The organism is Paenibacillus sp. JNU01 (genome assembly GCF_059130585.1).
The window spans coordinates 403,699-519,041 of sequence record NZ_CP169723.1; the positions used below are offsets into that span (position 1 = coordinate 403,699).

Here is a 115,343-nt window from a genome sequence, read left to right on the forward strand (position 1 = left end):
CGGCTCAAGCCTTTCGGGATATTGGAGAAGGCCGTGTGAAAGGAAAAGCCGTCGTCTCCATCAAGAAAATGGATTTATGAATATGAAGGGCATTATGAAGGTTGTTTGTCGATTCGTAATCAAAATTATAAGATCATAGTTCCGTCCAGGTCGCTAAATTAGCGGCTTTTTTTGTGCTTTCAAGTGCTATTGGAAATACACCTTGACAATAAAAAGTTCTTTAGTTAACATTGCATCAATGACAGTGGATACTGACATACAGGAAGGAGGGATATAAACATGTCCATCAGCAGTAATCTTAGCAGTAAAGAAAAATTAATGTTGACGGCCATCGATTTAATTTCAAAAAAAGGCTATAAAAGTGTGACGACACAGGAAATAGCCACAACAGCCGGACTAAGTGAGAAAACCTTGTTTCGTCTCTTTAAAACTAAACAAAACTTGTTAGAGACTGCCTTTGACCAATATCATTATGCAGAAGAGATGACAAGGATCTTCAATGAAAAACTGGTATGGGATCTGTATACAGATTTGTTGCTAATCAGCAAGACATATCATAATATCATGAACCGTAATCGAAAATTGTTTATGATTAGCCTCAAGGAAGTAGAGAATTTACCCGGTTATAGAGAGAGAACGGTAAAGCATCCTCAACAACTTTTGGATATTCTAACCAATTACTTTAATATCATGTATGATAAAGGAAAGTTGGCTAAAATCAATCCTGAACTGCAAGCTTTTTCATTCATGTCATTGAATTATGGTGTATTCATAAATAATCTCGAAGAAGAAGTGCTTTTTCCAGGGCTCTCATTGGAAGGCATCATTACAGAGAGTGTATGGACGTTTACTAGGGCATTAACTCCCTAGTTTTTTTAAGCTTTTTAATGACAGTAAGTACTGACAGACTAAATATATTCAAAAGAATTGAGGAGAGTATGATGAACACCAATAAAGAAGCGTTATTACTCCGTGTTCTTGTTTTTACACTGATTATATCAGTCATGAATGGAATGATGTTTAATGTTGTATTACCTGTGATTGGCGAAGAGTTCCAACTTACTGCTTCTCAATCGAGCTGGATCGTTACAGGTTATTTAGTTGTATATGCGATTGGTACAGTGACTTACGGGAAACTTACCGATAAATACAGCATGAAGGTTCTAATTTCGTTTGGTCTTTGGATATTGGCAGCAGGCTCTCTTCTGGGGATGGTGGCAACAGAGTATTGGATGGTTATTATCGCACGGATCGTGCAGGCTGCTGGTGCAGCGGTCATACCTGCATTGGCCATGATTATTCCCGTTCGATACTTCGCACCGGAGAGACGCGGGCAAGCCTTGGGTACCTCTGCCATTGGCATAGCTCTTGGAAATGCCCTTGCTCCGATCGTGGCCGGATTTGTATCGAGCGCTTTGAGTTGGGAATTTCTTTTTGTGATCCCATTACTTTCTCTTGCTACGCTACCTTTTTATCGAAAATACCTGGATGATGGAAAAGGCGGCAGTGAAAAAATGGATTATTTGGGTGGAGCGTTATTAGCAGGAACAGTTGCTACACTTTTGCTTTCATTAACCCAATCTAATGCATGGTTCCTACTAACCGGGATTATCTTATTGCTACTGTTCATCGTGCGTATTCGTTATGCGGAAGTGCCGTTTGTAAAACCGGCCTTATTTCAAAACAAAGCCTATTCAGCTGGAATGGGAATTGCATTCCTTCTGGTCGCTATCAGTCCTGCGATTCCATTTACTACGCCACAATTGCTCTCGGAAGTACATGGTCTATCCCCAGCATGGACAGGTGTCATTATGCTACCTTCTGCGCTCGTAGCTGCACTTCTCGGACGCAGAGGTGGAAGGCTCGCGGATGAAAAAGGGAATCCTTTTTTACTGTATACGGCATCTTCACTACTTGTTGTTGGTTTTATAAGCTTATCGTTAGTTGTAGGTGCTACACCGGTCTTGATTTCCTTTTTTCTTGTTTTTGGTGTTCTGGGTCAGTCTTATATACAAATTGCGGTCTCAAATACCATTGCTCAGACGCTTCCCAAAGAGCAAATTGGAATAGGGATGGGGCTACTATCCATGTTTAACTTCATTGCAGTGTCTGTGTCTACTGCTGCCTTAGGAAAGGTTCTTGACGGGGGAACAGCAACGCTTCAACTTAACCCTCTGCTTCAAAATAAGACAGCTTTTGTGTACAGTAATATATTTATTGTGCTCGCCTTGTTTGTTATTGCGATGACTATGCTATATATGCTTCAATTTGGACGTATGTCCAAAACTGTTCATCATTCGAGTTCATCTTAAGGATGAACATAAATGAGAGAGGTCTGCCTAATGAATGACAGACCTCTCTTTTTCTTATTGAAGCTTAAGAAAACCGATAGAGACGTACACCGTGTGTTGGCACAGTTGTAGTTAAAGAATTCAGTGTGATTTCAGCCGCATCCCCGCTCCACAATTCGCTACCTTCGGTAATACCGGACAGTCCAATCTTATCAAAAGACAGATCCACGGGAAGGGGGTTCTCTCCTGTGTTAAATACAGCGACGTAAGCGTAACCATCCGCATGTTGGGCAGTCCACACAATAAGATCTTCTTGGCGGAAGGCTTCTCTGGCTCCATAACTCTCGCGATGCATTCGCAGAACCTCACGATTGGTTAACAGGGACAGCGTCCATTCGTCGTTATCTCGCAGTTCACCACCAAAAATGAGCGGGGAACGGAAGATACTCCACAGTGACATCATCGTTAATTGCTCGTCAGGTGTGAACCGAGTCCAGCGATCCGCTCCACCACCGTCTACAGAACGGATACCGATATGACCCAATGGCAACATATCACAGTCTGGCCAGCAGCCTGCTTGGGAAACCCCTTGCCACGTCCGGCAGCGATCAAACATATCCAATAACAGCGGCCAAAGATCCCAGAAATCATCCGTAACACGCCACATGTTTGCATGTGCGGCTAAGAATTCCGAGTATTCCACCGGAGCAGGCCCAGGAGAGAGACTCAGTACCATGGTGCGCCCGGAGCGCTCAATCGCTTTGGATATCATCTCAATCTCGGGCTGATGAGTATCATAGAGCCTGGAAGCAGCGATATCGTCTACCTTCACCAAGTCAACGCCCCATTGGGCATATAATTCAAAGAGCGAATCGTAATAGGCCTGTGCGCCTTCTTTTGAGCTATCGACACCATACATATCCGTATTCCACGGACAGATGGAGTTCGGATGAGCAATATCGCGCGCAGTGGCGGTTGTGCCCAGGATCGAAGTCCCTGCATGTGCAGCTTGACGTGGAATACCCCGCATGATGTGAATGCCAAATTGCAACCCCAGACTATGAACGTAGTCGGCTAATGGCTTAAATCCCTGTCCACCGGCAGCAGAGGGAAACCGATTCTCAGCAGGCATAAGCCGTGAATATTCATCCATGATTAGTGGAACGAATGGACGATATTGCGAAGAATTGGCCAAAGGCTCGTACCATTGAATGTCGACCGTAATATAGCTCCAGCCGAAGTCTTTAAGATGTTCTGCCATGTACTCCGCGTTGCCACGAATTTCGTCTTCCGTAACAGCCGCACCGTAACAATCCCAACTGTTCCAGCCAAGCGGTGGAGTTGATGCTGCAAGCGTATGATTCATGGGAATACTCCTCTACTGATTAATTATTGCTCTCGCTAAATTCATCATAATAAAGGATTTTATTAATATCTACAGTAATGTTGAGTGTGTAATAGCAAAATATTGCGGTTAGTCGAAGAATAATTTACGGTACACAAGGCTTTCACCACCGCTTCGAAATTCGCCTGGCGTAACCCCGGTTATACTGCGAAAAGCTTTGATAAAATAACTTCCACTGGAATAACCAACTTGTTCGGCGATGACTTCAATGCTAAGAGTAGTTCCGCGCAGCAGTTCGAAAGCTTTCTCGGTACGTACACGGGTGAGATAAGCACCTGGAGTCAAGCCTGTACTGGAGGAAAAGCGACGTATAAAGTGATATTTGGAAAGGGAAACATACTCGGCAAGGTGATCAATACTGATCATCTTGGAGTAATTGTTCTCTATATATTCAACGGCTATTTGAATGTTTTCAGACCAATTCTCCTTGTTGCGTAATGTTGTTCTCTGTAAGCGGGTCAATTCTGTCATGAACTGATATACGCTGGATGATGCAATCAGGGGATCAGTGATTCTGCCTGCCGCCGCATCAGTCACGATCATACGCAACAATCGGATGGGTGTACAATCAACGGGGAGATAGGGAACTTCTCCCGCTTCCCGAAGGAATTTTCGCCAATGGGACAGAATAAGAGTGGGCCTGAACAACAGGAACAGAAACTCCCAAGGTTCTTTTGACGCTGAATCATAGTAATAGCGATGTGCTCCTGGAATTTCTGCCAAAAAAGCTTGTCCTGCGGAAACATGATGTATGCAATTGTTTGACTCAAATACACCTTCACCCGAAGTTGTATATTGGAATAATAGAAGAGGCCCGTCCGAACGTTCAAGTCCATCCCAATGATAAGAAGGTTCAGTTATTGAATCACTTCCGGCTGCATAGAGTACACACAGTTGGAGCTCTTTGTCTTCGGCGAATCGAAACCCATAAGTTCCTCTGGGGATATTCATATCAGCTCTCCTTGTTGCCCCAAATTTTGCGCATTTATGCGTTATACCAATACATTGGTTGCTCCTCGATCTTATCAAAACAAAGCTTGTTTGCCATATGTAATGATTCAATGTTATCGGCGTGACAGCACCAGTTCGGTACTAATCCTTTGTGTATACACTCTTGAATAAACCGAACACCGACAGCTGTAGCCAATCCTTGCATCTTATGTTCCTCAAGTGTGATGATATCGATCTCCGCATAACCACCACCTACATACGGAGAAGAGCAGACGCTAACAATTTCACTATCTCGAGTAATAAAATGCGCAATACCATTAGCAATAAAGTGCAGTACAGAGTCCCATACAATTGAATAGTAGGAGTAAAAATCATTAATGTACTTCGTTGCGATGGATGGATTTAATTCTACGAGGTTAAAGTGTTTACCTAAAGTGTGAGTATCTCCTTGGTATCTCTCGGTAAACTTCATCTTATTGAACGAAAAATATGTGCGTTTGATTTTCTTTGCGTTCGGTAATTCATAGTTATCAAGTAAATCGATCCAATCTTCCGAAAATAGTGCCAGTGCATAAAAATCTATTTTATGATTCTCTTTGTTTATTAAAAATCGAATGACGTCATCATTAAATTTTCGATTGCTTGCCGTCCCCAATGAACAGTAAAAACCACCACAGCTTGTGATCAGGGCTGAAGTTATGTTGTGCTTGTTATTTACGAATACAGTTCCTTGTTGTCTTTGCTCAAGTACGGAATACACAAATACAGCTTTATTCTTGATCTCTATGAGAAGAGGAAGTATTAAATGAACCTCTTGCCATGGTAGAATTTCCAAAACTACACCTTCCTTTGCGTTTATCATGCTTATATAGGGTAGAATTTCTCTTCTCAAGCAGAATCAATTTCACTGCGCTCCGCGAATGAAAATATCCACTAGTCTCTGGCCTAATGATAAATTGGAACCATATTTATTCAGGTTATCTTCCCGATTACCCATTAGCATCATGGTCGAGAAGGTCTCTGCCAGAAAAAACGGATCGTCCGACCGTAGTCTGTTTTCATCCATTGCCCGTTGAAAATGAATGGCTAACACTTCGTGAATATGATGCTCTGCATCCCGTATGTCCTGAATCTGGACCTGGTCAAGAAAAGGCTCAGCTTCTCGGAGCATCGTGACAATCTCTGCATGTGGATTGGCCAGTCTGGCCTCTGCCAAACGCACAAGCCCCGACTCCAGACTCTCGGATTGATCGAGCATATGCGAGGTTAATCGGCTCACATTCTGAAGCATCGTTGTGAAGGCAACTTTAAACAGCTCTGGCTTGCTGGTGAAATGATAATAAATGGTTGGTTTTGACACGTTACATGCTTTGCCAATTTGCTGAAGTGTAACTGCTTCGTAGCCATACTCCATGAACAGCTTTGAAGCTGTTTGTATGATGGTTTGCTGAATGGAGATATCGTCATCGCCATGTTTGGGTCTTCCAGGCAAACGTTTGTGTGATTTTTCTGTCATTGGACTTCCCTCCATGAATATTTTATGACAAATAACGATGGTTAGCAAAATCATCTTGTAATTATACTTACCGGTAAGTATAATTTGTGAAGAGTTAAAATAAGAACACATTATCCTCATGACAAGGTGGTTTTAGGGTTGAAAACAGCACAACGTATAAACAAATGGAAGAAGATAATCATATGGACGATCTTGTCCATCGTTATCATCGTAGCCGGAGCTTTCGTATATCTTAATTCGGTTACGTATAGTCCTTCTGAACGAGCTGAAGCGGCAATGATAAGTGATGCACAGGTTAATGTCACCAAGATTAAGGACGGTTACCGGTTTGAACCGGTGGGTACAGAGGTAACTGAACCGAATATTATTTTTTATCCAGGCGGTCTGGTCGAACCTGAAAGTTATTCTCCGCTTGCCAGAGCAATGGCAGAAGAGGGACACCGCGTATACATCGCGAATATGCCAATAAACTTGGCTATTTTCGGTCAGAACAAGGCTGATTCCTTTGTAGAGGAACACCCCGATGAAGCATTTGTTATTGGCGGCCATTCATTGGGAGGATCATTCGCATCACGGTATGCTGCCGAGCATTCGGAGAAGTTGAAAGGTGTCTTTTTCTTGGCTTCTTATGCGGATGAAGGAGGTAGCTTGAAGAATACGGACTTGTCTATCTTACAGATTACAGGCTCGGATGACGGAGTGCTTAACCGGGAAGACTGGGAGAGCGCCAAAGCAAATCTTCCAGAAGACACAACATACGTCACTATTGAGGGTGGGAATCACGGTCAATTCGGCTCATACGGTATGCAAAAAGGAGACAATCAGCCTGCTATTACGGAAGAAGAACAGTTGGACGAGGTTGTCGTAGCATTGCGGAACTGGATGGATAAATTAAAATAATATAATACATGTGTCGAATGATCATGATTCGTGATACGATTAAAGTCGCTATTTTTAGCGGCTTTTTTTTAGTTGAAGAATAACTCTGTGCACTATGGAGCAGGACTAACTGCTTTTATTGATTGAATTTCATTTCAATGATAGGCTTATAAACGGTAGACAGCATAGCAAGAACACCTAAAGGAGAAAAGATTATGTTTTTCAGAAAATTCGCTTACACATTAGTAATCATCCTCGCCGCATTATTGTTCTCCGGTTGTACATCAGAGTCTTTACTAGACGTCGGATCACCTCAAGTTTCGGAGGATATGGGATTCGATGAGGTTGCCAATTATATCTCGGAGCATAAAGAGCTTCCACCCAACTATATCACCAAGAAAGAGGCCAGGGATCTGGGATGGGAAGCCAGTGAAGGAAATTTACATGAAGTGGCTCCAGGTAAAAGCATCGGCGGTGACGTGTTCGGGAACCGGGAAGGACTACTCCCTAACAAAAAAGGCCGGATATGGTATGAAGCCGATATCAATTACACAGGAGGACGGCGCGGAAGCGACCGAATTCTATACTCGAATGACGGTTTGATCTATAAGACGACAGATCATTACAAGTCATTTGAACAGTTAAAATAAACGGAGGTCATGATATGAGCAATATTCAGATTGACGGATACCACATTCACAGCAAGGAAGAATTGCATCAAGTACTTCGGAATCAGCTTGAGTTAGACGAGAACTACGGAGGCAATCTGGACGCGCTGTGGGATGTCTTAACCGGGGCTGTAAGCATGCCGCTTACCGTTCAATGGCTTGGCTTCGAGAAGAGCAAAGAAATTCTTGGAGATTACGCAGATCAAGTCATCGAATTGTTGCGGGAAGTTGAAGCGGAGATCCAAGGATTTACGTTGGAATTATATTATTGAAAATATGTTTGGTGTGATGAGGCGATGGGCAACCATCGCTTTTTTGGTCTTCAGATTCTCATCAGATTCTACTCAGACCCATGTCTAGATCATGCTATTTTCATGGCTTAATAATCAAGGTTGGGGTTAGTAGACTTCCTTATACTTTAAGCATGGAATAGGTTAGGCGGGAGTGTAATTGTACACTAGCGGTTGAATATGTAAGCGTATACCACTCCATAGCGAACCATCTTAATGTCTGGATTAATTATTACAACTAACACCATTTAGGGGGCAGAAAAATAATGAGAGCCGTTTCAAAAATGCTAGGAGTATGTCTCGTAACGAGTGTTGTGCTAGTTTCCGCAGGTTGCGGAAACACTGCAGAGAATTCCGAATCGAATACCAGTGACCCCAACAGTCCGATTACGTTTACCTTCTTTGGCGCAGATGCAAGTCCTAACTGGAACAATATGCAGGATGCTGTAGGGAAGAAAATTACGGAAGAAACGGGTGTAACCCTTAATGCAGAATTCGATATCTCAAGCGGAGGAGGAAACGACCGGATATCCCTTATGGCCGCCAGCGGTGATTACCCGGATTTAATATTCCCTAAAGGTAACCTGAGTAGACTCGTTGATGCTGGTGCAATGATTGATCTGACGGATCTGATCGAAGAACATGCACCCAATTTGAAAAAAATCTATGGTGAGCAGTTTAATCGCTTGAAATATAGCAATGAAGACCCATCCATATATTGGATTCCAACGAATGGTGCAATTGATCAAGAAAGCTTCGATGCCACGAATGGTGCTGCTATTCAGCACCGAGTAGTCAAAGAGCTTGGATACCCCGAGATCAAAACCTTGGAGGATTATGAAAATGTCCTGCGTGAGTATTATAAAAATAATCCAACTACCGATGATGGCCAACCGACAATCCCGCTGACACTCAGTGCAGATGGATGGCGGCGAATGATCACCGTTACCGATCCGGCTGTGATGGCAACTGGAGGACCTGGGGATGGTGAATATTTCATTAACCCAGACACATATGAAGCTGTTCTTCATTATAAGCGTCCTGAGGAGAAGGAATATTTCCGTTGGTTGAACAAAATGTATAATGAAGGTCTAGTGGATAAAGACAGTTTTGTACAAAAGGATGATCAGTATAAGTCCAAAATCGCCAGTGGACGTGTTCTATCGGTGCTTGATCCGCTTTGGGGATTCAGCGATGCGGAAAATGCCCTTAAAAGTGCTGGCAAGGACGACATGACTTACGGATTCTATCCGGTAACGCTGAATGACAGCTTTCAACGCAAAGATTTTCAGAATATGGGCTTTGATGGATATGGTATCGGCATAACCGTTAATGCTGAAGACCCTGTCCGGGCCATCAAATTCCTGGATTGGCTTTCTTCTGAGGAAGGTCAAGTGTTGAGGAACTGGGGGATTGAAGGTGAACATTACGTTGTGGAAGACGGAGTTCGCAAAATACCGGCAGATATTCAGGAGCGTAAAAACAATGACAATAGCACATTCAGCAAAGAAACCGGTATAAACTTATACACTATTTTTGGTGCTCATTATGGAGACGGTGTCAAAGATTCAACGGACAACTATTATACAACCAACTATCCTGAGCAGATCCAGGAAGGTTACTCTGATATTGAAAAAGAAACGCTGAAAGGTTACGGCATTACAACTTGGAAGGAGCTCTTTCCTAACGGAGATGAGTTCCCGGTGAGAGAATGGGGCGCTGCTTATAATATGCCGATTCCTACGGATAGCGGAGATTATAACGTGGTGTATCAGAAGACACAAGATATTATCCAGAAACGGATTGCGGAAGCAATTACATCCTCTCCGAGTGCCTTTGAAGGCATATATGACAATATGATTTCAGAACTTGATAAAGCAGGTGCAGTTGGGATGGAACAGCAGTACTCAGAGTGGATTAAAGATCGTGTTAGATTGTGGACGGGAAAAGAGGTCAATTAACTATCGGATATGATCACAATAATGGTTGGTTTACAGATCCGAAGATAAATACGTCAAGAACTAGAAAACATCGAGCCGTTCTGCATGGCTCGATGTTTTCAGTTTACATTGAATGAACTTGTCATTATTTTAGTAAGACTTCCGTTGCTTCACGTCTTTGTTTGATATATTTACCGGGGGAGATGCCGACCATTTTGGAAAAACTGCGAATGAAATTGGCATAGTCACTAAAGCCTGATTGAAAGCATGCATCCGTAATACTCATTCCATCAGATAGATGAAATTTGGCCCGTTCTATACGACGACCCAAAATATAGGAGCGGATTGTTAGTCCGGTATGCTTTTTGAATTGTCTGCTGATGTATGTGCTGTTCATATAGAATGCATCGGCAAGTTTGCGAAGTGTAATATCTTGATTTAGATGAATTTCAATATAATCCATCGTTTCACGAACCAGCTCGGGCATGATGTCATTGGGAACAAATGAGTTGTTGTGAAACCAGACGTTAACCAAAACCAACAATTGGGCTACCGCTGCATTAATCTTGATGTCCGTGCCATAAGCATCCGAAGCAAGCAGTTCCTCCAGTTCGTTAGTCCATTGCATCATCATTTTCAAGCTTTGATCGTCCAAATGTACGATATTGCCCTTTCCTTTGGGGCGATGATCAAAACATGACGACAGATTAGTTGATGGTGTAGACAGCTGATAAAGGTATGTTTTTTTGAGATTGATTGTAATGCGCTCATACTCGGATTCATCCAGAATAAAGGCTCGGTGCATCTCCTCGGGTGACATCACAAGCAAATCCCCCGGTTGCACATGATAGCATCGATTTTCTACATAAAAGTGGACATTGCCACGTAGGAACAGGTAAATCTCATATGCATTATGGCGATGATAGATCGTTTCCAGCTTATACTTTGTTACGCGGTGCAGATATAAGAGTTCAGGCTGGATGGGATCGTAAAAACACTCAGAGGATCCACTCATGAAGTACCTCCCGTCATTTCACGCAATAAATAGAGCGGTTAACGCAATGAAATTGTACTCAGCTTACCTTAAAATGTAATCATCCTATCATGATACCTTTTGTATTGCAAACGCTTTCTTATAAAAGACGTAACAAATAACGATTATTAGGGGGATTATTTCGATGAATCAACATACTACACCACATTCAGGTGAGCAAAAGCAAGACCAGGCAGCCAATCTAGGGGAGATTGGAAAGCTTCGTCCAAACGGGAACCCTTTGGTGGCCCACAAATTCGGAGCCGATCCCTATGCTCTGGTATTTAACAATAGAGTCTACTTATATATGACAAGTGATAAGCTTGAATATGATAAGGATGGTCTTCCTCAGAAAAACAGCTATAGTTCAATCAACCGGATTACGGTCATTTCCTCAGATGACTTAATCAACTGGACTGATCATGGGGAGATCAGAGTTGCCGGACCTCAAGGTGCAGCAACATGGGCTTCGCAATCATGGGCCCCGGCAGCTGCTCATCAAATCTTGGATGGCGAGGATTGCTTCTTTCTATATTTCGCTAACAACGCTAGTGGAATCGGGGTATTGTCTGCACCAACACCTGTAGGTCCATGGGTAGACCCCATCGGAAAAGCACTTGTTACAAGAGAGACTCCGGGAGTGGAAGACGTAACCTGGCTGTTCGATCCAGCTGTAATTGTAGATGATGATCATCAGGCTTACCTTTACTTTGGTGGTGGTATTCCGGAAGGGAAAGCAGGAAGACCTGATACGGCAAGAGTTATGCGGTTGGGAGACGATATGATCAGTGTCGTTGGTACAGCTAAGGTTATTCAGGCGCCTTATATGTTTGAAAGCTCAGGGATACATAAATATAATAATAATTACTACTATACGTATTGTTCCAATTTTGACAAGGAAGATCGGCCAGAGGGCAGCCCGCCACCTGGTGAGATTGCATATATGACCAGCGTTCAACCAATGGGTCCATGGACATATCAGGGCACGCTGCTTCAGAATCCCGGACACTTCTTTGATATTGGCGGCAACAACCACCAGGCTATATTTCAACTGGCAGATCAGTGGTACATTGCCTATCATGCCCAGACATTATGCCAAGCCATGAATATCCCCGAAGGTTACCGTTCAACACATCTGAATCGAGTCGAGCATGATGCGGCTACGGGGAAGATTAAGAAAGTACATGCAGATTATCAGGGCGTGGATCAAATCAAGTACTTCAATCCCTATGCGCGGGTAACGGGTTCCACGATTGGATGGAGCAGCAGAGTATCCACTGAGCAATATCCGGACTCGGGTGAGATGTTTCTATCAGATTCGAATATCATTGCCGCCAAGCTGCAAAATGAAAGCTGGATAGCTATATCCAAGGCTGATTTTGAAAGTGGAGGACCTTCTACCTTCTCAGCCATGATTTCGAATCAAGGAACCGAAGGTACGTTGGAGCTCCGTATGGATCGCACGGACGGACCTTTAATTGGAGAACTGATTGTTCAGCCCGCCACCGAATCGCTTCAATGGATGGAAGTAACAACCAAAGTTACGGGTGCGCAAGGTGTGCAAGACTTGTACATTATCTTTAGAAGTACAACAGACAGCTCAACTATCCTTTTGAGAGAATGGCAGTTTAATAGAAAAAATGAGGTGTAATTAAAGCATGTATCCAAATCCAATTATTTGGGCCGATTACCCAGATCCTGACGTGATTCGTGTAGAGGACACATATTACATGGTTAGTACAACCATGCATATGATGCCGGGATGTGTCATTCTGCGTTCATATGATCTGATCCATTGGGAAGTAGCTACCTATGTGTACGACACACTGGACGATACACCCGCGCAACGGCTGGAAAATGGTCAGCAAATATATAGTAAAGGCATGTGGGCCGCATCCCTTCGTTATCATAAAGGCATGTTCTATGTCATTTTTGTCGCAAATGATACCCGTAAAACGTACTTGTACACGTCGACCTCCATCGCAGGTGAGTGGAAGAAGCAAGTAGTGGAGGGATTTTACCATGATTGCTCTTTATTTTTCGATGATGATGAACGAGTGTATCTTGTGTACGGGAATACCGAGATCTATCTGACTGAATTAAGCTCTGATCTGACCGGTCCCAAACCGGGTGGAGTGCATCGCTTGATTGTAAAAGAAGAGCAGCCTTATCACCTTGGTTATGAAGGAGCACATTTCTACAAGATCAATGGCAAATATATTGTGTTCCTAATTCATATTACGAAAGCTTCCGGCCGGAGAACACAGGCTTGTTACGTGGCTGAATCACTGGAAGATGTCTTCACTGGTGGAGAAGTATTTAATGACGATATGGATTATTTTAATTCTGGTGTTGCTCAGGGTGGCATCGTGGATACGCCGAATGGGGACTGGTACGCAATGCTGTTTCAGGATCATGGGGCTGTAGGACGAATTCCTGTTTTGGTTCCACTCCATTTCGATCAAGGTATTCCGATATTTGCGAGCAAAGCTCCAAAGCAGATTGATATTCCGAGCACCAGACCAGAGCACCGTTATAGTCCGTTAATAGGTAGCGACAATTTCAATTATGAAGCCGAAGAAGATGGCAGAATACGCCTCCATGACTTTTGGCAATGGAATCATACCCCTAATCAAGAACTCTGGTCTGTCACAGAGAAACCCGGGGTTTATCGTGTTCGGACGAGACAGATCAGCCCGAATCTGACATTCGCCGTCAACACACTAACCCAGCGTTCAATGGGGCCCGCTTGCGAAGCAATCGTTACGCTTGATGGCAGCCGTCTGAATAATGGCGACTATGCAGGGCTGTGCTTTCTGATTGGTTCATACGGAATGATCGCTCTTACGAAGCAGGATAACCAGTTTTACTTGATCATGCATGCTAGAGATGGTGAGGACTCGACCATATTTGGTAATCTGATTGACCAGCAGCCAGCTACGGAGCATGAACGTATCCCTGTGTCAGGTCCAGTAGTTAAACTAAAAGCATTCGGAAATTTTGAGAACAATCTGGATGAGTGTTCTTTTGCCTACTTCAATGGGACGGAATGGAGAGATATCGGGATTGTCCATAAGATGATATATAAACTGGATCATTTTATGGGTTGCCGAACGGGGTTGTTTGTATATTCAACCCAAATGGTTGGAGGAACAGCTGACTTTTCGAATTTCGAATATTGTGTGATTAATCCGGAAGAGAAACAATGAACATATGTAAAAGCCGCCCAACGGCGGCTTTTCGTATTCAATAATTACAAGTTGTTGTACAATGATATGGATTCAAAGTTGACAGAGAGAAAAGAGTTGTTCAAACCGAACTGGGGGCATGTCGTCATGTATAAGAGATGTCTGGACATAACAAAATGGACCTTTATTCTGTTCCTTGCTGTGTCGATACCAGCAGGTCATACCGATGGAAATTCCAAACAACATCATTCGCAGCCAGATGGGCAGCAGATCCAACTTCCCGCGTTATATGAGAAATATTCTCCTCCCATAGTAGTCTCTTTTGTCAGGGAAACCGGAGATGACCTTGAGCGTATGATTAGCCAGTTGCCTGGGGAGACGATGCTGGATAATCGCTGGACTCGTTTGTATGAGAAGGAGCTAGGAATTCAGATTCACTACGACTGGATTGCTAATGGAGATGTGTACAATCAGAAATTGGGTGTATCCCTTGCTGCAGGACGTTTCCCTGATGTGGTCAAAGTAAATCCATATCAACTTAGACAACTGAGCAACGCTGGATTGATTGAAGATCTAACCCGTGTGTACCAAGAGTATGCTTCACCACTTACGAAGAGTATATTAGAGGCAGAGGGAACAGGAGCATTTGATGCGGCAACCATTGACGGCAAATTGATGGCTATTCCCGAATCTTCTTCCTCTATTGAGACTGCACAATATCTGTGGATTAGAACCGATTGGTTGGAGAATCTGGGGCTGCGGCCACCTGAAACGATGGAAGACCTTCTTGAGATTTCGAAAGCGTTTACAGAAGGAGATCCAGACGGAAACGGAGAGCAGGATACGTACGGACTTGCGCTAACGAACCATCTATGGGATCCAGTTATGGGAGCTGCAGGACTGATGTCAGGCTACGGTGCCTATCCTACGATATGGGTTAAAGATGCGGAAGGAAAACTCACTTATGGAGGTATCCAGCCTGAAGTCCGAGAGGCTCTGAAGGCATTGCAAACGATGTATCGTGAAGGCCAGCTTGATCCGGATTTTGGCTATAAGAGTGGGAGCAAGGCGTCTAGAATGGTTCAGGATGGAAAGATAGGGATGCTCTACGGGGAACAGTGGACATCCTTTATGCTTCAGACCACCCGTGAAACGGATAACGATGTAGAATGGCAGGCATATCCCATTGTTGCAAAGTCTGACCAGAGTCTGTTTGTTCCGCTACGTTCCAACACTGGTCAATACTTTGCTGTAAAAAAAGGCTTCTCTAATCCAGAGGTCGTGGTTAAGCTCATGAATCTGCATCTGGACATCAACTGGGGGGATCAGGCACAGTATGAAACATACTACAATGATGACTCCAAAGCGGTGTGGATGCTTTCACCGGTGACTCCTTTTCCCGGTAATAAAAATATAGATGCTTACAAACAAATTCGGGATGCCAGAATTACAGGGGACTACTCTGCTCTGCAGAATGAAGCTCTCGCCATTCACAAACGAATTGTAGCCTATGATGTGAACCATGTAGAGAGCGGCTGGGGCTGGAAACAAACCTATGGGCCTTCGGGTGCTTTTAGCATTGCAGATTCTTATGAACAAAACGGTCAACTTCTCTATGACCAGTTCACTGGCGGCATTACGGATACCATGGTTGATCGACAAATCATTCTTCGAGATCTTCAGCTTGAAGCCTATATGAACATTATTCTAGGCAGGTCGATCGATGAGTTCGATCAATTCGTAGAGAACTGGCGCAAGCTGGGGGGAGATCAGATCACATCGGAAGTTAACGCGTGGTTTCGCACCAGCAAGCCAAAGGAATACTAATGTTCACTTTATTCATACAAGGAACCAACTCAGCCTTTGGCATTGGAGGTGAACGTATTGATCAAGATCCCTGCTAGATCATGGCTTAATAGTATATTTGCGCGATTAATAATTACCTATCTGGTATTCGTGCTTCCACTTATTCTTCTTGGAGTGTATCTGTATCATTGGAGTTACGACAATGCAAGCCAGGAAATATCGTTGTCAACGGAGAGACGGTTGAACCAATATGTCGTGGAATTGAACAGAGAGATGGAATGGATGGAATTACAGCAGTTTGATATCGTTGAGGATCGAAAATTGAATCGTCTGGCGATTCTCTGGGATATGATGGATCAGGTTGAGCGGCGTGATACATTAAATTACCTGACCGAACGACTCGCTTCATTTAAGAACAGCACTGCTTATATCAAAAACGTTCATGTACATATCCCTTCTGTCGGCAAAAGTATATCCGCGATCCAAGGCATCGACGATTTCAATAAAAGTTCTTACCTATACTTCGGTTCAAGCATGCAAGGAAAAGGGACACGTTTCACGGTGAAGGAGGACACCCTGAACCTCAGTGCCGTCAGGCTGACCGGCACGAGGGGAGAGCCCCCGCTTTTTGTCATTCAAGTGGAGCTGGACACAAATCATTTTCAAAATGAACTCACACGACTTAATCTGTACCCGGAGAGTTCGACTTTCCTGATTGAGGACAAAACGGGGCATGCCATCACAGATAACCATCAAGCTAGTGTTATTCTCGCGAATTACCGTGAGCACAGTATAAAAGGTACACTGGATGGCTTTCGGATGAAGGTGGGGGACACCATGTATCATGTGAGTCAGTTGCATATGGACACCCTTGGCTTATCCGTAGCTACATATCTACCCGAGGCCATTGTCACCAAACCGCTTAGCAAGTTCTATCATTGGGCTTGGCTGTTTGCAATTACATCATTTGTTGCCATCACGGCGTATCTGTATTCTAGCTACAAGTTGATTCATATTCCGTTACTGTTATTGGTGAAAAGATTCAAAAAAATGGAGGGAGGCATGCTTGATGTTCCCATCGCGCATAATCGAAAGGACGAATTCGGCTTCCTCTACACCCGTTTCAACCTCATGATTGAAAATCTTCAATCCCTGATCGACCGGGATTTCAAGAAAACATTGATGATGCAGCGGGCCGAGTTGAAACAGCTCCAATCCCAGATTAATCCTCATTTTCTGTACAACAGCTTCTTTATTCTGAATTCACTGGCAAGAACAGGGGAAACAGAGCGTATTGAGCAGTTTACTAACATGCTTGGCGAATATTTCAGGTTCATCACCCGGAATGAAACCGATCATGTGAAGTTGAAAGTGGAAGTGGAGCATTCACGAATCTATACAGAGATTCAACAATTACGATTCTCCAGACGAATCAAAGTTGATTTTGGGTCACTCCCTGCTGAGATGGAACATATTCACGTTCCCAGACTCATTATTCAACCGATTATTGAGAATGCATATGAACACAGCCTTGAAAAGAATACGGCCTCCGGTCTTCTAATTATCGGGTTTACTATGGAAGGTTCATATGCCGAGATTACCGTAGAGGATAATGGAAGCGAGTTGGATGAGCAACATATTGAAGCTCTTCAGCAACGCTTGCATAAGGACGGAGGTACGGATGAAATGACCGCGTTAATAAATATCCATCGACGTCTGGTCCTGACGTATGGAGAAGGAAGTGGTCTTTTCCTATCCAGAAGTAAATTGCAAGGATTAAAAGTCACAATTCGAATCCAGTGGAAAGAAGGAGAGAACGAATGTATCGACTTTTGATTGTAGATGACGAGGAGATTATTACGGATAGTCTCTATGAAACTTTCGCCAGACATATACCCGACCAGCTTGATGTATGTAAGGCATACTCTGCTACAGAAGCATTGTCCTGGATGCAGCGTTCTAGAATTGATATTGTTCTAACAGACATTCGCATGCCGGGCATGAGTGGCTTGGAACTGACAGAGCGAATTCAAGCCAGTTGGCCGAATTGTCGCGTCATTTTTCTGACAGGACATAGCGATTTTGATTATGCCTATCAAGCTTTTCAGATGGCCAATGTACGTTACTTGCTCAAAACGGAAGGTTATGACAAGGTGATGTCTGTTGTCGAAGATGTGATGGAAGAGATCCGGCAAAGTCACAGCATGCTTGAATTGTTGGAACATTCTCATCAAGTCAACTCTCAGCTTGCACGGATTCAACAAAAAGAGTACTTGCGGAAGCTGCTTCAAGATTGTACAGCAGTTATGGCTTCTACTAATGATATGCAGGACGAATTATTCAAAAGAGATATCAGATTACAGATAAACTCGCCGATTTATCTCATACTGGGTCGGTTCAATAATCCGCCAGAAAAAGGTTCGGACCTCACAGAAGTCCAGGAATCTGTTCGCATTATCGGTTCTTCTCTAATGCATGATCGAACAGCGTACGTCAGTGTAACGGACCATTATGGAGATACAATCTGGTTGATTCAGCCCAAGCAGGAAGAAGAGATGTCCAATGATAAACTTGTACGGTTTCTAGAAGGCACACTGGAACTGGTACAGGAAGCTTGCATGGTATCTCTTGGCGTATCCATTGCATTCTCATTAAGCAGTCAAAGCTGCGAATGGTCCGAGTTAACCAAACAATATGAACGTCTGAGATTACTCCAGTGGATGAAAATAGGGGATGGCGTATCCATGGTGCTCACGGATCATCGCAATGACCTCTCATCTGATGTACCCAAAGAATCCATGCGTATCTCAAACCGGATTGAGATTATGTCAGGATATTTGGAAACGGGGCGAATTCAGCCTTTTTACGATATATTTGAGGAACTTGCAGGCGAATTGTTGCAGCAGGAGATTACGATGGAACGTGCAATGGAAACCTACTATAATCTGGCTTTATTATTACATTCGACAATCAATCGGTGGGGTCTTCAACAGAAGATTCCTGATCAACGAAGTTTGCTGCATTTAGGGGAGTATACATGCATGAAGGATGCAGTTCAATTTTTGTATCGTGCTGCCGATGAATTAGTCCGGTACAAGAGGTCCAATGAACAGGAACGCGCTAACGTTGTCATTCATTCTTTATGCAGTTACATCAAGGATAACCTTGAGAAAGATCTTTCTTTAGTAAGATTGGCTGAACTTCATCATTTCAATCCATCCTATCTATCCCGATTCTTTAAGCAGGAAATGGGAATTAACCTGTCCGAGTTCATTGACGACTGCCGAATAAGAAGAGCCAAAGAATTGCTTCAGAACCCGAATTTTATGGTACGTGAGGTCGCACTCCAAGTGGGATACGAGGCAGCACATTCGTTTACCCGACTTTTTAAGAAAATAACGGGAATGACCCCCCAAGAATACCGGGAATCCCTTTTGGTACGTTAATTGTGAATTCTCAGGAATTGGCTAGCTCAAATAACCACAAAAAACGCAGGGAGAACATCTCCTGCGTTTTTCTGTAGTTATTTAACAAACATAGCACATCGGCAATCCACCCTAGGCCGTGTGGATTTTTTGTCGTCTATAAGCATTAGGACTCGATCCGGCGTACGCTTTGAACTTTTTATAGAACCAATCAATATCCTTATAACCTACCTCAATCGCTATCTCATATATTCGCAGATTCGTGGAAGACAGCAGTTGCTGTGCCTTTTCCATACGTTGCTGGAGCATATAATCATTGAAAGACATCTTCTCTTCCAGTTTGAACTTCTGCCCAAGGTAGGCACAGTTAAAATGAAGCATATCAGAGATCTTCTTCAGCGTGATTTCATCACTCAGATGATCCCGTACATAGGCTTTGACGATACGAATCACATGACTGGAGTGCATGGGTTTACCATTCATTTGAACAGGCGTTTTGAAGAACGACGACGTTTTGTGTGCCGGATCGGTTTCAAGGTGGGATCGAAGTCCGTGCAGACTGTTAAGTAAAGAAGAGGGACTAACAGGATACGGTAGATAATCATTCACCTGATACGTAAGGGCTTTGCGTACGAACCTGAAGTGATCTCTTCCACCCATCAGGAGGATGGGGATCTGACTTTTCTTTCGAATCTCGTTGCATAACCAGAGCCCCGCGGTATCGAACCTCTCTGTATGTACCATAACAAGGGAAAAGTCTCGTTCTGACAATGCGGTCAAAGCTTCGGACGATGAGAACACACAATTTGCGATAGTATATTGAGCTTTGCTCCGTAGCAACATCTGTTGCAACTCTCCGCACAAACGACGGCTGAAATCCACAAGTAAAATATCATACATGAAGCAATACCTCACCTTCTGCTGAATTGTAATCCGCCAGATTAAACTCAATGATGACTTAATTTCATTATGGTAATAAAAGAAAGCGCATACAATGTGCATATTTTTGTAGAGAGTGCATTTCTTTACCAATTGGAACCCAGAATGCAATTTGTACGCACAAAATCATGGAAATCTATATTCAGCCGGGGTAAACACCTGTATTTTGGCAGGTTGTTTGCGCTTTCATTTGGGCGATACACTGTGAGAGCAAAAGACAATCAGGGGGGAAGACGATGAGAAAAAACAAGTTCATGCTACTGAGCCTGGTATTCGCGGTTTTGTTGGTGATTGCTGCATGCAGTTCTGCACCTACCGCTCAACCCGAGCCGGAAAAGACAACACCACAGGAGGAACAAACACCCGTAGAAACCGAGCCAAAGAATGAAAACTCTACGCCAGAAATGGACTTTGACATGGGCGGCAGAACGATCAAAGTTGTTGCTTGGTGGGACATGGAAATACAGGGGAACAACCCGGACAACATTCAACGCCTTGAGAATCTCGAAGCGCTGAAGAAAAAACACAACTTTAATATTGAATACGTTTCCATTGATTTCGGCGAATATCAGGAGAAGGTGGTTGCTTCGCTGATGGCAGGGGAACCACTTGGTGATTTGGTGAGATTGGGCAAAAACTATGCCATTCCCGCATTGACCAAACAGGATCTCTTGTGGCCAGTGGATGATTATATTAAAAACGACAAAGTATTCAATCAGAAAACAACAAAGGAATATATGCAATATGAAGGCAAAGGTTACGGCTTTACCGAGGACCAGTCTTCTTTTATCAACGGAATTTTCTATAATCGTACCCTCATGCAGGAGCTGGGCTTGAAGCCATTACAGGAATATGTGGATGCTGATGAATGGAACTGGGATACATTCCTCAGCGTTGCCAAACAAGCGAACAAGGATCGCAACAACGATGGCAAGCTGGACACTTGGGGACTCGCTCAGACGGGATTGCTTGAACCGATTCTGTATTCGAATGAAGCTTCCCTGACCCTAGAGGATAAGCAGAACCTGGAAGATCCCAAAACGAAGGAAGCGCTGAATTTCCTGTCCAAACTGGCTACGGAAAAGGTCGGCAGAGCTTCTGAAGGCGGCGACTGGACTGAGCCGTCCACGTTCTTCCGTCAAGGCAATACGTTGATGTATTCAGGTGCCATGTACGAGGTTGAAGGCATTATGACAGACATGAAGGATTACGATATCGGTTTTGTACCATTCCCTAAAGGTCCAAGTGCATCAGCGTATCACTCTGGAGAGTCCCGTTACCAGGCTATAACGATTCCTAAAGCAGTAGAGAATCCGGAACAACTGATGTACATCTGGGAGAAAATTAATGAGATCGATTCGATCTATGAGTATCCGGGCCAATCCACACTGGAGACACATCTGACCGATGAAGCAGATATCAACAACGCCAGAGAGGTTGCAGAAGGCATGCTGGTTCTCGACCATAACACATTCCCGTCCTTGCCTTTCTGGGACTTTGATGGAGAGCTCAAAGAAGGAGTATCTGTATCTACGCTGATTGAGAAATACAAGGCACCTTTCCAGGCTGCGATTGATGAGGTATACAAATAAGCATCATGACACACGGGCAGAACGCACCAGTGATGGTGCGGGCTGTCCGGGTTAGTCAATCGTCCAGTTCTCGCAACGCTTAGAGGAAAGGGGATACATTCGAACATGCGGTCACGTAAGAAAAAGGGACTAATCTTGGTGCTTGTCCTGGCCCTGGTACTCTCCATATGGACGCTATATCCATCGCGGGATCGTTATCCGGGGACGGTACATGCGCTTGAGGACTTTGACGCAGTATCGGCAACCGAGGATTCATTCAGTTATGACCATTATCTGACTACTCATGCCAATGCGGCTAAACCCGAGAAAACAATACGCATTGAAGGCGAATCTTATGTTCAGGCAACTGACGGGGAATTCGAGGTCGTGCAAGGTTATGCCGGACTGGATGGGAGCGCTGTAATTACGCCGGAAACTGGAACCATTCGTTGGGATGTTCCCGTTCAAATGAGCGGTTTGTACAATATTCGCATTCACTATTACCCTGTAGAGGGTAAAAGCTCGGGTATTGAACGCAGACTCGAGGTGAATGGGGAGGTTCCTTTTAGAGGGGCCGATGTTCTCTTGTTTGACAGGGTGTGGGGGAATCGCGAGGATAACGTTCGTCGTGACGATCGGGATAACGATCTCAGGCCAAGACAAGTGGAACAGCCCGAGTGGCAGTTGACTTCCTTCAAGGATAGCGGAGGCTATTTCGAGGAGCCCTTTCAGTTTTATTTTGAAAAAGGTAACCCGCAGTTATCGCTCACTTCATTAAGAGAAAGTATGGCGATTGATTATATTGAGCTGTATCAGGAAGGGGAGATCCCGACCTATGCAGAGCTTGAGGCAACTTATGCCTCACAGGGGCTGAAACCAGCGGCTCCAGTCATGCTGAAAGTACAAGGGGAACAAGCAGTCAGCAAGTCTTCACCTACACTGGCACCCATCTCGGATCGTTCGAGCCCATCGCTAGAACCTTATGATGTGTCCAAAATTCGCATGAATGCGATCGGGGGCATCAACTGGAAGCTGCCGGGTGAATGGATCGAATGGGAAATCGACGTGCCTGAAGACGGATTGTATCAAATCGTGTTAAAGGTAAAACAGGATCAATTGCGCGGTATTTACGCAACCCGCAGTCTGACGATCAACGGCGAGGTTCCGTTTAAAGAAATGAAACGCATTCGTTTCAACTACAGCCCATCCTGGCAAACTCAGGTGCTGGGGGCGGCAGAAAATCAGCCTTACCAGTTTCATCTGGATAAAGGGAAACACCGGATTCGAATGACGGTAACGCTAGGCGACATCGCTCCTCTGCTTCGTACCGTGGAATCCAGCGTGCTGGAATTGAATGAGATGTATCGCAAAATCCTGATGATCACCTCCAACAGCCCCGATCCGCTTCGGGATTATCAGTTGGAACAACGCATCCCGGAGATGACGGAAGTCTTTGAACGACAGGCAGACACGCTCCGTTCTGTAGCGGATTATCTGGAAAAGGCAACGGGTGAGCAAAGTGATAAAGTTGCCGTGCTTCACGCCATGGTCATGCAGCTTGAAGATATGGCGGCCAAGCCGGAGACCGTTCCTAAACGACTGGATACGTTCAAAATTAACGTAGGTGGCCTGGGTACCTGGATATTGTCAGTACGTGAACAGCCGATCACTCTGGATTACCTCGTCGTGTCTCCGCCGGGTGAAGCCTTGCCAGATGCGGAAGCGACGGCCATTCAGCAGGTGAAACATGAGCTGGGTGCATACGTGGCTTCGTATACCGAAGATTACGACAGCATCGGTAACGTGGAGCAAAAAAAGGATTCCATTACTGTATGGATCACGACTGGACGGGATCAGGCTCAGGTATTGAAAGGCATGATCGATGATTCGTTTACTCCGGATACGGATGTATCCGTGCAGCTGCGTCTCGTGCCGCCCAACATATTGCTTCCCGCAACGCTTGCAGGTGAAGGACCCGACATTGCCATGCAAATGGGTGAAGACATCCCTGTAAACTATGCGATGAGAAGTGCGGCAGCGGATTTGAGCAAATTCCCCGACTTCGAGGAAATTGCGGGTCGGTTCCGTGAAAGCGGGTTGACACCATACCGGTATAACGACGGTGTGTATGCCCTCCCGGAACAGCAACATTTTCCGATGCTCTTTTACCGCAAAGATATCCTGAACGAATTGGGACTGGAACCGCCGAAAACGTGGCAGGACGTGTATAACGCCATTGCTGTGCTGCAAAAGCATAATATGGAGTTTTATCTGCCCATCGAGGATACACTGAACAACGCAAACCTTGTGCCGAACTCGACTTTTGCGATGCTGCTGTACCAGAATGATGGCACCTTCTATACGGAAGATCAGAAGAAGAGTGCCCTTGATTCGGAAATTTCGATGGATGCGTTTAAACGCTGGACACAATTCTATACCAATTATAAATTCCCGCTTAAAGCGGACTTTCCAAACCGCTTCCGTACCGGTGAGATGCCGATTGGAATTGCGGACTATACAACCTATAACATGTTGACAGTTTTGGCTCCGGAAATTCGCAATCTCTGGGACTTTACCATTGTTCCTGGTACGCAGCTTCCGGACGGTTCCATCAGGCATGAGGTGGCCAGCGCAACAAGCGCGGTAATGATGCTTGAGAACGCCAGCAACAAGGAAGCTTCATGGAAGTTCATGAAATGGTGGACTGACGAGCAGACCCAGATTGAATACGGACGAGAAATGGAAGGTCTGATGGGGGCGGCAGCCCGTTACCCAACAGCCAACATTGAAGCTTTGAAACAGCTTCCTTGGCCCGTCAAGGATTATGAAAATCTGGAGAAGCAATGGAAATGGGTACAGGGGATCCCGCAGCTTCCTGGAGGTTATTTCACGGGACGGCATCTGGATAACGCTTTCCGTAAGGTGGTCAATGCGAATGAAAATCCGCGTGAAGCCTTATCGGACTATGTTCTGTACATTGATGATGAAATTGAGTTGAAGCGTAAGGAATTTAATCTGAAATAGAGGAAAGGGAGGGTAACGGTTGCAAGCTAAAACAACCAAGACAGCCGCCGCTCCTGCCGTCCATACCCGCCAGGTCGGCTGGTGGTCCCTTTTGAGAAGGGATCTGTATCTCAGCAGGCATTATTATGTGTTGATGGCACCGTTTATGCTGATTTTTTTCATGTTTACTGTCATCCCGGTCGGCATTTCACTGGGGCTCAGCTTTTTTCACTTCAACATGCTGGAGCTGCCGCGATTTGTCGGGTGGCAAAATTATTCCCGGCTTTTCCTGAATGACGACGTATTCCTGATCGCGCTCAAAAACACACTGCTTTTTGCCGTAATCACGGGTCCGCTCAGTTATATCGCCTGCTTTTTGTTTGCATGGATCATCAACGAGCTATCTCCCAAAATTCGAGCGGTCATGACGCTGGTGTTCTATGCCCCCTCCATATCGGGAAATGTCTTCTTCATCTGGCTGATCATCTTCTCAGGTGACAGCTACGGGTATATGAATGGCTTCCTGATGCGCCTTGGTGTCACACTGGAGCCGATCCAATGGCTTGCAGATGAGAAGTACGTGCTCGCGATTGTCATTATTGTACAGCTGTGGCTCAGCCTCGGAACCAGCTTCCTGGCCTTTATTGCTGGACTTCAGACCATCGATCGTTCTCTGGTTGAAGCAGGCACCGTGGACGGGATCAAGAATCGCTGGCAGGAACTCTGGTACATCACCCTGCCTTCGATGAGACCGCAACTGATGTTTGGTGCGGTGATGCAGATTACGGCTTCATTCGCAGTGGCCGAGATATCGATTGCATTGGCCGGTTTCCCAAGTGTCAACTATGCAGCTCACACCGTCGTCACACATCTGATGGACTTCGGTACAATCCGTTTTGAGATGGGATACGCTTCTGCCATTGCAACCGTGCTGTTTGCGTTGATGCTTGGTACGAACGTTTTGACGCAAAAAATGCTTAGAAAGATAGGTGAATGACAATGACCAGCAAAGTACGTGCCGTGTTTGGCATGCCAAAAAGGCTGAATCGGTCATTTACCGTCAGCCTGATGTTATTTGCACTGCTGGCCGTGTTTGGATCATTTATGGTGCTTCCGCTGATCTATGCTGTCAACAATGCATTCAAACCGCTGGATGAGCTGTTTATTTTTCCGCCACGCTTCTGGGTGAATAACCCGACAACAGAGAATTTTGCCGATCTGATCAACCTTATGGGCAATTCATGGGTGCCGTTATCCCGTTATATTGCTAATACCCTGCTCATTACAATCCTGGGGACGGCAGGACACATCCTTCTTGCATCCGCCGCGGCTTATCCGCTGGCGAAATATCGTTTTCCAGGTTCGAAAGTGTTGTTCACGATTGTCATTCTGTCTCTGATGTTCTCACCGCATGTCACGGCGATTCCAAACTACATGGTCATGTCTTGGCTAGGATGGATTAACACACACGCTTCCATTATCGTGCCATCGCTTGCTTTCTCCCTGGGACTGTTCCTGATGAAACAGTTCATGGAGCAGATTCCCGATGCGTTGCTGGAAGCAGCCAAAATCGACGGAGCCAATGAATATCGCATTTTTTGGAGCATTGTGATGCCGAATGTAAAGCCGGCATGGCTCACGCTCATGATCCTGCAGTTCCCTGCGTTATGGGGGACGGACGGCGGGAGCTTCATTTACAGTGAAAATCTGAAAACGCTGCATTATGCGCTCAGTCAGATTGTACAGGGAGGGATTGCTCGTGCAGGTGTTGGTGCGGCTGTGGCCTTGCTGCTGATGATTGTACCGATCACGCTGTTTATCATCTCCCAGAGCAGTGTCATGCAAACGATGGCCACTTCAGGCATGAAAGAGTAGAAAGGAGGCAGCGAGGTGCGGAGAAGCACATGGAAAAAACGCAAATCGATCATCATGGGCATGATCTGCCTCCTGTTGTTCGTTCAAGAGGCATCCTATGTGAGTGCAGACGGTAAAACGGATGCGTATCATTACTCCTTCTGGGGTGACGCAGTTCCGGCACCAGCGGCATATGAGGCAACAACCATTATCACCGGTAAGAAGCTGAACACGATTCCTATGAAAGAGCCGAGCGACATGCATGTTACCGCCAATCAGCACGTCTTTGTGCTTGATTCGGGCAATGGCCGCATTATAGAGATGGATCGCAACCTCAAGCTGGTACGGACGATTGATTCATTTAAGCAGGAAGGCAAGGAAGATCATTTTAAAAATCCGCAGGGGTTGTACGTTAGCGATCAAGGTCATCTGCTGGTCGCCGATTCGGATAATCATCGAGTCGTACATTTGGATGAAAAAGGCACGCTGGTCAAGATTGTCGCAGAGCCCAAATCGGACCTGTTAAAAGCGGATTTTCAATTCAAACCTATGCGTGTTGTTATGGACAAGGGGGAACGTATCTACGTCATGGCCGAAGGCGTATTTGATGGATTCATGGAGTTCAGCGCCGACGGTACGTTCTCGTCGTTTATTGGAGCAAACAGAGTTCAGGTAGACCCGGTGGAGTATCTATGGAAACGCTTCGCCACACGTGAGCAGCGCAGTCAGATGGTTATGTTCACTCCGACGGAATTTACCAATCTGGATATGGATGAAGAAGGCTTCATCTACGCGACTAGCGGGGATCGGGGCAAAGATCCGGTCAAGAAGCTGAATGCACAGGGCACAGACATTTTGCGAAGAGAAGGCTATCAGACCCCGCAAGGTGATATGGTGTATACCCAGGAAGCCGGGCCATCCCGTCTGATTGATGTGGACGTGGGGGACAGTGACATGTATTCCGTACTGGATTCCAGCAAGGGCCGAATCTTCACCTACAATGGAGACGGGTATCTGCTCCATATTTTTGGCGGCATCGGAAACCGCCTGGGCCAGTTTAATACACCTGTTGCGCTGGAACGTGCGGGAGACCGGATGTTGGTTCTGGATAAAGCGCTTGGCGAAATCACCGTCTTTCAGACAACTGAATATGGACGAACGCTCCATGAAGCAGTTCGCAGTTATTATAACGGTGACGAGGAGCAGTCCAGTGTACTGTTTGCTAAAGTTGCCGAGATGAACGCCAATCTGGAATATGCTTATGCGGGAATCGGCAAAGCACTGCTTCGTCAGAAGGAATACGGCGAATCTGCGAAATACTTTAAGCGCAGTATGGAACCTAAAGGTTATTCCAAAGCTTTTCTTTTGTATCGCAAAGAGCTGATGCGTGAGCATTTTTCATGGATGATGTCCGGTTTATTCCTGGCTGTCGCTGCGTTTGTTACCGTCATCATCGTTCGCAGGCAGAAAAGGAGGACAACGAATGCAGGCATCAAGTAAACAGTTATATCAGTACCCGCTGCATCTGATCTTCCATCCGTTTGACGGATACTGGGAATTAAAATATGAGCGCAACCAGAGGAACTCACTGTTGATTGCTTTCATGATTCTGGTACTGCTGGTCATCACTAAAATTTTACATGCCCAATACAGCGGTTTTCTGATTAATCTCAGTAATCCCAAATACCTGAACAGTCTGCTCGAAATGGTATATGTGATCGTACCGGTCCTCTTCTGGTGTGTGGCTAACTGGTCGTTAACCACCTTGATGGACGGGGAAGGCAAGTTTTCTGAAATTTTTATGTCAACCTGTTTTGCACTGGTGCCCCTTTTCCTAATCCATTTTCCGTGGATCTGGCTGAGTCTTGTGATCTCTGCACAAGAAACTGCCTTTTATTATTTCTCCAATGCACTCGCCGTCGCCTGGACGGTGTACCTGTTATTTGTGGGAAATATGACGGTTCATCAGTACACACCAGCCAAAACGATACTCACGATGCTATTGACACTTGTAGCTATGGCCTTTATGGCATTTCTGTGCCTCTTGTTCTTTAGCCTTGTACAGCAGATTGTATCGTTTGTCGTAACCATCTATCAGGAATTAGTGCTTCGGGGCTAAGGGAGGAGGAGAATGTGATGAAATATGCCGTAGCCAAAAAAATAACAGGAATGCTGCTCGCGGGCAGTCTGCTGCTCAGCGGATGTCAGTTCTCGTCAGCACCACTGACCAACCAGGCGGTATCTGCCGCAGATCAAACGGACGTTCCCTCCCTGCCTCCCGGAGAAAAACTGAAATCATCTTTCAGTAATACCCGCCTTCCAGGCATGATTGGCATTGCACAGAATGATCAGCTTCAGCTGTTCATTCACGAAGAGACTGCCGAGATTGCAGTGATTCACATGCAGAGCGGGCAGATCTGGCGCAGCAATCCTGCAGATCGTGAACAGGATGGAATTGCCGCAGGGATAAACAAAGACCTGTTGTCTTCACAAACCAAGCTCAGTTTCTTCAATAGTCTGGGTCAGAGTAGCACGGTGAATTCTTTCACGGACAGTGCCGCACACAAGCAGATCAGCTTCGAGTCACTGCCAAACGGCGTACGGGTGAATTACCAGTTTGGCAGCACCGAGCGATCCATTGAAGATTTGCCGATGAAGATCAGCAAAGAGCGTTTTGAGCAAAAGCTGCTTGCACAGTTGGATAAGACCGGGCAGCGGGCCTTGAAGGTCGGATATGCAGAGGACAAAGAAGAAGGTACTTACGTCCGGATTGATAAGGCGATGCAGGGACTTCAGTTGTCCCGAGCGTTGAAAGCTTTTGACACAGCTGGTTACACACCAGAGGACCTGGCTCAGGATCATGCCGAGTTCGGCATTGAACAGGAACGTAGCGGACCGCGGTTGTTCATGATCACGATGGAATATGAGCTGGATGGAGAGGATCTGTTAGTTCGTGTTCCTTCATCAGGCATTCATTTTCCGGAGGAATATCCGATCAATAACATATCCATACTGGAGTATTTTGGTGCCGGAGGATTGAATGAAGAAGGCTCCATGCTGGTGCCGGACGGATCGGGGGCTCTTATCCATTTTAATAATGGGAAGTTGCAGTATCCTGCCTATCAACAAGATATTTACGGACCGGATATGACGATGAAACTGCGGGAAGCAAGCTCGAATGAAGCCAAAGCCCGATTGCCGGTGTTTGGACTTATTCGGAAAGAGGGGGCGTTCCTGGGTATTGTTGAGGAAGGGGATGCCGTTGCCGTTGTGAATGCCGATATCAGCGGCAAACTAAACAGTTATAACAACGTATATCCAAGCTTCTATGTTGTGAACAAGAGCGATGTGACACTTCAGGCAAGCGATATGGTTCGTACACTTCCGAAATTTCAGAAGAATCCGACCGTGTCCGACTTTGCCGTTCGATACGCTTTTGTAGGGGCGGATAAGGCCTCGTACTCCGGGCTTGCCTCTCTTTATCGGGATTATCTGATGCAAAATGGCGGACTTCCCGAGCTGAGCGCCAGTAAGGATCAGAATGATGTTCCGTTTTATCTGCAACTGTTCGGTGCCATGACAACAAGCCAGCATATGTTGGGCATACCGTACGATTCAACGGAGGCTCTGACGACGTTTGATGAAGCCAAAAACATTCTCACCACCTTGAAGGAGAAGAAGGTATCCAATATACAGGTTCGCTATGCCGGGTGGTTTAACGGAGGGCTTTATCATAGGATGCCCGATTCCATTCACGTGGACGGTGCCGTGGGTGGCAAAAAGGGATTGCGGGAATTCAGTGCATTCACCAAAGAAGCAGGCATCGGCTTTTATCCGGATATTGCTCTGATAAATGTGTTATCCAAAAAAGGATTTAAACCGTCTAAAGAAGCTTCCCGAACCTTAACCCAGGAACCGGCGGTTATGTATCCGATGAACCAGGCCATACAGCGTCGTGACAGGGATCGTTCACCTTCCTATGTGCTGTCGCCCAACTTGCTGGAGAACGTGACGGCAGAGATGCTGGATGAACTCAAGTCTCTTCAAAAAGATGAACTTTCGTTGAGTCTGAATGACCTGGCCGCTCAGCTGAACAGCGACATGAATCCGAAAAAGTTGGTGGATCGAACGGAAGCACTGGGCTCTGTCAAGAAAGCACTTGAACAGATCAAACAGCAGGTAGGCCCTGTCGTTGCGGAAGGCGGAAACGCTTACGCACTGCCATATGTAACCGGGTTGACAGATGCTCCAATGAATAGCAGCCGTTTCAAGCTGGAGGATGAAGAGATTCCATTCTATCAGCTCGTTGTACACGGCAGCATTAGTTATACAGGCATTCCATACAATCTTTCTACTTATACGGACGCAAGACAGTATGTATTGAAGTTGATTGAATATGGAGCGAGCCCTTACTTTGCCTGGTTCAATGCACCAAACCATGTTGTGAAAGAAACAGATTATGATCAACTCTATGCGGCGAATTACGAACAATGGATGGATCTGGCTGCTGACATCTACAATGAGGTCAACGACGTAAACCAGTCATTTACGGGACGTTCCATGATGTCTCATGAATCCATTGAAGAAGGCGTGTTCCGGACCATGTATGAAGGCGGCGGATTCGTAATCGTCAATTATAACGACTTCCCTGTAGATGTTGACAACGTTACAGTGGAAGCCCAAAGCTATGTGACTGGTGGTGAGCAGCTCTGAAGACGCTCCTGAAATGGAAATGGGGAAGTCGTACGTATGCTCAGCAGAAAGCCATGTGGGGCGTAATTTACGTGCTCCCCTGGCTCATAGGTTTTGTGTTATTTTTCTTCATTCCGCTGTTAGCCTCTCTGCGATACAGCATGAGTACAATTCAGGCCAACGCGGAAGGCATAGCGATTCAGTTCACCGGTGTCGCTAATTACCTTCAGGCGCTAACCGTCAATACGAGCTTCAACCGTGCGTTAATCGAGGCAATCACAGACGTACTCATCAACGTACCTCTGATCGTTATATTCAGTCTGTTCCTCGCTGTCATCCTGAATCAGAAGTTCAGGGGCCGGGCTGTTGCCCGGTCGATCTTCTTCCTGCCCGTTATTCTGGCATCGGGAGTAATTATGACGCTGGAGAGCACCAGTCTGATTGAAGCGGTGAACCAGAGCAGTACAGGCGGCAGTTCACTCGGGACATTTGAACTCGAAAATCTGATGGTTAATGCCGGAGTAAGCGACTGGATCGTTACGTACCTGAGCAGCGCCGTAGATCGGATCTATCAGATCGTCAGTCAATCCGGTGTACAGATTTTGATCTTTTTGGCAGGCATCCAGACAATCTCCCCTCAGCTGTATGAGGCTTCGAAGATGGAAGGAGCTACGGGTTATGAAGCATTCTGGAAAATTACATTTCCGATGGTCAGCCCGCTGATTTTTGTCAATGCGATCTATACAATAATCGATTCGTTTGCCAATAACGCCATGACAGAACTGATCCGGGATACCGGCTTCGTCAAGTTCGACTTTGGTTTAAGCTCCGCCATGGCATGGGTCTACTTCCTGGCCATTGCCATCATTCTCGTTATCGTATCCATCATCTTCTCGAAGCGTGTCTTCTATCAAGATTAGAAAGGGGGGTGCTCTACGTGACAACTTCACGATTATTATCGCTGGAGCATTGGAAAGGCTGGCTGTGGGCCATGATCCGGTTTGTCCTGATTACCGGGCTGTCCTTCGTTATCCTGTTTCCCATATTCCAGAAGGTGTCAACGTCTATCAAGGATAAAGGCGATCTGTATTCCGCAGTGGTCGTGTGGATCCCGCAGAACTTCTCCATCGACAATTTCAAGCAGGCTATCCGCGTCATGGATTACTGGGCAACGCTGTTTAATACATTTGCATTATCTGCAACAACCACACTGCTGACCACTGCATCCTGTGCGCTTGCAGGGTACGGATTCGCCAGACTGAAGTTCAAGGGAAGCAACTGGCTGTTTGCCGGGGTAATCCTGACCATTCTTGTTCCACCGACGACCATTCTGATTCCGGTATACCTGAATCTGAAGAGCTTTGATCTGATGGGACTTATGACGCTTATCACAGGCAAACCGGTTAATCTGCTGAACACCTATTGGCCGTTTATTCTGACCGCGATTACAGCCAATTCACTCAAGGCTGGTTTATACATCTTCATTTTCCGGCAATTCTTCAGAGGTATTCCGAAGGAAGTGGAGGAGGCGGCCTATGTGGACGGTGCGGGCATCGGCCGAACATTCTCAACCATTATGTTACCCAATGCGATTCCGTCCATGGTTACGGTCATGTTGTTTTCGTTCGTATGGCAGTGGAATGACAGCTTCTATACGACAACTTATCTGACTTCGAGTAAAGTCATGTCGACCCAGTTGTCATCTCTTCCTTATAATCTGGCTCAGCAGGTTACTGACGGTGCAGCCTCCCAAGCTGATCCGTTCTATCTGAGCATGATTCAGGATACAGGAATTCTTCTTGCGATTCTGCCTTTGATCGTCATCTATCTGTTTGTACAACGATATTTCGTAGAGAGTGTTGAGCGTACAGGAATCGTCGGTTAAGTTCAATTCACCTGTACCTTTGGCGCGGCGATCAGCCTGGATAAGGAAGGAGGGATTCCATGGAACATTCCACTTGTAAAAAGGGGGCTTGCTGCGATCTTTTGCAAAACTGTTCACTTCAGAACCGCAACCCTTCGCTCCGCAGAATTCCCTTGCTGGTATGGAATGGGTTGCGGGAGCGGGCTCCGACCTGAGCGATATGCTGGTTTAGGAATGCGATGACAGCGTTACTTCGCAGTATAGCAAGGCATTACATCAGAAGAGGAGGAATTATAGTGAAGAAGATTTTGACATCTTTCAAACTTTTAATCATTCTTGCTTTATTGATCACCATTGTTCCATGGGGAGGTAACCGAGCCGAGGCATGGGTGGGCATGCCGATGGGTAAGCTTCACGTTAACGGCAAAAACCTGGTGAACAGCAACAATCAGCCTGTGCTTCTGAACGGTTGGCATCAACCTTCAGGCGCCTACTGGACATATCAGGATAGCAATTATTACCTCAATCTACACGGTAATAACCGTCATGCAGCTACTCTGGCTTATCTGAAGGACATTACCGATACATTTGCGGATACCAGCCCGAAATACGGAAGCAATCATGGCTGGAATATGAATCAGGTACGTCTGTTTATCGACCGTCAGGATATGGGAGATGTGGCTGCTGGTACATATAACTTTGCCGGTGTGCAGACCGTTACGCAAAATGTCATTATTCCGTATATCCAATATGCCAAGAGCAAAGGCGTATATGTGGTCCTGGGACTCGACTTCACATTAAAGGATGATCAGGCAACAACACCTGCCAACCTGCAAAAATTCAATGAAATCTGGGGTTATCTCGCTTCACGCCCGGAGATCAAAAGTGCAGACAACGTTCACTTCGAACTGATCAACGAACCTGTGAAATCCTATGCCAATGGACATTGGGGTGGATACAACGGGGAAAATGACTTTGTGGATCACTGGAATGACCTGCGTAATTTCCAAAATTCCATGATTTCAACAATTCGCAGCAAAGGTGCGGACAATGTCATCTGGGCGGCAGGTCTGGGATACAACCAATTTTACAGCTTAACGGCAAGTCATCCATTGACTGACCCGCTCAACAACTATGGATATGCGGTTCACTGGTACCCTGGTTATGGCGCATATGACAATTTCTCTATCCTGCAAGACCAGTGGAATACCAACGTGAAGGCAGCCGCTGATAAATATCCAATTAACATTACCGAGGTAACTTGGTTCAAAAACAAACCTGGCGATTCTGCTTATTGGAACCTGTTCAATGGCAGCAATGAAGGTTTCGGTACCAATACCAAAACGATCTTCAACGCAGCAGGTAACGTCAGCATTGCAGCACATATGAACGGATTCATTCTAAGTGAAGGACCACGAAGCTCTTTTGCTGATCCAACGGCCGGCCTGAAGTGGGACGGGGATGCTTCACGGAGTGCCATGGGACGATTCCTGTTTAACTGGTACCATGAACGTGCCCAGACTTACCCGGGCAGTGGATCAGGTGGACCAACAACAGGGCTGGTATCCGGTGCAACCTACAAAATTGTAGCCCGGCATTCCAACAAGGTCATTGATGTACCTGGTGGTCTAAACGAGAACAATCTTCAACTCCAGCAGTGGAGCGATCTGGGTGGCAACCCTCAGAAGTGGGTTTTGACCTCGATCGGCAGCGGCAACTATACACTGACAAGTGTGAACTCACCAGACAAAGTCATCGACATTCGCAACGGTACCAACACCAATGGGGAAGTGGTCCAGCTCATGAGCAACCTGAACACTACCGCTCAGCATTTCAAAGTGAATGACCTTGGAAACGGATACTGGAGTATCATCAACGTGAACAGCAACAAAGCGATTGAAGTCGCCAACGCTTCCACGTCGGATGGTGCCAAGTTGCAGCAGAACACCTACACGGGTGCAACAAATCAACAATGGAAATTTGTTGCCGTCAGCAATTAAAAAAACAAAACGTTAAACAGAACCTCTTCAAGCCATTCCTGGTCTTGGGGAGGTTCTTTTGCGTTTATTTTAATCCTTTGGCATGGAGGCCGTGCGAAGGTAAGTTGCAACTATAGTTGTGCACCAAATAGCAGAGAGACATTTATTTTCATGCAAGCATTGTACGCTGTAGTACGAAAATGTACCATAAGAAAGAAGTTGTACCTTCACTAAGAAGAAATGCCCGGTGTATCATAGAACAGCTACCTAATCAAAGAGAAATGTAAGCGCTTGATAAAAAAGGGAGGGTACATATGCAGCTCCTATGGTCCAAATTTTCACCCGTGTTCCGTCGTTTCCTCATTTCCTATCTCGTCATTCTGATGATTCCTCAAATTGCGGGATATGCCTCTTATCGCGCCTCCATTGAAGCGGCCCGCTCCAGCTCCATTGAGAACAGCTACAAGTCGCTGAGTCTCGGCAAAGAGATCATTGAGCGAAATCTTCTTCAAGTCGAAGCCTTTACCAGACAGCTTGCCGTCAATCCGGATTTGCAAAATTTAATTGCTGGTCCGAAGCCGCATGATCTCTACAATGTATATGGTATGAACCGCATGCAGCGCAGTCTCTCCATGTACAGCAGCACCAATGAATACTTGTCCCATTTCTTCATTCACATTCCAAACTACAATGCCATTATCACACCAAGAACCGTATATTATCGTCCAGAACATTATTATGCTGCCAATCAGCTGGACGGTATGTCGTTTGAACAGTGGTATGACCAAATTTTGAAACAGCCGCACTTTAACGAGATCATACCGCTTCGAAACTATAAACGTGAAATTGTCGGTACCGTGCTTGCAGATGTTCCGGCCATCACATTTCTGCAATCTCTTCCTCTGAACAGCTTCAACAAACCGCAAGCGACGATTGGTGTCATGATTGATCAGGATAAGATGGCGAGCCTGACTCAAAATATTGTGGATCAATATGGCGGCTGGACTCTCGTCACCGATGCAGAAGGACAGATCATTTTCTCGCTAGGCATTGGCCAGGCCGAGGCTGAGCAAGTGGCACAAAGTCAGCGGATCGAAGGTAAAGCTGCCGAAACGGAGCAGAATGCGAAGAATGTACAGAATGTGCAGAGCGTTCAGCCTGGAAGTGATGATCGACTGTTGATATCGATTCAATCCAGTCAAAATGGATGGAATTACATGGCAGGCATTCCCGAGAAAGCACTCATGACCAAAGCGGACCAGATTAAACAAGTCACTCTGGCCTTTACTTTGGCAACGATTGCCTTGGGATTGCTGTTCGGGTTGGTTCTGGCTTATCGGAATAGTGCCCCCGTGTACAAACTGTTGGCCACTTTCCGGGAACACATCACCGATTCTCCCGGCAGACGGGGGAATGAATATGATTTCTTGGCAAGCCATATTAACAATCTGATTGCAAATAATGACTCCCTTACAAATGCCATGAATGAGCAGATTCCATTATTGAGAGACGGTTTTATCAAACGGTTGTTAACCGGGGAATTCTATACCTCCACGGAGCTTGAAGTCATCTCATCACAGGCACACATTTCACTTCATAGCAGCAAGGGCTTAGCAGGTTTGGTGAGAGTAAACGGCTATGCTAATCCGGACAGTGAAGAGACAATTCATGAACTGGGCGTCGCGAGGCTTCTCGTCAAGCAGGTACTTGTAGAGTGGAATGCCCAGGTACTGATTACGGATTGGGGAACGGACCAGATTGCTTTTGCTTGCCCATTGGATGCAAATCCACTGAATGAAGCGATGCGAAGATGTGAACAAGAGCTGAATACTTTAATGAAAGTGATCTACAGGGAACATCGGATATCTACAACAATTGGTACAGGTGCAGCGTATGAGGTCTGGAATGATGCAGGTCGCTCATTTGACGAAGCGAAACAAGCCCTGGATTATGGCATTCATATGGGAACAGATCATTTGGTGAGATTTGAAGATACGATGAAGGAAAATGAAATGTTCTATTATCCGATTGAGTCCGAACAGCGCCTGCTGAACACAATCAAAGCCGGGGAGCCAGAAGAGGCGATACGTATTCTGGAGCAATTATTTCTTCGCAATCTGGAGGAGCGGGAACTGTCCTACGAGATGACGCAGCAGTTCATCATGGAGTTGAAAGGGACCTTCCTGAAGCTGGACGAGCCAAAATTCAAGCTGGATGCCTCCCTGCTGGAGGAATATAAAAATCGGGTGACCTCTATTCAGATGACCGAAACGATCGCTGTGCTGCGTGGAAAGTTTAAGCAACTGACAGAAGACATTTGCGGTGACTTCCAGACTAGAAGAGCAGGGGCACATGCGGATACGGTGATCGAAATGATTGAATTTATTCAACAAAGTTATGCGGATGCAAACTTGACGATCTATCGAATTGCCGAGTACATGAGCAAGTCGGAGAAGTATATATCCCAACTGTTCAAAGAACATACGGGAGAAAATCTATCTGATTACGTAGAACATGTGCGCATTGAAGCGGCTTCCAACCTGTTGCAGTCCACTGGTCGCACCATTGACGAGATAGCCGAGGCTACCGGGTATAACAGTGCGCATTCATTCCGACGAGCGTTCAAGCGGGTACGCGGCATTTCGCCAAGCGTGTTTCGGAAAATGGATGGTCATAGCGGTTAATGTAGGCTGTTTACAGAGATATATATTCGTATTATGTACGTTTTCAGTGTAACTGTACCTTTACGCCTCCCCAGAGAAAATCTTATGATTACCCCGAAAGTAAGCGCTACCAATTGTGATGAAGCTCATTATGAATGGGAGCCTTGAATGGGGGGATGATTCTGAGAACAACAATGACAAGTGAATCGAAGTCCGTAGAAAAGACAAGTAAATCGTCTGCCTTGCAGCGAGCATTATCCAGAAGCTGGAGGCGACATTGGCAGCTGTATCTGTTAATCCTGCCACCAATTGCTTACTTTATTATTTTCAAGTATGTACCGATGGTGAATGCGGTGCTGGCGTTTAAAGATTACAACGTCATCAAGGGAATCTGGGGCAGTCCGTGGGCCGGAACCAAGTATTTTGAATTGCTTTTTCAAAATCCGGCATTCATCACACTCATCAAGAACACGCTTTACATTTCGTTTTACAGCCTGATTGTCGGTTTCCCGATTCCTATATTACTGGCACTCGCGCTGAATGAAATCAAAAACATACGATTCAAAAAAATCGTGCAAATGGTGACGTATGCTCCATATTTCATCTCTACCGTAGTAATGGTCTCCATCATTATGCTCTTTCTGTCTCCTCGGTTGGGTATTGTCAATACAATCGCAGGTGCTCTTGGTTTTGAAGCGGTGAATTTTCTCGGAGAGCCCGGACTGTTTCGTTCCATCTACGTATTCTCCGATGTGTGGCAGGGAATGGGATACTCCGCTGTCATATATCTGGCCGCTCTCGCGGGTGTTGATCCATCCCTGTACGAAGCAGCCAAAGTGGACGGAGCCAACCGAATGCAGAAAATCATTAATGTTGATCTGCCTGGACTACTTCCGGCAGCCGTCATCATTCTGATTCTGAGTGTAGGCAACATCATGGCTGTCGGATTCGAAAAAATATATTTGCTGCAAAATCCGCTCAACCTGTCTGCCTCGGAAATCATCTCCACGTATGTCTATAAAATAGGATTGCTGAATGCCAATTACAGCTTCGCTACTGCGGTTGGCTTGTTCAACTCGGTAATTAACCTGGTTTTGCTATTAATCGTAAACGCGGTCGCCAAGCGACTGTCCAACACAAGCTTATGGTAACGGGAGCGAAAGGAGGAGAACTAATTCATGTCTAACACACAAACAGATACCGGTCGTTCCCGAATCAGGAGCAGCAGTACAATCCGCGAATCTTGGGGAGATCGCGTATTTATAACGGTTGTTTATTTCATGCTGACGGTGGTGCTGATCGCCGTGTTGTATCCCTTGATATACATTGTGAGTTCTTCGCTTAGCAGCCCTGCTGCCGTCTCCTCAGGAAAAGTCTGGTTGTGGCCCATTGACCTGACATTCGATGGTTACAAGTCTGTATTAGGCAATGATCAAGTCCTTACGGGGTATGCCAATTCCCTTTTCTACACAGCCTGCGGTACGTTGATCAGCGTGGCTCTGACCATCATGATTGCGTATCCGTTATCCAAAAAGACATTTGTTGGTCGCAGCTCACTAATGATGTTTATCACCTTCACCATGCTGTTTTCGGGCGGCTTGATTCCTACCTACCTGGTGGTCAAAACGATGGGGCTGATTGATACCCGCTGGGCGCTGCTGATTCCTAATGCTATCTGGGTCTGGCAAGTCATCATTGCACGTACATTTTTCCAGAATTCAATACCGGAAGAGCTGTCCGAAGCAGCAGACATCGATGGGTGCAGTGACATCCGTTTTATCTTCAGTGTCATCCTGCCGCTCGCGAAACCAATCATTGCCGTGTTGTCGCTTATGTACGCAGTTGGTCAATGGAATGCATACTTTGACGCTCTCATTTATTTGAAATCACAATCGCTCTACCCGCTACAGCTGATATTGCGCAGCATTCTTATTCTGAACAGCAGTACGGGAAATATGGACGCTTCAGAAATGATCAAACAGCAACAGATGGCTGAACTCATGAAATACTCATTAATTGTCATGGCCAGCCTGCCGGTTCTGATTATCTATCCTTTTGTACAACGATATTTCGTGCAAGGCATGTTGATTGGTTCTGTCAAAGGATAGGTTCATTTTATTATTCATAAGGGAGAGGATTGTATTGAAAAAAGCGGGTTTCATCATTCTTGCCTGTATGCTATTTACCTCGTTGGTTCTTGCCGGATGTTCCAGTTCTGAAAAGGGGAACGGAGAAGGCGGCGATTCGTCAGGCAAGACAGCCATTAATGTGTTTGCACACCAAGGCTCGGACACCAATCTGTCCACCAATAAATTCACGAAGAAAATGGAAGAGAAATTTGATATCCAATTCAACTGGACCACGGTTCCATTCGATGGTGCAGCCGAGAAAAGACAGATTTCACTGGCTTCCGGCGATTATCCGGACTTGTATCTGTTAATACCGTGGGTAGATCGGTTCTCCCAGACAGACTTGTTGAAGTTTGGCCAACAGGGGGTAATATTACCGCTGAATGATCTGATTGAGAAACATGCCCCGAATATTCAAAAAGTGCTTGAAAGCAATGACTATTATCGGGCCATGAATACCGCTCCAGATGGAAATATCTATGGTCTGACAGGTTTGAATGAATGTTTTCACTGTTCATACCCGAACAAGATGTGGGTCAACACCAAATGGATGGAACAATTAGGTTTGACCGAGCCTGCAACGACAGAAGAGTTTAAGGAAATGCTTCGGGCATTTAAAACCAAAGATCCAAACGGAAATGGTAAGGCAGATGAAGTGCCCCTAAGTGGTTCTACCGAGAATTTTGGGGTGCACATTATCCCTTATTTAATGAACGGTTTTATCTATGACGATGATCGGAATTATCTCATCGTTAACCAAGGGAAAGTGGAGACCGTTGCGAATAAGCCGGAGTGGAAAGAAGGACTTGCGTATATCAAATCCCTGTATGATGAAGGGCTGATCGATCCGGGGGCCTTTACGCAGAACGTGGGTGCTTTCAAAAAGATCGGTGATAATGCCGATGCACAGCTTCTCGGTGCAGGAGCAGCGATGCATCCATCGTTATTTGTAACCACTGCCGAAGGTTCACCTTACGGAAATGATTACAATCCCATCCCTCCACTGAAGGGACCGAATGCAACCTATGCTACGTATAACTATCCAATCGATCCCGGAGCGTCTTTTGTACTGACGAACAAGGCCAGCGAGGAAACACAGATTGCAGCCATTAAGCTGCTGGATTATTTCTACACCCAAGAAGGGACCATGGCATCTTATCTGGGAGAAGAGGGCACAAGCTGGCGTAAACCACAGGAAGGCGAAGTGGCGCTCAATGATCAGATAGAGCCGCTCTACAAAGCCATTCCGCTTCCTTCCGGAGAAGAACCTCGCAATGACAGCTGGGCAGCATTGAGTCAGTACAATCATCACCGTGCCTATCGTGACGCCGAAGTACAGGGCAAGGACATCTACGCCAATGACGGTTATGAACGGCGACTGTATGAGGCTACATTATTGATGGAAGGAAAAGAGCCAACGGACGTTTTCCCTCACTGGGCACTCTGGGTTGACCCGTCTCTGGCGGATGAAACAAGCATGATGCAGACTAATCTTAAAGACTATATCGATCAAAATGCGCTGCAATTCATTACGGGAGCGAAAAGTCTCGATAAGGATTGGGAAGATTATGTGAAAGGACTGGAGGGACTGAACATCAATCGTTATCTGGAAATCATGCAGTCTTCCTATGATGCTTCTTCTATTTCCAAATAGTTGAGGTGTCCCATTGCATGCATCAGGTGGAACAAATCAGATATACATTGAAACGAGGTGTCCCTTTGTTCACCAACTTTGGCCTGAATGAAGTCAGGTTGACAAAAGGAGATTTTGCACATCGGCAGCAGCTTGTGCAAACCTATTTGATGTCATTTCGTATCGAACGACTTATGCACACGTTCAGAATCAATGCAGGAAAACCATCGTGTGCAGAGCCTCTGAATGGATGGGAAGCCGAAGATTGCGGCCTAAGAGGACATTTTACAGGACATTATCTCTCGGCATGTGCCAAATTGGCTTTTGCCAATCAGCATCGGGAACTGACGTCGAAGGCCAACGAGATAGTGGATATCCTGGAATCCTGTGCACGTCCGAACGGATACTTAAGCGCCTTCGAGGAGGATCAGCTTGACCAGTTGGAAAGCGAGCATAGTCCAAAGGTCTGGGCACCGTACTATACCCTTCACAAAGTAATGCAAGGACTCATCGACTGTCATATATATCTGGGGAATATGAAGGCTTTGCAGCTTGGAGTGAATATGGCCCATTATATATCCGGACGGTTTGCAAAGCTCTCTTTTTGGCAAATCGATGGCATTCTCCGCTGCACAAGGCTGAATCCGGCGAATGAGTTCGGAGGAATGGGAGATGCCCTTTACTCACTCCATGAACTTACCGGAGATGCGAAAATACTGGAGTTTGCACATTTGTTCGACAGAGACTATTTTATAGATCCGCTTGTTAATGGTCAGGATATGCTTGCAGATCTGCACGCCAACACGCATCTTCCCATGATCATAGCAGCAATGCACCGTCATGAGATCACTGGCGAGAGCCAATACAGAGAGGCAGCAATACATTTCTACAAATTTTTGAAAGGAAGAACATTTGCCAATGGCAATAACAGTTCAAAGGCTTTCGCTCCTGTCCAAGGCGGAGTTTCCGAGAAATCGGAACATTGGGGCCATTTCGGAAGGTTGGAAGATGCACTGACAGGTGGAGAGAGTGAGAGCTGTTGTGCACACAACACCGAACGCATACTGGAGCGATTGCATTCATGGTCCGATGGAGTTGAATATCTGGAACATATGGAATTACTTAAATATAATGCCATATTGAATAGTGCCAGCAGTCAGACAGGGCTGTCTCAATACCACCAGCCAATGGGAAGCGGTGTAACCAAAAATTTCAGCAGTGCCTATGATTCCTTCTGGTGTTGTACGGGTTCCGGTATCGAGGCGATGAGCGAGCTGCAGAAAAACATCTGGTTCAGAAGCGGAAACAGATTGCTGTTAAATGCATTCATCTCGTCAACCGTAGAGTGGAGCGAGCACACCCGCATTGAGCAGTGCAGCAAATATCCCGATACGCTTGTGTCTACCCTGGTGATCAAGACGGTAAGACCCGTGATATTGGCATTGTACCTGAAAGAGAAGTCTGTCGCAGCGGTGAAAATCAACGCCAGTGCCCCAGATGTGCAACATAAGAATGGTTACATCGTCATTGAGCGAGAATTTCATGATCGGGATATCATCGAGATTGAGATTGATGCCAAGCTGCATCTGGTTCCACTGCAAGGTTCGGATAGCAAAGCCGCGATGATGTATGGTAACATTTTGCTGGCACAGCTGGGGGATTACAGAAGAGTGAAGGGAATGACGGCAGGCAATCTGCATGAGAAGATCGTCAGACTTCCCGGGGAGGAACTGGCATTCGTTGCAGAAAGTGAGCAAGGAGAAGTCCTGAACTTCATTCCACTGTTTCGGGTGGAAGAAACAAGATACAGCGTTTACCTGGATCTGGGGAATGACGCTTCTCCTGCTCGACCATTCTCCGTGGCCGAGACGGGGAGCGCAGCTTATGAGTACGAGACAACCAGCAACCATGAAGACGCATTTAATTCCTAAAGAGGCATGTCGTACAGAGAGAGAAATGATGATGATGTTGCCTATATTGGCACAAAAAAACGTTCCCGATTCGCAGCTATCAGATGCGAGCCGGGAACGTTTTTTTGTGTGATAAGTCTCATGAGAGGATCTACATATCATTGCATCAGCTCGGGACGATGCAGATGCTCAGATTTATCTTAGAATTCTTTGCAGCGCCAGAAGATCCGCTTTCCGAGGGCGATGGTCGCTGAATTTAGCCTGGCCTCAACCATTGTTCAACGTCCGCAGGACAGGTGCAATGGCACGGACACATCCGCTTAGTACATGCGATATCTTCCGCTTAGAGCCAGCATGCTGAAAAAATACAGGCAATTGTCGTAATAACGCCGTTCTCCCTGACGCAGAGGCGTGTTCCAAAATTTGCGAACAAATGAGGCAGCATGCGGACCATCTGCAGCCAGTGAAGCCATGGCATTGGTAGCCAGCAAACCAACAGGATGCAGTGAAGGTTCGTCAAAAGGCTCACCCTCAATGGTATAACGACGATAATCAGACATTTCAATATCACTAAAGAAGGACTGAATCCGATTGGATTGTTCGATCTGCCATGGATCCTTGCGGAACCATTCCCAGTCCAGCGCAATATTGGCAGCAGTACGATAGGCATCACTGTAAAAATGCCTGAAATCCCCATGTGGCTGTATTGGGGCAGGAGAGCCGTCAAAGTTCGCATATTCTGGTGAAAGTCCGGTGACGGGATGGCAGGCTGTATGTAGGTAAGACCGACTAGAGGTCGCCGCTTCTTTCCAAAAAGCCTGATCTTCTTCATCCGCATATTTCGCGAATAGTTCATAAAAATGAGGCAGATGGTAGGACGGATCGCTAAACGGTGTTTCCGGAATGAATTTGATCAGTTTTGTTTCCGGGTCCCACATGGGGTCACCTTCGCCGTTTTCACCTTGATGTATACAGGCACGAAGGATCTTGCGGGCTTGTGCCTTGTAATCATAAGGTTCAGTACCATCCCCCCAGCGGTTGGCGGCGAAAAACAGCGCCATGGCAAAAAACTCCTCGCCATCAGGAGCAGGTCCTTGCGAGAGCCGGGTACCGTCAGGCTTGCAATGCCAAGCGAAGTAATCTTTGTATTGACCCTCGGTATGCTGCATGAAGGTGTGGGAGAAATTCCAGAGTCGATCAAATTCGTCCTTCTTGTCCATCTGAACAGCCATCATCATGCCATAGGACATGCCCTCAGATCGAACATCGAGATTACCGGTATCTAGCAAATATCCCTTGTCCTCACCCATGGGATAATATATTCGAGTATTTTCATCGCCATAAAACAGCGCGTTCCATGTTTCATCCAATCTGGTCGTAATCTCATTCTGATCGTAGCCTAGCTTCAAAAACAGATTCGTATACATACCCGTATCCAACGCGCCTTGACCTGTGATATTCATGCGTTTCCTCCTTCATCAATGCGGTTTTTCAAAATTATAACATGGAAATAGTATACAAATTAAAGCGTTTACATGAAAAATTATAGGTGTTCTGATCCGCATGTTATTGTACTTAACTTAAAATGATATAGTGGTTGAAATCCTATACTTTGTCAGGTTGTTGTAAAATTATGTAAGCGATACACTTTGGGAGAAGGATCACACCTGATCTAATCATAATACAAGCTGTGGTCCTTTAAATTTGGTTTGAGGGATGATCAGAATCTAGCCGAAAGGATGTGATGGTGATTTATGCTCCGGGATTCAGAAGATGCAGGTGAAAACACGGAATTCACTGCACCGCGTGATCCAGTGGGAGTGACAGCTTCGTCAGTCAAGCCCGCAATTGACTTTGAATCACAAGGATATCGCGACATGATTGGCCGGTCTCTTCTGAACAAAGGGATTAATGTCAGATTAAAACGAGCCATTGAGAAGGCAAAAAACGGCGAACCTGTTGTTATTGCTTATATTGGAGGCTCCATTACCCAAGGTGCTGGTGCAATACCTATTCATCTTCAAAGTTACGCTTATCGGTCGTATGAATCGTTCAAGTTTATGTTTGCGCTTTCAAAAGATAGTCCGATTCATCTGATTAAAGCAGGCGTAGGTGGAACTCCTTCGGAATTGGGGATTGTACGTTATGATCGTGATGTGTTACGTGGAGGTACGGTTCAGCCGGATATTGTCATAATCGAATTCGCAGTGAATGACGCAGATGATGAAACTCAAGGGAATTGTTACGAGAGTCTGGTGCTCAAAGCACTTGCTGCCGATAACAAGCCAGCAGTCATCTTGTTATTCAGTGTATTTGAAAATGACTGGAATCTGCAGGATCGTCTCGCCCCGGTTGGCTGGCATTATGATCTGCCAATGGTAAGTGTGAAAGATGCTGTCGTAGATCAGTTCAACATGACAATAGATGAGGGTAACATTATTTCCAAAAAGCAATTTTTCCATGATATATATCATCCGACCAACATAGGGCATCGGATTATGGCCGATTGTTTGGAATATTTGTTCGATGTGACGAATCATTCTGAATGGGATGAGCAAGATCATGATAATAAAAAAGCTCCGCTAATTGGAGATGATTTTGTTCATGTGAAGCTGTTGGATCGGAAAAACGGCAATAACATTGCCCTTATCGATGAAGGCTCTTTTTGCAAAACGGACACGGATCTGCAGATGGCTGAGATGGATGCTCATGACTATGGTACACCCCAGTTCCCCAACAACTGGATGCGTCCGGGAGAGGGAAGAGGGTCTCAGAGCAGCTTCAACATAAGTTTGCAGTGCAAACGTCTCATTCTGATCTTTAAGGATTCGGGTAGCGACGAATTCGGAACTGCAGATATCAGGGTAGATGGGGTATTGGTCCAAAAAGTCGATCCGCGTAAGATCAACTGGACCCATTGCCATGCATTACTTCTGCTTGACGAAGAACAAGTTAGGGAGCACTCCATCGAGATCGACATGGCAGAAGGTCATGAACATAAATGCTTCACCATTCTGGGTTTTGGCTATGTGGATTAATTAAGACGGATAGTCATTCATATGTTCGGAGGAAAAGAGAATGAAATTGATCTCATCAGCAGTAACGGGATATGACCAATATCGGGAGAATATACCACGTGGAGTCATGGAGACGATAGAGTACCCTTCCAGGGCGGTTGGCAATGCCCGTAAAGCGATGGTGTATACCCCACCAGAGTTTTCTTCGACAAGAATGTATCCTGTACTTTTTCTTTTGCATGGGATTGGTGGAGACGAAACCGAATGGCATACTCATGGTTCTCCCCAAATTATTCTTGATAATCTGTACAACGATAACTTGCTTGAGCCAATGGTTATTGTTTTCCCCAATGGTCGCGCGATGTCGAACGACCGGGCCGAAGGAGACTTGTTTGAACCTAAAAAAATCAAGGCATTTGAACGATTTGAATCCGATCTGCTTCACGATTTGATCCCTTACATGGAGTCCAACTATCCTGTGCATACAAGCCGGGATAAAAGGGCAATCGCTGGTTTATCCATGGGTGGAGGTCAAGCCTTAAATATCGGATTAAGCAATCTGGACCATTTTGCATGGATCGGTGCTTTCTCTGCAGCCCCAAACACCAGAAGTCCGGAGCTGCTTGTTCCCGATCTTTCGAAAGCGCCTTCATTACTCTCGCTGTTGTGGATCTCTTGTGGTGAGCAGGACAATCTTATAGAGATTAGTCTTGGAGTTCACCGATATCTGGCACAACACGGAGTACCTCACATTTGGCATGAGGAAAGTGGAGGACATGATTGGCCCGTATGGAAGAACGATCTGTATCTGTTTTCGCAACAACTTTTCAAGTGAAATCTGCTGAAGATCATTCATATCGGATTGTAGTGTCAACCAAATCTATTAAAATATCAGGAGGTATCATTTTATGTTCAAATTCGGTAAAAAATTAATGACTGTTGTTCTTGCAGCTTCCATGAGTTTTGGTGTATTCGCAGCAACATCCAGTGCTGCAACAGATTATTGGCAAAATTGGACAGATGGTGGAGGAACGGTCAACGCGGTGAATGGATCTGGCGGGAATTACAGCGTGAATTGGCAAAATACCGGGAACTTTGTTGTCGGGAAAGGGTGGACATATGGCACACCTAATCGGGTAGTCAATTACAATGCCGGTGTGTTCGCTCCTTCAGGTAATGGCTATCTCACCTTCTATGGATGGACTAGAAACGCTTTAATTGAATATTACGTGGTGGATAGCTGGGGAACGTATCGTCCGACCGGAACGTATAAGGGCACGGTGAACAGTGATGGTGGCACATATGACATCTATACAACGATGAGATACAATGCACCTTCCATTGATGGTACGCAGACTTTCCCTCAGTATTGGAGTGTTAGACAGTCCAAGAGACCGACTGGTGTCAATTCTACCATTACTTTCAGCAATCATGTGAATGCGTGGGCGAGCAAAGGGATGTACCTTGGAAATAGTTGGTCCTATCAGGTAATGGCTACAGAGGGTTATCAAAGCAGCGGAAGTGCAAACGTAACGGTTTGGTAAAAATGATGTAATGTAATTCAACGTCTGCACTTGCATTTGATTTCAATTTTCCGGAAGCGTTGAGGAACCGTTATTCAGCAGATTAACGGACCTCGACGTTGCCGGATTCAAGCTTAGCAAAGGAGAATAATTGAATGAGGAAGCTAGTATGGTTAACTTTAATTGCCATGGTTGTTAGTCTGAGTGCTTGTTCAGCCGGTAATTCTCAATTAAACGATGACATGGTTTTCGTCGAAGGAGGGGCTTTCAAGAGCAGTAAGTCGAGTTTTACTAATAAAAATGAAACGCTGGACTCCTTTTATATTGGCAAATATGAAGTGACTCAAAAAGAATGGATGGAAATTATGGGGGAAAACCCGTCTGGCTTCAAGGGAGATGATCTGCCAGTTGAAATGGTCAGCTGGTATGACGCAGTCGAATACTGTAATCAAAAAAGTATAAAAGAAAACCTGAAACCTTATTACAATATAGACAAGGACAATCTGGATACGAATAATCACAATGAAAACGACAATATCAAATGGAATGTAACGATCAACGAAGGTGCCAACGGTTACCGTTTACCTACAGAAGCAGAATGGGAGTACGCTGCAAGCGGAGGCCAAAAGAGCTTAGATTACACATACAGCGGAAGTAATAATCCGGATGAAGTTGCTTGGTACTGGATAAATGCCGGCGAAAATATTCTGACAGGTGATTGGAGCTGGCCCGCTATTGAGAGTAATCGTAACCAAACCAAAAAAGTCGGAACTCAGAAGGCGAATGAGTTAGGAATCTATGATATGTCTGGGAATGTGAGAGAATGGTGCTGGGAGTGGTACAGCGATCCGGAGGGACCCAATCAAACTTGGCGAGTTGTGAAAGGCGGAGGCTGGATGGGCGGTGTCAATAACAATGAAATAGCATTCCGAGGCAAATTTGATGCAAATGGTTTTGGGCCTGATCAAGGATTCCGTATTGTGCGCGGAGAATAAATTCTCTTGCCTGTTAGTGGATTACTTCTGAGCTCGACCTATAATTTATCGGGTGAAAACCTATAGTTTATCAGGTTGTTGCACAAAAATGTAAGCGTTACACTTGTATTGTCATTCCCGGCGCTTCGTTATAATCGGAGCGTTCTTATAATACGACTGATAGATACAATTCTAAGTTATCGATTAATGATGGTTAGACTGGTAAAAATGTAATTTATTATACAATTGCATACATCTTCAGATCCTGAAATTCTCCAAGTTGTGCGAGCAGACAACAATCCTGCTGTTGTTCTGCTGTTTAGCGTTTTCGGAACAAATGGAATCTACCCATAGATATAGATAAAATACATGCAGCTGATCACGGACAAAAGAGAGGTGAGCTAATGTACAAGGTCATTGTCGCTGATGATGAGCCGTTTATGCTAGAAGGATGGAGAACGATGATCGACTGGCGAGCTTGTGGATATGAACTCTGTGGGACGGCAACCGATGGGGAGGAAGCACTTGCTTTGTTCAACTCGGTTGAACCGGATCTTGTCGTTACTGATATTCAAATGCCTGTTATGGATGGTCTCGGTCTGATTCACACCTTGCGAGAAGATCTCGCTTATACCTCCAAAATCGTTATCGTTACAGGATACTCCGATTTTAATTATGCCAAGCAAGCCATACGGTATCAGGTCGATCAGTATGTGCTTAAACCTCTTGTTCCCGAGGAAATTCATCAAATCCTTATGGAAATGATAGAACCTCTGGACAAACGTAGAAATGAACGACAACAGCAGAATGGAATTATGGTTACAGATGAAGCCTATGAAAATCATCTTCATGAATATCAAATAAGCGAAGAATATAATTTAGAGCAAATGATGAACATCTCCAAAGAGATCTTGGCGTTGATTGAAGCAGGAAACACATATTCCATCGATGATGCAGTGAGGGCATTGCTAAAGAAAAGTGAGAAAGCAGAAGTTTCATTGGAGTGGATACATCATGTCATCCGATATATCCATGGGGAGTTGCTACGGAAATATGGAAAGAGAGAGGTTTGCAGAGAAATACTATGTGAAAAAGAATGGCACGAGGCAGCGAGTTGGACTTCTGGCACATTACAAGACCTGTGTGTTCGACTGTCCGCGCAACTTTCCCAGTCTGAATCGAAGCAAAAATCGGGTACAGGAGGGCTTGTTGCAGAAGCGCTGAATGAATTGAAACAACACTATCGAAGTAAAATTAAATTACAAGATGTAGCTAATCGTATTCACGTGAATTCTGCCTATCTCGGTCAACAGTTCAAGCGGGAGATGGGAGTCAGTTTCAGTGACTATGTGCACCAGCTTCGTGTTGAGGAGGCCCGTAAACTCCTGCGACGTACCAATATGAAGATTACTGACATTGCATTCAGTCTGGGATATCATGATGCTGAATATTTCACCCAAAAATTCAGAGCACATACAGGGGAGCTTCCATCCGTCTACAAAAACAAAAATCAAGGGTGATCATATGCGTCATAAATTCTGGATGTTCCGTAAGGTTAATGATATTCCTCTCCGATCAAAATTTCTGCTTATTTATGTACTAAGTATTCTCCTTCCTGTAATAACGATTAATATCTTCTTCTATCAACGAACCTCTGCGGATATCAAAATTAGAGAACAGGAAAATCTGCGCAAATCCATCGATAGGGCTGCGGGGGAACTGCTTGGCATGATTGATGAGAGCGTTGCTCTTAGCCGAATTATTGCAGCAGACGATTCGCTCTACGAGGCATTGGATCGGACCTATTCTTCCCCCGTCGATTATTACAATGTGTATCATGCATTTCTGCGAGATAAATTAACACGGTATATGTCAGCGAATATTCTGGAGGTACGTATCTATACGGATAATGATACCATTCAGACGGGCAGTCATTATATTGTGATGAAAGACAAGAATGTACTTCCTGGATTGAAACAGCTGAAATCCACCAGTGGGGGCATTCTTGTTGTTGATTATGTTGAGCCGTCCGGATTTAACGCGGGAAGAAGGATCAGTGTGATTGGCAAAATGGATACCTACACTTCCTATGCCAATTACAACAAGTATTCCAAGATCGATCTGGAACTTAACCGGGTGTATAGCATTTTGAATCGTGAATCAGACAGTCTTCAGCTGCGTCTGGTCGATAGCAACAACCGTACTGTCGTTTCAAGCGGAGAATTCAGCGAAACCGCCATATCCAACCCGGATAACGAACCAATATCCAAGGAAGCTGGCGATTCTGGTTATACACTCGAAAAGTCATTGGGCAATTTAGCGTACCTTAAGGGTTGGAAATTGATTGGCGTTGCCGATACGCGTCACCTTGACCACCTGTTGCAAGAAGCCTTCAAATCCATTCTGGGATTACTGGCAATTAGTATTGTAGTCCCCTCTGTGTTGATTTACATTATTTTGCGTTCCTATCACTATCGGATTCGCAAGTTATCCAGACATATGGAGAAGGTTCGCAATGAACGATTCGATCTGATTGAAATTCAGGAAGGGCGCGACGAGATTGGCGGGCTGATTCGTACATTTAACATCATGATTGGTAAAATTCATACGTTGATTAATGACGTATATAAACTGGAAATCCGTCAAAAAGATCTGGAGTTGGATCAAGTAAGGACCGAATTGTCCATGCTCCAGAGTCAGATGAATCCCCATTTTTTATTTAACACTTTGAATGCCTTGCTGGTCGTTAGTACGAAAAATGGATATACAGAAGTCATTGAGATTATTAAAAGTCTGTCCATGCTGATGAGACAGTTGCTCAGTCATTCTGACAATCTGATTCCTTTGCAAGAAGAGCTGCAATTTACGAATCTGTATCTCCAGATTGAGAAGTTTCGCTTTGGAGAGCTGTTTGATTACACCTTCGAGGTTGACCCTGATGCAGCTTCGTTGCTAATTCCGCGAATGAGTATTCAACCGCTCGTCGAAAATGCCTGCAAACATGGCTTGCAGGCGCGAAAAAATGGCAGACAGATCAAGATAATGGCGAGACGAAATGCTTCTGAATTGCTAATTCAGGTGATCGATAATGGAATCGGCATGGATGCAGGGAGACTAACCGAGCTTCTGAGAGATATTCGTTCTGAAAGACCCAGAAACGGTGAACATGTAGGACTGCGTAATGTCTACCGCAGGTTGGAACTCTTTTATGAAGGAAATGCGATATTCGATCTAAGCAGTGTACCGGGAGAGCAAACCATTGCAGGATACCGTATACCAATCTCCAGGTTGGAACAGAGGAAATAGGAGGTAAACTCTCATGTATAAAGTATTGCTAGTGGATGATGAACCGTATGCCATTGAAGGATTACAACTTCTGATCAATTGGGAAAAGCATGGATTTGAAATCAGAGGTGTGTGCGCCAATGGTGAGGAAGCCATTCGTATGATACAAGAAGATCAACCTGATCTCGTGGTGACAGACATTCGTATGCCTGTCATGAATGGACTTGAACTTGTAGAAGAAGCACGACGATTGGAGCATGAGTCTGTGCTGTTTGTCATCACGAGTGGATACAGTGACTTTAATTATGCCAGACAAGCCATTCGATTAGGTGTCTCCAACTATTTAACCAAACCCGTTGACAGTATGGAAGCAGAGGATATGCTGGTTCGTCTCCGTATGCAATTGCAGGAACGTGAAAATCAGGAGCGTATTCGGGAACATGCCAACGAGCAAAGGATCAAAGCGTTTTTGTCCGCACTGATTAAGGATAAGCAGACTATATCGGAGCAGGAGATGTCAGAGACCCTTCCTCGTTTGAACAAGTCCCATTGGGCATACCTGCGGATAGCTCTTCAAGGAGATATTCAGGAAGCCTGTTTAGTAGCTGAACAAATGGCTGACGCAACAACTAGTTGTTATGTGTTAGACAGAACAAGAGACTCATTGGGACTGGTATGGGGTGAAGAAGTGAATGATAGCGGGGGGACTTCTGAAGCAGTTAAAGCTTTTGCCCAGCGTTTGATGAGCAATATGCAAAATAACGGCTGTGAAGATATTCATATCGCGGTTGGTTCAACGGTGAACAAACTGGAGCTTTTATCTGAATCCTTCTGCTCCGCTCAGGAAGTTGGGCGTTATTTGTTTTTTAATCAAAAGCGCCTGTTGTTTGCCGAAGAAATTCAGCTGGAGAATTGGCAGTTTGATCCGGAAACACTGTCAGAGGTGGACCATATTAGCGAGTTGCTTGAGAACGGTTCTGTAGAGGAACTCTCAAGCTGCATTCGTAGTGCCTTTGAACTGTTTATAGAGATGAAGGCTGCGCCAGAGATTGTACATATTTTCTCTACCCATATTATATTCCGCGGACTGTCCTTGTGTAGAGAATTAGGAGGAGAATCTAATGCTCTAATGAATGAATTGGCAAGCGAAATCCTGGAGAAGGGCCAACGAAATATCGAAAAGGTTGCTAGCAATCTGGAACATTTCTGTTTGCAATGCAAGTCAGAACTGGCTATTTTCCGGGAAAGACAGCTTGGTGGCATTCAGGCAACGGTTGCTGAATATGTGCAGATGCATTACAGAGAGACGTTTACGATCCAGGAACTCGCAGAACGATTCTACGTGAACCCAGTCCATTTAGGGCAGTCCTTTTTGCGAAAGTACGGCAAAGGTGTAATCGAGGTAGTACATGATCTGCGAATGGAAGAAGCGAAACGTCTCCTCCAGCATACGAATCAGACATCAAGTGCGATCGCAGAGCAGGTAGGGTACCGCAGTTACCAGCATTTTCTAAGACACTTCGAAAAACGTACAGCCATGAAACCTTTAGAATACAGACAAAAGTATGTGAATTGAGACTTGAAAAAGAAGAACCTCTCCCGAATAAGACCTGCAATTACAGGGGGGTGGACCTTAAATATATATATTTTGAAACCGCATACATTTCTTCATACTAAAAACAGTAAGACATACCACTTCCAAGGAGGGCAAGTACATGGGGGGACTTAAGAAAAAGAAGCTTTGGGGTTCCGTATCACTCGTTCTGGCTTTAAGTTTGGCACTTGCAGGATGCAGCGGTGACAATGAGAAAGCAACTACACCGGATGGGAAAGAGGTACTGAACATTACGGCCTTTATCGGAACGCCAAATCAGGCGCCAGCTAAAGACAACCGAATCTACAAGAAGATCCAGGATGAGCTCGGAGTCAATCTTGAGATGGAGTTTCTTGTGGGTGATCTTCAACAGAAGCTCGGCGTTATGATTGCCGGTGGCGATTTCCCTGACTTGATCACAGCAGATACCAAACTGGTATCAGCCGGTGCGGTTATTCCGCTCGAGGATCTCATTGAAGAGCATGCACCTAATCTGAAGAAGCATTTCGGTAAAGACTGGAACCGGATGAAAGATTCCAGTGACGGACACATTTACTGGTTGCCTAACTATGGAGTGTATACAGGGGAGTTCATTAGTAACTATTATTCTGGGCCAGCATTCTGGATTCAAAAGTCCATCCTGAAGGATGCCGGGTACCCGACTCCTAAAACGTTGGATGATTTCACAAAGTTGGTTCGTGATTATGCAGCCAAGAATCCGACGATTGATGGACAACCGACGATTGGCTTTACTACACTGGCATCTGACTGGCGGACGTTCCCTTTGCTTAATCCACCAGAACATCTTACGGGTCACCCTAATGATGGGGGCGTAGTCGTAGATGAGAATGGAGTGGCGAGTGTTTTTGCCGACAAGGATATCTCCAAACGTTATTATAAGGAACTAAACAATCTGTACAATGAAGGATTGCTGGATAAGGAAGCCTTCGTTCAGAACTATGATCAATATCTGGCCAAAATTTCTTCGGGACGTGTACTTAGTATGTTCGACCAGCACTGGAATTTCCAAGCCGGCGAAGACCCACTCGTAGCACAGGGGAAAATCGGTCAGACATACGTAGGCTTCCCGCTAGTCTATGATACAAGTATCACAGATCATTATCTGGATCGTCCGGTCATTAACTTGAACAATGGTTTTGGTATCAGTAAAGATGCCGAAGACCCTGTCGCACTCATTAAATTCCTCGATAAGCTTATGGATGAGAAGTACCAGAAACTCTTGTCATGGGGTGAAGAAGGTGTAGACTATCAGGTGAATGAAGAGGGAAGATTCTATCGTACACCAGAGCAACGTAAAGAGCAGGATGATCCGGCATGGAGATTGGTTAACAAAGCGGAAGGTTTCTATGCTGCGGCACCAAAGCTCGAAGGAACATTTGAAGATGGCAATGCCATTGGAGCGATCAACCAACCTGAGGAATTCTATGACAACCTCAAACCGGAAGATAAAGAGCTTCTGGATGCATATGGCTTCAAAACGTGGAGTGACTTCTTCTCTCCTGCACCAGAAAATCCAGTGTACTATCCAGCATGGCAGGTCGATCTGAAAGAAGGCTCTGATGCTGCGGTAGCGAACAAACAAATGACAGACACTTCATTGAAATTCTTGCCTAAAGCGATCATGTCAAAACCGAATGAATTCGATAACATTTGGACTGAATATGTAGACGCTTACAAGAAAATCGATATTAAAGCTTATGAAGACCGAATTAATGAACAACTGAAATGGAGAATCGAGAACTGGTCTGTTAAATAAAAAAATGCGGCAATGATTCACTCGGAAGGTATTAACCAAAGGAATTACTCAGGCGAGTACCTTCCGGGTATCATGCATAAAGTCGCTGTAAGCCAATAGGAGGAGTGAAAGATGGCGAACACGCCTGGAGCCATACCAGAGCAAACCACCCGTACAGTCGTTGCCAAAACACCAATGTTAAAACGGTTGCGCGGACAAAGACAACTAATGTTCATGTCATTGCCCATCGTTGCGTACATTCTCGTATTCTCGTATTATCCCATTTGGGGCTGGGTTATGGCCTTTCAGAATTACAGTCCTGCCAAGAATTTCTCCCAGCAGGAATGGGTCGGGCTCAAACATTTCAAGTTTTTGCTAACTGATGATGCTTTTCTTAACGTGCTTCGTAATACCATTGCGATGAGTGTAATCAATATGGTACTCGGATTTGCGACAGCCATTATATTTGCCATTTTACTTAATGAGATCAAGCATAAGTTCTATAAACGAACGATTCAAACGATATCGTATTTGCCTCACTTTCTCTCATGGATTATCGTGACAGGCATCGTGGCCAGTTCACTGTCTGTAGACGGCGGGATTGTCAATGTGGTGCTCATGAAGTTAAACATTATTCAAGAACCTATCATGTGGCTCAGCGTTCCGGAATATTTCTGGGGCATTGTAGGCGCATCTCATGTGTGGAAAGAAGTAGGCTGGAATGCCATTATTTATCTGGCGGCCATTACGTCGATCGATCCCTCGCTCTATGAAGCAGCAGAGATCGATGGTGCGAACCGATATAAGAAAATGCTGTATGTGACCTTACCCGGAATCAAATCCATTGTTATCATTTTGCTGATCATGAATATGGGCTGGATTCTGGAAGCTGGATTCGAAGTTCAGTATCTGTTAGGTAATGGTGTGGTTGTCGACTGGTCACAGACGATAGATATATTTGTCCTGAAATACGGACTACAGATCGGAAATTACTCTTTGGCTACCGCAGCAGGCATATTCAAGACAGTAGTTAGTATCACGCTGATCTTTGCAGCGAATTCTATTTCCAAACGGCTCGGGGAAGACCGATTAATATAAGGGGGACTAGAGATGGGAATCAATAAATCTCGGCTTGAACCGATTGTCTTCCATACGTTAAATGGTATACTGATGATCGCAATCGCGATTGTTACCCTGTATCCGTTTGTGAATACACTCGCCGTATCGTTCAATGCCGGTAATGACACCATCCGGGGTGGGATTTATCTGTGGCCTCGGGTATGGACAGATCAAAACTACAGAGCAGTATTTGCAGGAGGAACCATTTTCAGCGCCTTTGGTATATCTGTGGCGAGAACGGTTTTGGGGACAGTATTAAGTCTATTCTTAACCTCCATGCTGGCCTACACATTAAGCCGAAAAGATTATATATTACGAAAGCCCATTACCATTATTGTTGTTCTTACGATGTATTTTAGTGCAGGTCTTATTCCAACGTACTTCCTAATGAAAGATTTGCATTTGTTAAACAACTTTCTGGTGTACATTATTCCTGGGTTGATCAGTGCTTTTAATATGATCGTTATTCGAACCTATATCCAGACACTACCTGAGGGACTGATCGAATCTGCCAAAATTGATGGTGCTGGAGATTTCAGAACGTTCATGTCCATTATTCTACCGCTGTGCCAACCAGTGTTGGCTACGGTTGCACTGTTCATTGCAGTCGGCCAGTGGAACTCTTGGTTCGATACGTTCCTCTATGCTTCTTCCAAACAAAACCTGAGTACGCTGCAATATGAGTTGATGAAACTATTATCTTCTTCCATGAATTCCAACAGCAGTGCAGCCGTTGCCAATGGGGCAGATCTTGGCGCTGCGCGCAACATGGTCACTCCAGTATCTATTCGGGCAGCCATTACAATTGTTGCCGCATTGCCGATTTTGGTCGTATATCCATTTTTGCAGAAGTATTTCGTTCATGGCTTGCAGCTTGGCGGGGTAAAAGAGTAAACTTGATTGGTAAACAGATTCTGTTAAAGATTAATAATCCAGAACGGCCACATGTGTGGCCGTTTTTGACTTGTTTAGAGCCATTTATCCACAAAGGGGAGTTACACCAGAAGAACGAAAAAGTTTTGTTCAACAATATTGTTGACAATCTATTTGACACTACTGTATTATAAATTGTTTTACTTCTATAAATTGCAGGAGTGCCAATAGCGCAAGTGCTCCTTATTAAAGAACTGTCTACAACACCTGAATTTCCCAAGCTTTAACATTGTTGACGAGGAGACTAAAGAAAATGAAAGTACTAATTGTGGAAGACTCCATCTTTGTACAGAAATTGGTCCGGAAGCTAATTATGGATCATATTACGGATTGCGAGATTCAGATTGCAAGCAATGGAGAGCAAGGATATAACTTATATCAGGCATTCAAGCCTGATCTTATCATAACGGATCTGCTAATGCCTGGTTTGAATGGACAAGAAATGCTGCGTATGATTCGGGAAATCGATCGGGATGTACATATTATTATTTTATCCGCGGATATCCAGAAGGCGACACGTGAAGAAGTAGAGAGTCTGGGAATCTCAGGCTTTTTGAATAAGCCCTTAACTGTTGATAAAGCAAATACGTTGGTTGAATTAATTCGGGTGACCAATCATGCTGAATGAATTGCAGAAGGATTTGCTTACTGAACTTGTGAACGTATACGTGGGACAAGCTGCCAATATGTTATCAGAGATTGTTGACAGGCATATTGTATTGAACATTCCTGATGTAGAACTGATTTCTTTCTCCGATGTTGATCGGAAAGATCGGAGATATAACATTTTTTTCAATGAAGGGCATCTATTCAGGTCTTCTCTTCAATTTGGCTATGAGTTTCAAGGAAAAGCTTTTTTGATGTTTCCCGCTGAGCAGGCTAAAATCCTGGCAAATATGTGTCTTGGGGAGCTCACTGAGACCATACCTGAAAACTTCCGCTTGATGGATACCGATCTGGATGTGTTGAAAGAAGTCAGCAATGTCCTTCTCAATGCCATCATTGGAGAATTTGGCAATTTCCTTGAGTTAAAACTTGAATATGTACTGCCGGATATTGAATTAATTCATGGCACTCACTCTGATCCGGAAATACTGCTTCAAAACGAAGTATATGTACTTGTTCTCCATACATCGTTTTTGCTCGCCGAAACGGACGTGAAAGGAATAATTATTATTGCGTTAAGTATGAGCTCCATCTCCATTTTGCTAGACAAAATTGATGCATTGCTAGGAGCTGGCCATGAATAATCTTCTATCACAAGCACTGAAAAAAGCCAATATAGGCATGCTCATTGTCGATAGACAATTGAAAGTTGTTCTTTGGAATGGCTGGTTGGAACGCTTTACTGGCAAAAATGCGGAAGAGGTTATAGGACTGAATCTGCTTGAAGTCTGCCCACGGTTTAAGTCGAGTATGTATCAGAATATTTTGCAAAATGCGCTGTATCACGGTCAGAGCAGATTTTGCTCAAGCGCTTTACATAAGGCATTCATTCTCCCGAGGGAAGGCGAGGATGAATATATATTCAGACAAAATATGCACGTGGAACCACTCTATCTGGAAGATCACAGTTATGCCCTTATTCAGATTACTGACATGACGAATACAAATACCCGTGTGTATAAACTTAAAAATCTGATTAAAGAACTTGAGACGGAATATACCACAATTAAAAAGTCCGCGAGAATGAGCAAACATCTGTCTTTGCATGATGTGCTTACCGGTCTGCCTAATCGTCTTGCTTATAATGACCGTCTTGCCTGGTCAATTAGCAATGCACAAAGACACGATAGCAAACTTGCTGTCATGTTTGTGGATGCCGATGGATTCAAGCAAGTGAATGATACATATGGACACGATGTTGGGGATCAAGTGTTGATGGAGATGGCAAAACGTTTCAGAGAAACGATCCCGAGCACAGACATGGTGGCCCGGCTCGGCGGGGATGAATTCACTATCTTAAGCCATCTACAGAATGATCAAGAGGCTATAACAATTGCCAAAAAGTTAGATGCTGCATTCAGTACGCATTTTAAAATTGCTGGAAACCATATTAATCTATCCATAAGTATAGGCATTAGCCTGTTTCCAACCCATGGACAAGAGCCTTCTGAACTTCTAAGATATGCCGATCAAGCCATGTACACGATTAAAAAGAATGGCAAAAATGGTTACGGAATCTATGAACCTGAACATGTTGAAGAATTCTAAAGATGCCTTTTAATAAAGTTGCTATAATAGCAACTTTATTTGTCTATACGATTAACATAAGAAAAAATACGTTTCTGGTGGTGCGTAGATTGAACGAAATGGTTGGTGCGATAGTCGCACTTTTGCTGTTCACTTCGGAATTTACGATTAAACACTTTTCGCTACGATAAAATTGTGATAATTCAAGTTAGTTTTGTTCATTTAAATGCTCTTGAGATTACAGTACACTTAAAATAACATACGAACGGAACATACTAAACATGAGAAGAAATGTGAGGAATTATACTTCGTTGGAGGGTTAAAAGTGAAGACCAAAAATATCTGGTTTAATCAACCTGCTAGAACATGGGAAGAGGCATTGCCTATCGGAAATGGAACTCTTGGAGGCATGATTTTTGGAAAAACACAGATCGAGAGAATTCAGCTTAATGAGGATAGCCTGTGGTATGGTGGCCCGATGCAGCGGAATAATCCTCAAGCCCTTGAATCTTTATCTCAGATCAGAAACCTGATTTTTGATGGCAAGATTAGTGAAGCAGAAGAACTCGCAGCAGATACTCTGGTAGGTGTTCCTGACGGGCAAAGACATTACGAGCCATTAGGCGACTTTTACATCGCTATGGATCACAGTGGACAAGAACCGAATGATTATCAAAGACATCTCGATCTGGAACATGGTAAGGTAAACGTGCATTATACCGTAGATCAATCCATATACAGCCGTGATTATTTTGCTAGCTACCCGGATCAAGTGCTCGTTGTTCATCTCAAATCCAGCGTACCTGGAAAGTTATCTTTCTCCACTATTTTTGGCAGGGGAACTGTTCTGGAATCATCATCATGGTCCAATATTCTCAAACATCCTGTTGGTTTTCAATCCTATCTGGATCGGATCGAGAAGCGTGGAACGAATAACTTGATTATCCGAGGAAGAAGTGGGGGAGAAGAAGGAATTCGATTTTGTTGCGGGATTCGCGTTCTATCTGAAGGGGGGCAGGTTCATTATTCAAGCGGCCAGCTTTCTCTGGAGGATGGTAATTCAGCGACTATTCTAATCTCGGCTTGCACAGATTTCCGAATACCCAAGGAACAACTCGAAGCAGAGTGCCTCCGAAGAATTGAATCCGCTTCCACAAAGCCATATAAAGAACTGCTCGCCGATCATGTCTCGGATTATCAATCCTTATTCGAAAAGATGGATATACATCTTGAAGATGATCATACAGATGTTATCTGTTCCGAACTTCCAATCGATCAGCGCCTTGAACGGCTTAGAGCTGGTAAGCATGATCCGGAATTGATAAGTCTATACTTTCAATTCGGTCGTTATCTGCTTATCTCAAGCAGTCGTCCAGGTTCTTTACCTGCAAACCTTCAAGGTATATGGAATAAAGATATGCTTCCAGTATGGGATAGCAAATATACGATTAACATTAATGCACAGATGAACTACTGGCTCGCAGAGAGCTGTAATCTTTCTGAATGTCACGTTCCCTTGTTTGATTTTATAGAGCGACTGCATGTTCGAGGAAAGGAAACTGCTAGAATCATGTACGGATGCAGGGGGTTCGTCGCCCACCACAATTCGGATATTTGGGCTGACGCTGCTCCGCAGGATGTATGCATGACATCGACGTTTTGGACCATGGGAGGAGCGTGGCTTTCATTACATCTGTGGGACCATTATGAATACAATCAGGATGTTCAGTTTCTTCAAAAAGTTTACGCCACGATGAAAGATGCGGCTATGTTTATTCTGGATTATCTGATAGAAGATCCTTCCGGCAATTGGGTAATATGTCCTTCCTCCTCCCCGGAGAATCGCTATATCTTAGATAATGGAGAATCGGGGGCTTTATGCTTTGGTGCTTCGATGGACAATCAGATTATTAGAGAGCTCTTCACGCGCTGCATTGAGAGTACACGGATCTTGCAAGAAGATCAGGAATTCGGAGAACAGCTCCGTAATGCTTTAACCAAAATACCGGAGACCTCCATTGGAAAACATGGCCAAATCCAAGAGTGGAGTAACGATTATGATGAATTGGAACCTGGCCACAGACATATTTCCCATTTATTCGCTTTGCATCCGGGAACGCAAATTACGGCGCAAGCCACGCCTGATCTTGCTAAGGCAGCTCGCGTAACACTTGACAGAAGATTGGAACACGGTGGTGGACACACCGGATGGAGCAGGGCGTGGATTCTCAACATGTGGGCACGATTAGAGGAGTCGGAACTTGCACACGATAACATCGTGGAACTTCTACGTTCCTCCACGTTACCCAATCTGTTTTGTGATCATCCTCCATTCCAAATTGATGGGAACTTTGGAGGTACTGCAGGTATAGCAGAGATGCTTCTCCAGAGCCATGACGGAGTACTCCGATTGTTACCTGCTTTGCCCGCAGCCTGGCCAACAGGATATATTCATGGTATTCGGGCTCGTGGCGGATTTGAATTAGATCTGGAATGGGAGGCGGGTCGTCTGTTGAATACCAGAATTCGCTCTATTGCAGAAACTTCTGTAACCGTATCCTATCAGGACCAAAAGATAGAATTAACCTTTCCAGGCCCGAATTCCATGATTGAATTAAAAGGATATCATTGGAATTAATAGATTAGTCATTAATAAAGTTACCGATTTACATGAGCGAATATCGCCCGACAGAATTGACGGGTGAATTCGCTCTTTTTCATTTCATAGTTAAGATATAGACAAGATTTAGCGTCTATTTGCTCAATGCAATGTTTAAAGATGGCATTCATATTTAACAAACTTGCCAGGTGAAGTACCGACCAGCTTGGTGAAGCTGCGAATAAAATTGGCATAATCTCCAAAACCGGATTGATAACAGGCCTCTGTAATGCTTAAACCTTCGATTAAATAAGATTTCGAGAGCTCTATGCGGCGACTTAGAATGTATGCTCGAATCGTGAGTCCGGTATGTTTTTTGAATTGCCGACTAAGATAGCTTTTATTCGTGAACATAGCCTCTGACAATTGGTTGAGGTCCAGTTGCCTCGTCAGATTACATTCTATGTAATCCATCGTGTTTCGAACTAGTTCCGGCATAATATCCGTTGCAATAAAATCCGTATTTTGGAAAGTTAGATTCGTTAGAAGGAGTAACTGAGTAATCAAAATATTCCTCTGAATATCCGCTCCATAGTCACTTGATGAGAGACACTGTTCAAGCTCGTTAGCTAATTGCAGCACTCGATGAAGCTCGTATTCTTCAAGATGTACGATATTCCCCTTACCTTTGGGACGGTAGTCGAAACATGCGGATAAGTTGGTTGTTGCCGTAGACAAGCGGTTCAGATATGACTTTTTCAGATTTATGGTAATTCTCTCATATTCATTTTGGTCCAAGGCAAAGGAACGGTGCATCTCCTCCGGGCTAAGAACGAGCAGATCGCCACGCTGCAAATGGTAACAACGGTTCTCAATATAGAAATTTACATTGCCACGAAGAAATAAGTAGAGTTCATATGCATTATGTCGATGATAGAAGGTTCCCATATTATACGTGGTGTTGCGATGAAGATACAACAGCTCATTCTGGATTGGATCAAACAGGTATTCTGAAGTCTCATTCATATCAGATATATGACCTCCTTGTCGTTTCGCGCAATAAATATAGCCGTTTATGCAATGAAATTGCAGACTTAAACCTATAAAATGTAACCATCCTAGCATGATGGATACATAATTGCAAGCGTTTCCACTCAGGTGTGTACAACGCGATTGGAGGAAAAGATGGATCTGACTTTCACGGCACGAAGTAGAGTGCAGGACAACGTACAGTACACGGCATTGAACAAGCATGCTCTCAAAGCTGACGTAAAAGTAATAAACGGAAACGGCAGTGCGGAAGACCCATGGCAAGCCGACATTCAGATTTATAACGAGGGCCAGAATGCCTGGTCTGGAGTAATTCAAGTGGAAATGCCATTGGACAAACAGAATCCGAGGTTTTTTTTGCCTGCATTTATGTATGGCCGCAACCGGGGCGAAGCACCCCAGAATGTCCCAAATGAGTTCCCCAGACTGAGGGAGGGCATTCCTTCTCGCCCATCATCACCCTGGTGGATGGTCCGAAGTGATCGTCTGTCTCATCCGGCTGCACTTGTCTATGATGAAGGTCGGATTGTTGGTCTGAGCGCAAGTCCCTACTGGATTAATACGGGAAGCCAGAAGAAGCAATGGTATCCAGGAATGGAAGGAAGCTTTTTGCAATATGGGGGATTCACATGTTCTATTGAAAAGGGTACGGTCGGATATACGCTGGGATATGAGAATGCACCGTTGTTATTTATCAAATCCAAACTTGTCCATGAGCGAGCTCCCCTTGGCGAAAATTGCTTCGAACTTGCGGCAGGTGAATCAGTTGGGCTAACACTTGAACTATATAACTACGAGTCTGAATCAGAACTGGGCATCAATCCTGCACTGGAAACAATCTATAGGAGGTATCACGAAAAACCAAGAGAAGGAAGTGACATTCGGACAACGGTAATGGATCTGTCCAATGCCATCTATGAATATGCCTGGCTTCCGGAGGATCGTCATTATTCAACATTTGTATATGAAGATGCTGCTGAAAGTGGTGGCTACCGATACAACAAAATTATCTCAATCAGTTGGACAAATGGTATGACGATAGCCGCACCCATGCTTATGTCTGCACTGCGCCTGAATAATGAGTCCATGCGACAGCAGGCATTATCTTGTATTACAAATATTATTGAGAACGCCATGAATCCCAAATCGGGACTTCCGTATGATGCCTATCAGGATGGAATATGGAGTGTTAAAGGCTGGTGGTTCGACGGCATGCGTACCCCGGGCCATTCCTCATACCTTGTAGCTCAAGCGATGTTCTACATTCTGAAAAGCTACGATTATGAGAGGCGCATTCGAAATGTGAGACACGATGATTGGCTTGCTTACGTCAAACAAATACTTGATCGTCTGGAGTGCACGAAGAATACGGATGGAGAATATCCTACTATTTTGTCAGAGCGGACAAGAGCAGGTCTCGAATATGATGCCTTTAGTGGAGTCTGGTGTCTTGCTGCCAAGGCATATCACTGTTGGTTAACCCATGATGTATCTTCTCTGGATGAGCTCAGACGCAGTGAAGCCCACTATTACAACACCTATGTGCAACACATGGAATGTTACGGCGCTCCGCTGGATGCGGACAAGGCTGTTGATTCGGAAGGCATTCTGGCGTACATCAAAGCTGTTCGGTTTCTGCACGCGTTGACCGGTGACGAGCTGTATCTGGATCATATGAGAGATGCGATCAGTTATGAATTCAGCTTCAAATTTTGTTACAACTCACCTATTAAGATTCCACCGCTTAGTACATTAGGCTGGTCCAGTTCCGGGGGAAGTGTTACTTCGGTAGCTAATCCGCATATTCACCCCATGTCCAGCAATCTGGTGGATGAGCTGTTGTATTATGTTGGACAACGGGAAGACAATTATGTTCGCCAACGTATGATGGATACCATCGGGTGGGGTTGTCAGACCTATAATCGTTATGATCAAGAATTCGGCTATGGCAAAAAAGGATGGATGTCTGAACGCTTCTGTCATTCGGAAGGACTGGTCACTGAAAAATATGCGGATGGTACACCAGCCAGCACCTGGTTTTGCCTGATGCCATGGGCCAGTGGATCGATCATCGAAGGCCTTGTTGGCGACTATTGGGATTATGCGCGACCTGTATGAATTTATTTTGCAATAACTACAACAGTCACCATATTAGATACCGCCGATAGGGAGACATGCTACCGGCGGTTTATTTTCGTTGGAGGAAAGGGGACACACGGTATGTTAAAAGTATTACTGGTAGATGACGAGATGTATGTACGGAAGGGGCTGTATGAGCTCATAAGCTGGATTGATCTTGATATGGAGATTATCGGGGAGGCAGAGAACGGTCTAGAGGCACTGGATCTGATTGAACGCCTGCAGCCAGATGTGATTATAACCGATATTCGTATGCCGATCCTGGATGGACTGGAACTTATTCGTGCCGTAGAGAAAATGCCTCATCTGGAACCTGTGTTCATTATCATCAGTGGTTATCATGACTTCAAATATGCACAGCAGGCAATCAGATACGGGGTTCATGACTATATTCTGAAGCCTATTGATGATGAAGAACTGACGGCGACGTTGCAGAAGTCGGCTAATCTCATTTGCAACAAAAGAAAACATATACTCATGGCTGAGGGACAGGCCAGTAGCATCATGTTGGAGGATCTGATCAAAGGTCATGTACAGAAGCAGGATGAACCTCGACATGCCGAGATGCTCGGGATCAAGCATAATTCCAATCTGCTCATGACTTTGATTGAACTTCAGACCGGATTAGATGAAATTAAAATTACCATTGAACAGGTACGTGAAGCAGTACAATCTCTCGAGAGTAACTTATGCCAAATGTTCATCAGTGAGCAACAGCACGGCATGTTTGCATTATTAATGTTGTGGTCTAAACCTGATCAAGGTGGCATGGCGTTACAGGATAAGCTGCATTCTATTCATATAACACTGAGCAAAAAGCTTAATCTGGACATCGGTCTTTACGCAGGAACACTCGTCAAAGAGATTGGAGATATCCCACAATCCCTTATGGCGGCTAAAGAAGCAGCCAAGCATAAATATGCAGAAACTGGTGGTGTCGTGCGCTATACGGAGATCAAAGACAAACCACTGTTTGTTTTTAATGTATACCAGGAGGAGGTAGATCAATTAATCTTGAGCCTGGAAGAGGGGGATAGGGCAGCTTACCACAACATTGTAGAAGAGAAATTCAAATTGTTTCATATGAATCGATTTTCTCCTCAGGCTGTAGCTGGTTCTCTGTTGCATTATATAACGGGTATTCTCGCTGTAGTCCACGAAATGGATGGTACTGATGAAGGGCTGCAGCAGCTAAAGGAGCTGGCACAACAAAGTCATGAAGGGTGGAATTTAAGACTACTGAAGAATGCTTTTCTCATGGCGCTGGAGGAAGCCGAGCATTATGTGTCTCATTTGCGAATGGAGCGATCCAAAGGGGATATCAGCAGGATCAAACGGTATATTGATGCTAATTATACCGAGAACATCAATCTCAAAAGCATTGCTGCGCTCTTCTACATGAATCCCGTTTATCTTGGGCGGTTATTCCGCAAAAGCTACAATCAGTACTTCAATGACTATCTGCTGAACCTGCGGATTCATGAGGCGAAGAAGTTACTGCGGCAGACGGATCTGAGAATGTACGAGGTCGCTGCACGCGTGGGATTTCAGAATGCAGATTATTTTGTAACCCAGTTTGAGAAGCTCGTTAAGTTATCGCCTACAGAGTATCGCAATCTCCTTATGGGAAATGAACAGCGAGGTGCACAATGCCAAGATGGAACCTGAATTACATGAAGCTTCGAGATAAGCTACTGCTGATGTATGTCCTGTCCGTGTTTATTCCCATTGTTGTTACCAATGTGGTGTTCTACAATGTTACATCCGCCAATATTCGTAGTCAGAAAACTCGTGATGCCGGCATGGCCTTGAACAATCTGAAGAACGACCTGCGTGTAACCATTGATCAGGGCGTCGGTCTCTCTTATTCGTTATATACGGATCCTGTGTTCAATGACACCATCTCGCGTTCGTTTCGAAGTCATTTTGAGTACATTGACGCTTATAATTCGTACCTGAAAGGGCAATTCTCCGGTCAATTGAATCAGGGGATTCGCTGGTATCAAGTGTATACCGATAATCCTACCATTCTATCTTCCGGTTATATTGATCGTTTAACTGATGTGGTCCGAAGCTCAGACTGGTACGTTCAATTTCAGGCATACTCCGCTCCTTATCCGGCTCTGATCTCATCTGATCAAATGTTAAGTCTGGTACAAAGGCTCGACAATCTGGACACTGGGGGGAGAGAGCAGTTACTTAAAATTGACCTCAACATGGAGACGATCAAGCAGTATTTTCACAACAGCGGATTCGACGGAAAAGTGTATTTAGTTGATCCAGGAGGACACATCCAATTTTCAAATGATTATACAGCAGAAGCATCTCTGATAGGGAAACGTTACAGTGAGATCCAGTTTCCGAACAAAATGATTCCCTTTGAACTTACGTATACAGGCATTAACTATCTGGAAGGGTGGTCCCTGCATGGCGTTATGGATGAAGAAATTGTGCTGAAGGAGGTACGGAAGTCCCGTTCCTTCGTGGTTTGGCTTGCTTGCATTAATTTTGTCTTGCCTTCCATCATCATCGCGGCCATGTCCAGATCCATCCATGTCAGACTGGTGCGGATTCTAAAACATATGAAAAAAGTGAAAACACAGAATTTTCAGACGATTCCTCCTGAAGATGCAAGAGATGAGATCGGTCAGCTCACGATGGAATTCAATCGAATGACCGAGACGATCCATAACTTGATTCATGAGGTATATCTAGCTGACATTCAGAAGAAAGACCTAGAGTTAAAACAGCAGCAAGCTCAGCTTCATGCACTCCATAGCCAGATCAACCCTCATTTTTTGTTTAATACCCTGGAGTCGGTACGGATGCGGAGCCTCATCAAGGGCGAGAAAGAGACCGCCAAAATTGTGCATAACATGGCCAAGATGTTTCGCAAGTCGATCAGTTGGAATCAGAATGATGTGACAGTGAAGGAAGAACTCGAACTCATCGAGAGTTTTTTGCAAATTCAGAAATATCGCTTTGGCGACAAACTCCAATACAGAATTGAAGCTGATCCTGCGGTACTGATGTACCGAATCCCCAAGATGGTAATTCTCCCCTTTGTGGAAAATGCAAGTATTCATGGTATTGAATCATCTCCGGGTGTAGGCATCATTCAACTCTTCGTTTCGACTGAAATTGACCACCTACTTATCCGACTAACGGATAACGGAATAGGGATGTCACAAGCTAGATTGGAAGAATTGCTGAGCTATCTGAATCAGAACACGGATATGGGAGAGCATGTTGGCATGAAAAATGCGTATAGTCGCTTAAAACTTTGTTATAAAAATCACTTTACATTTGACATCCAGACAGGGGAAGGAGAAGGGACACGTATCCAAATTAAGCTTCCACTTGATCCATCAGCCAAGCCAGGCGACTAAATATGAGGGATATACTTTTCAAAGTAGGAGGTACACTTTCATGGGTAACTTTGAAAGCGCTATCTTGATATATTGAGAAGGCTTAAAGACACAAACAATACTTGAAGGGGGCATTTGCTACATGTTTAGAAAAAGAAACATTATAACAGGTCTGGCAATTTTACTGGCTGTAACGCTGGGAGGTTGCAATAAAGCCAGTCCGCAAGCCTCTTATCCTGACAGTAATGACAACACCCCGGTCACCTTTAAATATTTCACGTTTGGCGGTGGCAAGAAGGATATTCTGGCAAGCAGCACGACCATTGGCAAGAAGTTACAGGAACAAACAGGTGTTGACTGGAAGATGGAATATCTGGTCGGCGACGGTGCAACCAAGGCAGGTGTCATGATTGCGAGTGGGGATTACCCCGACATCATCGACTCCAGTGGTGAAATGGCCAAGTTGATGGATGCAGGATCTTTTATCCCACTGGATGAACTGATCGATCAATACGGGCCTAACATCAAGCGGGTATACGGGCCTTATATGGACAAATTCAGACAGGAGGATGGAAAGATCTATTTCTTGCCATACACAGCCAACATTGGTTATGTGTCAGAGCCTAACTTCCAGACCGGCTTCTACATTCAGCGGGCTGTGCTCAAAGAGTTTAACTATCCCAAGATCAAAACGCTGGACGAATATTTTGACTTGATTGAGCAATACAAGCAAAAGCATCCGCAGATCGATGGAAAAGAAACCATCGGCTTCGCCACACTTGCGGGTGAGTCGGGCAGCTTCTTCACCCTGCTAAATCCGGCCATGCATCTGGCAGGTTATCCAAACGATGGCAGTGTGATGGTGGATATGCAGAGCCATGAAGCCAAACTGGTAGCCGGATCTGATTATCAGAAACAATGGATTCAGAAGCTGAGCGAAGTTAACGCACAGGGGATGTTTGATCCCGAATCCTTCACAATGAACCAGGATCAGTATCTCGCCAAGTTGACGTCCGGTCGGGTTCTGGGATATTTCAGTTACTCCTGGCAGGTTGGAGACGCAACGAACAACCTCAAGAAGGCTGGACTTGATGATAAACGATATGTATCTCTACCGATCGTATTTGATGACAGTGTCAAAGACCAGTATGTGGACCCGCCAGGTTTTGTGAACAACTATGGTGTCGGAATTACCGTAAATGCCAAAGATCCCGTGCGAATTGTTAAATATTTTGATAATTTGCTCAAGGAAGAAAACCAGATTCTGGTGCAATGGGGCATTGAGGACGAGACGTATAGTGTGAATGACGAAGGTCGCTTTTATTTCAAAAATGATGACCAACGCAAGGCACATGAAGATCCCGAATTAAGTCGTAAGTTCGGCTTTGACTATTTTAATTACAGCTGGCCTCGTTACGGCAATAACTCCGTACTGGAGGATGGCAACGCCTATGGACCAGGCAATCAACCAGAAGTGGCTACCTTTAGTTACACGGACGGTGACAAGCTGTTGTTAGAGAAATATGGTGTGGAGACATTCACAGAACTATTCAGCACACCGGATGAGCGTCCTTGGTCTCCTGCTTGGTCCATTGCATTGGAGCAGGGCTCTCCTGAACAGATTTTCATCACCAAGGCAGAAGATCTCCAGAAGAAATATTTACCCAAAATGATTATGGACTCGCCTTCTACGTTCGAGAACACATGGAATGAGTATATGAGTCAATTGAATCAACTGGACAAGAAAACATATGAAGCTACGATAACACAGGCAGTGAAGGATCGTGTAGCTGGCAAATGGTGAGTGCAATCCATAGAGACCATAAGGAACGGGGGAATATTCACATGTTAAAAGCGAAAGTTAGAATAGCAAGTTTAGCTGTATTAGTGACTGTTTTGCTGGCTGGGTGCAATCAGAACAATTCGTCATCACCTTCAGCCACAGGTGATGATGAGAACAGTCCAGTCACGTTCTCGTATTACATGTTCTCTCCAGGCAAGAAGGATACTCTGGCAAGCGAAACAACAATCGGTAAAGTGTTGCAAGAACAAACAGGTGTGGACTGGAAGTTGGAATATCTGGTAGGTGATAGTGCGACAAAAGCCGGTGTCATGATTGCCAGTGGAGACTATCCAGATGTCATTAGCTCCAGTGGTGAGATGTCCAAGTTATTGGATGCCGGGGCCTATATTCCGCTGGATGATCTGATTGAGGAATACGGCCCTAATATCAAAAGAGTATATGGACCATACTTCGATAAAATGAAAAATGCAGAAGACGGAAAAATCTATGCGCTGCCTTATACGGCTAATCAGGGTGAGTATTCAGGTAGTCCAAATGTTGGTGGGGGAGCCTTCTGGATTCAGCGCTCTGTTCTCAAAGAGTTTAATTATCCCAAGATTACTACACTGGATGAATATTTTGATCTGATTCAGGATTACAAGGAAAAACATCCAACAGTTGATGGTGCAGAGACGATCGGATTTGTGTCACTTGCAGGTGTGGCCAATAACTTCTTCACCTTGCAGAATCCAGCGATGCATCTCGCCGGTTATCCGAACGATGGCAGTGTCATGGTTGACATGACTACCCATGAAGCGAAAGTCGTCGCCGGAACAGATGCACAGAAAAAATGGATTCAGAAGTTAAATGAGATTAATGCTCAAGGGATGCTGGATCCGGAATCCTTTACGATGAACAAAGACCAGTATTTGGCCAAACTGACTTCGGGTCGTGTGTTAGGATACTTCAATTATGGCTGGCAGATTGGGGATGCGTCGAAAAACCTGCTCTCGGCAGGCATTGATGAGAAGCGCTATGCACCACTTCCGATCGTGTTTGATGAAGGAATTAAGGATCAATATGTTGATCCTCCCGGCTTCGTTAACAACTATGCAACCGGTATCTCGGTGAACGCCAAAGACCCTGTTCGTATCATCAAATACTTTGATAATTTGCTGAAGGAAGAGAATCAGGTTCTGGTGCAATGGGGCATCAAGGACGAGACGTACAGTGTGGATGAAAAGGGCCGCTTTTATTATGCAAATGAAGATCAACGCAAGGCTCATGATGATCTGGAGCTCAGCCGTAAATTCGGGTTCACCTACTTTGGTACAGATTGGCCGAAATATGGCGGTGAATCTACACTATCCGATGGTAACGCTTATAGCCCTGGCAACCAGCCGGAAGTGGCCGCTGCATCTTACACCGAGGGAGACAAGAAATTCCTTGAAGCCTACGGTATCCAAACTTTTAGTGAATTGTTCAACAAACCGGAAGAGCGGCCTTGGTTCCCGGCTTGGTCCATCGCATTGGAGCAAGGATCACCTGAACAGATCTTCACGACCAAATCGGATGATTTGCAACGTAAATACTTGCCGGAAATGATCTTGGGAGCACCCTCGAATTTTGATAAGCTGTGGGATGCCTACATGGCTGAATTGAACAAATTGGACAAAGCTGGTTATGAAGCGACCATTACCAAAGTTGTGAAGGATCGAGTCGCAGGAAAATGGTGATACGAACACTTTAAGTACGTGTTCAAGAATTCTTTTTTTGAACAAACTCGTTAAAACAAACTGTACATGCGCAGGAGAAGACGAAAGAACATAAACTCCGGTTTCTCCTCGCATGATGAACAGCATAGGAAAGGAGCAGGTTCACCGTGGAGAAACCTAATGTCTCCCTTAACTCGATGCCGCCAGCCTCGAATCCGAAGGGAACCAGAGCACATTCATTCTTCAAACGTCTTGTGCAACAACGAACACTTGCCTCGATGTGTATACCTTTTGTCATCTGGGCTTTTATCTTCAAGTACCTGCCGTTATGGGGATGGACCATGGCTTTTCAGAATTTCAAACCGGCGAGATCCTTCTCGGATCAGCAGTGGGTAGGCTGGCAGCATTTTAGTACGTTATTTGAAGACAATACCTTCTACCGGGTGCTGCGCAACACACTTGTCATGAGTTCCATTAAACTGGTATTGGGATTTGTGACAGCAATTACACTGGCCCTCTTGTTGAATGAACTGAAAAATGTCATATTTAAACGCTTTGTGCAAACCGTTAGTTATCTGCCTCACTTTATCTCGTGGGTTGTTGCCTCCAGCATTGTATTAACCGTACTGTCACCAGACGGAATTATCAACCTGCTCCTGATGAAGCTTCACCTGATTGATAGTCCGGTACTATGGATGGGAAAAGGTGAATACTTCTGGGGTATTCTTGGGGCAACCGAGGTGTGGAAGGATGTCGGGTGGAACACTATTATCTATCTGGCAGCGATTACGGCAATTGATCCAGCGCAATATGAAGCTGCCGAGATCGATGGAGCCAGTCGCTTCAAACGGATGTTATATATCACGCTGCCTGGTTTGAAACCGGTTATTGTGATCTTGTTGATCATGAACATGGGAAGTATTCTGGAATCCGGATTCGAGCCGCAATATCTGCTAGGTAACGGGATGAACATGGATTATTCGGAGAATCTGGACATCTTTGTACTGAAATATGGATTAGGGATGGGGAACTTTTCCTTGGGTACAGCAGCCGGCATATTCAAAACTGTGGTCAGTTTTGTCTTCCTTTTCTCTGCGAACTATATAGCGAAAAAAATGGGAGAGAGCAGACTATTCTAAAAGGAGGCCTATACCATGCGAAAAGGAAACACATCCCGCTTGCGGAATAGCAGCACCGGGGATCGAGCGTTTGACACCATTAACATGATCTTCATGGTATGTCTGATGATTGTGACGATCTATCCCTTTGTTAATATGATTGCGGTATCCTTCAATAATGCGAACGATGCCATTCGGGGGGGAATATATCTATGGCCCCGTGTATGGACACTGGACAATTACAAATACATTTTTGGCGAATCCGATATCTATCACGCAACGCTGATCTCTGCCCTGCGTACGGTCATTGGAACCGTGGTCTCCGTCTTCTGTACAGCCATGCTTGCTTATACGGTTAGTCGTCAGGAATTTGTGCTTCGTAAGTTCGTTACAATGTTTTTTGTGTTCACCATGTACTTCAGCGGGGGCTTGATCCCCGGTTATCTGCTGATTCGAGACCTTGGATTGATCGGTTCTTTCTGGGTGTATATCATTCCGGGTGTAATCGGTGTATTCAATATGATCGTCATCCGTTCTTTTATTGAAGGTCTTCCGGAAGGCATTCTGGAGTCAGCCCGTATAGATGGGGCAGGGGAGTTCACGACATTTATCCGTGTTGTCCTGCCACTAACGATTCCCGCAATGGCAACCGTATCACTCTTTGTAGCCGTTGGGCAATGGAATTCCTGGTTCGATGTATTCCTCTACAACTCTTCCAATAAAGAATTAAGCACGTTGCAATACGAATTAATGAAGATTCTGCAAACTTCAACGACCTCAGCGACTTCATCAGCAAGTGATGCTTATCAGTCTGCCGAGAGCAATGCAACGGCGGTTACGCCAACATCAATTCGAGCGACGATGACCATTATTGCGAGTGTTCCTATTCTGATGGTGTATCCGTTCTTGCAGAAATACTTTGTACAGGGCATGACGATTGGTGGCGTGAAGGGATAGTCATGATCTGCATATCATTTCATTGAATTATGTCAACGCAACAAACGATACCGTATTAGCGTCTATTCATCCATAGAATAACAACAGGAGTGAAACAAATGCATGTAAAATGGATGACGATGATTGGTGCCGTCCTCGGATCTGTGCTTATAGGGGTGGGGACGGCAGCTGCGGAAGAAAATTTTGTTGATCTTAAGTATTCAAAGTGGGCAGAGGATGGCATCACGTATATGGCGAAACGGGGAACAGTAGCCGGATACGGTAATGGGATCTTCAAGCCTGAGGCACTTGTGACACGGGCACAAGCCGTCACTTTTATGGTACGGGAGCTTTATCCAGATCAGCTTCAGAGAGTAGTGGATGGCACAACCTATTCGGATGTTCCAACGATACACCCTTTCCATCGAGAAATCATGATAGCTGCTAAAAATGGACTTGCGAGTGGTTTCCCTAACGGAACCTTCCGTCCGGATGCACCGCTTAGCCGCGCAGAGACTGCGGCCTTCCTTACAAGGGCATATTCACTCTCGGAAGGTAAGAAGCCTGCAAAATGGACCGATACGGACAAGCATTGGGCGGCAGCGCCTATTCTTATTATGAGTTCCAACGGCTTGGTCGGTGGTTATTCGGATGCCACTTTCCGTCCAAATCAAGCTGTCACGCGCGCTGAATATGCCGTATTCATGGCGAGAGTCATTCGCTTCGAACGCGAAGCAGCCATTCGGGCGCAAGATTGGGATAAGCTGATATCTTATATGACGGTAAGTGAGCAAGTGGGTCAGATGCTTATGCCCGATGTTAGGCAATGGAATGGTAAAGCGACGACGAGCGTTAATGAGGGGCTGAAACGCAGTATCCATGATCAAGACTTGGGCGGACTTATTCTTTTTGACAAAAATATTGTTGACGCAAGGCAGCTTACAACGTTCACACATGATATGCAAAGAGAAGCAGGTGACATTCCGCTATTTCTTAGTATCGACCAAGAAGGTGGTGTGATTAAGCGAATACCAGGCGGTACGAATCTGCCAGGTCAGATGGCGTTGGGCGCAACTGGAGATGCAGCGCTTGCCGAAGCGGCTGGTCAGCTGACTGGGGAGGAACTGAAGGCACTGGGAATTCAGATTAACTTTGCGCCAGTGCTGGATATCAACAGTAATCCGGATAACCCCATCATTGGTATACGCTCGTTTGGCTCGGAGCCAGATTTGGTAACGCGGCTAGGTCTCGCAACGATAAAGGGCTTGCAGCAATCCGGGGTGATGGCGGCAGTGAAGCATTTTCCGGGTCACGGAGATACGCAGGTAGACTCCCATCTCGGAATGCCTGTACTAACTCATCATCGCGAGCGATTGGATGCGGTAGAATTAAAACCATTTCGAGCTGCGATTGAAAACGGGGTAGAGATGATTATGACCGCGCATATTGCTTTTCCTGCCATCGATAACGAACATGTCACTTCACTCAAAGACGGTGAACGTGTGCCGATTCCAGCTACCTTATCGAAAAAAGTACTGACAGGACTTCTTCGCGAAGAACTGGGATATAAAGGTCTCATCATTTCCGATGCATTCACCATGAATGCCATTGCGGAGCATTTTGGGGAGAATACATCGGTAGAACGTGCCGTTTCCGCAGGTGTTGATATCATCCTTATGCCAAAAGATTCAGCAGCGGCCCATCAAACGCTGGTGAATGCGGTGAACAATGGAACGATCAAGGATGAAACTATACACGCATCTGTGAAACGAATCCTGGAGATGAAAGCGAAATATGGTTTGTTTGAACGTAACCAGACTCTTGCGCAAAAGCTAACTCAGCTTAACGGTATTATTGGATCGAAGGAGCATCGAGCGGTGGAGCAGAAAATCGCAGAACGTGCGGTCACCGTACTCAGCAGCCGCGAAGGTATGCTTCCAGATCAAATTCAGCAAGGCGATCGGGTTGTTATTGTCGCAGCCGAGCAGGATCAGGCGAATCAGCTTGAAAAACAACTGTTGCAAGCTGCTAATAACCTGTCGTTAAAGACTGAAATTGCACTTGTTGGACAAGGCAAAATGAATGAAACGCTCCAGGCGATTGGCAAAGCGAATTATGTCATTCTTGCTTCTTACCAATTCCGGAATGTAGCCAGCCAGTTCGGATGGAGCGATTATCAAACCTTGATTAATGCAGTGAACAAGAGTAATCTGCGATATACGCTGTTGTCATTGGGTAACCCTTACGAGATGATCTATCTTCAGAACGTGCGCTCAGGGCTTGCAGTGTATGGAAAGCAGGAGCCAAATACGTCTGCCGGGATTAAAGTTTTACTTGGTCAATTGAAACCTGGAGGACAGTTGCCCGTTCAAACGGATTAAAGGTCAATCAATGTAGAGAAAATGAAGAAAAAAGACGGATCCCAGCATACGGAATCCGTCTTTTTATTTTAAACTAAACGTTGATTTCACCGATTCATCTACCACGCCATCACTCGGATATTTCTTCGCTGCAAACAAATTGGAGCAGCATCTTCACAAATTGCTCCGTCATCCGCATATCCAATGCATGATCATGAGCAGCACGAATCGTTACCATACGTTGGAGCATGGCCATCATCGTGGTGAAGATAAACTGAGCCAGATCGAGCGGAGGGGACGGATTCTTAATACTGCCGTCAACAACACCTTGGGATAAAGCGCCCATCAGGAAATGATTTTCTTTCCCATTCTGGTTGAATCGATCGTATGTTTCTCTTAATTCAGGACTAAAATCATACATCTCATAGTTGATATCAAATAATTGAATAAACCGGATGTAGTCTGGATGATCCTGGGCATAAACAACCCATGCATTCAACATCACCGTGAGTTGTTCTCGCCCGTTCATGTCCTTCACCGATGTAAGGCTAACCTCATCCGTTAAATGTTCAATCAGTTGCATCTGAATGGCCAGAAGAAGCTCATCCATAGACTGAAAATGTTTATAAAATGTCACTCTGCTAAGTTCAGCTTTCGTACATACATCCTTAATCTTCACTTGCAGCAATCCATATTTCAAAAAAAGCTCCTTACCTGCTGCAATCAAATCATCACGATGTTTATTTCCCAATTGTTGATGCCAGTTTTCATTCACTTGTATACCGTTGTCCTTTCTTCGAACGAAATGCGTTCAAGGTAAGTCCGAGAGAAGCGAGCAGCATAATTGCACCAAAAATATACGGGAAGTTTATGTTTTTGTCAAACAATAGTCCTGCGATCAGCGGACCAATCACCGTCCCGAGACTGGAGAATGTCGTATTCAGACCCGATGCATAGCCTTGCCGATCTCCTGCATTTTTGGATATTAACGTGCTGAGTGAAGGCCGCAAAAACGAGTTAAAGGCAAAGAATAACGCAGAAGCGAATAACAGAAAGGTCAGGTTTACTTTAATTAACATTAATAATAAAGCGATGGGCGTAATAATTAGGGAAAGACGGATTAGCTTAATTTCACCGATTCGCTGTACGAACCAATCCAAAAGCCAGATTTGCACAACGATACCGATAATTGCGCCCAAGGTAATAATGATGGAGATCGTTGCAGCGTTGAATCCGTATTTTTGTTCTGCAAAAAGCGCGAATACGGTCTCATAACTCATGAGGCCAAAGGTCATGACGAGCAGCACAATCAAGTATTTAAAATACGGTACTTTAAATGAACTCCAGATTTTCTTACCCAAGTGATCTCCCTTTTGAAGTCGGATGGAGACGGTTCTTTTTTCCGGGGGAAGTGTCTCAGGCAGTAGCAACGTCATCAGTGCAGCAACAAGTCCCAGACCAGCAGCGAAGAAATAAGGCATACGAATCCCCATCTCGGCGATGAGACCACCCAGACCAGGCCCGAGCACCATTCCCAAATTCATGGCTGCACCAAAATAACCCATGCCTTTCGCGCGGGTCTCAGGCGTTGTGATATCCGCGACATAAGCGAGATTCGCAGGAACCATTAAACCAAGACTGATTCCCCCGATAATTCGTGCGACATACAAGAGAGGCAGAGCGGTTGAAAGTGCAAAGATCACATCCGAGACAACGGAAAGAAACATGCCGGCCATGATCAACTTTTTACGTCCAAAGCGGTCAGATAATTTTCCTCCCAGTGGTGAAAAGAAGAATTGAGCTGCCCCGAAGGCTGCCACTAGAAATCCGGCGACGGTACCTCCCGCATGAAAGAGCTTCAAGTACTCCGGCAAAATGGGAATAAGCATCCCTTGCCCCAATAAAGCGATAAACAGATTTAACATCAGAATGAATAGTGGAAAGCGAATTGATTTTGGTAATGTACTCATGCTTGTCGTAAGCTCCTTCATTAACATTGTGTTAACCTTTACAGTATGTAAACCATTTTAAATGATTCGAATGAGATATGTAAATGTAAATCTTTTTTAGGTGAGTAGAGCTATAATTAAATTCATATGGAGGTGGAAACGCGTGAATTTGGAGGAACTGTTTACGGTACATGTGAACATCGAGAAATCATTTGATTTACAGAATAGCGAAGGTAATTCAGTTGTCATGATTACTTTTACAGGTCGTGTAACCGGAAAGTACTTTGAGGGAATAGTGCTGGATGGAGGCGTGGATACTCAGATTATTGGGAAGAATGGTGACCCGCATACGCTATCGGCAAGATACATGCTTCAAGGGACAGATCACACAGGAGATAGCTGCAAAATTTATATCGAAAACAACGGAAACATCGATAAAACGCTGAACACTGCTTTATTTCGGACTTCTCCCAAAATGATTACGGACAGTAAAGCCTTATCCTTTTTGAACCATGAGACATTTGTGGGAGAGGGTTATCCAACGGAGTCAGGAGTAGATATAAAAATATATAGGACACATTGATACACGGAACAGAGGAAAACTGTTTTATTCGTGTGCCGCGGATAAATCACATGCTGTTATGAAGAGATAGAGTCGCTAAGGAGCGGCTCTTTTTTTCGTTATGCGATTTTATGTCCATCTTTATATGTATTCCTTTACATTTATTTAACAAAGGGTGGATACAGCGCAGACACTTCTCCCCTATAGTATGATGAGCGAAAATAAACCAATAATAGGCGGATTAAGGAGAAGACTAAACAATATGATGATCAAAAAAATCGGGATTTCAGTCGTATCACTCACCATGCTAACATCTGCGAGTATGTTTGACGTATATGGTGCAGGTTCCAAACGCATGATCGAAGTTGCTGAACAATCGGCTAATGTAGTCGTGAACGGACAAAGGGTGGAAGGAGAGTCTTTTCTCTACAATGGAGTTACTTACGTGCCGGCAAGAGCTGTTGGGGAGGCACTGGGACAAGACGTAGACTGGGATAACAACACCCAATCGGTGTTTGTTGGAGCAAAAATTAACGATCAGCAGGGATACCGCGGTACCAAAACGCCATACCCTTTTAAGGAAACGAGTTATACTAAAGCTCCTAATGGATATGAACCCGTATTTATTAATTACATAGGCAGACATGGTTCCAGACATCTATCCAGTTCCAAGTACGACAAGACGCTCTATGAACTGCTCGACATCGCTGAGAAGGATGGGCAGGCTACCAATCTGGGCAAAGAGCTGAAGAAGGAAATTGGTAAGCTTATGAAAGTTGAAAAAGACCATTATGGCTTGTTATCCACTACGGGTGGAGAAGAACTGAAAGGAATAGGAAGCAGAGTCGGACAGAACTTCAAAGAACTATTCACATCAGATAAAAAAGTAATCGCTCAGGCCACTTTCAAAGATCGAACGCCCCAGAGCAGAGATCAGTTTATTGATGGATTAAAGGAAAGTTTGGGAGATAACAAGGTAGACATTGTGGCTTCAGCCTTTGAAGAAGGGAAAGATCCTTATCTGCGGCCCTACGACCTGGCTACGAAGTATAACGAATACGTGGAAGATGGAGACTGGGTTAAGTTATACGAGGATTATGTCACACAGAGCACTGGAACGCGGTATGCAAAAGACGTCCTTTTGCAATTTTTCTCTGAAGACTTTTATCAGCGATTGAATTCTGGAGAGTTCGAGTTGAAGGATGAAAAAGGGAAAGTGAAACTCAGTAACCCAACGGAAGCTGCTTCTAATTTATACGAACTGTACATTATATCTTCGAATATTAAAGGAGAAGGTGATTTCGAATTCGGGCGGTATTTTACGAACAACCAGTTAAAGTGGTATGAGAGCGTTGATAATATCAATGACTTTTATGAAAAAGGTCCATCCTTAACATCCACGGATCTGCCGCAGAATATCATCGCACCCCTGGTCAAAGAATTAATCGTGTCTACCGAACAATCCATTCAGCAGAAGGACACGGCTGGTATATTTCGTTTTGCTCACGCAGAAACCATTATTCCACTATCTTCATTCCTGGATATCGCCGGAGCTAATGTGAGTATCGACCAACCGCAGGACGTGACCGAAAACTGGAATGGCTCAGTCATCTCACCGATGGGAGCAAACATCCAATGGATTTTGTATTCCAATGGTAAGGATGACCTCGTAAAGATGCTTAGAAATGAAGAAGAAATCGCCTTTCCGATCGAAACAAAGACCTACCCATACTATAAATGGGATGATGTGAAGACATATTACCAAAACAAACTGCAGAAGGTAGGCGTGGAACTGGACAGCAGTTTGGAAGATAATATTGAGCTTTTACAGAAGAAGTTCTAGTCGGGGAGAAGATATACGATTATAACAAGATAAAGATAAAGACGAAAAAGATGAAGAAAGCGACTCTCTCTCCATGGAGCTGCTTTCTTTTTTTGCATGTTAACTAAATTGGACAAATAAAAAAATTCAAAACAAAATGTGACCAAATGCCGTCCTTAGGAGTGTTAGAGGTATAAAGGAGGGCATAACAACCATGCAGCGATCAGTGCCCCAGCTGGGCGATCATGTGATGAAAGTCTACGAGACATATGCGGATACGCTGTTCCGAATTGCCATGGTGAACCTTGGCAGACGGGAAGATGCGGAGGAAGCCACTCAGGATACCTTCATCAAACTAATAGAAAAAGCCCCTACATTCAACGATGCAGAGCATCAAAAAGCATGGTTGATTCGGGTCATCACCAATCATTGCAAATCCTTATTAGGCAGAGGCTGGCGCAAACGGGAGGTCAAGCTGGAGGGTGTCGATGCTCTTACCGCGGACAACCCGGAAGATCACGCGCTGATCGAACTCGTGCTGTCACTGCCCCTCAAGTATAGATCGGTGGTTCATCTGTATTATTACGAAGATTATGCAATCCGAGAAATCAGCGAGATTCTGGAGATTAGCGAGTCAGCAGTGAAAATGAGATTAAAACGAGGAAGAGAGCTGTTAAAACTGGAGCTGGAAGGAGAGGAACTGTAATGAAGGAAGAACAATTCAAACAAGACTACAAGAAAGCGGTGAATCATATGAAAACAAACGAGCAAATGAAAAAACGGGTAGAGCAAGCTTTGAATACGCAACATCAGGGGCCAAAACGTCAACGCAAACCACTATATATCGCAGCAAGTGTCGTTATCGCTGCCAGCATTGGATTGGCTGCGCCGAGTGTGTGGCAACAATTCAATGGACCAGCCGCACCAACTCCTCAAGTGGCAGAGGTGACTCCGGGCGCGTCGTTTGATCCGATTGTGATTCCAAAGATGGAATTGCCGGATTCACAGGGTAAAGGCGCGATGGCAGATATGCTGCAATTGGTTGTGTATGGAGGAAACGTCTATACACAGTCCCCAACATTGCTTGAAGGCGCACATGCACTCAACCTGCGTGGCGAGAAGCTTGGCACAACAACTGGCGGCATCCATGAGCTGAGCGGTCAGGATAAATACACAGAACTTGCTTCCAATATTGGCGAAGCAGACATCTATGCGGTGAATGGTTATGATAAGGACTTCCGCATCATGTCTTACACTGAGATCGATGGTCAGGTGTATGCTCAACTATTCGACAAGAACAACGGAATCACCATTGGTACGGGTGCCGACCTGATTGGTAAGCTGCATCTCGAAGGTAACGTTGCCTCGGCACAATGGGAGACTTTTGATAGCTGGAACAACGGAAAGCAGCAGTTTCAGCCGTTAGCAGTGGATGAATCACTGGAAAGCTTCATCTCTGCGTTATCTGCTGCTAAACCAATTGCAACGAGTCCGGAATTGGAAGAGAATCTCTACGGCAAAGAAGATCGCAAGATCATCTATCTCACCTTGGAAGATAAAACACAGGTTCCACTGGTTCTGTTCGGTGAAGGTTTGGTTCGTTACGGTAATGTTCCTGCATTTCTCGAAGTTGAAAAAGGCGCGTTTCAATCCTTCTGGAACAGCTTGGGCGAGTAAGGAGAACACGGAGATACGATTGAATGAAGAAGAGCGAACAGGGCACGAAAGTGCTTTGTTCGCTCTTTAGATTATCGGAGGAGTTGTTTAATTAAAATTTTTGTAATACACCAAATGATCGGTCCACTCATCATTTTCGTGTATGAAACCTTTACGGACACATTCAAATTCCATACCCACGCTTTCAGCTAACTTCACAGAAGGGGTATTATCCAGATTGATATGGGCTTCTATACGGTGGAATTTCAGATGTTCAAATGCAATATGAAGAGCTGCATTCACAGCTTCCTTGCCATACCCTTTTCGCCAATACTGATTATGGAGCGTATATCCGAAGCTTCCCCATTGAAAATCATCTCTTGCCAAGGTCGCAATATCAACCATACCCAGATGTGTGCCATCTTCCTTTCTAAAGATACCAAATACATAAACGGCATCTGTACGCGCTAACTCCTGGTGTCGATCCACCAGATCATGAAACCAATCCAGTGTACATTCACTCATATCCATTTTCCCTTTATCATGGCGGTGCTGGGAGGGCAAGCGTTTTTCAAATTCATTTAACCAATTCTCATAATCGTTTTTCTGTAATGGTCTGATGACTAATCGTTCTGTCTCTGAAATATGATCAAATTTTTCTGCTTTTAATTTCAAAATGACATCTCCTTTGGATTGAATTTTTATTCATGGCATAGCATTGAAATACTCCATAACCACGCTGCGAAACTCTAAAGCGGCTTTTGAAATATACCTGTTTTTATGTGAAAGTAGAGCGATTTCCCGAACGAGTCTATGTTCCTCTACCTGAAGATATCTAATGCGTTCATGCGGGTTTCTGGCTGTGCTTGGTATAAATGCAAGACCGATCTCCGCTTCAACAAGGGCTGTTAATCGTGCAGGCTCATCACCTTCATACACATACTTCGGTACAAAACCAGCGGATTGACATGTAGAATCTACCATATCACGAACACCATAGCCTTGTTTTACCCCAACAAACGACTCGTCCTTAAGCTCGGCTAGTTGAATGCTGCTTCGTTCTGCATATCGATGACCCATAGGAACAGCGACTACGATCGGATCGTCATAAAGTATCTGACATTCGATGTCGTCACCTTGCATCGGAGGGGAGGAGAGACCAAAATCTACCTCGCCCCGATATAGAAGCCTGGACATGTTTTCTAACGAAACCATTTGTACATGAAACTGAATGTCCGGTTGATTTTTGCGAAATTCTCGTAGTATACCTGGCAAAGTACTTGCCGTAGTTACCGCCAATTGCAGTATACCCTGATCTTTGTTGGAGAGGTCAGCGATTTCCCGCTTTCCTTGTTCCAATTCAAATAGGGCTTTTTCAGTTCGCTGAAGAAATGTTCTTCCAAAGTCGTTTAGTCGCAGCTTTCTCCCGATTCGATCAAATAAGGGGACTCCCAGGTCATCCTCTAATCGTTGTATCGTTTTGCTCAGAGAGGATTGCGTAACATGCAGCTTTCCCGCAGCTTCCGTAACATGTTCGCATCGGGCCACCGTCAGGAAATATTTTAGTTGAAGAAGCTCCATTTGCACCATTCCTTCATTCCTTCTAGTTCATCAAATCATAACATACAATGCGTTGGAATAAATGAATACTTTCAAGTAAGATGACAGCAGAAGAAGGAGTGATGCACTGATGAACGTTCGAAATAAAGGATTGATGTTGGCTGTGGGACTCGGAATTATGTTGAATCCGTTGAATTCCTCCATGATTTCGGTGGCAATCTCCAGGCTACAACAAGTGTACCAACTTGGTTTTACAGCTGTTTCGTGGATCATTTTATCATTTTACATTGCCAGTGCTGTTGCTCAACCCGTCATGGGCAAGTGTAGCGATTTGTTCGGCCGCAGGAAGATCTTTCTCACGGGTCTTGTTATTGTTTTTGTATCGTCCATGCTTGCTCCGTGGTCTTCGAGCTTTTCGTGGCTCATCGTATTCCGGATCGTTCAATCGATTGGCACAAGCATGATGGTAGCCGTCGGAATGGCGATTGTAAGAATTAATGTGACTGACAAGCAAGCCACCGCATTGTCTACTTTGGCGATATTCCTCTCCGGAGCAGCTGCCATCGGGCCATTTATTGGTGGAGTATTGATACATTGGTGGGACTGGCACAGCATATTCATCGTTAATATTCCATTTGTCATGGCAAGCTTTGCGTTCGCCTGGAAAACAATTCCGAAGGACGAGTCTTCTCCATCGATCTCTAGTCACATGTCGGTTCGGCAATGGCTTGCATTAATTGATGCATCAGGCATCCTGATGTTTATGGTAGCTTTGGTGACTCTGCTCATCGGATTACTGTCAGTAAATTCTACAGGAGATATTTCTAAATGGCATCTGCTGACAGGAGGGATCGGGTTAATTACACTTGTCATGTTCATCCGGCATGAATTAAAAGCAGCCAAACCATTCATCCCTCTGCGAACGTTTGCCATATATCCCGAGATGACTTGGGTGAATGTACAATACATGCTGGTGAACATCCTGTTTTACGCACTTTTTTTTGGAGTTCCAACGTATTTGAAGCAGGTACGTCATCTCAACGAAGTTCATACAGGAATGAGCATGCTGGCTTTGGGATTATGTTCAGTCATTATTGCTCCGATCGCAGGGCGCTGGATTGACAGATCGGGATCACGGCCAGCTTTAATCGTATCAGCTTGGTTAATGACCATTGGCTCTGTACTCATCGTATTCATGAATGAAACTTCTCCAATCTTTGTTGTCATTGTTGCCTTGGCTTTATTTGGCATAAGTAACGGTCTAAACGCGGTTGGCATGCAAGCAGCTCTGTTCAAAAGCACACCCAAAGAAATGATAGGTGTTTCATCGGGGATTTTTAATACATCACGCTACCTGGGGACCATCATATCATCGTTATTGATTGGTATCGTTATGGGGGATACATTCAATGTGACAGGATTTCAGACGCTTGGAATTATCCTTACGGTATTAGCTGCATCACTGATCATCATGAGCGTACGCCGCGAGGCAGATGCGGTGAGTCCAGAGTAAATAAGCAAGCAAATAAAATAGTGAATCCACGTGCAATACCACGTTTACACCCAATGAATCAATAGCTCTATTGGGTGTATTTTTTGTTTTTCACCAAGTTGTCAGAAAGAGTTGATCCTTTCTTGAACGTTTAGGGTAGAAGACGTGACGTTGATTGAATTAGGTAAAAATAAAGATATAATAATTTTGATTATTAGGTCTCGCATAGCATTTTCTATGCATTTAATATCAGGAATCAACAGGAGTAATCGCAAAGTACATGTGGCAACATATCGTTGTAGCGTACTTTGTGAAAATTTTCTCTTATCCTAAACACACGAATTACAGGAACGTCCTAATCTGATATTAAATGCAACCAGTGAGTAGCAGACCTGATCATAAGCAAATATTTATCACTAAAAATCAACAGATTTTGAAAGGAGGCAACATAAAGAATGGCTATTGATACGGTGTTATGGAGCAGACTGGTGACTGGTTTGACACTCGGATTCCACGTTATTTTTGCAACGCTTGGTGTTGGTGTACCTTTGATGATTGCTATTGCAGAGTTCATCGGTATTCGGAAGAAGGATCACCATTACATACTTATGGCAAAGAGGTGGTCCAGAGGATTTGTCATATCTGTGGCGGTTGGTGTGGTGACAGGTACAGCGATATCGCTGCAATTGGCACTGGTGTGGCCGAATTTCATGAAATTGGCCGGGAATGTTATTGCACTGCCACTATTTATGGAAGTATTCGCGTTCTTTTTTGAAGCGATCTTCTTGGGCATTTATTTGTACACGTGGGATCGGTTCAAAAATCCTTATATCCACTGGTTGCTGACTATACCAGTTGTTGCCGGGGCAGGGATGTCTGCTGTCTTTATCACGACAGTAAATGGATTCATGAACCAGCCTGAAGGCTTTGTCATGGAAGCAGGTCAATTCTTGGCAGTGAATCCTGTACAAGCAATGCTGAATGCGGCGACGTTCTCCAAAGTATTTCATGTATTAAGCTCGGCCTATTTGACAGGAGCTGCTCTGTTAGCTGGAATTGCAGCCTTGGCGATGCTGAGAAAAGGGGTGTCAGCCTACCACAAAAAGGGCCTGAACCTCATGATGGCCGTTGTTCTGGTCTTCAGCTTATTAAACTCCTTAGCCGGAGATGTATCTGCCAAGTTTTTGGCTGAGCATCAACCGGAGAAGCTCGCGGCTGCCGAGTGGCATTTCGAGACGGAAAGCGGCGCGGATCTGATCTTATTAGGATGGCTGAATGCTGAGCATGAAATCATAGGTGCTCTCCATTTGCCGAAAGTGCTCAGCTTTCTTGCCTTTGGAAACTTTAACGCCGAGGTAACCGGGCTGAATGAATTTCCACCCGATGAGCATCCGCCGTTACTTGTGCATTACTTGTTTGATCTGATGGCTGGAATCGGTTTCGCACTGCTTGCGATCTCTTCTCTGTATTTCCTGTTTGTGTTCTGGAAGAAACGCAACCAGTTTAACAAGTGGATGCTACGCATGGTTGCACTCAGTGCACCGCTTGCATTTCTGGCCGTTGAGATGGGCTGGTTCTATGCAGAGATCGGGCGGCAGCCCTGGATCATCCGAGGTTATATGCGCGTAGAAGAGGCCGCCACTTCGTCACCGAGTGTACGAATTTTATTTTTCGTCTTCTTGCTTCTGTACATCGTGCTTGGCGTCATCTGTGTGCTCGTGCTGAGACGTTTGTTCAATAACAATCCTGCTGAGCTTGAGATGGAGAAATGGTTGAAAGAGAAGCATGATCAATCAGCCAAGGGAGGGGAGCAGGCCTGATGAGTTATGAATTAATTGGTATATCGGTACTCTGGCTGTTCTTGTATGGCTATCTTATTGTAGCTTCGATTGATTTTGGAGCAGGTTTTTTCGCCTTTTATGCACGCCTGACCAAGCAGGATCATCTGATTAATCGGCTGATTTCCCGGTATCTATCACCGGTGTGGGAGATCACCAACGTATTTTTTGTCTTTTTCTATATTGGCATCGTCGGGTTTTTCCCGGATACCGCTTATTATTATGGCTCCGCGCTGCTTGTCCCGGGAAGTATTGCCGTCATTCTGCTTGCTATTCGGGGGTCGTTTTATGCTTTTGAGAATTACGGTTCCAAAAATAACATTATATATTTGTTTTTATACGGAGCTACGGGTTTGCTTATCCCGGCATCGTTGTCAGTGGCACTGACACTGTCTGAAGGTGGCTTTATTCTAAAGCAGGGGGAGACGGTTTCCCTGGATTATTGGGCGCTGTTCACCAATCCGTTATCGTGGAGCATCGTTGGACTCGCCATCGTATCCGTATTGTTCATTAGCGGATCATTTCTTACATTTTACGCTTCTCGGGCAGAGGATCATGCGGCATTAAAACTGATGCGTAACTATGCTCTGTTCTGGAGTACACCGACCATTATTCTCGCGCTGACTGCATTTATCTATTTGGGTCAACACAATGAGCGTCATTTTCAAAACATGATGGATTTATGGTGGCTGCTGGCGCTATCCGTTGCATTTTTCATGATTGCCATGTGGCTGTTATATAACGGTCGCCGTTACGGATTAGCTTTTATTTTCATTATGCTGCAATTTTTCACAGCCTTTTTCGCTTACGGCATTGGGCAGTATCCTTATATTCTTGATCCATATATCACGATTCAGAGCAGTGCCACACCGCCAGCAATGGGTTTTGCGCTAGTGGTTGTGTTTATCGGTGGGCTGTGCCTGTTAATTCCTTCTCTTATTCTGGTCTTCAAACTGTTCCTGTTTGATGCGGATTATGTGAAAGGGAAAAAATAAAGGAGGAGCTTTCTGTGAAGAGAAAAGCCAAATCCAATCTGATCTCGCAGCAAATGTCGTTACAACGAACAAACAGGCTGCTCCTTGCGATCATTTCGCTGGCGCTTGGTGTGACTATTATAAGTCAGGCGGCATTGGTGGCTGAAGCAGTCCAACGGATTTTTGTAGAGAAAGCTTCCTTCTCATCGGTGATGCTGCTGCTTGGGCTATTGCTGGCAGTAATGGCTGTGCGCACACTGTTGACGTACGGCAACGGGAAAGTGGGATTGCATATGGCAGCACGTGCCAAGACAAATATGCGAGCTTCTGTGTTGCAGAACCTTACCCGCGCTTCCATGCCTTCAACCCTTCGTGGACAGACGGGAGGAAAGGTCAGCGTTGCTCTGGATGCTGTGGATGAAGCTGACAGCTATTTCAGTCAGTACATGCCGCGTATGATGGAAGCTGCAATGATTCCGATACTGATTCTGATCGTTACGTTTACCCAGCACGCCAACACAGGCTACATTATGCTGTTTACAGCTCCGTTTATCCCGCTGTTCATGATTTTGGTGGGACTCAAGACAAAGAACAAATCCGAAGAGAAATACGCGCAGCTAGCCGAGTTTTCAGGTACATTTCTGGATTCGCTTCAAGGGCTGGTTACGTTGAAAATATTCGGACGGGCTAAACGTCAGCAGCAGGAGATTGAACGCAGCAGTCTGGGTTATCGGGATGCCACGATGGGCATTTTGAAGATTGCCTTTACAAATACGTTTATGCTGGAATCGATCGTAATGTTAAGCATCGGTATCGTTGCGCTCGAACTGGCTATACAGTTACTCGTGTTCAAATCGATGAGCTTCCACACGGCCTTTCTTGTGTTGTTGCTCGTCCCTGAGTTTTACAGTCTATTGAAGAATACAGGAACGGCTTTTCACAGCGGGCGAACCAGTATGGGGGCCATTCGTAAGGTGGAAGAGATGCTTGAGGAGACGAGTGGCGCAAGTAAGCCTACCATAGATGAGAAAGCCGAGAAGGATACACATATCGGTGATACAAACGATTTAAGGGTGCAGCAGGACAAGTTACGCACAAGTCGTGCCGAGTTGACTCTGATGCCACCAACCATTGAACTGGACCACGTTCGTTTCCGGTACACACCGGATTCCTTTGGACTTGAGACAGGACAGCTCTCGATTGGACCGGGAGAACAGATTGCCATTGTAGGCAAAAGCGGCTCCGGTAAAACAACGCTGCTGCATCTCATTGCCGGTTTGTTGAAACCAGATTCGGGAGCGGTTCTGGTTAACGGAATGGAGCTTTCGCAACATGATGAAACTGCATGGTTTGAGCAAGTTAGCTACATTACACAGCATCCGTATATTTTTGCAGGTACCTTTGCTGAAAATATAGCGATTGGAGCAGGTCGAAACGTCTCCAGAGCTGAAATAGAGCAGGCGGCAGAGGAAGCAGGACTTGCTGGCGTTGTCGCTCAGTTGGAGCAGGGATTGGATACGTTTGTTGGTGAGGGTGGTCGGGGGTTATCTGGTGGGGAAAAGCAGCGACTTGCCTTGGCACGAGCTTTTCTGAAGAAACCAGCCGTTATTTTGTTCGATGAACCCACAGTAGGACTGGATCTTCACACCGAACGGGTACTGCAACAGTCCATTGCGTCATTAGCCAAAACAGCGACGATGATTACGGTGGCACACCGTTTATATACGATTCAACATGCAGACAACATTTTGTTTATGGATAATGGGGTGTTGGTGGATTCAGGACATCATGAAGCGCTTCTGGTGCGCCTGCCTCAATATGCGGAGATGGTGGATGTACAACGGAAAGGAGGGTTAGCATGAATGAGCTGACGATTCTGTCAAAAGCGATGATTCAGGAGCGCAAGGATATCTTGCTTTCCATTTTGGGCGGATTTATCGCTGGCATAGCAGGGGTAGCGCTCTTTTCCGCGAGTGGATACATGATTTCGCAAACGGTATTTGCGCCACCGCTATACACCTTAATCGTACTTACCTCGATGGTCAAACTGCTCGGTTTCCTTCGGGCGGCGAGTCGTTACGCAGAACGCTTGTATTCTCATAGGGCGACGTTCTCCATGCTCAGCCGTTTGCGGACATCCTTTTTTGCCAAACTGATCCCGGTGACACCGGGTATCATGAACAAAAACCGAAGCGGAGATCTGCTTGCGCGGATCGTGGGTGATGTGGAGAGCTTGCAAAATTACTTTTTGCGTGTCGCCTATCCACCAATCATTGTTGTCATGGTGTTTTTGGCTACCATGCTGTTCACTTCGGTCTTTTCAATCTGGATTGCGTGTTTGCTGGTACTTGGCATGCTGATCACGGCTTTTGTTGTACCAGGCATTGTCTTGTTGGGACAGCGAAAAATCCACGGACGTGTCCGCCAGCAACGGGCTTTGCTGTCCACGGAAGTGACCGAAGTGTTGTATGGTTTCCGGGATCTGAAAGTATACGGCCAATTGGAACAGCGCGAGCAGCAGCTTCAGCAGGTTTCCGCTACATTGGCAACAGAACAGAAACAAGCCGCTTCGCACTTGCTAGGAGGGCAATCCATGCACGTTTTTGTGACGTATCTCGTGACATGGGGAGTGCTTGCCCTGAGCGCTTTCTTAATTATGAACGGAGTGTTCGCTGGTGTATTCCTCGCCATGCTGATCCTGGCTACGCAGACTGTGTTCGAAGAAGCTGCGGGAATGGCTGTATTACCTCTATATAAGCAGGACAGCGAACATGCAGCTCAGCGACTGACGGAAACGGTGCCAACCTCCGATGTACATCCTGCACAGCCAAGGGGTGAATTGTCAGGCGATCATGCAGTTTCAATCGAGTTATCTCATGTTAACTTCCAATATGAAGGAGAATGGAGACCGGCGCTGAGGGAGCTATCCCTGCAGCTTACAGCAGGCTCCAAAACTGCGATTGTCGGGCCGAGCGGGTCAGGTAAGTCAACGATTATTGATCTAATACTCAAGCTGCGTACACCAACGTCTGGTGATATACGGTTAAACGATATTCCGGTGCAGGAATTGAATGAAGAGAGTATTTGGCAAAGGGCAAATGTTGTGTTGCAGCAAAGTCATTTCTTCCGAGGAACCATTCGGGATAACCTGCTGCTGAATGGAGAAGAACATTCGGATGAAAAACTAATGGCTGTTCTGGACAAAGTACAACTGCCAAATAAGTCGTTGAACGACATGGTGTATGAAAAAGGGGAGAATCTGTCGGATGGCGAGAAGCAGCGGCTAGCACTGGCACGCGCCATGTTGCGCAACGGAAGGTTATGGCTGCTGGACGAACCGACTTCTTCTCTGGATTACGTCACAGAGCAACGTGTATTACAGCATCTTCTGGCACAGGCGACCGAAGATACAGTTCTTCTGATCTGTCACCGACTGACGGGATTGGAAGAGATGGATCGGATTGTCGTCATGGACCAAGGCAAGATTGTAGAATCGGGTTCTTTCTCCGAGTTAATGGATCAAAAAGGTTATTTTTATGAAATGAAGCAAATTGAACGACAAATGATTGGAGACGCCGGGGCGTGAAATTGTAAGAAGAGTCCTGTTCGTGGTGTTCGATAGTGCTTATTCAAAAACTAAAGAACGTCACTGATGTTATCGTCAGTAGCCGTTCTTTAGTCTTTTTGTCTATTCATTAAAAGAGCTGTAAGCTCCTAATCAAACAAAAGGTTAGCGAGTTCAAACGGATAATGGATATAACGCAATCTAAGTCATCCTTTACATCACAGCAGATGATTCAGACGCCTTATTCTTCTTCACAAGAGGTTTCTTCTTCAGTGTCCGATCATATAGATACGGTTTACCGTGATATTCCCATGCATTCTTTTGTTTTTGCTTTTTATGTATATCAACCTTAATCTCCAGATTGGCAACGTTGCTCTGGAATTCAGTCGCAATTCGTTTGCACCATTTCAGTCCACTTTCTTCTGATGCACTGAAGTGCACGCGTAACAGATATCCATTCACCGTCAATTCAAACTTATATAAATTCATGGTATGTATCCTTTCCAAGTAGAGATTATATACTGCACAAAATACGATAATCTGATTATAACACGAACGTACGTTCCGAAAAAGTGATATTTATGAAAACCATAATCCAAGAAGGTTCGTTAGACTCCTCCGCAGGAGTTCGTTTAATGGTAAAATACCTAAAAATGGCTCATGTTGGGGGTTACGAATGTATAAACTGATGATCGTCGATGATGAATTGCTCATGCGGGTTGGAATTCGTTCTATGCTGAATTGGGAAGAGTACAATTTCCATGTTGTTGGTGAAGCTGGAAATGGTAAAGAGGCATTGAGCCTGGCACTTGAAGTAATACCGGACCTAATTATTACAGATATCAAGATGCCGGTTATGGATGGACTGCAGCTTATACAAGAGGCCTCCGGCTCACTAAAAACCTGTAAGTATGTCATCCTGAGTAATTTTGACGAATTTCATTATGTGAAAGAGGCACTGAAACTTGGCGCTACAGATTACTTGATTAAAAGCGAGATCACCGAATCCTCCCTTATTGAGCTCCTGAGCACGGTTGGACAGAAACTGCAAAGTGAACATGTTCATCCAACCAATCCACCCTCTATCGCGCAGGATTATTCCAAGAATCTAAGATATCTAAAGGATAGTTTTTTTCAAGATATTGTAAGCGGATTCATAAGTGGAGAGGACATCATCTCCAGAGCAGAAGAACTGCATTTTCGTATCCATTCGGACCAGCTGGTTGTCATCAAGTTCATCGTGAACTATTACGAGGACGCAAAGAGGAAATATGTTGAGAAGGGGGAAAAGCTACTCCGATTTTCAATTCTTAATATTATGGAAGAGATTATTCCCTCGAAGTGGGAGAAGGAGATTTTTGTTGAAAGTTCTTCTGACTATTGGGTGATCGTCAATGTACATCCTGAGAGCCAATCTGTACACACCGATATAAATAAACTATGTAACAAATTGCTGTCTTCCATCAAGGACTTTATGAATCTGTCCCTCACCGCAGGGGTAAGTACGATGGTTTCGGGCTTCCCTCACATTAAGAAGGCCTGCCAAGAGGCGGAAATGGCTCTACAACATGGGTTCTTCACAGGTAGCAACAAGGTATTGTATTACGAGTATATGATCGAATCCCCAGATCGACAGGAAGTTAAGGGGGCTTTAAGCCCGCAACAAGAACGAGATTTGTTGAAGTTATGGGTAAGCAAAGACAACAATAAAGCGAAAGAGTTCCTCGAAGGAATCCGATTCAATCTGGAGCAGCTACGAGCGGATGAGAATAGCATTCGCAAGCAATATATCCTGGTACTGGAAATGATACATTCCCATCTTTCCCGAGCTACGGAAAGAGGTACAGCTTCTTTAACAGAAAAATCGCCATATGAAATCGTTCTAAAGGGGGAGTATTGGGAGGATATTCACCAAAATATGCTTGCCCATATTGCGTATTACTTCCAAACCGATTCCCAAAACAAACAGGAAAGCACCTACACCGATCTGGCCACTGAATTGATCGACAAGTATTATGCTGAGGATATTTCCTTGCAAGGCATCGCAAGCCAAATCAGTGTTAATCCATCGTATTTAAGCCGGGTGTTCAAGCAGGAACGAGGAGAGAACTTTATCACGTATTTGACCCGAGTTCGCATTGAACACGCTAAAACGTATCTATCGAGCAGAGGAATGAGAGTGTATGAAATCGCAGAAAAGGTAGGCTACCATAATTACACGTACTTCAGTAAGATTTTCAAAAAATCGGTAGGTGTCACCCCTGAGGAATATCGAGAGTTACAGCAGGGATGAATATGTAATCGGTGAATAGAGGTGCAGCATATGAAGCATGTTCGGCCTTTCCGAATCAAGTACAAAATTATGGTGATCTGTATGACCGTCATTATCCTTCCGGTATTGGTGATGACGATCAATTCGTATTACTCCTCAGAGCGGTTATTGGCACAGAACTATACAACGTTGCTCAATGATCTAGCCAAACAGACGAATATTCGCATTGACGAGTTCCTCAAGGAGATTGAGAAAATTTCATTGCTAGCCAGCAATGGTCTTAGTGACAATCTGTCTGCCACTCATGAAGGAAGTTTTCCAATCCAGGATTTCCTGCGAACGGGTGATGAACAGCATGAGATTGCCGCATACAACATTCTGATGAATTATATCATGATGAAAGATCGTGTATTCTCCATCTACCTCTACAATATGAACGGGGGACAGGACCTTTTTGTCAGTCCGCATCAACCCATTGATCCGAACTACAAAGTAGCGAATGAATTATGGTTTAAAAAGTTCATGCATGATAATGATCGAACCATTACCCTCACAACACGAATCGACGAGCAATTGGAGAATAAAATACTGGCAGTGTCACACGCTCGCAAAATTCATGATGTGTCTAGTGGAGAGCTGCTTGGTGTAATCGTTGTCAGTATTGATATCAAATTCATCGAGATTGTCAATCGAAATTTGCAGGAAGGGTTACGCTCCAGATTCATGATCGTTGATGAGGATGACAAAATCGTATATAACGTGAACGAACGATTAATTGGGACATTGTTCAGGGACAACGTGCGTCCACCTGAAACATTCAATGTCGTGGTGACCAGTCCCCTTAGCCAGCAAAAATGGACAACTTACTTATATATGCCTTTGGATGAGTTGACTGCGGATGGAAAAATATTGGGCCGTAATCTGGTGACGCTCGCCATAGTCATTGTTCTTTTTGCTGCCGTCATATCCATCTTTCTATCTCACGTGATCACAACGCCCATTAAAAAACTGCTACGGAATATCGCGTTAGTTGAGAAAGGTCAGTTTGAACAAGTTGAACCTATTGGCTCAAGAGACGAGATTGGACACTTATCCATTCGATTTAATAGAATGTCTCACGAGTTGAAGCGGTTGGTCGAACGGATGCAGCAAGAAGAGATAGAAAAAGCCAAGGCCGAGATGCGTGCGCTCCATGACCAGATCAAGCCTCATTTTCTATATAATACCCTTGGGTCGGTGAAATGGATCGCCTCAATGCAACAAGCTGACAAAATCGTGGATATGACTGATGCCCTAATCTCGATGCTCCGCTATGCCACAAAATCTGATGGAACCCTCGTAACGATTCGTGAGGAACTCGATAATATAGCCAATTATGTAACGATCCAGAATGTCAGGTACTATGATTGTATTCAGATGAGATATGAAATTGAGGATAGAGTGTTGGATTATCGGATGCCCAAAATGATCCTGCAGCCCATTGTGGAGAATGCAATTTTTCATGGCCTGGCCGAGCTAGAGGAAGACGGAATCATCACCATTCGGATTCAACTGCGAATGGATGAAGTTGTCATTGAAATCTGCGATAATGGCGTGGGTATGGATCAACATACGATGCAGAACCTCATGGAAGAAAAGTCCGGTGCAGGTACAGGAACCAATGGAATTGGACTGCATAATGTGCAGCGACGAATTCAACTTCATTTTGGGAAACCTTATGGAATACAGGTGGAGAGTATAGTAGGTGAAGGTACCAAGTTCTCCATTTTGCTGCCTGCCATTTCAGAGTTTAGATAGAACCAAAGGGCTTGCAGTATGAACTGCAAGCCCTTTGGTTTACCCCTTGACGCTTCCTAGCACCAAACCTTTGGTAAAGTATTTCTGTAGGAACGGATATACGAGTAAAATCGGAATGGCTCCCAAGAACATTTGAGCTGCGCGTCCCGTTCTGGCGTTCATCATGGATAATAGCTGCGTATAATCCGAGCCGGATTTCAGCATGATTTGCTCAAAACTTTGCAGAAGGGTCTGCAGGTAGCTTTGTAATGGATAATTGGCTGGATTGTTCATATAAATAATGCCATCGAACCACGAATTCCAGTGGGCAACGATACTGAACAAACCAACGGTTGCGAGAGCGGGCTTAAGAAGTGGGAGCAGAATCCGAAGCAATACCTGTACTGGACCAGCACCATCGATAATGGCTGATTCTTCAATCTCCTCGGGCAACCCTCTAATGAAATTCATGAGGATAATCATACTGAATACGGGGAGAGCCCCAGGCAGGATCAAAGACCATATGGAATCGATTAGTCCCATTTTGACAACCACGAGATAGGTTGGAATTAATCCTCCACTGAATAACATGGTTACAATGAAAAATCCCATATAGATGTTACGCCCCATTAATTTTTGTTTGGATTTGGAGAGGGGATAGGCCGTGAGTACGATCAGAACCAGATTCACCAATGTTCCGAGAACGGTTCGTTGGATGGCCACCCAGAGAGAGGAGAAAAATGACCCTCCCGTTAACGCAAATTCATAGGCTTTTGTCGTAAATTCCACAGGCCAGAATGTAACACTCCCCGCAGATACAGCTGCGCTGCTGCTGAATGAAACAGCCAACAGGTTAATAAATGGCAGGATACATAAGAGAGAAATTAGAAGCAATATAGTGTAGTTTAAGATAAGAAATACACGTCTGCTCATACTTTTATCATGGATCATAATGTGAGTTCCTCCTCCTTCTTAGAAGATACGATAGCCAGCCACTCTGTAAGCCAGAATGTACGATACAGCAACGAGAACACTGGAAATGATGGATTTGAATAACCCGACAGCGGTTCCGATCGAATATTGAGCCTGTTGAATTCCCAACCGATATACATAGGTATCAATAATATCACCGGTCTGATAGACAACAGGGGAGTAGAGATTATAGATCTGGTCAAAGCCGGCATTCAGTACATTTCCTAACGACAGCACAGTCATTAAGACAATCGTTGGCATGAGGAGAGGCAAGGTAATATAGATGGTTTGCTTCCAGCGTTTGGCGCCGTCAATTACTGCGGCCTCGTAGAGTCCTGGATCAATACTGGTCAGTGCTGCCAAATAAACAACCGTGCCAAAACCAAAGCCTTTCCATATGTCACTTACAATCATTGTCCAGGGAAATATAGAGGGTGTGCCAAGAAATGAAATAGGTGCAATTCCAAATACGCCTAAAAAGGTATTGATAATGCCGTCAGCGCTCAGTATGTCCAGCATGATGCCAGCCATAATGACCCAAGAGAGGAAATTTGGAATATATACAAGCGTTTGAAATGTACGTTTGATTCCACTGTGCAGGACTTCGTTAAGGAGTAATGCGAAAATAACGGGCACGATTATCCCGCCGATAATCTTGAAGACAGACATGTACAGTGTATTCCAGATGGTTCTTACGAAGTTCGGCTGATTGAATACGTGCGTAAAATTATCCCATCCCACCCATGGCGAGTTGAAGCCGAGTCCCGGATTGTATTTCTGAAACGCGATAATAAGTCCGTAGAAAGGAATGTAACTAAAGATGAAGACCAAGACCATGCTTGGGATCAACATGAGATGGTAAGGACTCTGCTGTTTCCATTTTCTCAACATTCATATTCCTCCGTTCATCGTGCGGGAAATGTAATCGCTATCAAATAGAGGGGTGAGATCACCCTCATCCCCTCTTTATGAACGAGATTATTTTGCCCCGTATGCCTCATTGACTGCCTGGGTTGCATCATCGCCTCCGGCTGCACGCCAATTCTGGACAATCACATCGAAATAATCGATACTTTCACTTCCCATAATGATCTTGGTAAAGCCCTCTGTCAGGATATCATCCAAGGTTGTTCCATAGCTTGACAGGATCTCTGGTGTAACACCCCATAAGGCTGTCTTCGTATAGTTTTCGCTGTCGAGTACTTTTTTGGCTAGGCCATATGCATTTTTGGGAGCACCTTGTTGCAAATAATCACCGACTGCACCAGGGGTTGCGTTCTCCATGAATTCAACACTGTTATTATATTTTTGCCACATACCCGAAGTCGTGAGTCCACTGGTATCCTTGGATTCAAGGGCAGCCGACACCGCCTCGAATTGCTCGTAATCGGAATTGGGGTTAAGTACACGGAAGGCTCCAACAACATGGGCAATATCGTTATCCAGCAACGCAGATAGCGTTTCTGTAGATTCCTTGCCATTGCCTTCATCCACGATATAAGCATAGTCGTTCAAAATCTGGATCACTTTCTCGGGGTTCTTGAATCCCTTCTTCATGACAATATAATTGTTGTTGGCGAAAAAGATGGATTGTGTGGCTTCCTTCCCATCGACGGTAGGAATGATATAAGGGTAGAAGATTGCGTCCTTACCCAAGTTGGATACGGTATCGACACCCGGATTATAACCCCACCATTGGTAATAAGGCTGCATTCCCACTTTGCCGGCGACAATGTCCGCGTTCATCGCGTTGAAGTCTTTGATTGCAAATTCCGGATCAATAATGCCTCGCTTGTACCATTCCGACCACTCCGCCAGCGCATTCTTCATCTCAGGCTGTACAGATCCGTATACGAGTTTTCCACTGGCATCTTCCATCCACATATCCGGATGTGCATTCCATGCAATCGCGAGCAGGTTGAGGTAGTCCAACGATTGGTCTACTGCTATGCCGTAACCGCCATGCTTTTCCATGAATTTCAGTGCAATATTCTTGATGTCTTCCACAGATTTTGGATCCTGGAGTCCCAATTCTTCTTTCCAGTCGTTCCGAATCCAGATGAAGTCTGGTTGTTCAATTAATCCCCAATGCATCTGCGGTATCCCGTACAGCTTGCCGTCCTTCTTTCCAGACTCGTAACTGTCCGCATCTGCTTCCATGTAACCTTTGAGACGATCCGAAGCGTGTTGATCAAATACTTCGGAGAGGTCCATGACCATATCTGCTTCGACCAGCTGTCTCAGTTGTGATGGATTAACTCTGAATACGTCAGGAAGATCGTTCGATGCGATAGCCAAATTCAATTTGGTATCATATTCATCGCTGACCCAGTCTGTTTTGACATCGATATTAAACTTCTCTTTGTATCGCTTAATCCACACATTGTTGGTGATATCATCGCCCTTTGGATATTTGGCAGAAGAGTATTCTGACGTTACGGTGTGAATGGTTGTCGTTCCACCCTCGTTGGAATCCGGGTTCGTCGTTGGATCTTTCTCGGCACCGCTTCCACTGCTACATGCAGCAAGTAATAAGGTTGACATGCACACAGACAAGAGTAAAGCTTTCGTTTTCTTGTTCATTTCTTTTCCCCCTTATCAGTCATATTTCAATAATGCTTTCTTGGAAATATTCTAAACGAGAAAGGGGAAAGGGGATATAAAGGTTATTGACGAGAACCCATACGTTTTTTTACTTTTGAGTTGTAGCGAAGAAAAGCTAAATAAGCGTAGTGCACTTTTTTTACTCTATACGCCTTCTTTTTTTACTCATGTCTCCAAAAATTGCTTTAGATGACGATCGATAAGGAGTGAATCCACTTCGTTAGCTCCAATCCCGAAGCAGTGTCCCCACTTGGACTCAATGGGCTGAAAAACAGCATTCGGCATATGTTGAACATCATACGCACTGTCTTCTGGTGTAAAAAACAAGTCACTGGACCCAGGCATAACGAGGGCAGGAGAGGTGATCTTACGCAGTGCCTGTTCAAAGTTGCGATCATCTGTGGGATTATCACTAATGTCTCCATATATTCCTGTACGAAGCATGGTGATTAAGTCGTTAGCATCAAAGGATAGAAACACCTGGTCCCAGTAATCTTCAACATAAGACTTCAAGGTATCGTAACCTTCAGATTGATGCAATTTCTCCAAATAATACGCCTGCGAAAACCCCCATGGAGCATAAACTCTCCCCATTGCAGCGAGACCAGCAACCGGAGGGAGCTCATATCTGCCATTTTTAAAATTGGAATCTGCCTGTAACGCTGCGATCATTGCTTCGAATACCAACTGTGTATGGGGTCTGCTTTTTGCTGTTCCGCCAAAGGGGGCAATTCGTTCGACCATCTCCGGATAACTCGTGCCCCACTGAAACACCTGCATGGCTCCCAGAGACCAGCCCACAACGAGTTTAATTTTGGAGATACCGAATTTCTCAGTGATAAGTTGATGTTGGGCACGCACATTGTCATACATGGAGATGAGAGGAAAGTTCTCTCTATCAAATGGGGCAGGGGTATTGCTCGGAGACGACGATAATCCGTTACCCAACATATTGGGCACAACGATAAAATACCGACTGGGGTCCAGAGCCTTGTCCACTCCAATTAACCATTCATTATCTGTGTGAAGTCCAGCAAACCATGTTGGAACGACAATAACATTGTCTTTTGCCAGATTTAAGGTTCCATAAGTCTTGTATGCAATAAAAGCTTGAGGGAGCTGTTGTCCCGATTGAAGTAATGTATCGCCAAGGTGATATGTTTCATAATCGTTCATGGATGGATTCTCCTTATAAAAGTAGTAATAACTTGATTTCACTCTACAATACGTCTATCATCAATTCAACGAAACATTGTTGAATATAACATTCATTTATTTTGAACAAAGGAGGTTTTGGATTCATGGAAATACGACAGCTAAAAACCTTTTGGACCCTTGCATCGACTTGCAGCTTTCATCAAACTGCTGAATTATTGAGTTATGTCCCGTCTACCATAACCATGCAAATCAAATCTCTCGAAGAAGAGTTGGGCGTGAAATTGCTGGATCGATTAGGTAAAAAGGTTGTATTAACAGATGCTGGGCAGCAATTCCTGCCGTACGCCACTAAAATCTTAAACGATGTAGAGGAAGCGAAGTGCATATCTAGTCAACACGGGGAATTGGCGGGAACGGTAGTTATTGGAGCGGACGAAGTGCTGTGTGCTTATCTTCTTCCAGCCTTGTTCAAACGTTTCCGAGCGGACTATCCTGGTGTGCGGTTGTTGTTCCGCCCGTTGTCTGGTCAAGAGCTTAAATCAAGTCTGAGGGAAGGGCATACGGATGTCGTTTTTGTATTGGATGAGCACGTGGGTGCCAAAGATCTTCACTCCACGTTTTTGAAGAACGAGACCTTTCAAATGGTGGTTTCACCCGATCATATGTTAGCATCGCGTTCCGCGTTAGTTATCGATGACTTTCACAAACAGCATTTTTTGCTGACCGAAAAGAACTGTTCTTATCGTGCTTATTTTGAACAATCTCTTCTGAAGAAAGGCGCAGATGTGCTGACAGAGCTGGAGTTTCATAGTGTAGAAGCCATTAAACAATGCGCAGTGGCAGGTCTCGGGATCGCTTTATTGCCTGAAATGGCTTTGAAACAAGAGTTAAGCGAAGGGGAACTGGTTGCATTGCCTTGGGATTTAACAGATATATCGTTTTCTGCACAAATGCTTTGGCATCGAGAAAAATGGATATCTCCATCCATCGCTGCTTTCATCCAGGTCGCCAAGCGTGAGCTAAGTTGATTGTTCAGAATTTGTTTAGATGTATGTGTTAAAATATTCTTCACAGACATATATGGGGGATTAACAATGGAAAGAAAGATTCGAAATTCTGCAAAAGCATTGATCATCAACGATGGAAGGATGCTTGCAATGAAGCAGGATGATCATGATGAAGTCATCTATATCCTGCCGGGCGGGAGCCAGAATGCAGGGGAGACATTGACCGACGCTGTGAAGCGTGAAGTCGGAGAAGAAATCAGAGTAGAGGTAGAACCGTTATCATTGGAATTCGTTATTGAAGGGGTATACGGTGAAGCTCTTCATCGTGTAGATTTTGTTTTTTTGTGCGAGTACATAGGTTTGATGGACCAAGATAGTTCTATTCTGCCAAGTGACGAAAATCAGGTGGAATATGAATGGCTCGAAATTAAAAATATAAACGAACTACCTTTATTTCCTTCAAAATTACGAAAGCAGATTCTTAGATTGGTTGGGGGAGAACCCACGGTTATGTATTTAGGAAATGAGGAAGATGAGGAACTGTATGGTTAGTCGTGTCTAACACATCGAAGCCGAGAATGAATATGAAGTGATGCATAAACAAGCGGAAGTCTTTTATTTATATAAGGAAAGGCTATTTCAAAGGACGTGAGGGTCCAGTGAGATAGCCTTTTTTGCCGTTGAACAAAGTGTACTGATCAATTCGAAAATGCCCCTAGACTATGGGGTTACATAAGGCAAGGCCCACCAAGGTGAGGTGTTACATATCTTGTTCCTTCACACCTGCTGTCATATGTTTCTGACCCCACATGACCATGGATTCAATTAGAGGAACCAATTCCTTGCCTGATTCGGTGAGTGAATATTCCACTCTCGGTGGTATCTCGTTATATTGCTCCCGATGCACGATACCGGAATGAATCAAATCCTTCAAACAGTTCGTTAGCATCGTTCCGGTAATGCCAGGTAATCTTCTTTTTAATTCATTGTAACGTATACAGTCATTTTCACTGAGGATTGCCAGGATTGGAAGATTCCACTTGCCTCCAATGACCTGAAATGCATAAGTCGCTGGACATAACTGATCGAAATTAAACTCGTATTTCACTTGATACCCTCCAATAGTATACTTTTTGATACTAAGTCAGAAAAAGAATCGTACTTGTTCAGAAGATTGTAGACATTATAATCAAACTAATACAAGGAAATCAATTCATAAAGTTAAAGGCGGGATACATGTGAGTAACGAATCTATGATGTGTGATCTGGAAACCGGCATATGTGGTGTGAGCGAAGAAGAGGCTATGCAAGAAATTAATCTGAATCACGTTGGGAAAAAGGTAACCATTTATTACGCAACAGATCCGATTTGCTCTCACTGCTGGGCGCTAGAGCCGGTGCTTCATCGGTTTGTTGAGGAATACGGTCATTATTTTACGTTGCAAATCAAAATGGGTGGGCTACTGGCTAACTGGAACGGTTTCTCGGATGGTGCTAACGGAATTCAGAAACCTTCGGACGTTGCAGGGCATTGGAGAGAAGTGGGGGAACATTCACGTATGCCCATTGATGGTTCCCTATGGCACGATAATCCAATACTTTCTTCCTATCCGCCATCTCGCGTATTTAAGGTCATTCAGAGTACACACCCTGGTAAGGAACATGAATTTTTAAGACGCGCGCGTGAAGCCGTGTTTGCATTTAATCAAAATATTGGAGAAGATGATGTGCTGACGGATATCGTCAATCAACTGGGTTTGAATGGAAAAGAAGTGGTTGAGGCGGCTGCACAGCAATCTGCACAAGAGTTATTAGAGGAAGACTTTGAGCGTGTCGCCAGTTTGGGAGTTAGAGGTTTCCCATCCATTATCATTGTAAATGAAGAGAACCAAGGGATGAAAATTGTCGGAGCACGTTCTCTTGAAACATATGTGCAAGCACTTCAGCAGGTGTTGGGTGTTGATCTGAAACCAAAACAGATACCCTCGTTGCAGCAGAAAATCAATGAGGGACACCTTCTTTTTTCTAAAGAAGTAGAGGTCATGTACGATATCGATAAGAGTGATGTTGCATCCTATGTGACATCTGAATTGGCAGAGGACACATATCATGTGGGTTATATTTTGAATGAGATGTATATTAAGCATATCTGAGAAAAAACAAGAAATCTGTAGTAGCACATTATCCTTAACAGAATATTCCTGCTTCGGCACACGGTTGTGTTATTCGCACAGGCAAGTCGTCCACCCATTGCGTAGACTAAAGTAGATCAAGTCAAGTGAGGTGAATTCCATGGTTAAGACCAATGAAATACACGTCAAGGCAAAACGGCTCAAAGATCGTCCAGTCTGCGTGACTCTTCATAATGGGGAAACGTACGTTGGCTATATCTCTGGTGTCAATCACGCAGGGGTAGTGATTACCGGAGGCGGAAAGCTTACTCAGGCCGCAATCTCAGCACCCTCATCTGAAGGAAGTGCTCGCAAAAGCAAACCTAAAGCAGAGGCTACAAGAAAAACAGTATCCTCTCGAAAGCGTAAACGGACGAACAATACTCGTAAGTCGCAGGTACGATCCCGGTCGATGTCTTCTCGTTCAATCTCTCGGCAAGCTCAGGTATCATCATTCATGCCTATGTTAGGTTCATTGTTAGGTGGTGGCTTTGGCGGACTTGGCGGTGCAGGCTCGATTGGAGGTATGTTAGGCGGTGGTATGCGGTTGTTTGGCATGATCCAGCGGTTTACACCTGTGGTCAAAATGGGGTATGGCATGATTAAGCAGATTCAGCCATTTATGGGGGCGGTTCAAGGGCTGATGACTCCAGCAAGCCAGGCTGCGGCAGATGCCGAAGGTGAAGAGGAAGCACAACGAGGATAATACTTGAAATGAAAATCGTGAAATAGTGAAATAGAACACAACCTTCGTTGCATTTGGAAAGGAAGGATTGCTAGTATGTTGGGTGATCTGATCTCTTTCTGATCTGTTCTTATCTTCTCAGCTAGATGCTTAACTGCAAGCTGCTCTCCGTACGCCAAACGGAGGGTGGCTTATTTGCTTATGCTGTATATGAGGTTTGAACCAGCTCGATTTCGCATGCTTGCTCAGTGCTAACGAACCTCAGAAACCTTATTCGGGTCAATATCAAGCCATTAAAATTCGCCCGAATCGGGTTAAATAAGACTCCCTGTGTTTGTTAAATTCCTTCGTTGCGAGGAATACAAACTGAGATTTCCAATACGCGTCTAACATCTAACTTTGATACCATGTAGTTCGGCCGACTACCCTCATACAGCAAAAAGCACCGCGCGCTGGAAGCTGCACACGGTGCGAAAAACAATGCTGATGTTGCAGAGTAGGAGAAAATTCTATTCCGCTCTGATTAAGCTTGTTTGGTTTTAAGACGAATGACGTTCCAGGACGCTTTGTTCAGTACAGCTTGCACTTTACCTTGATCTACGGTTGTGTGCCCGCCGTTGTGAGGAAGAACGTTGCGTGGGTTTTCCTTGGTATTGGTTGCTTTTAAGTCGTTGTTCTCCAATACGATATGCTCCACAAATGTGGTTTCTCCGAAGGAACGCAGATCCACATTCAGTTCCAATTTCTCATCCAGATGTCTGTTCACCGCAAAGATCGTGATCGTGCCATTCTCTTCATCATGCACACTGATTGCTTCGAGATAAGGAACATCTGTAAAGTCTTTGGAATCATATTTAGGTGAAGTAGTGATGGAACGCAACACTGTACCACGACCGAAGTTGGATGCGTGCATGAACGGGAAATATGTCGTCTGGAACCAGATCGCTCCGTTATTTTCCGTCATGATTGGTGCAATGGTGTTAATCAACTGAGCAAGACAAGCCATTTTTACACGGTCTGCGTGCTTGAGAATGGTAATCAGGTAACAACCCACGGCTAATGCATCTTCATGCGTGTATACATCTTCAAATTCAGGAGGAGCAATCTGCCAGCGTTCTTCCATACGACTTGTGCCAATGGATTTCCAGACATTCCATTCATCCAGGGACAGCATCAATTTCTTTTTACTGCGTTTTTTGGCTTGTACAAAATCACAGATCGAAGCCACACTATCAATAAATTGATCCAAATCCAGCGATGTTGCCAGGAAGTCATACGTGTTGTCTTTGTTGTTATTGTAATACTGATGCAGGGACAAGTAGTCTACATTTTCATAGGTGAGATCGAGTACAGTTGCTTCCCAATCTGCAAATGTCTTCATGTCACGGCTGGAGCTGCCACATGCAACGAGTTCAATCTCTGGATCAACCCATTTCATCGCTTTTGCTGTTTCGTTCGCAATACGACCGTATTCATATGCAGTCATTGCACCAATCTGCCAAGGGCCGTCCATTTCGTTGCCAAGACACCAGGTTTTGAATTTATGCGGGTCCTTGTAACCGTGAGAGATACGCAGATCACTCCAGTATGTGCCGGATGGGTGGTTGCAGTATTCAATCAGGTTTCTGGCCGCATCAATACCGCGTGTACCCAGATTTACAGCCATCATCACTTCGGTTCCAACCAGTTTGGCCCAATCTGCAAATTCATTCGTACCTACCGCATTCGTTTCAATCGTCCACCATGCGAGTTCAAGTCTGCGTTTGCGCTCGGCTACCGGGCCCACACCATCTTCCCAGTTGTAACCGGATACGAAATTGCCACCTGGGTAACGAACGATAGGTACATTCAGCGCTTTGATCGCTTCAATAGCATCCTGACGGAAACCTTGAGCATTCGCAGTAGGGTGACCTGGATCATAAATACCGCCGTACACGGCCCGTCCTAGATGTTCTATAAATGAACCATAGACACGTGGATCTACTTCAGCAATCTGAAAGTCTTTATCGATAAGCATTTTGGATGTAAGCAATGGGAAAACCTCCATAGAATTAATTTTAGGTGCGTCATGGACTTTATTTCACGTTGAATTCGCATAAAAGCAAAATCAACTCATTGATTTGTTATCTAATGTGTATCATAATGCTATTATATTGAGCAAGTTCATTTTACAGGGTTCGCTAAAAAACGAATCCTAAATCACTAAATATAATGGATTTTATAGAGATATGGGAGTGAAGTTCATGATGCTTGGCACGGATGCCGCGTCCTTAATCATTTACGAGGCCCTCGCAAGCGAGGCCCGTCTAAATATCGTTCGCTTATTATTGCAGAACAGAGAAATGCACATTAATGCGCTGGCCAAAGAACTGTATCTGAGCAAAGCCATCGTGAGTACTCATGTGAGCAAGCTGCAAAAAGCCGGGATTGTAGGCAGTCGCATGAAGCGGGAGAATGGTGGCACATATAAGTACTGCTTTATTCTGCAAGAATTCATGACGATCAATCTCTCTCCTGAACCCGTTGATGCTCCGTATCATGAAATATCTATTCCAGTTGGTCACTACACGGATTACGAAGCCTGGCCCACCTGTGGAATTGCAACAACAACACAAATGATTGGGCAATATGATACGCCGGCGTGCTTTATGGACCCGGATCGGGTTAATGCGGGTATACTCTGGTTGGCACGCGGGTTCTTGGAATATAAAGTCCCTAATTATCTGAATACAGAACAGCATCTCCAAGAGATTGAGATTTCACTCGAACTCAGTTCGGAAGCACCTCAAGTTAATGAAAACTGGCCTTCCGACATCCGTTTCTCGCTTAATGGAAAACACCTGGGAACATGGACAAGCCCCGGGGACTTTGGGGATCGGAAAGGCAAGCATACACCGCTGTGGTGGAAATTGGACGTTAACCAGTATGGTGTTCTGAAGGTACTTCGTATTAACAGAGAAGGAACGTTTATGGATGGCCAGCGTATCTCGGATGTGTGTATCCACGATCTGCAACTCGATTCATCGACCTACTGGACGTTTGCATTAAGGCCGGAAGAAGGGGTGCCCGGGCGTGGTGGTCTGACACTTTTCGGGAAAGGGTTCGGTAACTACGATCAGGACATTTTGATTCGATACTATTACGAGGATGCAAGGGAATCTACGCCTATTGATGTATAAAATTCCTTCTTTTATGTCAATTTAATAAGACAAAGCACACATAGACGAATTGCATGTAAATTCCATAGTATTGGTATTGACAACGATTACATGGGTGGTATAAGATACAGCTAAATAAGGAGTGTCACTGATTCGATCAGGCACCACCACAGTCTGGATTTCACAAGTTTGTTTGACTTGTGCTCTGGACCATGGTGGTGCTTTTTGCATATTGGGGGTGAGAACATCATGAGGTTCAAAAAATCGTTAAACAACAACATCGCTCTGGCAGAAGATGCCGAAGGCTACGAAGTCATTGTGATCGGGACCGGAGTTGGGTTCAAAAAAGTGAAAGGACAATGGATTGAACGGGAGCAGATTCAAAAAACATTTCGAATCGGCTCAGATGACAAATACCAGCGATTGGAGCAATTTTTTAATGATATCCCGCTGCAAGTCATTAACGTCACCGATCAAATCATTGAGCATGGCCGGAACCAAATCGGTAAAAAGTTGAATGATTCCATTCTGCTCACCCTAGCTGATCACATTCACTTTGCGCTGGATCGCTTCAAGAGCGGTGTGGACGTGCAGAATCCGCTTCACTGGGATATCCGTCATCTGTATCCTGTGGAATACCGTATCGGAGCCTATGCCGTCGAGCTAATTAACGAAGCTTTTGAGGTAAGTTTGCCGTCAACAGAGGCAAGCTCCATCGCTCTTCATTTTGTGAATTCGCAGTTTGATTCCGGCAGTATGAATCAAACGATCAAGATAACCCAGATGATTAATGACATATTAGATATCATGACGGATCATTTTGGAATGACACTGGATCAGGAAACCACTGATTTTTCCCGTTTCGTTACCCATCTCCGATATTTCATCGTTCGACAATTGAACAGGGAAGTGCTTTCCTTCAAGGATCAGCAGTTTCTGTATGACGTATTGTCGGAGCGATATCCATCCAGCTTCCAGTGCGCACTTAAGATAAAGGAAGAGATGGAGCAGCAGCGCGGATTCGCAATTACTCCCGATGAGATGGTATACCTCATGATTCACATCGAGAGAGTGACATCCCGTTCCGACACGGGTTGATCTCAATACAACCAGCTTGGAGCTATACCACATGATTATGAATATGGAGTGTTACTGATTCGATCAGGCACCACCAAATGTTTCCGACTCCGCTATCTACGGCGAGCCGGGTTGGCATTTGGTTTTTTTTCGCCCAAAAAAGGAGGAAGCAGCATGAATCATCGGGAGTTGTCGAAAGAAATCTTTCACTTAACAGGAGGGCAAGGGAACATAACGCAAGCCTGGCATTGCATCACACGGCTACGATTCAATGTTCGTGATGAAGACAAGGTTCAGCTTGAGCAGATCAGAGCATTGGACGGTGTGCTCGGAGCCCAATTTCAGAGTGACCAGTTTCAAGTCGTCATCGGAAATAAGGTCGCGGCCGTGTATGAAGAGATTGAGGTTCAACTGAAACCGGATGGCAAGCCGCAACCCGAAGCAGGTGCTCCACGTTCCAAAGGCATTAATGCTGTATTGGATACCATCTCGGGTATCTTCACTCCCATCCTTCCTGCCATCATAGGTACAGGTATGCTGAAGGGTATTCTGGCTTTGCTGGTTACACTCGGAGCAATCCAGGAGACAAGTGGAGAGTATCAGATTCTGTCATCTATAGGGAATGCAGCCTTTTACTTTTTACCTTTTCTGCTTGCTGTCTCGTCTGCTCGAAAGTTCAAAGTCAATGAATATATTGCCTTGACCCTCGCGGGTACATTATTGTATCCAACCATCCTGAATGCATATTTGGCAAATCAGCTGGAGCCGATACGTTTTCTCTCACTGCCCGTGTCCATTGTGAATTATACCCAGTCTGTCATTCCAATCATTTTGGGTGTGTGGCTTCTGAGTTATGTTCATCGCTGGGTGGATCGATTCATTCCTGGCCCAGTCAAGGTGATCTTCACCTCGATGATTGTATTAGTCATCACGGTTCCCATTCTGCTCATTGCCATTGGGCCACTCGGGAACTACATCGGTATCTATCTAGAAATGGGTACCTCCTGGCTTTTTGCTCATTCAGGTCCGTTAACGGGAATTGTTCTTGGTGGATTAATGCCATTGATCGTCATGACAGGCATGCACTATGCGTTTTTCCCGGGTACGTTGCAGAATTTGAGCAAACTTGGATATGACGTGCTTTTGTTGCCGATCAACCTTGTGACCAATATGAGTCAGGCGGGTGCCGTGGCGGCCGTGTTTCTCAAAACAAAAGACAAGTCCATGAAGTCCATAGCCTTATCTAGCGGCATCTCTGCCTTGCTCGGCATCACCGAGCCAGCATTGTACGGGGTAACACTGAAGTTGAAAAAACCATTCTATGCTTCACTGATCGGTGGGGCCGCTGGCGGCGGGTTTATTACTGCAGTTGGTTTGAAGTGCTTTGGCTTTGCCGTGCCGGGACTGCTGGCCCTTCCGTTATATATTGGCCCAGGCGGAGGCATGTCTAACTTCTGGTATGCTCTGATCGGTATCGGCATCAGCTTTACCGTTTCATTCATACTGACTTTACTGCTCAAGTGGGATGAGCCGAACACACATAGTAATGTGGTATCCGGTTCATCTCAGCATCTATCCCAGCCGCATCAAGCCACCACCACTGTTGTGACTGATGAAGAGGCAAGAGCTGTAACCGTACATTCAATTGAGGAAAAGAAAGGCGAAGTATTCAGCCCGCTCACTGGTGAAGTCGTGCCGCTTGCATCTCTACCGGACAAAACCTTTGCTGAGGAGATGACCGGAAAAGGTATTGCCATTCTTCCGCAAGAAGGACGCGTGACAGCCCCATTTGACGGGATCGTCACCATGGTTGCCAAAAGCAAACATGCGATCATGTTAACGTCGACGAGCGGGATTGAAATTCTTATTCACGTTGGATTGAACAGTGTGTCGCTCAAAGGGAAATTTTTTGACGTGAAGGTTACTACAGGACAAGAAGTGAAGAAGGGTGATCTGCTGTTGGCGTTCGACCTGGATGGCATCCGGGATGCTGGGGTTAATCCGGTCACACCGGTCATCGTAACCAATACACCAGATTACCTTGATGTGGTACCGGTTCAGGTGAAGGGGGTGATTCCGATGAATGAATTGCTTCTCCTCACTGTTCGCTAACAGCTGTATGAAGGCGTACTTTTTTTAAAAGGACTTACGAGCAATATAAAACAACTTTGTACTCACCCAAAAAAGGAGAGAAACCACATGACAAAAACAATTAAACACTCATTTCCTAAAGGATTCTTATGGGGAGGAGCTACCGCGGCCAATCAGCTCGAAGGGGCCTATGACGCAGATGGCAAAGGACTTTCTACTTCAGATATGGCGCCTTATATCCCTCATGAAGAGCGTAACGGGAAAGATTTCACTTTCGACGTGGATTCGGTTCAGCTAGAACAATATCTAAGTGGTAACTCAGGCGTCTATTTCCCCAAACGGAATGGCGTAGATTTCTATCATCGCTATCAAGAAGACATCGCACTGTTTGCAGAGATGGGATTCAAGGTATTCCGACTTTCCATCGCGTGGACACGCATCTTCCCGACAGGAGAGGAGGAAGCTCCTAATGAAGCTGGTCTGGCATTCTATGACAACGTACTGGACGAACTGCTGAAATACGGGATTGAACCGCTCGTAACGATCTCACACTACGAAATGCCCGTAGAATTAACCCGTAAATACAACGGTTGGGAAAGCCGTGAGATGATCGATCTGTATCTGAAATTTGCCAACACGCTGTTTGACCGTTACAAAGATAAAGTGAAATACTGGATTACCTTCAATGAAATGAATATGATGCTGACAAGTCTGTACACTGGCGGCGGCATTCTGGAAGATAAAATTAAAGGGACACCGGAGCAGGTAGCCTATCAGGCAACTCACCATCAATTTGTAGCAAGCTCACTGGCTGTCAAAAGTGGTAAAGAGAAGATGCCAAATGCTCAGATTGGCTGCATGATCTGTCGTCTGGAAACGTATGCTGCCTCTAGTAAACCGGAAGATGTGTTGCAGACGATGAAGGAAGATCAGATGAACCTGTTCTACCCAGAGGTGCAGGTAAGAGGCGAATATCCATCCTATATGCAAAGATATTTTGAGGAAAACGGCATTGAACTGGTTAAAGCTCCTGACGACGATGCCATTATTCGGGACAATACCGTGGACTTTATTGCTTTCAGTTATTACATGACGTATATCGGAAAATATGACCCGAATGACAACAGCAACTCGGGTATGCTGGTAAGTCAGATCAAAAACCCTCATCTGAAAGCTACCGAATGGGGATGGCCTATCGATCCAATTGGTCTTCGCGTCGCGCTGAACCGATTGTATGATCGTTACCGGATGCCGCTCTTCATCGTTGAGAACGGCCTGGGTGCTACCGACACACTGAAAGAGGATGGAACAGTGCATGACCCTTATCGCATCAATTACTTGCGCAGCCACATTGAGCAGATGAAAGAAGCTGTCGCTGACGGTGTAGAATTGATGGGATTCACGAGCTGGGGACCTATAGATATCATTAGCTGTTCAACCTCAGAGATGGGTAAACGTTACGGATTTATCTACGTGGATCAGGACAATGCAGGACACGGTTCATTGGAAAGGACCCGCAAGGATTCCTTCTACTGGTACAAACAAGTTATTGAAACGAACGGAGAAACCCTGTAATCATAAAAATTCTTACACGCCGCCCACATGGGCGGTCTTTATTTTGCACTAGTAAAATTAGGAATAATTATGTAGAATTGCGATATTAAAACAAAAGGAGTGAATTCAATGTCTAACAAGGTGATTGTGCTTTAGGTTCACAAAAGGATATTTGCGTTACAGAGATTCCTTTTGTGAACATTGCAGTACGGGAAACCGTCCCAACAATGTTTACTGGAGGAGATCATTATTAAATTTAACGAGGTTGTTAACATTAGCAATACACATGTACTGTCGGTGGTAACCGAGTTGTTTCATCTGGAGGGGTACAATATTCAGCTTATTCCTCCTCATGAGGGAGGGCGGAATGTCGTATACACCTGTGAGCAAGAGGGATGTGAATCGCTAATTCTACGAGTGTCTTTTTTGCCTGACAGAAAGCGTGAAGATTACATTGCCGAACTGGAGTATGTACGGTATTTATTTGATCATGGAGCCAGTGTTTCGAATGTAATGAATTCCAAGAATGGCCATCTGCTGGAAGAGATCACTTATGCTGAGCATAAGTTCTTTGTAAGCCTGTTTAATAAGGCAAAGGGGAAGTTGCTGGTAGAGAACCATTATCAGTATCGTGAAGGGGCACCACTTACGGAATACTACTATAATAGCGGTAAAGTCCTGGGCAAAATGCATCAGCTATCCAAAAGCTATGTACCCGTTTATCGCAGGCATCATTTTGTGGACAAATATAACAAGGAGCATATCGAAAGGTTGGTCCCTGAATCATTCTCTCTGCTCAGAAACAAAATGGTGGGACTTCTCCAAGCGGTAAAAGAATTGAGTTCGACTCAGGAGACGTTTGGCATGATCCATTTTGATTATAATGACGGGAATTATTCGATTGATTTTGATACGGGACAAATCACGGTATATGACTTCGACAATTCCTGTTTGGGCTGGTACATGTTTGACCTCGCAAGTCTGTGGATGAACGGAGTCGGTTGGGTTCAATTTGAAGCTGATGCAGACAAACGTAAACAGTTCATGGATGAGTATTTCCAAACCGCGCTCTCTGGATACACATCGGAAACCCAAATCTCTGCTGTCATGCTGGAGAAGCTGCCTTTATTTATTCAAGTCAGCCTTCTGGAGAATATTTTGGATCATTTTGAGGTGGCGCAACGCGAAGGTGAAGAACCAGAAGAAGATGACGAGGTTCTGTTATATCTCATTAAATGTCTGGAAGAGGATATACCATTTAATGGTTTTTTCCATGATATCTATTCGAGTGAAGCACCTTTTGAATATGAGGAGCGCTGAAGGATCTAGATCCTAATTAAACCATGAATAACCAATGATTCTAATGATTTACCAAGGTATAGAGGCAGCCGGATTGACAGGTTGCCTCTTTTTTTGTCTACATTTGCTACTCGAATTTGGAAGGAGGCACATTGTAGAATTTTTTGAATGCTTTGGAGAACGTAAAGGGGTCGGGATAGCCCAGAAATGCGGCAATTTGCTGGATCGTATATTTTTTCTCGTACAGATAATCTCTGGCCCGATTCATTTTGATTTGATTAATGTACTGCCCCGGTGTGATACCGAGAATTTTTTTGAACAAAGAAATAAAATATTTCTCAGAGACGCCAGCAATAACAGCAAGTTCATTCACTCGAATGGCACGATGCAGATTCGCATCCACGTATGGGAATACGTTCTGTAGAACTTCCAGACTTGCTTCAATTTTCCTCGGTTTTCGGTCTTTCAAAAATTCACCGTGATAGAAGCCTTGCCCATGTAATTCGAAAATTTTGGCGATCACGAGAAGAAGAGCGGCTTTCATGTAAAGTGGACTTCCGGTAGCGCCACTACTCTGCTTAAACCTTCGGTAGGAAGAGGTGAACAGCGTTGATTCCTCCTGAATCAGGTTACCAGGTACGATGCCAGGGAGCTGGAACTCGCCAAGAATCCTTTTTTGATCAGCGATGCTGAAATCAAAGTGTATGTATATGAACCGGCAAAGCTCTCCTGTCGTGGAAGCAGTGTAGGGCATATCCGGATAAAAAAACACGACGTCCCCCGTGGCCGCCATATGCTCGACTCCAGCGATGGTAATCTTGACAGAACCTGATGTAATGAACCACAGATCGTAATCGGAATGTGACTTATGTTCAATCCAATGACTGTCATGCGTTTGTTCCAGATAAGAGCTCATGCGAAGCGTGACATACTCCGAAAGCTCGTCGATTATACTCATATTTACAGTTCCCGATTGCATCGAATTCAGCCGAATCCTCTCTACTTTATGA

General features: G+C 44.8%; 89 protein-coding genes (1 of these 89 running past the window's edge). 69 read left to right on the forward strand and 20 right to left on the reverse strand.

The window, feature by feature from the left end:
• The 3 genes from NLBNIHML_RS01645 to NLBNIHML_RS01655 form a co-directional block, all read left to right on the forward strand.
• Nucleotides 1-80 carry the 3' end of an NAD(P)-dependent alcohol dehydrogenase gene (locus NLBNIHML_RS01645; RefSeq protein ID WP_339261150.1) on the forward strand. 955 nt of this gene lie to the left of the window's left edge, so only the last 80 of its 1,035 coding nucleotides appear in the window; its start codon lies beyond the left edge, outside the window; it ends in the stop codon at nucleotides 78-80.
• A gap of 199 nt (nucleotides 81-279) precedes the next feature.
• Entirely contained in the window at nucleotides 280-870 is a 591-nt protein-coding gene (locus tag NLBNIHML_RS01650) for a TetR/AcrR family transcriptional regulator (protein WP_339261152.1), read from the forward strand.
• Nucleotides 871-938: 68 nt separating this feature from the next.
• Nucleotides 939-2,312, forward strand: coding sequence for an MFS transporter (locus tag NLBNIHML_RS01655; RefSeq protein WP_445252953.1), 1,374 nt, complete (start codon nucleotides 939-941; stop codon nucleotides 2,310-2,312).
• A gap of 64 nt (nucleotides 2,313-2,376) precedes the next feature.
• On the opposite strand, the gene NLBNIHML_RS01660 is transcribed toward NLBNIHML_RS01655, so the two are convergent.
• From NLBNIHML_RS01660 to NLBNIHML_RS01675, 4 genes are all read right to left on the reverse strand, one after another.
• A complete protein-coding gene (locus NLBNIHML_RS01660; RefSeq protein WP_494353599.1) occupies nucleotides 2,377-3,657 on the reverse strand; it encodes a glycoside hydrolase family 27 protein in 1,281 nt (426 codons plus the stop codon).
• A gap of 108 nt (nucleotides 3,658-3,765) precedes the next feature.
• On the reverse strand, nucleotides 3,766-4,647 hold the full coding sequence (locus tag NLBNIHML_RS01665; RefSeq protein ID WP_472478228.1) for a helix-turn-helix domain-containing protein: 882 nt from the start codon (nucleotides 4,645-4,647) through the stop codon (nucleotides 3,766-3,768).
• A 34-nt stretch (nucleotides 4,648-4,681) separates the two neighbouring features.
• A complete protein-coding gene (locus tag NLBNIHML_RS01670) occupies nucleotides 4,682-5,482 on the reverse strand; it encodes a GNAT family N-acetyltransferase (RefSeq protein WP_494353600.1) in 801 nt (266 codons plus the stop codon).
• 69 nt (nucleotides 5,483-5,551) lie between these two features.
• The gene (locus NLBNIHML_RS01675; RefSeq protein WP_494353601.1) at nucleotides 5,552-6,163 is read right to left on the reverse strand and encodes a TetR/AcrR family transcriptional regulator; all 612 of its coding nucleotides are present in this window, start codon (nucleotides 6,161-6,163) and stop codon (nucleotides 5,552-5,554) included.
• A gap of 138 nt (nucleotides 6,164-6,301) precedes the next feature.
• Between NLBNIHML_RS01675 and NLBNIHML_RS01680 the strand changes: the two genes are divergently transcribed.
• From NLBNIHML_RS01680 to NLBNIHML_RS01695, 4 genes are all read left to right on the forward strand, one after another.
• Nucleotides 6,302-7,063: an alpha/beta fold hydrolase gene (locus NLBNIHML_RS01680; protein WP_494353602.1), complete on the forward strand. Its 762-nt coding sequence runs from the start codon at nucleotides 6,302-6,304 to the stop codon at nucleotides 7,061-7,063.
• Nucleotides 7,064-7,257: 194 nt separating this feature from the next.
• A complete protein-coding gene (locus NLBNIHML_RS01685; protein ID WP_339261160.1) occupies nucleotides 7,258-7,692 on the forward strand; it encodes a ribonuclease domain-containing protein in 435 nt (144 codons plus the stop codon).
• 14 nt (nucleotides 7,693-7,706) lie between these two features.
• Nucleotides 7,707-7,982 carry a barstar family protein gene (locus NLBNIHML_RS01690; protein ID WP_339242661.1) on the forward strand — a complete coding sequence of 92 codons (276 nt, stop codon included), beginning with the start codon at nucleotides 7,707-7,709 and terminating at the stop codon, nucleotides 7,980-7,982.
• Between the two features lie 284 nt (nucleotides 7,983-8,266).
• Nucleotides 8,267-9,961, forward strand: coding sequence for an ABC transporter substrate-binding protein (locus NLBNIHML_RS01695; RefSeq protein ID WP_494353603.1), 1,695 nt, complete (start codon nucleotides 8,267-8,269; stop codon nucleotides 9,959-9,961).
• Between the two features lie 124 nt (nucleotides 9,962-10,085).
• Here NLBNIHML_RS01695 and NLBNIHML_RS01700 read toward each other — a convergent pair whose 3' ends face one another.
• Nucleotides 10,086-10,955 (reverse strand): AraC family transcriptional regulator, encoded by an 870-nt coding sequence (locus NLBNIHML_RS01700; protein ID WP_494353604.1) that lies wholly within the window; start codon nucleotides 10,953-10,955, stop codon nucleotides 10,086-10,088.
• A gap of 163 nt (nucleotides 10,956-11,118) precedes the next feature.
• On the opposite strand from NLBNIHML_RS01700, the gene NLBNIHML_RS01705 reads away from it, so the two are divergent.
• From NLBNIHML_RS01705 to NLBNIHML_RS01725, 5 genes are all read left to right on the forward strand, one after another.
• Nucleotides 11,119-12,624 carry a glycoside hydrolase family 43 protein gene (locus tag NLBNIHML_RS01705; protein WP_494353605.1) on the forward strand — a complete coding sequence of 502 codons (1,506 nt, stop codon included), beginning with the start codon at nucleotides 11,119-11,121 and terminating at the stop codon, nucleotides 12,622-12,624.
• 7 nt (nucleotides 12,625-12,631) lie between these two features.
• Nucleotides 12,632-14,182, forward strand: a complete 1,551-nt coding sequence (locus tag NLBNIHML_RS01710; protein WP_494353606.1) for a glycoside hydrolase family 43 protein — start codon at nucleotides 12,632-12,634, stop codon at nucleotides 14,180-14,182.
• Between the two features lie 126 nt (nucleotides 14,183-14,308).
• On the forward strand, nucleotides 14,309-15,988 hold the full coding sequence (locus tag NLBNIHML_RS01715) for an extracellular solute-binding protein (protein ID WP_494353607.1): 1,680 nt from the start codon (nucleotides 14,309-14,311) through the stop codon (nucleotides 15,986-15,988).
• A 48-nt stretch (nucleotides 15,989-16,036) separates the two neighbouring features.
• A complete protein-coding gene (locus NLBNIHML_RS01720) occupies nucleotides 16,037-17,803 on the forward strand; it encodes a sensor histidine kinase (protein ID WP_339261421.1) in 1,767 nt (588 codons plus the stop codon).
• A complete protein-coding gene (locus tag NLBNIHML_RS01725) occupies nucleotides 17,788-19,413 on the forward strand; it encodes a response regulator (protein WP_339242673.1) in 1,626 nt (541 codons plus the stop codon). The genes NLBNIHML_RS01720 and NLBNIHML_RS01725 overlap by 16 nt, the downstream gene beginning before the upstream one ends.
• Nucleotides 19,414-19,524: 111 nt before the next feature.
• Here the strand turns inward: NLBNIHML_RS01725 and NLBNIHML_RS01730 are convergent, their stop codons facing one another.
• Complete coding sequence (locus tag NLBNIHML_RS01730; protein ID WP_339242674.1) at nucleotides 19,525-20,292, reverse strand: helix-turn-helix domain-containing protein; 768 nt, start codon at nucleotides 20,290-20,292, stop codon at nucleotides 19,525-19,527.
• 275 nt (nucleotides 20,293-20,567) lie between these two features.
• Between NLBNIHML_RS01730 and NLBNIHML_RS01735 the strand changes: the two genes are divergently transcribed.
• The 15 genes from NLBNIHML_RS01735 (at nucleotide 20,568) to NLBNIHML_RS01805 (ending at nucleotide 43,650) form a co-directional block, all read left to right on the forward strand.
• Nucleotides 20,568-21,923: an ABC transporter substrate-binding protein gene (locus tag NLBNIHML_RS01735; RefSeq protein WP_339242676.1), complete on the forward strand. Its 1,356-nt coding sequence runs from the start codon at nucleotides 20,568-20,570 to the stop codon at nucleotides 21,921-21,923.
• Between the two features lie 105 nt (nucleotides 21,924-22,028).
• Complete coding sequence (locus tag NLBNIHML_RS01740) at nucleotides 22,029-24,926, forward strand: extracellular solute-binding protein (protein WP_494353608.1); 2,898 nt, start codon at nucleotides 22,029-22,031, stop codon at nucleotides 24,924-24,926.
• 19 nt (nucleotides 24,927-24,945) lie between these two features.
• Complete coding sequence (locus NLBNIHML_RS01745; protein ID WP_339242679.1) at nucleotides 24,946-25,902, forward strand: carbohydrate ABC transporter permease; 957 nt, start codon at nucleotides 24,946-24,948, stop codon at nucleotides 25,900-25,902.
• A 2-nt stretch (nucleotides 25,903-25,904) separates the two neighbouring features.
• Nucleotides 25,905-26,780, forward strand: a complete 876-nt coding sequence (locus NLBNIHML_RS01750) for a carbohydrate ABC transporter permease (RefSeq protein WP_278295182.1) — start codon at nucleotides 25,905-25,907, stop codon at nucleotides 26,778-26,780.
• Between the two features lie 15 nt (nucleotides 26,781-26,795).
• On the forward strand, nucleotides 26,796-28,259 hold the full coding sequence (locus NLBNIHML_RS01755) for a hypothetical protein (protein ID WP_339261171.1): 1,464 nt from the start codon (nucleotides 26,796-26,798) through the stop codon (nucleotides 28,257-28,259).
• Nucleotides 28,243-28,878, forward strand: a complete 636-nt coding sequence (locus NLBNIHML_RS01760; RefSeq protein WP_339261173.1) for a YIP1 family protein — start codon at nucleotides 28,243-28,245, stop codon at nucleotides 28,876-28,878. Before NLBNIHML_RS01755 ends, NLBNIHML_RS01760 begins: the two co-directional genes overlap by 17 nt.
• A 17-nt stretch (nucleotides 28,879-28,895) precedes the next feature.
• Entirely contained in the window at nucleotides 28,896-31,472 is a 2,577-nt protein-coding gene (locus NLBNIHML_RS01765) for a DUF5696 domain-containing protein (RefSeq protein WP_494353609.1), read from the forward strand.
• A gap of 53 nt (nucleotides 31,473-31,525) precedes the next feature.
• A complete protein-coding gene (locus NLBNIHML_RS01770; RefSeq protein ID WP_494353610.1) occupies nucleotides 31,526-32,371 on the forward strand; it encodes a carbohydrate ABC transporter permease in 846 nt (281 codons plus the stop codon).
• A gap of 17 nt (nucleotides 32,372-32,388) precedes the next feature.
• Nucleotides 32,389-33,336, forward strand: coding sequence for a carbohydrate ABC transporter permease (locus NLBNIHML_RS01775; protein ID WP_339242688.1), 948 nt, complete (start codon nucleotides 32,389-32,391; stop codon nucleotides 33,334-33,336).
• A gap of 275 nt (nucleotides 33,337-33,611) precedes the next feature.
• Nucleotides 33,612-35,315: an RICIN domain-containing protein gene (locus tag NLBNIHML_RS01780; protein WP_339261176.1), complete on the forward strand. Its 1,704-nt coding sequence runs from the start codon at nucleotides 33,612-33,614 to the stop codon at nucleotides 35,313-35,315.
• 293 nt (nucleotides 35,316-35,608) lie between these two features.
• On the forward strand, nucleotides 35,609-37,978 hold the full coding sequence (locus NLBNIHML_RS01785; RefSeq protein WP_494353611.1) for a helix-turn-helix domain-containing protein: 2,370 nt from the start codon (nucleotides 35,609-35,611) through the stop codon (nucleotides 37,976-37,978).
• A 155-nt stretch (nucleotides 37,979-38,133) separates the two neighbouring features.
• Nucleotides 38,134-39,108 carry an ABC transporter permease gene (locus NLBNIHML_RS01790; RefSeq protein WP_253435662.1) on the forward strand — a complete coding sequence of 325 codons (975 nt, stop codon included), beginning with the start codon at nucleotides 38,134-38,136 and terminating at the stop codon, nucleotides 39,106-39,108.
• A gap of 27 nt (nucleotides 39,109-39,135) precedes the next feature.
• Entirely contained in the window at nucleotides 39,136-40,065 is a 930-nt protein-coding gene (locus NLBNIHML_RS01795) for a carbohydrate ABC transporter permease (RefSeq protein WP_494353612.1), read from the forward strand.
• 67 nt (nucleotides 40,066-40,132) lie between these two features.
• Nucleotides 40,133-41,740, forward strand: coding sequence for an ABC transporter substrate-binding protein (locus tag NLBNIHML_RS01800; RefSeq protein ID WP_494354652.1), 1,608 nt, complete (start codon nucleotides 40,133-40,135; stop codon nucleotides 41,738-41,740).
• A gap of 17 nt (nucleotides 41,741-41,757) precedes the next feature.
• The gene (locus tag NLBNIHML_RS01805; protein WP_494353613.1) at nucleotides 41,758-43,650 is read left to right on the forward strand and encodes a beta-L-arabinofuranosidase domain-containing protein; all 1,893 of its coding nucleotides are present in this window, start codon (nucleotides 41,758-41,760) and stop codon (nucleotides 43,648-43,650) included.
• Nucleotides 43,651-43,949: 299 nt separating this feature from the next.
• On the opposite strand, the gene NLBNIHML_RS01810 is transcribed toward NLBNIHML_RS01805, so the two are convergent.
• Complete coding sequence (locus NLBNIHML_RS01810) at nucleotides 43,950-45,092, reverse strand: family 8 glycosyl hydrolase (protein WP_342573153.1); 1,143 nt, start codon at nucleotides 45,090-45,092, stop codon at nucleotides 43,950-43,952.
• A 291-nt stretch (nucleotides 45,093-45,383) separates the two neighbouring features.
• On the opposite strand from NLBNIHML_RS01810, the gene NLBNIHML_RS01815 reads away from it, so the two are divergent.
• The 14 genes from NLBNIHML_RS01815 to NLBNIHML_RS01880 all read left to right on the forward strand — a co-directional run bounded on the left by NLBNIHML_RS01815 (nucleotide 45,384) and on the right by NLBNIHML_RS01880 (nucleotide 62,661).
• Nucleotides 45,384-46,667, forward strand: coding sequence for an SGNH/GDSL hydrolase family protein (locus NLBNIHML_RS01815; RefSeq protein WP_494353614.1), 1,284 nt, complete (start codon nucleotides 45,384-45,386; stop codon nucleotides 46,665-46,667).
• A 40-nt stretch (nucleotides 46,668-46,707) separates the two neighbouring features.
• Nucleotides 46,708-47,481 (forward strand): alpha/beta hydrolase, encoded by a 774-nt coding sequence (locus NLBNIHML_RS01820; protein ID WP_494353615.1) that lies wholly within the window; start codon nucleotides 46,708-46,710, stop codon nucleotides 47,479-47,481.
• A gap of 73 nt (nucleotides 47,482-47,554) precedes the next feature.
• Nucleotides 47,555-48,190, forward strand: a complete 636-nt coding sequence (locus tag NLBNIHML_RS01825) for a glycoside hydrolase family 11 protein (protein ID WP_339242701.1) — start codon at nucleotides 47,555-47,557, stop codon at nucleotides 48,188-48,190.
• A gap of 134 nt (nucleotides 48,191-48,324) precedes the next feature.
• Nucleotides 48,325-49,164, forward strand: a complete 840-nt coding sequence (locus tag NLBNIHML_RS01830; RefSeq protein WP_472478195.1) for a formylglycine-generating enzyme family protein — start codon at nucleotides 48,325-48,327, stop codon at nucleotides 49,162-49,164.
• 383 nt (nucleotides 49,165-49,547) lie between these two features.
• Nucleotides 49,548-50,663 (forward strand): response regulator transcription factor, encoded by a 1,116-nt coding sequence (locus NLBNIHML_RS01835; RefSeq protein WP_339242705.1) that lies wholly within the window; start codon nucleotides 49,548-49,550, stop codon nucleotides 50,661-50,663.
• A 4-nt stretch (nucleotides 50,664-50,667) separates the two neighbouring features.
• A complete protein-coding gene (locus NLBNIHML_RS01840) occupies nucleotides 50,668-52,449 on the forward strand; it encodes a sensor histidine kinase (RefSeq protein WP_494353616.1) in 1,782 nt (593 codons plus the stop codon).
• A 13-nt stretch (nucleotides 52,450-52,462) separates the two neighbouring features.
• Nucleotides 52,463-54,004: a response regulator gene (locus NLBNIHML_RS01845; RefSeq protein WP_494353617.1), complete on the forward strand. Its 1,542-nt coding sequence runs from the start codon at nucleotides 52,463-52,465 to the stop codon at nucleotides 54,002-54,004.
• A 139-nt stretch (nucleotides 54,005-54,143) separates the two neighbouring features.
• The gene (locus tag NLBNIHML_RS01850; RefSeq protein ID WP_339242710.1) at nucleotides 54,144-55,799 is read left to right on the forward strand and encodes an ABC transporter substrate-binding protein; all 1,656 of its coding nucleotides are present in this window, start codon (nucleotides 54,144-54,146) and stop codon (nucleotides 55,797-55,799) included.
• Nucleotides 55,800-55,973: 174 nt separating this feature from the next.
• Nucleotides 55,974-56,876: an ABC transporter permease gene (locus tag NLBNIHML_RS01855; RefSeq protein WP_339243071.1), complete on the forward strand. Its 903-nt coding sequence runs from the start codon at nucleotides 55,974-55,976 to the stop codon at nucleotides 56,874-56,876.
• A gap of 12 nt (nucleotides 56,877-56,888) precedes the next feature.
• On the forward strand, nucleotides 56,889-57,791 hold the full coding sequence (locus NLBNIHML_RS01860) for a carbohydrate ABC transporter permease (protein WP_339242711.1): 903 nt from the start codon (nucleotides 56,889-56,891) through the stop codon (nucleotides 57,789-57,791).
• 292 nt (nucleotides 57,792-58,083) lie between these two features.
• Nucleotides 58,084-58,458, forward strand: coding sequence for a response regulator transcription factor (locus NLBNIHML_RS01865; protein ID WP_339261196.1), 375 nt, complete (start codon nucleotides 58,084-58,086; stop codon nucleotides 58,456-58,458).
• Nucleotides 58,448-59,080, forward strand: coding sequence for a chemotaxis protein CheC (locus tag NLBNIHML_RS01870; RefSeq protein ID WP_339242714.1), 633 nt, complete (start codon nucleotides 58,448-58,450; stop codon nucleotides 59,078-59,080). The genes NLBNIHML_RS01865 and NLBNIHML_RS01870 overlap by 11 nt, the downstream gene beginning before the upstream one ends.
• The gene (locus NLBNIHML_RS01875) at nucleotides 59,073-60,044 is read left to right on the forward strand and encodes a diguanylate cyclase domain-containing protein (protein ID WP_339242715.1); all 972 of its coding nucleotides are present in this window, start codon (nucleotides 59,073-59,075) and stop codon (nucleotides 60,042-60,044) included. Before NLBNIHML_RS01870 ends, NLBNIHML_RS01875 begins: the two co-directional genes overlap by 8 nt.
• Before the next feature lie 304 nt (nucleotides 60,045-60,348).
• On the forward strand, nucleotides 60,349-62,661 hold the full coding sequence (locus NLBNIHML_RS01880) for a glycoside hydrolase family 95 protein (RefSeq protein ID WP_494353618.1): 2,313 nt from the start codon (nucleotides 60,349-60,351) through the stop codon (nucleotides 62,659-62,661).
• A gap of 135 nt (nucleotides 62,662-62,796) precedes the next feature.
• Here the strand turns inward: NLBNIHML_RS01880 and NLBNIHML_RS01885 are convergent, their stop codons facing one another.
• Nucleotides 62,797-63,648, reverse strand: coding sequence for an AraC family transcriptional regulator (locus NLBNIHML_RS01885; protein WP_494353619.1), 852 nt, complete (start codon nucleotides 63,646-63,648; stop codon nucleotides 62,797-62,799).
• Nucleotides 63,649-63,807: 159 nt separating this feature from the next.
• On the opposite strand from NLBNIHML_RS01885, the gene NLBNIHML_RS01890 reads away from it, so the two are divergent.
• The 8 genes from NLBNIHML_RS01890 to NLBNIHML_RS01925 all read left to right on the forward strand — a co-directional run bounded on the left by NLBNIHML_RS01890 (nucleotide 63,808) and on the right by NLBNIHML_RS01925 (nucleotide 77,112).
• Entirely contained in the window at nucleotides 63,808-65,790 is a 1,983-nt protein-coding gene (locus NLBNIHML_RS01890; RefSeq protein ID WP_494353620.1) for a hypothetical protein, read from the forward strand.
• Nucleotides 65,791-65,892: 102 nt separating this feature from the next.
• Entirely contained in the window at nucleotides 65,893-67,479 is a 1,587-nt protein-coding gene (locus NLBNIHML_RS01895) for a response regulator (RefSeq protein WP_494353621.1), read from the forward strand.
• Complete coding sequence (locus NLBNIHML_RS01900; RefSeq protein WP_339261204.1) at nucleotides 67,461-69,200, forward strand: sensor histidine kinase; 1,740 nt, start codon at nucleotides 67,461-67,463, stop codon at nucleotides 69,198-69,200. Before NLBNIHML_RS01895 ends, NLBNIHML_RS01900 begins: the two co-directional genes overlap by 19 nt.
• A 121-nt stretch (nucleotides 69,201-69,321) precedes the next feature.
• Complete coding sequence (locus tag NLBNIHML_RS01905; RefSeq protein WP_339261206.1) at nucleotides 69,322-70,983, forward strand: ABC transporter substrate-binding protein; 1,662 nt, start codon at nucleotides 69,322-69,324, stop codon at nucleotides 70,981-70,983.
• A 41-nt stretch (nucleotides 70,984-71,024) separates the two neighbouring features.
• Entirely contained in the window at nucleotides 71,025-72,698 is a 1,674-nt protein-coding gene (locus tag NLBNIHML_RS01910; protein ID WP_342573168.1) for an ABC transporter substrate-binding protein, read from the forward strand.
• Between the two features lie 176 nt (nucleotides 72,699-72,874).
• Nucleotides 72,875-73,816: an ABC transporter permease gene (locus NLBNIHML_RS01915; protein WP_494354653.1), complete on the forward strand. Its 942-nt coding sequence runs from the start codon at nucleotides 72,875-72,877 to the stop codon at nucleotides 73,814-73,816.
• A gap of 15 nt (nucleotides 73,817-73,831) precedes the next feature.
• Complete coding sequence (locus tag NLBNIHML_RS01920) at nucleotides 73,832-74,752, forward strand: carbohydrate ABC transporter permease (RefSeq protein ID WP_215077816.1); 921 nt, start codon at nucleotides 73,832-73,834, stop codon at nucleotides 74,750-74,752.
• A gap of 98 nt (nucleotides 74,753-74,850) precedes the next feature.
• Nucleotides 74,851-77,112, forward strand: coding sequence for a glycoside hydrolase family 3 N-terminal domain-containing protein (locus NLBNIHML_RS01925; protein ID WP_494353622.1), 2,262 nt, complete (start codon nucleotides 74,851-74,853; stop codon nucleotides 77,110-77,112).
• Nucleotides 77,113-77,221: 109 nt separating this feature from the next.
• Here NLBNIHML_RS01925 and NLBNIHML_RS01930 read toward each other — a convergent pair whose 3' ends face one another.
• Together NLBNIHML_RS01930 and NLBNIHML_RS01935 are read right to left on the reverse strand one after the other, a co-directional pair.
• The gene (locus tag NLBNIHML_RS01930) at nucleotides 77,222-77,866 is read right to left on the reverse strand and encodes a TetR/AcrR family transcriptional regulator (RefSeq protein WP_339242728.1); all 645 of its coding nucleotides are present in this window, start codon (nucleotides 77,864-77,866) and stop codon (nucleotides 77,222-77,224) included.
• The gene (locus NLBNIHML_RS01935) at nucleotides 77,859-79,061 is read right to left on the reverse strand and encodes an MFS transporter (RefSeq protein WP_339242729.1); all 1,203 of its coding nucleotides are present in this window, start codon (nucleotides 79,059-79,061) and stop codon (nucleotides 77,859-77,861) included. Before NLBNIHML_RS01935 ends, NLBNIHML_RS01930 begins: the two co-directional genes overlap by 8 nt.
• A gap of 142 nt (nucleotides 79,062-79,203) precedes the next feature.
• Between NLBNIHML_RS01935 and NLBNIHML_RS01940 the strand changes: the two genes are divergently transcribed.
• From NLBNIHML_RS01940 to NLBNIHML_RS01955, 4 genes are all read left to right on the forward strand, one after another.
• Nucleotides 79,204-79,623, forward strand: coding sequence for a DUF3237 domain-containing protein (locus NLBNIHML_RS01940; protein WP_494353623.1), 420 nt, complete (start codon nucleotides 79,204-79,206; stop codon nucleotides 79,621-79,623).
• A 241-nt stretch (nucleotides 79,624-79,864) separates the two neighbouring features.
• A complete protein-coding gene (locus NLBNIHML_RS01945; protein WP_494353624.1) occupies nucleotides 79,865-81,445 on the forward strand; it encodes a histidine-type phosphatase in 1,581 nt (526 codons plus the stop codon).
• Between the two features lie 193 nt (nucleotides 81,446-81,638).
• The gene (locus tag NLBNIHML_RS01950; RefSeq protein WP_339261217.1) at nucleotides 81,639-82,130 is read left to right on the forward strand and encodes an RNA polymerase sigma factor; all 492 of its coding nucleotides are present in this window, start codon (nucleotides 81,639-81,641) and stop codon (nucleotides 82,128-82,130) included.
• Entirely contained in the window at nucleotides 82,130-83,101 is a 972-nt protein-coding gene (locus NLBNIHML_RS01955) for a hypothetical protein (protein WP_494353625.1), read from the forward strand. Before NLBNIHML_RS01950 ends, NLBNIHML_RS01955 begins: the two co-directional genes overlap by 1 nt.
• An 87-nt stretch (nucleotides 83,102-83,188) precedes the next feature.
• Here the strand turns inward: NLBNIHML_RS01955 and NLBNIHML_RS01960 are convergent, their stop codons facing one another.
• Nucleotides 83,189-83,755, reverse strand: coding sequence for a GNAT family N-acetyltransferase (locus tag NLBNIHML_RS01960; protein WP_494353626.1), 567 nt, complete (start codon nucleotides 83,753-83,755; stop codon nucleotides 83,189-83,191).
• A gap of 30 nt (nucleotides 83,756-83,785) precedes the next feature.
• Nucleotides 83,786-84,661 carry a LysR family transcriptional regulator gene (locus NLBNIHML_RS01965; RefSeq protein ID WP_494354654.1) on the reverse strand — a complete coding sequence of 292 codons (876 nt, stop codon included), beginning with the start codon at nucleotides 84,659-84,661 and terminating at the stop codon, nucleotides 83,786-83,788.
• A 109-nt stretch (nucleotides 84,662-84,770) separates the two neighbouring features.
• Here NLBNIHML_RS01965 and NLBNIHML_RS01970 point away from each other — a divergent pair, with 109 nt between their 5' ends.
• The 5 genes from NLBNIHML_RS01970 (at nucleotide 84,771) to cydC (ending at nucleotide 92,530) form a co-directional block, all read left to right on the forward strand.
• The gene (locus NLBNIHML_RS01970; protein WP_494353627.1) at nucleotides 84,771-86,153 is read left to right on the forward strand and encodes an MFS transporter; all 1,383 of its coding nucleotides are present in this window, start codon (nucleotides 84,771-84,773) and stop codon (nucleotides 86,151-86,153) included.
• A 434-nt stretch (nucleotides 86,154-86,587) separates the two neighbouring features.
• Nucleotides 86,588-87,952 (forward strand): cytochrome ubiquinol oxidase subunit I, encoded by a 1,365-nt coding sequence (locus tag NLBNIHML_RS01975; RefSeq protein ID WP_494353628.1) that lies wholly within the window; start codon nucleotides 86,588-86,590, stop codon nucleotides 87,950-87,952.
• Nucleotides 87,952-88,965 (forward strand): cytochrome d ubiquinol oxidase subunit II, encoded by a 1,014-nt coding sequence (locus NLBNIHML_RS01980; protein ID WP_339261225.1) that lies wholly within the window; start codon nucleotides 87,952-87,954, stop codon nucleotides 88,963-88,965. The genes NLBNIHML_RS01975 and NLBNIHML_RS01980 overlap by 1 nt, the downstream gene beginning before the upstream one ends.
• Before the next feature lie 53 nt (nucleotides 88,966-89,018).
• A complete protein-coding gene (gene cydD, locus NLBNIHML_RS01985) occupies nucleotides 89,019-90,806 on the forward strand; it encodes a thiol reductant ABC exporter subunit CydD (RefSeq protein WP_494354655.1) in 1,788 nt (595 codons plus the stop codon).
• Nucleotides 90,803-92,530: a thiol reductant ABC exporter subunit CydC gene (cydC, locus tag NLBNIHML_RS01990; protein WP_494353629.1), complete on the forward strand. Its 1,728-nt coding sequence runs from the start codon at nucleotides 90,803-90,805 to the stop codon at nucleotides 92,528-92,530. The genes cydD and cydC overlap by 4 nt, the downstream gene beginning before the upstream one ends.
• A gap of 192 nt (nucleotides 92,531-92,722) precedes the next feature.
• On the opposite strand, the gene NLBNIHML_RS01995 is transcribed toward cydC, so the two are convergent.
• Entirely contained in the window at nucleotides 92,723-92,998 is a 276-nt protein-coding gene (locus tag NLBNIHML_RS01995; protein ID WP_494353630.1) for a hypothetical protein, read from the reverse strand.
• Nucleotides 92,999-93,185: 187 nt separating this feature from the next.
• Here NLBNIHML_RS01995 and NLBNIHML_RS02000 point away from each other — a divergent pair, with 187 nt between their 5' ends.
• Entirely contained in the window at nucleotides 93,186-94,802 is a 1,617-nt protein-coding gene (locus NLBNIHML_RS02000) for a helix-turn-helix domain-containing protein (protein WP_494353631.1), read from the forward strand.
• Nucleotides 94,803-94,832: 30 nt separating this feature from the next.
• Nucleotides 94,833-96,578, forward strand: a complete 1,746-nt coding sequence (locus NLBNIHML_RS02005; RefSeq protein WP_339261240.1) for a cache domain-containing sensor histidine kinase — start codon at nucleotides 94,833-94,835, stop codon at nucleotides 96,576-96,578.
• A gap of 39 nt (nucleotides 96,579-96,617) precedes the next feature.
• Here NLBNIHML_RS02005 and NLBNIHML_RS02010 read toward each other — a convergent pair whose 3' ends face one another.
• From NLBNIHML_RS02010 to NLBNIHML_RS02025, 4 genes are all read right to left on the reverse strand, one after another.
• Complete coding sequence (locus NLBNIHML_RS02010) at nucleotides 96,618-97,508, reverse strand: carbohydrate ABC transporter permease (RefSeq protein ID WP_339242749.1); 891 nt, start codon at nucleotides 97,506-97,508, stop codon at nucleotides 96,618-96,620.
• A gap of 21 nt (nucleotides 97,509-97,529) precedes the next feature.
• Nucleotides 97,530-98,420, reverse strand: coding sequence for an ABC transporter permease (locus NLBNIHML_RS02015; protein WP_494353632.1), 891 nt, complete (start codon nucleotides 98,418-98,420; stop codon nucleotides 97,530-97,532).
• A gap of 87 nt (nucleotides 98,421-98,507) precedes the next feature.
• Complete coding sequence (locus NLBNIHML_RS02020; RefSeq protein WP_339242752.1) at nucleotides 98,508-100,112, reverse strand: type 2 periplasmic-binding domain-containing protein; 1,605 nt, start codon at nucleotides 100,110-100,112, stop codon at nucleotides 98,508-98,510.
• A gap of 186 nt (nucleotides 100,113-100,298) precedes the next feature.
• Nucleotides 100,299-101,309, reverse strand: a complete 1,011-nt coding sequence (locus NLBNIHML_RS02025; protein ID WP_494353633.1) for an alpha/beta fold hydrolase — start codon at nucleotides 101,307-101,309, stop codon at nucleotides 100,299-100,301.
• A 125-nt stretch (nucleotides 101,310-101,434) separates the two neighbouring features.
• Between NLBNIHML_RS02025 and NLBNIHML_RS02030 the strand changes: the two genes are divergently transcribed.
• Both NLBNIHML_RS02030 and NLBNIHML_RS02035 read left to right on the forward strand, forming a co-directional pair.
• The gene (locus NLBNIHML_RS02030) at nucleotides 101,435-102,319 is read left to right on the forward strand and encodes a LysR family transcriptional regulator (protein WP_339261246.1); all 885 of its coding nucleotides are present in this window, start codon (nucleotides 101,435-101,437) and stop codon (nucleotides 102,317-102,319) included.
• A gap of 66 nt (nucleotides 102,320-102,385) precedes the next feature.
• Nucleotides 102,386-102,850, forward strand: a complete 465-nt coding sequence (locus tag NLBNIHML_RS02035; protein ID WP_494353634.1) for an NUDIX domain-containing protein — start codon at nucleotides 102,386-102,388, stop codon at nucleotides 102,848-102,850.
• Nucleotides 102,851-103,058: 208 nt separating this feature from the next.
• Here the strand turns inward: NLBNIHML_RS02035 and NLBNIHML_RS02040 are convergent, their stop codons facing one another.
• The gene (locus NLBNIHML_RS02040; protein ID WP_339242759.1) at nucleotides 103,059-103,406 is read right to left on the reverse strand and encodes a winged helix-turn-helix transcriptional regulator; all 348 of its coding nucleotides are present in this window, start codon (nucleotides 103,404-103,406) and stop codon (nucleotides 103,059-103,061) included.
• A gap of 130 nt (nucleotides 103,407-103,536) precedes the next feature.
• Between NLBNIHML_RS02040 and NLBNIHML_RS02045 the strand changes: the two genes are divergently transcribed.
• Both NLBNIHML_RS02045 and NLBNIHML_RS02050 read left to right on the forward strand, forming a co-directional pair.
• A complete protein-coding gene (locus NLBNIHML_RS02045; RefSeq protein ID WP_494353635.1) occupies nucleotides 103,537-104,451 on the forward strand; it encodes a DsbA family oxidoreductase in 915 nt (304 codons plus the stop codon).
• 139 nt (nucleotides 104,452-104,590) lie between these two features.
• Nucleotides 104,591-105,175 carry a hypothetical protein gene (locus NLBNIHML_RS02050; RefSeq protein WP_339242762.1) on the forward strand — a complete coding sequence of 195 codons (585 nt, stop codon included), beginning with the start codon at nucleotides 104,591-104,593 and terminating at the stop codon, nucleotides 105,173-105,175.
• Between the two features lie 502 nt (nucleotides 105,176-105,677).
• On the opposite strand, the gene arfA is transcribed toward NLBNIHML_RS02050, so the two are convergent.
• Nucleotides 105,678-107,171 carry an arabinosylfuranosidase ArfA gene (gene arfA / locus NLBNIHML_RS02055; protein ID WP_339243079.1) on the reverse strand — a complete coding sequence of 498 codons (1,494 nt, stop codon included), beginning with the start codon at nucleotides 107,169-107,171 and terminating at the stop codon, nucleotides 105,678-105,680.
• A 226-nt stretch (nucleotides 107,172-107,397) separates the two neighbouring features.
• On the opposite strand from arfA, the gene NLBNIHML_RS02060 reads away from it, so the two are divergent.
• The 5 genes from NLBNIHML_RS02060 (at nucleotide 107,398) to NLBNIHML_RS02080 (ending at nucleotide 114,354) form a co-directional block, all read left to right on the forward strand.
• Complete coding sequence (locus tag NLBNIHML_RS02060; protein ID WP_472478134.1) at nucleotides 107,398-108,333, forward strand: ArsR/SmtB family transcription factor; 936 nt, start codon at nucleotides 107,398-107,400, stop codon at nucleotides 108,331-108,333.
• A 228-nt stretch (nucleotides 108,334-108,561) separates the two neighbouring features.
• Nucleotides 108,562-109,410, forward strand: coding sequence for a BglG family transcription antiterminator LicT (gene licT, locus NLBNIHML_RS02065; protein ID WP_339242765.1), 849 nt, complete (start codon nucleotides 108,562-108,564; stop codon nucleotides 109,408-109,410).
• Nucleotides 109,411-109,563: 153 nt separating this feature from the next.
• Nucleotides 109,564-111,501 carry a beta-glucoside-specific PTS transporter subunit IIABC gene (locus tag NLBNIHML_RS02070; RefSeq protein ID WP_494353636.1) on the forward strand — a complete coding sequence of 646 codons (1,938 nt, stop codon included), beginning with the start codon at nucleotides 109,564-109,566 and terminating at the stop codon, nucleotides 111,499-111,501.
• A gap of 87 nt (nucleotides 111,502-111,588) precedes the next feature.
• Nucleotides 111,589-113,055, forward strand: coding sequence for a glycoside hydrolase family 1 protein (locus NLBNIHML_RS02075; RefSeq protein ID WP_494353637.1), 1,467 nt, complete (start codon nucleotides 111,589-111,591; stop codon nucleotides 113,053-113,055).
• Between the two features lie 276 nt (nucleotides 113,056-113,331).
• Nucleotides 113,332-114,354, forward strand: a complete 1,023-nt coding sequence (locus NLBNIHML_RS02080) for a phosphotransferase enzyme family protein (protein ID WP_494354656.1) — start codon at nucleotides 113,332-113,334, stop codon at nucleotides 114,352-114,354.
• Between the two features lie 106 nt (nucleotides 114,355-114,460).
• Here the strand turns inward: NLBNIHML_RS02080 and NLBNIHML_RS02085 are convergent, their stop codons facing one another.
• Entirely contained in the window at nucleotides 114,461-115,291 is an 831-nt protein-coding gene (locus NLBNIHML_RS02085; protein WP_339242773.1) for a helix-turn-helix transcriptional regulator, read from the reverse strand.
• Nucleotides 115,292-115,343 lie beyond the last annotated feature (52 nt).

What these genes read in the sequence shown, in the direction of transcription:
- NLBNIHML_RS01845 (WP_494353617.1), top strand. Translation starts at nt 52,463, where the DNA reads ATGTATAAAGTATTGCTAGTGGATGATGAACCGTATGCCATTGAAGGA.
- arfA (WP_339243079.1), bottom strand. Translation starts at nt 107,171, where the DNA reads ATGCTTATCGATAAAGACTTTCAGATTGCTGAAGTAGATCCACGTGTC.
- NLBNIHML_RS01715 (WP_494353607.1), top strand. Translation starts at nt 14,309, where the DNA reads ATGTATAAGAGATGTCTGGACATAACAAAATGGACCTTTATTCTGTTC.
- NLBNIHML_RS01865 (WP_339261196.1), top strand. Translation starts at nt 58,084, where the DNA reads ATGAAAGTACTAATTGTGGAAGACTCCATCTTTGTACAGAAATTGGTC.
- cydD (WP_494354655.1), top strand. Translation starts at nt 89,019, where the DNA reads ATGTCGTTACAACGAACAAACAGGCTGCTCCTTGCGATCATTTCGCTG.
- NLBNIHML_RS01675 (WP_494353601.1), bottom strand. Translation starts at nt 6,163, where the DNA reads ATGACAGAAAAATCACACAAACGTTTGCCTGGAAGACCCAAACATGGC.
- NLBNIHML_RS01955 (WP_494353625.1), top strand. Translation starts at nt 82,130, where the DNA reads ATGAAGGAAGAACAATTCAAACAAGACTACAAGAAAGCGGTGAATCAT.
- NLBNIHML_RS01920 (WP_215077816.1), top strand. Translation starts at nt 73,832, where the DNA reads ATGCGAAAAGGAAACACATCCCGCTTGCGGAATAGCAGCACCGGGGAT.
- NLBNIHML_RS01700 (WP_494353604.1), bottom strand. Translation starts at nt 10,955, where the DNA reads ATGAGTGGATCCTCTGAGTGTTTTTACGATCCCATCCAGCCTGAACTC.
- cydC (WP_494353629.1), top strand. Translation starts at nt 90,803, where the DNA reads ATGAATGAGCTGACGATTCTGTCAAAAGCGATGATTCAGGAGCGCAAG.
- NLBNIHML_RS01665 (WP_472478228.1), bottom strand. Translation starts at nt 4,647, where the DNA reads ATGAATATCCCCAGAGGAACTTATGGGTTTCGATTCGCCGAAGACAAA.
- NLBNIHML_RS02085 (WP_339242773.1), bottom strand. Translation starts at nt 115,291, where the DNA reads ATGAGTATAATCGACGAGCTTTCGGAGTATGTCACGCTTCGCATGAGC.
- NLBNIHML_RS01685 (WP_339261160.1), top strand. Translation starts at nt 7,258, where the DNA reads ATGTTTTTCAGAAAATTCGCTTACACATTAGTAATCATCCTCGCCGCA.
- NLBNIHML_RS01885 (WP_494353619.1), bottom strand. Translation starts at nt 63,648, where the DNA reads ATGAATGAGACTTCAGAATACCTGTTTGATCCAATCCAGAATGAGCTG.
- NLBNIHML_RS02035 (WP_494353634.1), top strand. Translation starts at nt 102,386, where the DNA reads ATGGAAAGAAAGATTCGAAATTCTGCAAAAGCATTGATCATCAACGAT.
- NLBNIHML_RS01850 (WP_339242710.1), top strand. Translation starts at nt 54,144, where the DNA reads ATGGGGGGACTTAAGAAAAAGAAGCTTTGGGGTTCCGTATCACTCGTT.
- NLBNIHML_RS01730 (WP_339242674.1), bottom strand. Translation starts at nt 20,292, where the DNA reads ATGTATGATATTTTACTTGTGGATTTCAGCCGTCGTTTGTGCGGAGAG.
- NLBNIHML_RS02005 (WP_339261240.1), top strand. Translation starts at nt 94,833, where the DNA reads ATGAAGCATGTTCGGCCTTTCCGAATCAAGTACAAAATTATGGTGATC.
- NLBNIHML_RS02000 (WP_494353631.1), top strand. Translation starts at nt 93,186, where the DNA reads ATGTATAAACTGATGATCGTCGATGATGAATTGCTCATGCGGGTTGGA.
- NLBNIHML_RS01810 (WP_342573153.1), bottom strand. Translation starts at nt 45,092, where the DNA reads ATGAATATCACAGGTCAAGGCGCGTTGGATACGGGTATGTATACGAAT.
- NLBNIHML_RS02010 (WP_339242749.1), bottom strand. Translation starts at nt 97,508, where the DNA reads ATGATCCATGATAAAAGTATGAGCAGACGTGTATTTCTTATCTTAAAC.
- NLBNIHML_RS01725 (WP_339242673.1), top strand. Translation starts at nt 17,788, where the DNA reads ATGTATCGACTTTTGATTGTAGATGACGAGGAGATTATTACGGATAGT.
- NLBNIHML_RS01800 (WP_494354652.1), top strand. Translation starts at nt 40,133, where the DNA reads ATGCTATTTACCTCGTTGGTTCTTGCCGGATGTTCCAGTTCTGAAAAG.
- NLBNIHML_RS02030 (WP_339261246.1), top strand. Translation starts at nt 101,435, where the DNA reads ATGGAAATACGACAGCTAAAAACCTTTTGGACCCTTGCATCGACTTGC.
- NLBNIHML_RS01770 (WP_494353610.1), top strand. Translation starts at nt 31,526, where the DNA reads ATGTGGGGCGTAATTTACGTGCTCCCCTGGCTCATAGGTTTTGTGTTA.
- NLBNIHML_RS01965 (WP_494354654.1), bottom strand. Translation starts at nt 84,661, where the DNA reads ATGGAGCTTCTTCAACTAAAATATTTCCTGACGGTGGCCCGATGCGAA.
- NLBNIHML_RS01805 (WP_494353613.1), top strand. Translation starts at nt 41,758, where the DNA reads ATGCATCAGGTGGAACAAATCAGATATACATTGAAACGAGGTGTCCCT.
- NLBNIHML_RS01900 (WP_339261204.1), top strand. Translation starts at nt 67,461, where the DNA reads ATGCCAAGATGGAACCTGAATTACATGAAGCTTCGAGATAAGCTACTG.
- NLBNIHML_RS01820 (WP_494353615.1), top strand. Translation starts at nt 46,708, where the DNA reads ATGAAATTGATCTCATCAGCAGTAACGGGATATGACCAATATCGGGAG.
- NLBNIHML_RS01735 (WP_339242676.1), top strand. Translation starts at nt 20,568, where the DNA reads ATGAGAAAAAACAAGTTCATGCTACTGAGCCTGGTATTCGCGGTTTTG.
- NLBNIHML_RS02015 (WP_494353632.1), bottom strand. Translation starts at nt 98,420, where the DNA reads ATGTTGAGAAAATGGAAACAGCAGAGTCCTTACCATCTCATGTTGATC.
- NLBNIHML_RS01915 (WP_494354653.1), top strand. Translation starts at nt 72,875, where the DNA reads ATGCCGCCAGCCTCGAATCCGAAGGGAACCAGAGCACATTCATTCTTC.
- NLBNIHML_RS01975 (WP_494353628.1), top strand. Translation starts at nt 86,588, where the DNA reads ATGGCTATTGATACGGTGTTATGGAGCAGACTGGTGACTGGTTTGACA.
- NLBNIHML_RS01895 (WP_494353621.1), top strand. Translation starts at nt 65,893, where the DNA reads ATGTTAAAAGTATTACTGGTAGATGACGAGATGTATGTACGGAAGGGG.
- NLBNIHML_RS01905 (WP_339261206.1), top strand. Translation starts at nt 69,322, where the DNA reads ATGTTTAGAAAAAGAAACATTATAACAGGTCTGGCAATTTTACTGGCT.
- NLBNIHML_RS01970 (WP_494353627.1), top strand. Translation starts at nt 84,771, where the DNA reads ATGAACGTTCGAAATAAAGGATTGATGTTGGCTGTGGGACTCGGAATT.
- NLBNIHML_RS01855 (WP_339243071.1), top strand. Translation starts at nt 55,974, where the DNA reads ATGTTAAAACGGTTGCGCGGACAAAGACAACTAATGTTCATGTCATTG.
- NLBNIHML_RS01785 (WP_494353611.1), top strand. Translation starts at nt 35,609, where the DNA reads ATGCAGCTCCTATGGTCCAAATTTTCACCCGTGTTCCGTCGTTTCCTC.
- NLBNIHML_RS02060 (WP_472478134.1), top strand. Translation starts at nt 107,398, where the DNA reads ATGATGCTTGGCACGGATGCCGCGTCCTTAATCATTTACGAGGCCCTC.
- NLBNIHML_RS01750 (WP_278295182.1), top strand. Translation starts at nt 25,905, where the DNA reads ATGACCAGCAAAGTACGTGCCGTGTTTGGCATGCCAAAAAGGCTGAAT.
- NLBNIHML_RS01980 (WP_339261225.1), top strand. Translation starts at nt 87,952, where the DNA reads ATGAGTTATGAATTAATTGGTATATCGGTACTCTGGCTGTTCTTGTAT.
- NLBNIHML_RS01705 (WP_494353605.1), top strand. Translation starts at nt 11,119, where the DNA reads ATGAATCAACATACTACACCACATTCAGGTGAGCAAAAGCAAGACCAG.
- NLBNIHML_RS01650 (WP_339261152.1), top strand. Translation starts at nt 280, where the DNA reads ATGTCCATCAGCAGTAATCTTAGCAGTAAAGAAAAATTAATGTTGACG.
- NLBNIHML_RS01825 (WP_339242701.1), top strand. Translation starts at nt 47,555, where the DNA reads ATGTTCAAATTCGGTAAAAAATTAATGACTGTTGTTCTTGCAGCTTCC.
- NLBNIHML_RS02070 (WP_494353636.1), top strand. Translation starts at nt 109,564, where the DNA reads ATGAATCATCGGGAGTTGTCGAAAGAAATCTTTCACTTAACAGGAGGG.
- licT (WP_339242765.1), top strand. Translation starts at nt 108,562, where the DNA reads ATGAGGTTCAAAAAATCGTTAAACAACAACATCGCTCTGGCAGAAGAT.
- NLBNIHML_RS02025 (WP_494353633.1), bottom strand. Translation starts at nt 101,309, where the DNA reads ATGAACGATTATGAAACATATCACCTTGGCGATACATTACTTCAATCG.
- NLBNIHML_RS01795 (WP_494353612.1), top strand. Translation starts at nt 39,136, where the DNA reads ATGTCTAACACACAAACAGATACCGGTCGTTCCCGAATCAGGAGCAGC.
- NLBNIHML_RS02050 (WP_339242762.1), top strand. Translation starts at nt 104,591, where the DNA reads ATGGTTAAGACCAATGAAATACACGTCAAGGCAAAACGGCTCAAAGAT.
- NLBNIHML_RS01740 (WP_494353608.1), top strand. Translation starts at nt 22,029, where the DNA reads ATGCGGTCACGTAAGAAAAAGGGACTAATCTTGGTGCTTGTCCTGGCC.
- NLBNIHML_RS01655 (WP_445252953.1), top strand. Translation starts at nt 939, where the DNA reads ATGATGAACACCAATAAAGAAGCGTTATTACTCCGTGTTCTTGTTTTT.
- NLBNIHML_RS01790 (WP_253435662.1), top strand. Translation starts at nt 38,134, where the DNA reads ATGATTCTGAGAACAACAATGACAAGTGAATCGAAGTCCGTAGAAAAG.
- NLBNIHML_RS01765 (WP_494353609.1), top strand. Translation starts at nt 28,896, where the DNA reads ATGAAATATGCCGTAGCCAAAAAAATAACAGGAATGCTGCTCGCGGGC.
- NLBNIHML_RS01925 (WP_494353622.1), top strand. Translation starts at nt 74,851, where the DNA reads ATGCATGTAAAATGGATGACGATGATTGGTGCCGTCCTCGGATCTGTG.
- NLBNIHML_RS01830 (WP_472478195.1), top strand. Translation starts at nt 48,325, where the DNA reads ATGAGGAAGCTAGTATGGTTAACTTTAATTGCCATGGTTGTTAGTCTG.
- NLBNIHML_RS01995 (WP_494353630.1), bottom strand. Translation starts at nt 92,998, where the DNA reads ATGAATTTATATAAGTTTGAATTGACGGTGAATGGATATCTGTTACGC.
- NLBNIHML_RS01875 (WP_339242715.1), top strand. Translation starts at nt 59,073, where the DNA reads ATGAATAATCTTCTATCACAAGCACTGAAAAAAGCCAATATAGGCATG.
- NLBNIHML_RS01910 (WP_342573168.1), top strand. Translation starts at nt 71,025, where the DNA reads ATGTTAAAAGCGAAAGTTAGAATAGCAAGTTTAGCTGTATTAGTGACT.
- NLBNIHML_RS01695 (WP_494353603.1), top strand. Translation starts at nt 8,267, where the DNA reads ATGAGAGCCGTTTCAAAAATGCTAGGAGTATGTCTCGTAACGAGTGTT.
- NLBNIHML_RS02075 (WP_494353637.1), top strand. Translation starts at nt 111,589, where the DNA reads ATGACAAAAACAATTAAACACTCATTTCCTAAAGGATTCTTATGGGGA.
- NLBNIHML_RS01835 (WP_339242705.1), top strand. Translation starts at nt 49,548, where the DNA reads ATGTACAAGGTCATTGTCGCTGATGATGAGCCGTTTATGCTAGAAGGA.
- NLBNIHML_RS02020 (WP_339242752.1), bottom strand. Translation starts at nt 100,112, where the DNA reads ATGAACAAGAAAACGAAAGCTTTACTCTTGTCTGTGTGCATGTCAACC.
- NLBNIHML_RS01935 (WP_339242729.1), bottom strand. Translation starts at nt 79,061, where the DNA reads ATGAGTACATTACCAAAATCAATTCGCTTTCCACTATTCATTCTGATG.
- NLBNIHML_RS01890 (WP_494353620.1), top strand. Translation starts at nt 63,808, where the DNA reads ATGGATCTGACTTTCACGGCACGAAGTAGAGTGCAGGACAACGTACAG.
- NLBNIHML_RS01815 (WP_494353614.1), top strand. Translation starts at nt 45,384, where the DNA reads ATGCTCCGGGATTCAGAAGATGCAGGTGAAAACACGGAATTCACTGCA.
- NLBNIHML_RS01710 (WP_494353606.1), top strand. Translation starts at nt 12,632, where the DNA reads ATGTATCCAAATCCAATTATTTGGGCCGATTACCCAGATCCTGACGTG.
- NLBNIHML_RS01760 (WP_339261173.1), top strand. Translation starts at nt 28,243, where the DNA reads ATGCAGGCATCAAGTAAACAGTTATATCAGTACCCGCTGCATCTGATC.
- NLBNIHML_RS01860 (WP_339242711.1), top strand. Translation starts at nt 56,889, where the DNA reads ATGGGAATCAATAAATCTCGGCTTGAACCGATTGTCTTCCATACGTTA.
- NLBNIHML_RS01945 (WP_494353624.1), top strand. Translation starts at nt 79,865, where the DNA reads ATGATGATCAAAAAAATCGGGATTTCAGTCGTATCACTCACCATGCTA.
- NLBNIHML_RS01950 (WP_339261217.1), top strand. Translation starts at nt 81,639, where the DNA reads ATGCAGCGATCAGTGCCCCAGCTGGGCGATCATGTGATGAAAGTCTAC.
- NLBNIHML_RS01660 (WP_494353599.1), bottom strand. Translation starts at nt 3,657, where the DNA reads ATGAATCATACGCTTGCAGCATCAACTCCACCGCTTGGCTGGAACAGT.
- NLBNIHML_RS01690 (WP_339242661.1), top strand. Translation starts at nt 7,707, where the DNA reads ATGAGCAATATTCAGATTGACGGATACCACATTCACAGCAAGGAAGAA.
- NLBNIHML_RS01870 (WP_339242714.1), top strand. Translation starts at nt 58,448, where the DNA reads ATGCTGAATGAATTGCAGAAGGATTTGCTTACTGAACTTGTGAACGTA.
- NLBNIHML_RS01840 (WP_494353616.1), top strand. Translation starts at nt 50,668, where the DNA reads ATGCGTCATAAATTCTGGATGTTCCGTAAGGTTAATGATATTCCTCTC.